The sequence below is a fragment of the Bradyrhizobium sp. MI1.3 genome (assembly GCF_055811695.1).
The window spans coordinates 1-112,085 of record NZ_JBVVPQ010000010.1; the positions used below are offsets into that span (position 1 = coordinate 1).

The 112,085-nt window shown below is 63.5% G+C and carries 108 protein-coding genes and 1 pseudogene; 69 read left to right on the forward strand and 40 right to left on the reverse strand.

All coding sequences use genetic code 11. The features are described from left to right. Window positions 1–193 precede the first annotated feature (193 nt). Window positions 194–1,495 carry a M20/M25/M40 family metallo-hydrolase gene (locus AC0L3A_RS09400; RefSeq protein ID WP_473254226.1) on the reverse strand — a complete coding sequence of 434 codons (1,302 nt, stop codon included), beginning with the start codon at window positions 1,493–1,495 and terminating at the stop codon, window positions 194–196. Between the two features lie 278 nt (window positions 1,496–1,773). Here AC0L3A_RS09400 and AC0L3A_RS09405 point away from each other — a divergent pair, with 278 nt between their 5' ends. After that, on the forward strand, window positions 1,774–2,862 hold the full coding sequence (locus AC0L3A_RS09405) for a TRAP transporter substrate-binding protein (RefSeq protein WP_007592577.1): 1,089 nt from the start codon (window positions 1,774–1,776) through the stop codon (window positions 2,860–2,862). Between the two features lie 71 nt (window positions 2,863–2,933). Here the strand turns inward: AC0L3A_RS09405 and AC0L3A_RS09410 are convergent, their stop codons facing one another. The 5 genes from AC0L3A_RS09410 to AC0L3A_RS09430 all read right to left on the reverse strand — a co-directional run bounded on the left by AC0L3A_RS09410 (window position 2,934) and on the right by AC0L3A_RS09430 (window position 7,837). After that, complete coding sequence (locus tag AC0L3A_RS09410) at window positions 2,934–4,589, reverse strand: TRAP transporter large permease (RefSeq protein WP_219682531.1); 1,656 nt, start codon at window positions 4,587–4,589, stop codon at window positions 2,934–2,936. A 27-nt stretch (window positions 4,590–4,616) separates the two neighbouring features. Continuing rightward, complete coding sequence (locus AC0L3A_RS09415; protein WP_219682532.1) at window positions 4,617–5,198, reverse strand: TRAP transporter small permease subunit; 582 nt, start codon at window positions 5,196–5,198, stop codon at window positions 4,617–4,619. Window positions 5,199–5,367: 169 nt separating this feature from the next. Further along, window positions 5,368–6,402: a GTP 3',8-cyclase MoaA gene (moaA, locus tag AC0L3A_RS09420; protein WP_219682533.1), complete on the reverse strand. Its 1,035-nt coding sequence runs from the start codon at window positions 6,400–6,402 to the stop codon at window positions 5,368–5,370. Window positions 6,403–6,510: 108 nt separating this feature from the next. Beyond that, entirely contained in the window at window positions 6,511–7,011 is a 501-nt protein-coding gene (locus AC0L3A_RS09425; protein WP_473254227.1) for a hypothetical protein, read from the reverse strand. Window positions 7,012–7,147: 136 nt separating this feature from the next. Then, window positions 7,148–7,837 carry an HAD-IA family hydrolase gene (locus tag AC0L3A_RS09430; RefSeq protein ID WP_007592569.1) on the reverse strand — a complete coding sequence of 230 codons (690 nt, stop codon included), beginning with the start codon at window positions 7,835–7,837 and terminating at the stop codon, window positions 7,148–7,150. Between the two features lie 175 nt (window positions 7,838–8,012). Between AC0L3A_RS09430 and rpiA the strand changes: the two genes are divergently transcribed. The 3 genes from rpiA to gor are packed head-to-tail and all read left to right on the forward strand — an operon-like array spanning window position 8,013 to window position 10,691. After that, window positions 8,013–8,726, forward strand: a complete 714-nt coding sequence (gene rpiA, locus AC0L3A_RS09435) for a ribose-5-phosphate isomerase RpiA (RefSeq protein ID WP_473254228.1) — start codon at window positions 8,013–8,015, stop codon at window positions 8,724–8,726. 2 nt (window positions 8,727–8,728) lie between these two features. Then, window positions 8,729–9,247 (forward strand): DUF2059 domain-containing protein, encoded by a 519-nt coding sequence (locus AC0L3A_RS09440; protein WP_219682537.1) that lies wholly within the window; start codon window positions 8,729–8,731, stop codon window positions 9,245–9,247. A 55-nt stretch (window positions 9,248–9,302) separates the two neighbouring features. After that, window positions 9,303–10,691: a glutathione-disulfide reductase gene (gor, locus tag AC0L3A_RS09445; protein WP_354161125.1), complete on the forward strand. Its 1,389-nt coding sequence runs from the start codon at window positions 9,303–9,305 to the stop codon at window positions 10,689–10,691. A 7-nt stretch (window positions 10,692–10,698) separates the two neighbouring features. Here gor and AC0L3A_RS09450 read toward each other — a convergent pair whose 3' ends face one another. The 7 genes and pseudogenes from AC0L3A_RS09450 to AC0L3A_RS09480 all read right to left on the reverse strand — a co-directional run bounded on the left by AC0L3A_RS09450 (window position 10,699) and on the right by AC0L3A_RS09480 (window position 19,180). Continuing rightward, window positions 10,699–11,838: a hypothetical protein gene (locus AC0L3A_RS09450; protein WP_473254229.1), complete on the reverse strand. Its 1,140-nt coding sequence runs from the start codon at window positions 11,836–11,838 to the stop codon at window positions 10,699–10,701. A 587-nt stretch (window positions 11,839–12,425) separates the two neighbouring features. Beyond that, window positions 12,426–13,651 (reverse strand): annotated as a pseudogene (locus AC0L3A_RS09455) (carboxylate-amine ligase). A 21-nt stretch (window positions 13,652–13,672) separates the two neighbouring features. Beyond that, on the reverse strand, window positions 13,673–14,500 hold the full coding sequence (locus AC0L3A_RS09460; protein ID WP_219682541.1) for a class II glutamine amidotransferase: 828 nt from the start codon (window positions 14,498–14,500) through the stop codon (window positions 13,673–13,675). A 92-nt stretch (window positions 14,501–14,592) separates the two neighbouring features. Next, window positions 14,593–15,219 carry an FMN-binding negative transcriptional regulator gene (locus tag AC0L3A_RS09465; RefSeq protein ID WP_473254230.1) on the reverse strand — a complete coding sequence of 209 codons (627 nt, stop codon included), beginning with the start codon at window positions 15,217–15,219 and terminating at the stop codon, window positions 14,593–14,595. Window positions 15,220–15,293: 74 nt separating this feature from the next. Further along, complete coding sequence (gene pdxR / locus AC0L3A_RS09470; RefSeq protein WP_473254231.1) at window positions 15,294–16,760, reverse strand: MocR-like pyridoxine biosynthesis transcription factor PdxR; 1,467 nt, start codon at window positions 16,758–16,760, stop codon at window positions 15,294–15,296. Between the two features lie 50 nt (window positions 16,761–16,810). After that, complete coding sequence (locus AC0L3A_RS09475) at window positions 16,811–17,407, reverse strand: redoxin domain-containing protein (protein WP_007592552.1); 597 nt, start codon at window positions 17,405–17,407, stop codon at window positions 16,811–16,813. A gap of 15 nt (window positions 17,408–17,422) precedes the next feature. Further along, window positions 17,423–19,180, reverse strand: coding sequence for an MOSC domain-containing protein (locus AC0L3A_RS09480; protein ID WP_473254232.1), 1,758 nt, complete (start codon window positions 19,178–19,180; stop codon window positions 17,423–17,425). Between the two features lie 165 nt (window positions 19,181–19,345). On the opposite strand from AC0L3A_RS09480, the gene AC0L3A_RS09485 reads away from it, so the two are divergent. The 5 genes from AC0L3A_RS09485 to AC0L3A_RS09505 all read left to right on the forward strand — a co-directional run bounded on the left by AC0L3A_RS09485 (window position 19,346) and on the right by AC0L3A_RS09505 (window position 22,091). Next, window positions 19,346–19,726, forward strand: coding sequence for a nuclear transport factor 2 family protein (locus tag AC0L3A_RS09485; protein ID WP_007592548.1), 381 nt, complete (start codon window positions 19,346–19,348; stop codon window positions 19,724–19,726). 276 nt (window positions 19,727–20,002) lie between these two features. Continuing rightward, window positions 20,003–20,476 (forward strand): TerB family tellurite resistance protein, encoded by a 474-nt coding sequence (locus tag AC0L3A_RS09490; protein WP_473254234.1) that lies wholly within the window; start codon window positions 20,003–20,005, stop codon window positions 20,474–20,476. Between the two features lie 2 nt (window positions 20,477–20,478). Beyond that, on the forward strand, window positions 20,479–20,841 hold the full coding sequence (locus tag AC0L3A_RS09495; RefSeq protein WP_007592546.1) for a hypothetical protein: 363 nt from the start codon (window positions 20,479–20,481) through the stop codon (window positions 20,839–20,841). Continuing rightward, the gene (locus AC0L3A_RS09500; protein WP_473254235.1) at window positions 20,838–21,473 is read left to right on the forward strand and encodes a TerC family protein; all 636 of its coding nucleotides are present in this window, start codon (window positions 20,838–20,840) and stop codon (window positions 21,471–21,473) included. Before AC0L3A_RS09495 ends, AC0L3A_RS09500 begins: the two co-directional genes overlap by 4 nt. A 33-nt stretch (window positions 21,474–21,506) precedes the next feature. After that, the gene (locus AC0L3A_RS09505; RefSeq protein WP_007592544.1) at window positions 21,507–22,091 is read left to right on the forward strand and encodes a TIGR00645 family protein; all 585 of its coding nucleotides are present in this window, start codon (window positions 21,507–21,509) and stop codon (window positions 22,089–22,091) included. Window positions 22,092–22,128: 37 nt separating this feature from the next. Here the strand turns inward: AC0L3A_RS09505 and AC0L3A_RS09510 are convergent, their stop codons facing one another. Together AC0L3A_RS09510 and AC0L3A_RS09515 are read right to left on the reverse strand one after the other, a co-directional pair. Beyond that, on the reverse strand, window positions 22,129–23,076 hold the full coding sequence (locus AC0L3A_RS09510) for a helix-turn-helix domain-containing protein (protein WP_473254236.1): 948 nt from the start codon (window positions 23,074–23,076) through the stop codon (window positions 22,129–22,131). A gap of 95 nt (window positions 23,077–23,171) precedes the next feature. Next, window positions 23,172–24,110, reverse strand: a complete 939-nt coding sequence (locus AC0L3A_RS09515) for a LysR family transcriptional regulator (protein WP_007592541.1) — start codon at window positions 24,108–24,110, stop codon at window positions 23,172–23,174. A 157-nt stretch (window positions 24,111–24,267) separates the two neighbouring features. Here AC0L3A_RS09515 and AC0L3A_RS09520 point away from each other — a divergent pair, with 157 nt between their 5' ends. Then, on the forward strand, window positions 24,268–24,843 hold the full coding sequence (locus AC0L3A_RS09520) for a hypothetical protein (RefSeq protein ID WP_354127846.1): 576 nt from the start codon (window positions 24,268–24,270) through the stop codon (window positions 24,841–24,843). Between the two features lie 33 nt (window positions 24,844–24,876). Here the strand turns inward: AC0L3A_RS09520 and AC0L3A_RS09525 are convergent, their stop codons facing one another. Next, entirely contained in the window at window positions 24,877–25,959 is a 1,083-nt protein-coding gene (locus AC0L3A_RS09525; RefSeq protein WP_007592538.1) for a substrate-binding domain-containing protein, read from the reverse strand. A 113-nt stretch (window positions 25,960–26,072) separates the two neighbouring features. Between AC0L3A_RS09525 and AC0L3A_RS09530 the strand changes: the two genes are divergently transcribed. After that, window positions 26,073–27,557, forward strand: coding sequence for an aldehyde dehydrogenase family protein (locus AC0L3A_RS09530; protein WP_473254289.1), 1,485 nt, complete (start codon window positions 26,073–26,075; stop codon window positions 27,555–27,557). Window positions 27,558–27,745: 188 nt separating this feature from the next. Continuing rightward, the gene (locus AC0L3A_RS09535; protein ID WP_007592535.1) at window positions 27,746–28,009 is read left to right on the forward strand and encodes a hypothetical protein; all 264 of its coding nucleotides are present in this window, start codon (window positions 27,746–27,748) and stop codon (window positions 28,007–28,009) included. A gap of 130 nt (window positions 28,010–28,139) precedes the next feature. On the opposite strand, the gene AC0L3A_RS09540 is transcribed toward AC0L3A_RS09535, so the two are convergent. Continuing rightward, entirely contained in the window at window positions 28,140–29,948 is a 1,809-nt protein-coding gene (locus AC0L3A_RS09540; RefSeq protein ID WP_473254237.1) for an adenylate/guanylate cyclase domain-containing protein, read from the reverse strand. 136 nt (window positions 29,949–30,084) lie between these two features. After that, window positions 30,085–30,981: an alpha/beta hydrolase family protein gene (locus AC0L3A_RS09545; RefSeq protein ID WP_473254238.1), complete on the reverse strand. Its 897-nt coding sequence runs from the start codon at window positions 30,979–30,981 to the stop codon at window positions 30,085–30,087. Between the two features lie 181 nt (window positions 30,982–31,162). Between AC0L3A_RS09545 and AC0L3A_RS09550 the strand changes: the two genes are divergently transcribed. The 3 genes from AC0L3A_RS09550 (at window position 31,163) to AC0L3A_RS09560 (ending at window position 34,765) form a co-directional block, all read left to right on the forward strand. Beyond that, on the forward strand, window positions 31,163–32,551 hold the full coding sequence (locus AC0L3A_RS09550) for a class II 3-deoxy-7-phosphoheptulonate synthase (protein ID WP_219682552.1): 1,389 nt from the start codon (window positions 31,163–31,165) through the stop codon (window positions 32,549–32,551). Between the two features lie 4 nt (window positions 32,552–32,555). Further along, window positions 32,556–32,909, forward strand: a complete 354-nt coding sequence (locus tag AC0L3A_RS09555; protein WP_007592527.1) for a diacylglycerol kinase — start codon at window positions 32,556–32,558, stop codon at window positions 32,907–32,909. Window positions 32,910–33,007: 98 nt separating this feature from the next. Next, entirely contained in the window at window positions 33,008–34,765 is a 1,758-nt protein-coding gene (locus tag AC0L3A_RS09560) for an NAD+ synthase (RefSeq protein ID WP_473254239.1), read from the forward strand. A 69-nt stretch (window positions 34,766–34,834) separates the two neighbouring features. Here the strand turns inward: AC0L3A_RS09560 and AC0L3A_RS09565 are convergent, their stop codons facing one another. The 3 genes from AC0L3A_RS09565 to AC0L3A_RS09575 all read right to left on the reverse strand — a co-directional run bounded on the left by AC0L3A_RS09565 (window position 34,835) and on the right by AC0L3A_RS09575 (window position 38,061). Continuing rightward, window positions 34,835–36,325, reverse strand: coding sequence for a P-loop ATPase, Sll1717 family (locus AC0L3A_RS09565; protein ID WP_473254240.1), 1,491 nt, complete (start codon window positions 36,323–36,325; stop codon window positions 34,835–34,837). Window positions 36,326–36,437: 112 nt separating this feature from the next. Further along, window positions 36,438–37,625, reverse strand: coding sequence for a DUF2865 domain-containing protein (locus tag AC0L3A_RS09570; protein ID WP_035992901.1), 1,188 nt, complete (start codon window positions 37,623–37,625; stop codon window positions 36,438–36,440). Between the two features lie 130 nt (window positions 37,626–37,755). Next, window positions 37,756–38,061: a hypothetical protein gene (locus tag AC0L3A_RS09575; protein ID WP_007592521.1), complete on the reverse strand. Its 306-nt coding sequence runs from the start codon at window positions 38,059–38,061 to the stop codon at window positions 37,756–37,758. Between the two features lie 293 nt (window positions 38,062–38,354). On the opposite strand from AC0L3A_RS09575, the gene cysS reads away from it, so the two are divergent. From cysS to AC0L3A_RS09595, 4 genes are all read left to right on the forward strand, one after another. Then, window positions 38,355–39,737 carry a cysteine--tRNA ligase gene (gene cysS, locus AC0L3A_RS09580; RefSeq protein WP_473254241.1) on the forward strand — a complete coding sequence of 461 codons (1,383 nt, stop codon included), beginning with the start codon at window positions 38,355–38,357 and terminating at the stop codon, window positions 39,735–39,737. A gap of 115 nt (window positions 39,738–39,852) precedes the next feature. Next, a complete protein-coding gene (locus AC0L3A_RS09585) occupies window positions 39,853–40,362 on the forward strand; it encodes a GNAT family N-acetyltransferase (RefSeq protein WP_007592515.1) in 510 nt (169 codons plus the stop codon). Beyond that, window positions 40,359–41,957 (forward strand): citramalate synthase, encoded by a 1,599-nt coding sequence (gene cimA, locus AC0L3A_RS09590; RefSeq protein ID WP_007592513.1) that lies wholly within the window; start codon window positions 40,359–40,361, stop codon window positions 41,955–41,957. The genes AC0L3A_RS09585 and cimA overlap by 4 nt, the downstream gene beginning before the upstream one ends. A gap of 146 nt (window positions 41,958–42,103) precedes the next feature. After that, window positions 42,104–42,478, forward strand: coding sequence for a VOC family protein (locus AC0L3A_RS09595; protein ID WP_007592511.1), 375 nt, complete (start codon window positions 42,104–42,106; stop codon window positions 42,476–42,478). Here AC0L3A_RS09595 and AC0L3A_RS09600 read toward each other — a convergent pair. After that, entirely contained in the window at window positions 42,475–43,080 is a 606-nt protein-coding gene (locus AC0L3A_RS09600) for an LOG family protein (RefSeq protein WP_007592508.1), read from the reverse strand. The genes AC0L3A_RS09595 and AC0L3A_RS09600 overlap by 4 nt on opposite strands. Window positions 43,081–43,283: 203 nt before the next feature. Between AC0L3A_RS09600 and AC0L3A_RS09605 the strand changes: the two genes are divergently transcribed. The 14 genes from AC0L3A_RS09605 to AC0L3A_RS09670 all read left to right on the forward strand — a co-directional run bounded on the left by AC0L3A_RS09605 (window position 43,284) and on the right by AC0L3A_RS09670 (window position 60,792). Continuing rightward, the gene (locus AC0L3A_RS09605) at window positions 43,284–45,239 is read left to right on the forward strand and encodes an ABCB family ABC transporter ATP-binding protein/permease (RefSeq protein WP_473254242.1); all 1,956 of its coding nucleotides are present in this window, start codon (window positions 43,284–43,286) and stop codon (window positions 45,237–45,239) included. Window positions 45,240–45,316: 77 nt separating this feature from the next. After that, complete coding sequence (locus tag AC0L3A_RS09610; protein WP_256375820.1) at window positions 45,317–46,021, forward strand: phosphatidylserine decarboxylase; 705 nt, start codon at window positions 45,317–45,319, stop codon at window positions 46,019–46,021. Window positions 46,022–46,107: 86 nt separating this feature from the next. Further along, window positions 46,108–46,989, forward strand: coding sequence for a CDP-alcohol phosphatidyltransferase family protein (locus AC0L3A_RS09615; protein ID WP_473254243.1), 882 nt, complete (start codon window positions 46,108–46,110; stop codon window positions 46,987–46,989). Window positions 46,990–47,141: 152 nt separating this feature from the next. Next, window positions 47,142–47,861 carry an RraA family protein gene (locus tag AC0L3A_RS09620; protein WP_007592501.1) on the forward strand — a complete coding sequence of 240 codons (720 nt, stop codon included), beginning with the start codon at window positions 47,142–47,144 and terminating at the stop codon, window positions 47,859–47,861. Window positions 47,862–48,216: 355 nt separating this feature from the next. Then, the gene (locus AC0L3A_RS09625; protein ID WP_007592499.1) at window positions 48,217–48,990 is read left to right on the forward strand and encodes a motility protein A; all 774 of its coding nucleotides are present in this window, start codon (window positions 48,217–48,219) and stop codon (window positions 48,988–48,990) included. Between the two features lie 23 nt (window positions 48,991–49,013). Further along, window positions 49,014–49,844: an OmpA/MotB family protein gene (locus AC0L3A_RS09630; protein ID WP_007592497.1), complete on the forward strand. Its 831-nt coding sequence runs from the start codon at window positions 49,014–49,016 to the stop codon at window positions 49,842–49,844. Window positions 49,845–50,117: 273 nt separating this feature from the next. Further along, complete coding sequence (locus AC0L3A_RS09635) at window positions 50,118–52,016, forward strand: potassium transporter Kup (RefSeq protein ID WP_007592495.1); 1,899 nt, start codon at window positions 50,118–50,120, stop codon at window positions 52,014–52,016. A 140-nt stretch (window positions 52,017–52,156) separates the two neighbouring features. Beyond that, window positions 52,157–54,085, forward strand: coding sequence for a potassium transporter Kup (locus tag AC0L3A_RS09640; RefSeq protein WP_007592493.1), 1,929 nt, complete (start codon window positions 52,157–52,159; stop codon window positions 54,083–54,085). 171 nt (window positions 54,086–54,256) lie between these two features. Continuing rightward, complete coding sequence (locus AC0L3A_RS09645; protein WP_007592491.1) at window positions 54,257–54,583, forward strand: rhodanese-like domain-containing protein; 327 nt, start codon at window positions 54,257–54,259, stop codon at window positions 54,581–54,583. An 8-nt stretch (window positions 54,584–54,591) separates the two neighbouring features. Continuing rightward, on the forward strand, window positions 54,592–55,770 hold the full coding sequence (locus AC0L3A_RS09650) for an aminotransferase (protein ID WP_007592485.1): 1,179 nt from the start codon (window positions 54,592–54,594) through the stop codon (window positions 55,768–55,770). A 5-nt stretch (window positions 55,771–55,775) separates the two neighbouring features. Further along, window positions 55,776–56,882 carry a polyamine ABC transporter substrate-binding protein gene (locus tag AC0L3A_RS09655; protein WP_473254244.1) on the forward strand — a complete coding sequence of 369 codons (1,107 nt, stop codon included), beginning with the start codon at window positions 55,776–55,778 and terminating at the stop codon, window positions 56,880–56,882. A gap of 717 nt (window positions 56,883–57,599) precedes the next feature. Beyond that, complete coding sequence (locus tag AC0L3A_RS09660; protein ID WP_473254245.1) at window positions 57,600–58,172, forward strand: hypothetical protein; 573 nt, start codon at window positions 57,600–57,602, stop codon at window positions 58,170–58,172. Beyond that, window positions 58,169–58,579: a hypothetical protein gene (locus tag AC0L3A_RS09665; RefSeq protein WP_473254246.1), complete on the forward strand. Its 411-nt coding sequence runs from the start codon at window positions 58,169–58,171 to the stop codon at window positions 58,577–58,579. Before AC0L3A_RS09660 ends, AC0L3A_RS09665 begins: the two co-directional genes overlap by 4 nt. A gap of 80 nt (window positions 58,580–58,659) precedes the next feature. Then, window positions 58,660–60,792, forward strand: a complete 2,133-nt coding sequence (locus AC0L3A_RS09670; RefSeq protein ID WP_473254247.1) for a DNA/RNA non-specific endonuclease — start codon at window positions 58,660–58,662, stop codon at window positions 60,790–60,792. A gap of 242 nt (window positions 60,793–61,034) precedes the next feature. On the opposite strand, the gene AC0L3A_RS09675 is transcribed toward AC0L3A_RS09670, so the two are convergent. From AC0L3A_RS09675 to AC0L3A_RS09700, 6 genes are all read right to left on the reverse strand, one after another. Continuing rightward, window positions 61,035–61,967 carry a lipid A biosynthesis lauroyl acyltransferase gene (locus tag AC0L3A_RS09675; protein ID WP_219682562.1) on the reverse strand — a complete coding sequence of 311 codons (933 nt, stop codon included), beginning with the start codon at window positions 61,965–61,967 and terminating at the stop codon, window positions 61,035–61,037. An 8-nt stretch (window positions 61,968–61,975) separates the two neighbouring features. Beyond that, the gene (locus AC0L3A_RS09680) at window positions 61,976–63,253 is read right to left on the reverse strand and encodes a beta-ketoacyl-ACP synthase (RefSeq protein WP_219682563.1); all 1,278 of its coding nucleotides are present in this window, start codon (window positions 63,251–63,253) and stop codon (window positions 61,976–61,978) included. Window positions 63,254–63,352: 99 nt separating this feature from the next. Continuing rightward, the gene (locus AC0L3A_RS09685; protein WP_007592478.1) at window positions 63,353–64,558 is read right to left on the reverse strand and encodes a beta-ketoacyl-ACP synthase; all 1,206 of its coding nucleotides are present in this window, start codon (window positions 64,556–64,558) and stop codon (window positions 63,353–63,355) included. After that, window positions 64,555–65,025: a 3-hydroxyacyl-ACP dehydratase FabZ family protein gene (locus AC0L3A_RS09690; RefSeq protein ID WP_007608856.1), complete on the reverse strand. Its 471-nt coding sequence runs from the start codon at window positions 65,023–65,025 to the stop codon at window positions 64,555–64,557. Before AC0L3A_RS09690 ends, AC0L3A_RS09685 begins: the two co-directional genes overlap by 4 nt. Window positions 65,026–65,035: 10 nt before the next feature. Next, window positions 65,036–65,323, reverse strand: a complete 288-nt coding sequence (locus AC0L3A_RS09695; protein ID WP_007592476.1) for an acyl carrier protein — start codon at window positions 65,321–65,323, stop codon at window positions 65,036–65,038. Window positions 65,324–65,570: 247 nt separating this feature from the next. Beyond that, window positions 65,571–65,912, reverse strand: coding sequence for a hypothetical protein (locus tag AC0L3A_RS09700; RefSeq protein ID WP_007592473.1), 342 nt, complete (start codon window positions 65,910–65,912; stop codon window positions 65,571–65,573). 269 nt (window positions 65,913–66,181) lie between these two features. Here AC0L3A_RS09700 and AC0L3A_RS09705 point away from each other — a divergent pair, with 269 nt between their 5' ends. After that, on the forward strand, window positions 66,182–66,805 hold the full coding sequence (locus AC0L3A_RS09705; RefSeq protein ID WP_211399711.1) for a ParB-like protein: 624 nt from the start codon (window positions 66,182–66,184) through the stop codon (window positions 66,803–66,805). Between the two features lie 150 nt (window positions 66,806–66,955). Then, window positions 66,956–67,099 (forward strand): hypothetical protein, encoded by a 144-nt coding sequence (locus AC0L3A_RS09710; protein ID WP_007592467.1) that lies wholly within the window; start codon window positions 66,956–66,958, stop codon window positions 67,097–67,099. A gap of 17 nt (window positions 67,100–67,116) precedes the next feature. Here the strand turns inward: AC0L3A_RS09710 and AC0L3A_RS09715 are convergent, their stop codons facing one another. From AC0L3A_RS09715 to AC0L3A_RS09725, 3 genes are all read right to left on the reverse strand, one after another. Then, on the reverse strand, window positions 67,117–68,058 hold the full coding sequence (locus tag AC0L3A_RS09715) for a hypothetical protein (protein ID WP_219682565.1): 942 nt from the start codon (window positions 68,056–68,058) through the stop codon (window positions 67,117–67,119). Window positions 68,059–68,258: 200 nt separating this feature from the next. Beyond that, window positions 68,259–68,837: a peroxidase-related enzyme gene (locus AC0L3A_RS09720; RefSeq protein ID WP_473254248.1), complete on the reverse strand. Its 579-nt coding sequence runs from the start codon at window positions 68,835–68,837 to the stop codon at window positions 68,259–68,261. Window positions 68,838–68,940: 103 nt separating this feature from the next. Next, window positions 68,941–70,680 (reverse strand): ATP-binding protein, encoded by a 1,740-nt coding sequence (locus AC0L3A_RS09725; RefSeq protein ID WP_473254249.1) that lies wholly within the window; start codon window positions 70,678–70,680, stop codon window positions 68,941–68,943. A 443-nt stretch (window positions 70,681–71,123) separates the two neighbouring features. Here AC0L3A_RS09725 and AC0L3A_RS09730 point away from each other — a divergent pair, with 443 nt between their 5' ends. Continuing rightward, window positions 71,124–72,092, forward strand: a complete 969-nt coding sequence (locus tag AC0L3A_RS09730; protein ID WP_007592461.1) for a catechol 2,3-dioxygenase — start codon at window positions 71,124–71,126, stop codon at window positions 72,090–72,092. On the opposite strand, the gene AC0L3A_RS09735 is transcribed toward AC0L3A_RS09730, so the two are convergent. Both AC0L3A_RS09735 and AC0L3A_RS09740 read right to left on the reverse strand, forming a co-directional pair. Next, complete coding sequence (locus AC0L3A_RS09735) at window positions 72,089–75,619, reverse strand: molybdopterin cofactor-binding domain-containing protein (protein ID WP_007592459.1); 3,531 nt, start codon at window positions 75,617–75,619, stop codon at window positions 72,089–72,091. The two genes, AC0L3A_RS09730 and AC0L3A_RS09735, sit on opposite strands and share 4 nt — an antisense overlap. Then, window positions 75,619–76,101 carry a (2Fe-2S)-binding protein gene (locus tag AC0L3A_RS09740; RefSeq protein ID WP_007592457.1) on the reverse strand — a complete coding sequence of 161 codons (483 nt, stop codon included), beginning with the start codon at window positions 76,099–76,101 and terminating at the stop codon, window positions 75,619–75,621. Before AC0L3A_RS09740 ends, AC0L3A_RS09735 begins: the two co-directional genes overlap by 1 nt. 281 nt (window positions 76,102–76,382) lie before the next feature. Between AC0L3A_RS09740 and AC0L3A_RS09745 the strand changes: the two genes are divergently transcribed. From AC0L3A_RS09745 to AC0L3A_RS09785, 9 genes are all read left to right on the forward strand, one after another. Beyond that, the gene (locus tag AC0L3A_RS09745; RefSeq protein WP_035992890.1) at window positions 76,383–77,840 is read left to right on the forward strand and encodes a hypothetical protein; all 1,458 of its coding nucleotides are present in this window, start codon (window positions 76,383–76,385) and stop codon (window positions 77,838–77,840) included. Next, window positions 77,837–78,736 carry a UPF0280 family protein gene (locus tag AC0L3A_RS09750; RefSeq protein WP_473254250.1) on the forward strand — a complete coding sequence of 300 codons (900 nt, stop codon included), beginning with the start codon at window positions 77,837–77,839 and terminating at the stop codon, window positions 78,734–78,736. The genes AC0L3A_RS09745 and AC0L3A_RS09750 overlap by 4 nt, the downstream gene beginning before the upstream one ends. Window positions 78,737–78,763: 27 nt before the next feature. After that, entirely contained in the window at window positions 78,764–79,348 is a 585-nt protein-coding gene (locus AC0L3A_RS09755) for an amino acid synthesis family protein (RefSeq protein ID WP_219682571.1), read from the forward strand. Between the two features lie 25 nt (window positions 79,349–79,373). Then, window positions 79,374–80,576 carry an ABC transporter substrate-binding protein gene (locus AC0L3A_RS09760; protein WP_473254251.1) on the forward strand — a complete coding sequence of 401 codons (1,203 nt, stop codon included), beginning with the start codon at window positions 79,374–79,376 and terminating at the stop codon, window positions 80,574–80,576. 157 nt (window positions 80,577–80,733) lie between these two features. Beyond that, window positions 80,734–82,623: an ABC transporter permease gene (locus AC0L3A_RS09765; protein WP_473254252.1), complete on the forward strand. Its 1,890-nt coding sequence runs from the start codon at window positions 80,734–80,736 to the stop codon at window positions 82,621–82,623. Next, complete coding sequence (locus tag AC0L3A_RS09770; RefSeq protein WP_007592447.1) at window positions 82,620–83,411, forward strand: ABC transporter ATP-binding protein; 792 nt, start codon at window positions 82,620–82,622, stop codon at window positions 83,409–83,411. Before AC0L3A_RS09765 ends, AC0L3A_RS09770 begins: the two co-directional genes overlap by 4 nt. Continuing rightward, on the forward strand, window positions 83,408–84,112 hold the full coding sequence (locus AC0L3A_RS09775; protein WP_007592446.1) for an ABC transporter ATP-binding protein: 705 nt from the start codon (window positions 83,408–83,410) through the stop codon (window positions 84,110–84,112). Before AC0L3A_RS09770 ends, AC0L3A_RS09775 begins: the two co-directional genes overlap by 4 nt. Before the next feature lie 14 nt (window positions 84,113–84,126). Beyond that, window positions 84,127–84,582 (forward strand): MarR family winged helix-turn-helix transcriptional regulator, encoded by a 456-nt coding sequence (locus AC0L3A_RS09780; RefSeq protein ID WP_027517315.1) that lies wholly within the window; start codon window positions 84,127–84,129, stop codon window positions 84,580–84,582. A 43-nt stretch (window positions 84,583–84,625) separates the two neighbouring features. Continuing rightward, complete coding sequence (locus AC0L3A_RS09785; RefSeq protein WP_219682574.1) at window positions 84,626–85,015, forward strand: hypothetical protein; 390 nt, start codon at window positions 84,626–84,628, stop codon at window positions 85,013–85,015. A gap of 57 nt (window positions 85,016–85,072) precedes the next feature. Here AC0L3A_RS09785 and AC0L3A_RS09790 read toward each other — a convergent pair whose 3' ends face one another. Beyond that, window positions 85,073–86,269 carry an amidohydrolase family protein gene (locus AC0L3A_RS09790; protein ID WP_473254253.1) on the reverse strand — a complete coding sequence of 399 codons (1,197 nt, stop codon included), beginning with the start codon at window positions 86,267–86,269 and terminating at the stop codon, window positions 85,073–85,075. Window positions 86,270–86,425: 156 nt separating this feature from the next. On the opposite strand from AC0L3A_RS09790, the gene AC0L3A_RS09795 reads away from it, so the two are divergent. The 8 genes from AC0L3A_RS09795 (at window position 86,426) to AC0L3A_RS09830 (ending at window position 90,329) form a co-directional block, all read left to right on the forward strand. Further along, window positions 86,426–87,199 (forward strand): ferredoxin--NADP reductase, encoded by a 774-nt coding sequence (locus AC0L3A_RS09795; protein WP_473254255.1) that lies wholly within the window; start codon window positions 86,426–86,428, stop codon window positions 87,197–87,199. 106 nt (window positions 87,200–87,305) lie between these two features. Further along, window positions 87,306–87,632, forward strand: a complete 327-nt coding sequence (locus AC0L3A_RS09800) for a hypothetical protein (RefSeq protein ID WP_007592438.1) — start codon at window positions 87,306–87,308, stop codon at window positions 87,630–87,632. Between the two features lie 107 nt (window positions 87,633–87,739). After that, window positions 87,740–89,011: a cytochrome P450 gene (locus tag AC0L3A_RS09805; protein WP_219682577.1), complete on the forward strand. Its 1,272-nt coding sequence runs from the start codon at window positions 87,740–87,742 to the stop codon at window positions 89,009–89,011. A 138-nt stretch (window positions 89,012–89,149) separates the two neighbouring features. Continuing rightward, on the forward strand, window positions 89,150–89,332 hold the full coding sequence (locus AC0L3A_RS09810; RefSeq protein ID WP_007592434.1) for a hypothetical protein: 183 nt from the start codon (window positions 89,150–89,152) through the stop codon (window positions 89,330–89,332). Window positions 89,333–89,341: 9 nt separating this feature from the next. After that, on the forward strand, window positions 89,342–89,542 hold the full coding sequence (locus tag AC0L3A_RS09815) for a hypothetical protein (protein WP_007592432.1): 201 nt from the start codon (window positions 89,342–89,344) through the stop codon (window positions 89,540–89,542). Between the two features lie 3 nt (window positions 89,543–89,545). Further along, window positions 89,546–89,773: a hypothetical protein gene (locus AC0L3A_RS09820; protein WP_035992886.1), complete on the forward strand. Its 228-nt coding sequence runs from the start codon at window positions 89,546–89,548 to the stop codon at window positions 89,771–89,773. A gap of 15 nt (window positions 89,774–89,788) precedes the next feature. Beyond that, window positions 89,789–90,052: a hypothetical protein gene (locus AC0L3A_RS09825; RefSeq protein WP_035992883.1), complete on the forward strand. Its 264-nt coding sequence runs from the start codon at window positions 89,789–89,791 to the stop codon at window positions 90,050–90,052. Window positions 90,053–90,086: 34 nt separating this feature from the next. Next, window positions 90,087–90,329 carry a hypothetical protein gene (locus tag AC0L3A_RS09830; protein WP_007592431.1) on the forward strand — a complete coding sequence of 81 codons (243 nt, stop codon included), beginning with the start codon at window positions 90,087–90,089 and terminating at the stop codon, window positions 90,327–90,329. A gap of 38 nt (window positions 90,330–90,367) precedes the next feature. On the opposite strand, the gene AC0L3A_RS09835 is transcribed toward AC0L3A_RS09830, so the two are convergent. Then, the gene (locus tag AC0L3A_RS09835; RefSeq protein WP_007592429.1) at window positions 90,368–91,618 is read right to left on the reverse strand and encodes a DUF763 domain-containing protein; all 1,251 of its coding nucleotides are present in this window, start codon (window positions 91,616–91,618) and stop codon (window positions 90,368–90,370) included. Between the two features lie 127 nt (window positions 91,619–91,745). Here AC0L3A_RS09835 and AC0L3A_RS09840 point away from each other — a divergent pair, with 127 nt between their 5' ends. Beyond that, window positions 91,746–92,894 (forward strand): mechanosensitive ion channel family protein, encoded by a 1,149-nt coding sequence (locus tag AC0L3A_RS09840; RefSeq protein ID WP_007592428.1) that lies wholly within the window; start codon window positions 91,746–91,748, stop codon window positions 92,892–92,894. Between the two features lie 86 nt (window positions 92,895–92,980). On the opposite strand, the gene AC0L3A_RS09845 is transcribed toward AC0L3A_RS09840, so the two are convergent. Beyond that, complete coding sequence (locus AC0L3A_RS09845; RefSeq protein WP_473254257.1) at window positions 92,981–93,961, reverse strand: tripartite tricarboxylate transporter substrate binding protein; 981 nt, start codon at window positions 93,959–93,961, stop codon at window positions 92,981–92,983. Window positions 93,962–94,076: 115 nt separating this feature from the next. Here AC0L3A_RS09845 and AC0L3A_RS09850 point away from each other — a divergent pair, with 115 nt between their 5' ends. The 7 genes from AC0L3A_RS09850 (at window position 94,077) to AC0L3A_RS09880 (ending at window position 100,308) form a co-directional block, all read left to right on the forward strand. Then, a complete protein-coding gene (locus AC0L3A_RS09850; RefSeq protein ID WP_219682583.1) occupies window positions 94,077–94,787 on the forward strand; it encodes a TetR/AcrR family transcriptional regulator in 711 nt (236 codons plus the stop codon). 29 nt (window positions 94,788–94,816) lie between these two features. After that, complete coding sequence (locus AC0L3A_RS09855) at window positions 94,817–95,701, forward strand: amidohydrolase family protein (protein ID WP_219682584.1); 885 nt, start codon at window positions 94,817–94,819, stop codon at window positions 95,699–95,701. After that, the gene (gene dctA / locus AC0L3A_RS09860) at window positions 95,698–96,999 is read left to right on the forward strand and encodes a C4-dicarboxylate transporter DctA (protein WP_473254258.1); all 1,302 of its coding nucleotides are present in this window, start codon (window positions 95,698–95,700) and stop codon (window positions 96,997–96,999) included. Before AC0L3A_RS09855 ends, dctA begins: the two co-directional genes overlap by 4 nt. Window positions 97,000–97,038: 39 nt before the next feature. Then, the gene (locus tag AC0L3A_RS09865) at window positions 97,039–97,752 is read left to right on the forward strand and encodes a PIG-L deacetylase family protein (RefSeq protein WP_473254260.1); all 714 of its coding nucleotides are present in this window, start codon (window positions 97,039–97,041) and stop codon (window positions 97,750–97,752) included. Next, window positions 97,749–98,432, forward strand: coding sequence for a 4-carboxy-4-hydroxy-2-oxoadipate aldolase/oxaloacetate decarboxylase (locus AC0L3A_RS09870; RefSeq protein ID WP_007592418.1), 684 nt, complete (start codon window positions 97,749–97,751; stop codon window positions 98,430–98,432). Before AC0L3A_RS09865 ends, AC0L3A_RS09870 begins: the two co-directional genes overlap by 4 nt. An 83-nt stretch (window positions 98,433–98,515) precedes the next feature. Then, complete coding sequence (locus AC0L3A_RS09875) at window positions 98,516–99,385, forward strand: substrate-binding domain-containing protein (RefSeq protein ID WP_007592417.1); 870 nt, start codon at window positions 98,516–98,518, stop codon at window positions 99,383–99,385. Beyond that, entirely contained in the window at window positions 99,385–100,308 is a 924-nt protein-coding gene (locus AC0L3A_RS09880) for a DUF1932 domain-containing protein (protein WP_007592414.1), read from the forward strand. Before AC0L3A_RS09875 ends, AC0L3A_RS09880 begins: the two co-directional genes overlap by 1 nt. Before the next feature lie 12 nt (window positions 100,309–100,320). On the opposite strand, the gene AC0L3A_RS09885 is transcribed toward AC0L3A_RS09880, so the two are convergent. Together AC0L3A_RS09885 and AC0L3A_RS09890 are read right to left on the reverse strand one after the other, a co-directional pair. Beyond that, on the reverse strand, window positions 100,321–100,632 hold the full coding sequence (locus AC0L3A_RS09885; RefSeq protein WP_007592412.1) for a hypothetical protein: 312 nt from the start codon (window positions 100,630–100,632) through the stop codon (window positions 100,321–100,323). A gap of 213 nt (window positions 100,633–100,845) precedes the next feature. Further along, window positions 100,846–102,087 (reverse strand): amidohydrolase family protein, encoded by a 1,242-nt coding sequence (locus tag AC0L3A_RS09890; protein ID WP_473254261.1) that lies wholly within the window; start codon window positions 102,085–102,087, stop codon window positions 100,846–100,848. A gap of 142 nt (window positions 102,088–102,229) precedes the next feature. On the opposite strand from AC0L3A_RS09890, the gene AC0L3A_RS09895 reads away from it, so the two are divergent. Continuing rightward, the gene (locus AC0L3A_RS09895; RefSeq protein WP_007592408.1) at window positions 102,230–102,649 is read left to right on the forward strand and encodes a nuclear transport factor 2 family protein; all 420 of its coding nucleotides are present in this window, start codon (window positions 102,230–102,232) and stop codon (window positions 102,647–102,649) included. Window positions 102,650–102,827: 178 nt separating this feature from the next. Further along, window positions 102,828–103,736 carry an amino acid ABC transporter substrate-binding protein gene (locus AC0L3A_RS09900; RefSeq protein WP_007592406.1) on the forward strand — a complete coding sequence of 303 codons (909 nt, stop codon included), beginning with the start codon at window positions 102,828–102,830 and terminating at the stop codon, window positions 103,734–103,736. A 211-nt stretch (window positions 103,737–103,947) separates the two neighbouring features. Here the strand turns inward: AC0L3A_RS09900 and AC0L3A_RS09905 are convergent, their stop codons facing one another. Together AC0L3A_RS09905 and AC0L3A_RS09910 are read right to left on the reverse strand one after the other, a co-directional pair. Continuing rightward, entirely contained in the window at window positions 103,948–105,159 is a 1,212-nt protein-coding gene (locus AC0L3A_RS09905; protein ID WP_473254262.1) for an acyl-CoA dehydrogenase family protein, read from the reverse strand. Window positions 105,160–105,202: 43 nt separating this feature from the next. Then, on the reverse strand, window positions 105,203–106,828 hold the full coding sequence (locus AC0L3A_RS09910; RefSeq protein ID WP_473254263.1) for a long-chain fatty acid--CoA ligase: 1,626 nt from the start codon (window positions 106,826–106,828) through the stop codon (window positions 105,203–105,205). A 177-nt stretch (window positions 106,829–107,005) separates the two neighbouring features. Here AC0L3A_RS09910 and AC0L3A_RS09915 point away from each other — a divergent pair, with 177 nt between their 5' ends. The 6 genes from AC0L3A_RS09915 (at window position 107,006) to AC0L3A_RS09940 (ending at window position 111,976) form a co-directional block, all read left to right on the forward strand. Next, entirely contained in the window at window positions 107,006–108,859 is a 1,854-nt protein-coding gene (locus AC0L3A_RS09915) for a flavin-containing monooxygenase (protein ID WP_007592403.1), read from the forward strand. A gap of 39 nt (window positions 108,860–108,898) precedes the next feature. Further along, a complete protein-coding gene (locus AC0L3A_RS09920; protein ID WP_473254264.1) occupies window positions 108,899–109,717 on the forward strand; it encodes a lytic murein transglycosylase in 819 nt (272 codons plus the stop codon). A gap of 168 nt (window positions 109,718–109,885) precedes the next feature. Continuing rightward, window positions 109,886–110,107 (forward strand): hypothetical protein, encoded by a 222-nt coding sequence (locus AC0L3A_RS09925; RefSeq protein ID WP_007592399.1) that lies wholly within the window; start codon window positions 109,886–109,888, stop codon window positions 110,105–110,107. 12 nt (window positions 110,108–110,119) lie between these two features. Next, window positions 110,120–110,542, forward strand: coding sequence for a hypothetical protein (locus AC0L3A_RS09930; RefSeq protein WP_007592397.1), 423 nt, complete (start codon window positions 110,120–110,122; stop codon window positions 110,540–110,542). Between the two features lie 381 nt (window positions 110,543–110,923). After that, window positions 110,924–111,370, forward strand: coding sequence for a MaoC family dehydratase (locus tag AC0L3A_RS09935; RefSeq protein ID WP_473254265.1), 447 nt, complete (start codon window positions 110,924–110,926; stop codon window positions 111,368–111,370). 93 nt (window positions 111,371–111,463) lie between these two features. Then, on the forward strand, window positions 111,464–111,976 hold the full coding sequence (locus AC0L3A_RS09940) for a hypothetical protein (protein WP_007592391.1): 513 nt from the start codon (window positions 111,464–111,466) through the stop codon (window positions 111,974–111,976). The last annotated feature ends 109 nt before the right edge of the window (window positions 111,977–112,085 follow it).

A 112,085-nucleotide genomic window follows, 5' to 3' on the forward strand; every position in this document is an offset into this window, starting at 1 on the left:
CGAGAAGGCGGTCGCGCGGCTGTGAGACGTGCTTCCCCTCTCCCCTTGTGGGAGAGGGTGGCTCGCCGCGGCAGCGGCGAGACGGGTGAGGGGTCTCTCTCCGCGAGTCCGACTGCGAGTCGAATGCGCGGAGGCAACCCCTCATCCGGCGCTTCGCGCCACCTTCTCCAACAAGGGGAGAAGGAAGAGAGCGCTATTTCAGCTTGCCGGTGGACAGATCCATGATCATGCGCGTGGTCAGATAAAGGCGCGGCACGATGCTGTCGAGTTTGACATATTCGGCGTCGTTGGAATGCGCGCCGAAACCCGACAGGCCCATGCCTTCGACCACGGCTCCGCTGGTCTTCAGCGCGGCAAACGCGGCATCGGTGCCGCCGCCGGTCGCCTTCTCGTCGACCTTGAGGGGCAGTCCGATCTCCCCATAGATGGTCTTGCCGTAGGCCGCCACGCGGCGCGAGGCGTCGTTGGCCTCCAGCGGCGGACGGCGCACCTCGAATTTGAGCGCGACCTTGGAGTCGGGCAGCAGGTGATTCTTGATCTTGTCCTGCAGCGCCTTCTCCAGCTCGTCGAAATCGGCGACCTTGAGGGCGCGCGCATCGGCCTGGGCCGTGGCCTCGGCGGGGATGACGTTGCGGTTGGTACCGGCCTTGGAGACCGTCCAGTTCAGTTTCAGGCCCTGCTCCGGTTTGGACAGGTCCTTCATCTGCAGCAGCTGATGGGAGAGTTCGTACAGTGCATTGACGCCGCCCTCGGGCCGCGAGCCTGCATGCGACGACTTGCCCTGTGCCGTGAGATAGGCCGAGCCGATGCCGCTGGTGGCCAGCCGCAGCGTGCCGTCGGTGCCGCCGCCTTCAAACGAGAACACCACATCCTGATCCGCGGCGAACCTGGTGATGGTGCTGCGCCAGCCGGGTGACGAGATCTCTTCGTCGCCATTGGTAAGCACCGTGAGCGTGCCGTAATCCCGGAAGCTCAGCTTCTGCAGCAACGCCACGGTATGGAGAATGAGCGCGACGCCCTGCTTGTCGTCGGCAATGCCGAGGCCGTAGGCCTTGTCGCCGTCGATGCGGAACGGTTGATCCTTCAGCATGCCCTTCAGGTACACCGTGTCCATGTGGGCGATCAGCATGATCTTCTTGCTGCCTGTGCCCTTGAATAGGGCGTGTACGGCCGGGCCGATCTTCTCGGGTGTGTCGTCGAGGCGGTAGACGTCGGTGGGTTGCAGGATTTCCACCGTGCCGCCGAGCTCCTTGAGCTGGCCGGCAACGCGCTCGGCGATCTGGTTCAAGCCTTCGACATCCTTGCTGCCAGATTCGATGCTGACGAGATCGCGCAGCGTGTCGAGCAGCGGCTGCTGCTCCTTTTGCGCCAGCGCATGGACGTCGACCACGACATTCGCACTGGGCTCCGCATGCGCCGGCATTGCCGCACATGCCAGCCAGAGCGACGCGATCAACGGAGCAACGAGCGATGGAGCAGGGTGGGATCGAGACATGCGTGGCGGCCCTAGGTTGGGGGATGGCGCGGTATGCCCGTGTTTCCGGCGCTTGTCACGCGCCCGGGGCACCCGGCATGCCCGGCCGAGGCGGACGTGATGGGAAGGGCCAGGGCGCCGGCCGCCTAAGCCTAAAGTCGTAGGATCGGATGGCGTGGGAGCTGAGCATTTTTGTCCCTCACATCGTGAGGGATGGAAATCGGACGACACTTGTTCCATGCTGGCCCCCAAGCCTCGGCAAGAAGGCCCACCGTCACAATCCATCAGGGTAGGAAATCATGAAAAGACGAGATTTTATCAAGGTCACCGGGCTTGGTGCGGCGGGTGTCGCCACGCTCGCCGCTCCAGCGATCGCGCAGACGACGCCCGAGATCAAATGGCGCATGCCGACGAGCTGGCCGAAATCACTCGATACGCTCTATGGCGGCGCCGAGATGATGGCCAAGATGGTCGCGGAAGCGACCGACAACAAATTTCAGATTCAGACATTTGCCGGCGGCGAGATCGTGCCGGGCCTTCAGGTGCTCGATGCCGTGCAGAACGGCACCTGCGAAATCGGCCACACCGCGTCCTACTATTATTTCGGTAAGGACCCGACCTTCACCTTCGGCTCGGCTGTACCGTTCGGACCGAACATGCGCATCAACCAGGCCTGGTACATGCTGGGCGGCGGCAGGGACATCCTCAACGAGTTCTACAAGAAGTATAACGTCGTCTCGCTGCTTGCCGGCAATACCGGCTGTCAGATGGGTGGCTGGTTTCGCAAGGAGGTGAAGACGCCCCAGGACTTCAGCGGGTTGAAATTCCGCATCGGCGGCTTTGCCGGAAAGGTGATGGCCAAACTAGGCGCGGTGCCGCAGCAGATCGCCGGCGGCGACATTTATCCGGCGCTGGAGAAGGGCACCATCGACGCCGCCGAATGGGTCGGGCCCTATGACGACGAGAAGCTTGGCTTCGTCAAGGTCGCGCCGCATTATTACTTCCCGGGCTGGTGGGAAGGCGGGCCGATGCTTCTGGCCTTCGTCAACCAGGACAAGTGGAATGCGCTGCCGAAGCACTACCAGAGCATCCTCGAGCAGGCGGGACACTACGCCAACAATTGGATGATGGCGAAGTACGACCAGTCCAATCCACCGGCGTTGCGGCGTCTGCTCGCGGCCGGCGCCAAGCTGCATCCGTTCTCGCCCGAGATCATGCAGGCCTGCTTCAAGGCATCAAAGGAGCTGCACACCGAAGTCTCGGCCACCAACCCGGACTTCAAGAAGGTCTATGAATCCCTGACCGCGTTCTCGAACAACGGATATCAGTGGTTCCAGGTTGCTGAAGTCGGCTATGACAACTTCATGGCGCGCAACTCGCAGAGCTGATCGCCGGACGCGATCGGCCCAAACGAAAGAACCCGGAGCGAAAGCTCCGGGTTCTTTTTTCGGGGCGGGCGCTATTGTTTCGGCTGGCCGAAGTCGAGCGGCGGCAGGTCGATCTGCGGGATCTCGATCTTGATGCTGTTGGGATCGATCGTGGACTGCACGCCTTTGTAGTGCATCACCATCGACGGGAACATGATCACGAGCAGCACCATGACGACCTGGATGACCACGAACGGCACCGCGCCCCAATAGATCTGTCCCGTTGTGACCGGCTCCATCCGCTTGCCGGTGACACGATCGGTGTAGCGCTCCTTCGGTGCGACCGAGCGCAAATAGAACAGCGCAAACCCGAACGGCGGATGCATGAACGAGGTCTGCATGTTGACGCCGAGGATGACGCCGAACCAGATCAGGTCGATGCCGAGATGTTCGGCAGCCGGCCCGAGCAGCGGGATCACGATGAAGGCGAGTTCGAAGAAATCGAGGAAGAACGCCAGCACGAACACGAAGGCGTTGACGAAGATCAGGAAGCCGATCTGGCCGCCGGGCAGGGAGGTCAGCAGGTGCTCGACCCAGACATGGCCGCTGACGCCGTAGAAGGTGAGCGAGAACACGCGCGCGCCGACCAGGATGAAGACGACGAAGGCGGACAGCTTTGCCGTCGATTCGGTGGCCTGACGAACGAGGTCCCAGGTCAGGCGCCGTTTCATGGCACCGAGAATGAGGGCGCCGGCTGCGCCCATCGCGCCGCCTTCGGTGGGCGTCGCGACACCGATGAAGATCGTGCCGAGCACCAGGAAGATCAGGAACAGCGGCGGCACCATGACGAAGGTGGTCTGTTGCGCCATCTTGGAGAGGAAACGGAAGCCCGTCAGCTTATCGATGGCCCAGTTCGCGATGGCGACGAAGAACGCGAAGAGGATGCCGAAGAACATGCTGAGCACGACGAAGTCGGCGCCGTGGGTCTCCGAATTCCGCATCATGAACCAGCCGAACACACAGCTCGCCAGGAACAGCACGCCGAGCGACCTCAGGCCGCGGTCGCCGCTCTCCTCACGGAAGCCGATGGCTTCCTTGGGCAGGCCCGGGGCGGCGTTCGGGAAAATCAGGGTCACAAGAAACGCGTAGCCTGCATAGAGACCCGCGAGCACGAGACCCGGAATGAACGCGCCCTCATACATGTCGCCGACCGACTTGCCGAGCTGGTCGGCCATCACGATCAGGACGAGCGAGGGCGGAATGATCTGCGCCAGCGTGCCGGAGGCCGCGATGATGCCTGTCGCCATGCGGCGGTCATAGCCGTAGCGCAGCATGATCGGCAGCGAGATCAGGCCCATCGAGATCACCGAGGCCGCCACGACGCCGGTGGTCGCCGCAAGCAGGGCGCCGACGAAGACCACCGCATAGGCAAGGCCGCCGCGGATGGTGCCGAACAACTGGCCGATGGTGTCGAGCAGATCCTCGGCCATGCCAGAACGCTCGAGCACCAGTCCCATGAAGGTGAAGAAGGGAATGGCGAGCAGCGTGTCGTTGTTCATGACCCCGTAGACGCGCTCCGGCAAAGCCTGGAGAAAGTCCGGGTGGAACTGACCAAGCTCGACGCCAATGATGGCGAAGAACAGGCCGACGGCGCCGAGCGAAAATGCCGCCGGATAGCCGAGCAGCAGCACGACGACGAGCGTCGCGAACATGATAGGCGCCAGATTGGCGATAATAAACGCGGTCATGACTTCCCCCTAAACCGTCGCCAACGGCTACTTTTTTTCGATCGCTTCGACGAGGTGCTCGACCTCGGCCTCCAGTGCGGACACCTGCGACTCGTGAGGGTCCGGGATCATGCCGCGCATGATCGCGATTCGCTTGATCAGCTCGGAAATGCCTTGAACGAGCAAAAGGGCGAAGCCGATCATGATCAGCGCTTTTGCCGGCCATTGTGGCAGGCCGCCCGCATTGCCGGATTGCTCGTTGATCTGGAGCGAGCGCAGGAAGAACGGTACCCCGGTGACGATCATGACAACGGTCAGCGGTATCAGGAAGAAGATGTGCCCGATGATGTCGATGATGTTGCGAGCCCGCTTCGGCATCATGCTGTTGAAGATGTCGATGCGGATGTGCTCGTTATCGAGCAGCGTCCAGGACGAGCACAGCAGGAACACAATGCTGAAAAGCACCCATTGCAGCTCGAGCCACGAGTTGGAGGACGTGTCCAACGTCTTCCGAATGATCGCATTCAGCGCCGAGATGACGACGGCGAGCAGGATCAGCCAAGCCAAACGCTTGCCCGTCCAACGTGTGAACGCGTCAATTCCATTGCTCAGCTTCAGGAGCGCTTGCAAGATTGGTCCTCCCCGATTTGCCCCAGCCGTCTTGACTGCGCCGAGTGGCGCGTTGGCTTGTCTCGCCGCGCAGGCATGAGGCAGCCGCACCAAACCAGCGAGTTTGCCGCCAGTCAATCGGAAGTTTGTTGATAGTTAAGGGGAATAAGCCGCGGCCGGGCAGCCGATGCTAGCCGCCGGTGACGCTCATGTGTCTGGAGACGCTGGGGCGGTCGTGGCGGCGGTCGATGATGAAATCATGGCCCTTGGGCTTCAGGCCAATGGCGCGGTCGATCGCATCCGCAAGCAGCGAATCGTCGTCCGATGCACGCAGAGGTTTGCGCAAATCGGAGGCATCCTCGTGGCCGAGGCAGGTGTGCAGCGTTCCCGTGCAAGTGACGCGCACGCGATTGCAGGATTCGCAGAAATTATGGGTCATCGGGGTGATGAAGCCGAGCTTGCCGCCGGTCTCGGCGACGCTGACATAGCGCGCGGGCCCGCCGGTGCTCTCGGCCAGATCCGTCAACGTGAACTGCTGGGCGAGGCGCGCGCGCACCAGCGACAGCGGCAGGTATTGGTCGATTCGTCCGGATCCGATCTCGCCCATCGGCATGACCTCGATCAGCGTCAGCCCCATGCCCTTGCCGTGGGCCCAGCGCATCAGGTCGGGAAGCTCGTCCTCGTTGAGGTTCTTCAGCGCAACGGCATTGATCTTGACCGCGAGGCCCGCAGCGCGTGCCGCCTCGATACCTTCCAGCACCTTGTCGATCTCGCCCCACCGGGTGATCTCGCGAAACTTTTGTGGGTCGAGCGTGTCGAGCGAGACGTTGATGCGGCGGACGCCGCAATCGGCGAGTTCGCTCGCGTATTTCGCAAGCTGGGTGCCGTTGGTGGTCAGCGTCAGCTCGCTCAATGCGCCGCTCTTGAGATGCCGCGACAGCGAGCGCACCAATGTCATCACGTTGCGGCGGACCAGCGGCTCGCCGCCGGTGAGCCGCAGCTTCTTCACGCCCTTGGCAATGAAGGCGGAGCAGAGCCGGTCGAGTTCCTCCAGCGTCAGCAGGTCAGCCTTGGGCAGGAACGTCATGTCTTCCGACATGCAGTAGAAGCAGCGCAGGTCGCAGCGGTCGGTGACGGACACGCGCAAATACGAGATGGTCCGTCCGAACGGATCGGTCATCGCGCTCGACAGCGCGGCGCGGGGGCTCGCGGAAAGTCCGTTCATACCAAATGCCTTGTCACTTGCGGCGGCGGGAGCAGCTTTGCTTCAGCGGCGCCCTGAACGCAATCTAAGCATCGGAGGCGTCAGAGACAATTGGGGGGATGACGGAGGTCAGCGCTTGCCCGTGTTCGGATCGGGGAACGGCGAGCCCGCAGCCGGTGCGGCAGCAGCAGCCGGGGCGGTGGCGGGCGCCGCCGGTTTCGGCTTCTTCAGCCGGTGCGGCTTGCGGACCGGTTTTGGCGGAACGGCCGGCTGGAGCTCCGCGAAAACCGGGTTGGGGTCGGTGGTGACCGAGGCGGGCGTCGTGAAGTCGCCGGGGTTCTTGATGACGTTCACCGGCACGCTTACCGGCTGGTATTTCGGCAGCGCGAAAGCGACCGTGAAGGGGACGTCGGGGGCGGGAACCGATACGGAGCAGGGGGTCTTGCAGCCCTGTCCGAGCGAGGTCGTGGCGTCAGCACCCGCAGGATTGGATTCGAGCCGCACCTGGACGGTCGGCGGGGCCGATTTGAACATGTTCCAGGAAGTTGAAGACATCGAGGAGCAGCCGGCAAGGCTCGTTGCCCCGAGGACGCTCACTCCAGCTAATGCAAACGAGATGACACGACGCATGACATTCACCTAGTGCGGCGAACCGCCACACCCCGGACAAACTTAGGAGTGTCGTTCCGAGCGAGCAACCGGCGGGCCTCGCATAGTTAATAGATGGTTAACGCGGGATTTCTGCGGAATAATCAAGCTATCTCAGCTATTTGAGATCTGCCTGCGCAGTCATCAGGCTGCTGGCGGCTGCCGGCAGGTCGCGCATGTGATGGATCAGCCGGTCCGGCTTCAGCTCGGCGATCGGGACGTCCGTATAGCCGAAGCTGACCCCGATCACGGGAACTCCGGCGCGCCGGGCCACGCCGACATCGGGTCCGGCGTCGCCGACCATGATGCTGGCTTTGACCTCGCCGCCGGCCCGCGCCACCGTTTCGCGGAAAATGGTCGGATCGGGCTTTTGGACGCCAAAAGTGTCGGCGCCGCAGATCGCGGCGAAGCGTCGGCTCAGGTCGAGCTGGTCCAGCAGGCGCTTCGACAGCCATTCCAGCTTGTTGGTGCAGACCGCGAGACGATGGCCCTGGGCCGCAAAATGGTCGAGTGCGGCCTCCAGTCCCTCGAAGGGCCGGGATTCGACGGCGATATTGTCAGCGTAATAAGCGATGAAATCGGCCGTCATCCGGTCCATGTCGGCAACCGTGACGCTGCGGCCCTCGGCCTCCAGCCCCCGCTCGATCAGCTTGCGGGCGCCGGCGCCGATCATGTTGCGGGCCGAGGCCATCGGCACGGGCGGCAGCCCTTCGCGGTCGAGCACGTAATTGAGCGCGGTGATCAGGTCGGGCGCCGTATCCACAAGCGTGCCGTCGAGATCGAAGACGATGGTGTGGGAGGGGGTCATGGTCCAGCGCTACCGGCCCGGCCCTGCCCACGCAAGGGCCGAAGCCATAAGATCACCTTATAAGGTGGGGCGGGAGGCCTGTTCCCCAGACCCTGTTCTCCGAGGGAAAACGAGGCTACACAGGCCGCCGCGAGCCTATAAGGCACGACACTCGTAATTCAGGGACGGCGCAAACGTGAATATGGACCAGTTGAAGCGGCAGGCTGCGGCGCGCGCCCTCGAGGACGTCCGTGACGGCATGCAGCTCGGGCTCGGCACCGGCTCGACCGCAAAACATTTCGTCGAGCTGCTCGGCGAGCGGGTCCGCGCCGGACTGAAAGTGATCGGCGTGCCGACCTCCGAGGCGACGCGCCTCGATGCAATCCGCTGCGGCGTGCCGCTGACCACGCTGGATGAGATCGACCATCTCGACATCACCGTCGATGGCGCCGACGAGATCGACTCCGAACTCAATCTGATCAAGGGCGGTGGCGGCGCGCTTTTGCGCGAGAAAATCGTGGCGGCCGCCTCGGATCGCATGATCGTGATTGCCGACGACACCAAATGGGTCCCGACACTTGGCCGCTTTCCGCTGCCGGTCGAAGTCATCCCGTTCGGGCTTGGGGCAACGCGACGCGCGATCGAGAAGGCGTTTGCGGAATGCGGCGTTTCCGGGGAGATGGCGGTCCGCAACGGCAAGGACGGCCACGTTTTCGTCACCGATGGCGGCCACTGGATCGTCGATGCCCAGCTCGAAAAGATTGAGGATCCCGCCCGCCTTGCCACGGCGTTGAGCGCGATCCCCGGCGTCGTCGAACATGGTTTGTTCATCGGCTTGGCCAGCTCGGCTGTTTTGGCGGGTGGCGAAGGAATTCGCGTGATTGAACGGCGAAAGCCGAAAGGAGACTAGGAATGAAGAGCGTTTTGAAATTGTTGCCGGTCGCGACTCTGGCTGTGGGACTGGCCCTCTCGGTCGCCCCGGCCGGGGCCCAGCAGGCCGCGGCGCCGAAATCGTCGCCGGCCGCCGTCGCGGCCGCCAAGGAGATCCTGGCGATCAAGAACGCCAGTGCGATGTACGCCAACGCGGTGCCCGGCCTGGTCGAGAAGACCAAGATCGCGCTGATCCAGCAGAACCTAAACTACCAGAAGGACCTCACCGAGGTCGCCCAGATCGTCGCCCAGCAGCTCAAAGGCCGCGAGAGCGAAATCGGCGATGGCATGGCGCAGGTCTATGCCAGCGAGTTCACCGAGCAGGAGTTGAAGGATCTCGTCACCTTCTACAAGTCGCCGCTGGGCAAGAAGCTGATCGAGGCCGAGCCGCGCGCGATCGGGCTGAGCATGGCCTTCATGAACTCCTGGGCCCAGAACTTCTCCGAGACCGTGATGGGCAACTTCCGCGCCGAGATGCGCAAGCGTGGCAAGGAGATCTGACAGTTCCTATCTGATCAGAATCCGGATCATGTTCTGAAAGAGGTCGGAGTGGACAATGGCTGAATTCGACGTCGACCTCTTTGTCATCGGTGGCGGTTCGGGCGGCGTGCGTGCCGCCCGCATCGCGGCCGGCTACGGCGCCCGCGTCATGATCGCGGAAGAGTACCGCATGGGCGGGACCTGCGTGATCCGCGGCTGCGTACCGAAGAAGCTGTTCGTCATCGGCTCGCATTTCCGTCACGAGATCGAGGACGCCGCCGGCTTTGGCTGGACCGTTCCGCCTGCGACCTTCGACTGGCCGACGCTGATTGCCAACAAGGACAAGGAGATCGCGCGTCTGGAGGCGGCTTACACCGCCAATGTCGAGAAGTCAGGCGCGCAGATCGTCAAGAGCCGGGCGGTGATCGAGGACAAACACACGGTCCGCCTGCTCGAGAACGACCGGAAGATCACCGCAAAATACATTTTGATCGCCACCGGCGGCGCGCCCAATCACGGTGCTCCGATTCCCGGCATCGAGCACGTGATCTCCTCCAACGAGGCGTTTCACCTGACCAGGCTGCCGAAGCGGATCGTGATCCAGGGCGGCGGCTACATCGCGCTGGAGTTCGCCGGTATCTTCGCCGGCTTCGGCTCCGACGTCACAGTCATCTATCGCGGCGACAACATTCTTCGCGGGTTTGACGAGGATGTTCGCGCTCACGTCCGCGCCGAGATGGAGAAGCAGGGCATCACCATCCTCACCGGCTGCACGGTGACGAAGGTCGATCGGCACGGCGAGGAATTCACCACGCATCTGTCGAACGGATCGAGCCTTGCCTCCGACCAGGTGATGTTCGCGATCGGCCGCCATCCGGCGGTGGCCAATCTCGGCCTGGAGAAGGCCGGCGTCGCCATCAATCCGCGGAACGGCGGCATCGCCGTCGACCATTTCTCCAAGAGCTCGGTCGACAGCATCTATGCGATCGGCGACGTCACCCATCGCTTCAACCTGACGCCGGTCGCGATCCGCGAGGGCCATGCGTTCGCCGACACCGTGTTCGGCAAGCGCGAGGTTCAGGTGGATCACGCCAACATCCCGACGGCCGTGTTCTCGCAGCCGGAGGTCGGCACCGTCGGCCTCACCGAGACCGAGGCGCGCGCGCAATTCAGCCATGTCGACATTTACAAGACCACGTTCCGCCCTATCAAGGCGACGATGTCGGGCCGCGATACCCGCGTGCTGATGAAGCTCGTCGTCGACGGCGCCTCCGACCGCGTGCTCGGCTGTCACATCGTCGGCGATGCCGCGGCCGAAATCACGCAGGCGGTCGCGATTGCGGTGAAGATGAAGGCGACCAAGGCCGATTTCGATGCGACAATTGCGCTGCATCCGACCGCGGCCGAAGAGCTCGTCACCATGCGCACCCCGACCGCCCGCCACGTGCGCCAGGCGGCGGAGTAAACTCCGCTCAGCCGTACAAATATCCGACCGGCTTGCCCTCGGTCCGCAGAGGACGGATGTCCTTCTGCGTGATGATCTGACCGGCGAGGCCGTCGATCTCGTCGCGTTGCGTCGGCGTCCAGCTGCGGAGGTCGTTCATGCCTTTGAGAAGGCCGAGCCGAAGGACCTGCGTGTTCTCACCGATACCGACGAGGCTTGTGGCGTTCTTGCCTGCCGTCACCACGTCGCCGGCCGTGAGCTCAAAGGTCTCGCCAGTCTTGTTCCTGAATTCGGCCGTGCCGCGGATCACGCGGTAGATCACGACCTCGCCCTTGGCGAAACAGGTGGTGTCCGCCGCTGCCGCCGTGCTCTTGGGCAACAGCGATTGGCCGCGCGGGTCGGTTGCGATGATGTGGCCGGCGACGAGATGACCGCTCGGCACTTCGATGCCGATGTCGCGCACATAGACCGGCATGGATGATTTGACCGGGCTGTCGGTGAGCGGCTTGAACAGCGCATCGAGCGCCAGCGGGTCCTGGAGCCAAAAGCCTGCGTCCGCAGGGCGATCATGCAGAGAGTGGCTCCACGCCACCCGTGGCGTCTCGTCTTCGTTGATCTGATCCGGGCCGACAATGGTCGGGTTTGGAAAGGTCGTCGGATCGGTGATGAAGGCTTCGAGGAATTTGCCGGAATAGCCCATGGAAATTGGATCCGGCGCCACCGTTTGTGGCGTCTTCAAATTCTCTTCGGTCGACAATCCGGACCAGGTGTAAAATAGCTGGCGGTGCACGATCGCGCTTTGCAGCATCACCGCGCCCGGGCCGACATTGTAGAAGCGCCCGTCATAATCGAAGGTGAACGCGCCCGAGGTGACCAGCACGAGCTGAAAGCCGCCCGGTGGCAGATGAAGATGGAAATCTGTCGGTCCGGTGTCGGGCAGATAGATCGGCAGATTGGTCGCGACCTCGTGCAGCAGGAAAGTTTCGTTGTTGGCGTGAAAGCCCTCGTTGGCGCGATTGTAGAGGGCCTGCGGCCGGTACGTCGCCTCGAACTTCGCATTCCGGTCGCGGTCGATCGCCACGAAATCCCGGTCGTTGAGGCGAAGGGGGGCGCCGTCCGGGCGGGTCAGGCCGGTGATTTTGAGATCGCCGGCGGCATGCACGTTCATGGCAGTCTCCGATTCTAGGCCGCTCACCCGGTCTCTCTCGGCGCACGCATCTTGCTGCTGCAATCAGGAGAGCAGGGGATCAGGCCTGATGCTGCCTTGCGAATTTTGGGCCAGTCTCGGCGCCGCGCGGCACGGAGGCTTTGCGACCCGCCGCCACTCGAAGAAAAATCAAGGTTGCACCTGAGGTTAGATGACACGCTTCGCCAGCCTGCATGGCCATGTTCGCCCAGTCTGCAAGCCTGGCGACGAGACGTGTCTTGTCTAATTTGTCGGCATTCTGGCGCGGACGTGCAGCCGCGCCGATCAGGAGAAGTTGGCGGCCGGGGGTCTGAAGCCGTTCATTCGAAAGATCGACGCACCGTCCGCTCGCGCTTTCCGTACGGGCTGTCAGCCCACTTCGCCATGTCTGCTGCACGCGCCTCGATCAGCTCGCACCAGAGGCAGCTGAGCTCCGCACGACCTTTGGCCGAGAGCATCGGAATGAGGCCATGGCCGCAGCCGGCACAACATTTGACGCGATTCAAGGTTCTCCCCGCGAGCTTCCGAATTCAGGAGCGACATTGTTGCTCCCGAAGCTTGCGCGGGCGCTATGAGGGCGTAGGGACGCTTGCCGGCGCGGCGCTCGTCCCCGAGATCGTCGCGTCTGCGATCCAGCGCGACACGGCGGCGATGTCCTCCGCATTGTCGCGGAAGGCACGAAGCTGGAATTCAGCCGAGCTGCCACGCTCGACGATGGTGCGGCAGTGTTCGACCTCGGCGGCGCAGTTCAGCGTGGCCGCGTCCCCGGCGACGTCCTCGATCACGCGGGAGAGCAGTTCGGAGATCTCGACCGGCCCCTCCCTGGAGGCAAAGATGCAATCGGTGCCGTAGCGCTGGGCTCGCCATTTGTTCTCCACCGCAATCGCGCGTTCGACCGCGGTGACCTCTTTCGACAGATGAGGTCGCAGGTAGAGATAGCGCGTCAGGCAGCGATAGAGCGAGGCAATGGCAACGGCGTCGTCGACGAAGGTGCAGGTATCGGGCGCACGCAACTCGAGGGTCGGGTGCTTCATGGATGGGCGCATGGCCCACCAGATGTGGCTTTCATCGGGGATCACGCCGGAGCGTTGCAAGGCGCCGACATATTCGTCGTAATCTTGCCTGCTCTCGAACAATTCGGGCAGGCCTGTGCGCGGCAGCTCGGAATAAGCGGCGAGCCGGTAGCCCTTCAGACCGGTCTTGTGTGAATTCCAGAACGGAGAGGAGGCCGACAGGGCGATGAACAACGGCAAATGCGGCAGCATCGCTCGCATCACCGCCGTGCGCTTTTCGGGATCGGGCAGCTGGACGTGCACATGCATGCCGCACATCAGGTTGCGGTGGCCGATGCTGCGCAGATCCTCGATCATCTCCTCGTAGCGCGGCTTGGGGCTCGGCTGCGACATGCGCCAGACCGCGGTCGGATGCGTGCCGCAGGCCATGATCACGAAGCCGTATTGTGCCGCGACGTTCGCGACTTCGCGCCGCAGGAAGCGAAGCTCTTCGCGCGCGTCGGCGACGTCGACATGAACGTTGGTGGCGACCTCGAGCTGGGACTGCAACATCTCCCGCATCGCCTGGCCGCCTGTCGACCAGTTTGCAGATTCGAAAAGCTCATTGGGGGTCTGAATCGCGACCTCCAGGCTACGGCGATCGGCGAGGAAGTATTCCTCCTCGATGCCGAACGAATATTCCGCAGCCTTGCCGCGTCCGCCGCCGAGCGAATGACGAGGTGCTGCTTGTCTTCCGAGGAATCGAGCCGCAGCAGTTTTAAAACGTCTGATGCAAATGTCATTGTGCCACCCGGCCAAGGTATTTACCTGCGGGCGTTAATCCTTCTGACGGGGGCGGGTTCCGCGTCGAGCCCACCGGAAATTGCAAGGTCGAACGGAACAATTTTCGCGCTTTCGGACGCACGTGCGACCAGCGCGTGATTCGCGGGCACTTCCGTCCAGTCCGTTTCCTTGTCGAACGGCTCGGACACGACGATGACCTGGCCGCCAGCCTCGCGGAAATACAGCGTGTTGGCGGCATCGTTGACCGCGACCCGGAAGGCATAGAGATCGCGGCCGTTGGCGATGGCACTGGTGAAGCGTAGCCGCTCACGAAGCTCGCCTTCGTTGACGAGATCGACGAGGGCCCGCAGCACGCGATGCGTCGCACCCAAGGGATCGGCATCGAGCCCCGCGCCCATCATGGCGAGAAATACGGCTTCCGAATCGGTCGTGCCTGTCCGCGAAGGATAGTAGGCGTCGGGGATCAGCGCCTCGACCTTGCGCCGTAGGCGATTCCAGCTGCCGACGAAACCGTTGTGCATGAACATCCAGTGGCCGCAGGCAAAGGGATGACAGTTCTGCCGTGTCACCGCCGTGCCGGTGGCGGCGCGCACATGGGCGAAGAACAGATGCGAGCGCAGATGCCGGCAGAGATAGCGGAGATTTTCGTCCGACCAGGCCGGGCGTGTTTCACGATAAAGACCAGGCTCCGGATGCTCGCCGTACCAGCCGAGACCGAAGCCGTCGCCATTCGAGCCGGCCGTCGACTGGAGCGAGCGGATGCTTTGCGCGATCAGCGAATGCTCGGGCTCGGTGACGTAGGGCTCGAAGGACGTGGTCTCGCCACGGTATGCGATCCAGCGACACATGGGAATCCTGTCAGGAGATGCTTGCTGAAATGTATCAACGAACCTGACAGGAGGATGGTTCCCGACAGCGAGTGTCGGGAACCAAGTGGTCACTACACCGGCACCGGAATCAATGGAGCAACCTCGCGATCCAGCGCGTTCTCGCTAGCTGCGAGACCTTGCGCGACGCCGACCCGGTCGGCCTCGGGACGGTTCTGGCTCATCTTGCGCTTGCCTTCGAACCGCACGACGGGAATGCGCACGCCGACGATTCCGCGCAGCTGCGCGGCGATGAAATCCGCAGGGGCATCCGTCACGGCCCAAGGCTTGGCACGCGATCCTTCGTGCCTGTTCGTGAGCCGCGTCACGGCGTCGAGCAGGCGCTCGGGCTCCTGGAAGAATTCGACCGGGCCGTAGGCATGCACCGCGACGTAGTTCCAGGTCGGCACGACCTTTTCGGTCTCCTGCTTGGTCGCGTACCAGGACGGCGTCACATAGGCGTCGGGACCGCTGAAGATCGCCAGCGCATCTCCGATCGGCGGCAGTTTCCATTGCGGATTGGCTTTCGCCACATGTCCGTACAGCACGCCATGCTCGCCTTCGCTCTCATCGAGAAAGAGCGGCAGCGGTGTGGCGACCGGGCCTTCGGTGGTGGCCGTGACCAGACTGGCGAGGCGGGCGCCGCGAATGGTCGCCCGGATGCTCTCGATATCGTCCTTGAAGGCGGGAGGGATGTACATGGTCTATCTCCGGTGTTGGTCTGGAGATAGCCGGAATCTGGCCTATAATAAACTGCCAGTTATCGCCTATTTAATCAGTCCAGTTCGGCGACGGCCTGTGCGAGAAGCCTGCAGCCGCGCTCGATCTGTGACACCTCCAGTGCCGAATAGCCCATGACGAGGCCGACTGTCTTCCGCGGTCGGCGAGGTCCGACGAACAGTGCCGAGACGGGATAGATGCCGACGCCCTTTGCATGGGCCACCTTGATCAACGCGTCCTCTCGCTTCTGTGGCAGGTTGTCGAACCACGCCACGATGTGCAGGCCGGCGGCCGTGCCCTCGATCCGGACGCGATCCCCGAACCGGCGGCGAAGCGCGTCGAGCAGCGTGCGCTGGCGTTCGGCGTTGCGCCGGCGCACGCGTCTGATGTGGCCGTCATAGGCGCCGCTTTCCAGCATCGACGCGAGTGCGTCCTGTTCGATCAGCGGCGTGTGCCGGTCCATGATCTGCTTGGCGGCGGCGAACAGGGATCGCAGGGCGCTGGGCACCACCAGATATCCAATCCGCAAGGTCGGCGACAGCGTCTTGGAGACGGTGCCGAGATAGATCACGTTGCCGCCGCCTTCCAGCGCATGCAGCGGCGGGATCGGCTTGGTGTCGTAGCGATACTCGCTGTCGTAATCGTCCTCGATCACGTAGGCGTCGTTTGTCCGGGCCCAGGCGAGCAATTGGTGCCGGCGTCCGATCGGCATGACGCCGCCGAGCGGATATTGATGCGACGGCGTGACATAGGCGAGGCGGGCTTCGACGCCCTCGAGCCGCGTGGTCTCCAATCCATCCGCGTCGACGGGAATCGGGATCGTCTTGGCGCCCGTCGCCGCAAAAGTATGCCGCGCCATCTGGTAGCCGGGATCCTCCATCACGAAGCGGTCGCCGGCATCGAGCAGCAGGCGCGCGCAGATGTCGAGGCCTTGCTGCGAGCCGTTGACGACGACGATCTGATCGACCTCGCAGCGGACGCTGCGCGACCGCCACAGATAGCCTTGGAGCGCGGTCCGCAGCCGCAGCGCGCCGCAGGGGTCATCATAGGCCAGCCGCTCGGGCTTGCGTGCCATCGCAGCAGTCACGGCCTTCTTCCATGCCACTACCGGGAAATCCGACGGCGCGAGCTCGCCATAGCGGAAGTTGGCGACGAGCCCGCGCGGCGACTCGGTCCAGCGCGGCGGGTCTTGAAGCAACCGGTCCCCGAAAGCCGACAGCCGCACCTTCCGCGCCGACGGTCGCGACACTACGCGCGCGTGTCCTCGCTCGACGACGGCGCGAGCCACACGCGGCCGCGCGCCATGGCGTGTCTCGATGAAGCCTTCGGCGGCGAGCTGTTCGTAGGCGATCGTCACGGTCGAGCGTGCCACGCCCATCTCGCCGGCCAGCGCGCGGGAGGACGGCAGCAAACCGTCGATCCCGTACACCCGCGCCAGGATCTGATCTCTCAAGGCCTCGTAGATCTGGCGCGCGCCCATGCGGTCGGCACGGGGCGCGGGATTGGTCTTCATCTGGGTCATCCACATTCCAAGCCGGCATTCGCCCGAGCGGACGATGTCGGAATGTGGTTCTAATCCCGTTCGCCGAGAGTTTCGACGTAAGCCTTGCCGTAGGGATGAAAATGCTCCTTGCGGCCCTGGTCCCACAGTGCCCTAAGGCCGGGCGTCGTGATGTCCCAATCCGGCCGGCACTTCATGCCGACTGCCCTGAGGTCCTGGCGGAGCTCTTCGACGGTTGGACGGCCGAAGAACCAATAGCCGTTGTAGATCTTGTGAATGACGAGGCCGGGCTCGAGCACGATCACGTGCGGAATCATCGGATTGTGGACGGGGTCGGTGTATTCGGCGATGTCGAGATCCTTCTGAACGAGGCGCCGCGAATCCGAGAGGAAGGGCCAGTGCGCTCCGACGCCGCTGCGATATTCGCTGGTCTGGGTGATGTTGTCGGTCGTGATCGTGACCATCCGGCAATAGCCCACCTCCATCTCGCGATGGAGCTGGAGCAAGCCTTCGGCCTGGCGGCGATCCTTCGGACAGTATCCGCCGCGGCCGAGCACGAGCACCATGGGAGCGCCCGCCTGCAGTTCGGAGAGCTTTCGGTGCTTGCCGGTGTGGTCGCTGAGCTCGTAATCCGGGAAGGTTACTCCCGGCATGATGTCAGGTCGCATTACGCTCTCCCAGTTTTACAGATCAATCACGACGTCGTTTCGGGGCCGTGCGCAGCAGATCAGGACATTGCCGTCCGCCGGCGGATCGAGCGGATCCGGCGCATAGTCGACCGTCCCTGCGATCAATCCGCTCTCGCAATTATGGCACACGCCGGTCCGGCACGACCAGCGCACGGGAACGTCGCAGGCTTCGGCCAATTCCAGCAGGCTGGCATAGGCCGGTCCCCAGCGGACATTGAGGCCGCTGCGGGCGAACGAAACCATCGGGCCGGGGCCAGGAGCGCCGACCGGCGGGTGCGCTCGCTTCTGCGGAGAGGATGCTATGCCGGGCGTCAAGGACGGTCCGGCGCCGAACAATTCGGTGTGGATGCGATCCGGTGCGATGCCCAACGTGGTGAGGCCAGCTTTCAGATCGCTCATGAAAGCTGTCGGTCCGCACAGATAGAAATCGCCGTCACGCGGCACGCTCAGGCTCTGGAGCAGGCGTGCGTCGAGATGTCCGGCTGTATCGAACGCGACATTGAGACGATCGCCCGGGTCAGGCGCGCTGTAGCAGACGTGGCTATGGTGACGAGAGAGCCCACCTAGCAATTCGCGCGCCTCGGCGGCGAACGCATGTTCGCGGCCGTTGCGGGTGCCGTGCAGCCACCACACGTCCCGCGTCGTCGCTTCAGCGGCGAGGGCGTGGAGCATCGCGAGCACCGGGGTGACGCCGATACCGGCGCTCAGCAGGACGACGGGCCCGGTGCCCGGTTGTAGCGTGAAACTGCCGCGTGGCGCACCGAGCTGCACGGCAGCGCCGTCCACCAGCTCGTCGGCGATGTAACGGCTGGCGGCGCCGTGCACTTCGCGCTTGATACTGATGCGATAGGACGCGGCATCGGCGCCGCTCGATAGCGAATAGCTGCGCGTCATCGCCTGCGCACCGGAGGGCGCGAGCCTGATGACGACGAACTGACCGGGCAGGGCGGCCGGCACGGGATGTCCGTCGGCGGGTTCGAGGATCAGCGACGTCACGTTGCCGCTTTCGGCGATCTTGCGCGCCACGCGAAAGGAGCGGAATCCGCGCCAGGCCGGAGGAGGGCTCGCCGCCGGCCCAAGCCCGGCGTTCCCCGCGGTCTTGTTGTCCTTCTGCTGCTCGAGCAGCGCCTCGAATGAACGGTGCCAGCCGCGGCTCAGCGCGGGAATCCGCAGCGCGCGCTCGAGGCGTTCGTGCGGATGCGGCGGCAGGTAAAGCAACGCATTGATCTCGGACACGCTCATGCGCTCGGGTCCCACGGCGATCTGCGTGATCTCGTCACCGGCCTCGACGTCGCCTTCCTCGATCACACGAAAATAGAATCCCGGCCGCCCGTGCCTGACGAGCAGCGCGGCCATGTCCGGCTCGTCCATGCGAATGCCGAGCCGGTAGCAGGTGACGCGCGGCTGGGTCACTTCGAACACCGCGGAGCCGATCCTGTAGCGGTCTCCGATGCACACGTTGGTGTCGGCGAGGCCCTCGACCGTAAAGTTCTCGCCGAACTGGCCATGAACGAGGTTCGATCGACCCAGATGCTCCTGCCAGTACCGATAGGATTCCTCCTGATAGACGAATACGGCACGATGTTCGCCGCCATGACCGGCCGTATCGCCCTGGCCGTCGCCATCGATGTTGAGCCGGCGCACCCTGCGCGGGCCTGCGACCTGCGCCTTCCAGATGCCGGTGTGGACGGTCCGACCCTGCCAGGCGACGTCGCGCGGCAGGCCGACATTGACCGAAAGCAGATTTGCCATTGCGTGTTCCCGATCTGACTGCGCGGTTCTGCCGTCATCCTTGCATTCGGATGGGGTTTTTGGCTCGTTAGTCGTTGTTAGACGTTGCGAGCAAGCCTTGCCACCGGCGGCCTTGAGGCCAATCTCAGATGGCATAACGAGAACACAGTCAAACGGGAGATCACGATGGATGATCAGGGTAAGCTGGCCGCGCTCCAGCGCCATTGGGACGCTTCGGACGCGAACGATTTCGAGGCCGAGCACGACATTTATCGCGAGGACGCGGTGCTCGACTATCCGCAATCCGGCGAGCGCATCCGCGGTCGCAGCAACATCCAGCAGAGCCGGTTCGTACAACCGAACAAGAAGCGCTTCACGGTTCGGCGCATCGTCGGCGGTAACGATCTCTGGGTAAGCGAATTCGTGCTGACCTATGACGGCGTGCCGTCCTACGTCGTGAGCATCATGGAATTCCGCGACGGTCTGGTGGCGCACGAGACGCAGTATTTCGGCGACGGGTTCGAGCCGTCGCCCTCGCGGGCGCATCTTGTCGAGCGGGTGGGGTAACACGGGCTCGGTCGCAACACGGAACCCGATGCGGCGGCTGGTCGCAGTCGCGTCGCCTTGATTCCGACAGGCCCATCTTTATGTGTGGAAGGAACAAGAATCCGGGCCCCTCTGGCGAGGACGCCGACGCTGTCGGCAAAACCTCGTGATGTCGGATGACCTGTCCCGCGCGAATGCGATGGATCGGCCGATCGTCGGGCCTTCTTGAGAGCCTCTCCGACCCAATCGTCCCCATCGCAGCTCCGTGCGGTCATTTCGCAAGATAAGGGAGCAACGATGTCCGACGCCAAGCATTCCAATCCGATCGAAATCGAAATCACCGAGCCGTCCAGCCTGAACGAGCAGGCTGCGGTGGCGCTGGTGATTGTCGGCGCGCTGGTTGCGGTTGCCGACCGCCAAGTTTCGCCGGTCGAACGCGACGAGGTTGTCCGGTTCATCCGGGATCGCAAGCTGGCACCGCACATATCGGACGACCGGCTCTACGCGATGTTCGACGAGCTTGCCGAACGTCTCGAGGAGCCGGATTTCGCCAATGTGGTGATCGACAATTTGCGTCCGGTTTCGGACCTGCCGCTGTCGTCTCATCTCATGGAACTGTCGGAGCGTGTCGCGGCCGCGGACGAGGACGTGCACCCCCACGAAGTGCAGGCGATCAAGCTGTTGCGCCTGCTGACGCTGGTGCTGCCCCGCGCAAAGCAGGTGGCGCCGGGCGCCGTGCGCGCCGAACAGCGCATCGCCGCCGAGGAGTAAGCATGAGCGCAGTTTCGGACGAGGATAAGACAGGGACTGCGGGCGCTACCGGCCAGATGGCTGGCGGCGACCCGCGCCTCGACAAGCTTGTCCATCGCCTGCCGCCGCGCATGGGCGAAACCGTCGCCTATCTGCTCAAGCCGTCCAGCCGCTGGGTGAGAATCCCTTCGGGCGCGCTGCTGATTGTCGGCGGCGTGCTCTCGTTCCTGCCGGTGCTCGGCGTCTGGATGCTGCCGCTCGGCCTCGCTTTGCTCGCGGAAGACGTGCCCGCGCTGCGATCCTCGCGCAGCAAGGTTTTGGATTGGGTCGAGCGGAAGAAGCCGCAATGGCTCGATCCTGCCGCACCGAAAAATGACCAATCATGACTGAATTCATCACCACCGAAGCGTTGGCCGCGCTGCTTCAGGTCGTCTTGATCGACCTCGTGCTCGCCGGCGACAACGCCGTCGTCATCGGCCTTGCCGCAGCCGGCCTGCCGGCCGAGCAGCGCCGGCGCGCCATCGTCGTCGGCATCATCGCCGCGACCGCCCTGCGCATCGTCTTTGCCGGCGTCGCGACCCAGCTTCTGCAAGTGATCGGGCTGTTGCTCGCCGGCGGCGTGCTGCTGCTCTGGGTGTGCTGGAAGATGTGGCGGGAGCTGCGCGAGCAGTCCGCGCATGCGAACGAGCTCGCGTTCAGCCATGGTGGCAGCGGCGCTGCTCCTGCCTCCCGAAAGACCTTCAGGCAGGCGGCCGTGCAGATCGTCGCCGCCGACGTCTCGATGTCGCTCGACAACGTGCTCGCGGTCGCGGGCGCCGCGCGCGAGCATCCCTACATCCTCGCCTTCGGCCTGTTATTGTCGGTCGCGCTGATGGGCGTCGCCGCCGATTTGCTCGGCCGCGTGCTCCAGAAGCAGCGCTGGATCGGCTATGTCGGCCTCGCCATCATCGTTTACGTCGCCTTCGAGATGATCTATCGCGGCTCGCTCGAGCTCGCGCCTGTGATCGCGAGTCTCTGAGGCAACGCGTCTGTCTATCATCCGGAGTGATCAATGACGTCCGAACCCAAAGCACCTTCGGCGGTTTCCGTGCCGGCGCCGCAAATCGGCCCGTTTGCCCAACTCATCTTTGGCTCGCGCTGGCTGCAGGTCCCGCTTTATGTCGGCCTGATCGTCGCGCAGGCCGTCTATGTGCTGCTGTTCCTGAAGGAGCTCTGGCACCTGGTCGTGCACTCGTTCGACGCCAGCGAGCAGCAGATCATGCTGGTCGTGCTCGGGCTGATCGATGTCGTGATGATCTCGAACCTGCTGGTGATGGTGATCGTCGGCGGTTACGAGACCTTCGTCTCGCGCCTGAACCTCAGCGGTCATCCGGACGAGCCGGAATGGCTCAGCCACGTCAATGCCAGCGTGCTCAAGATCAAGCTTGCGATGGCAATCATCGGCATCTCCTCGATCTCGCTGCTCAGGACTTTCATCGAGGCGGGCAATCTCGGCACGACGCGGAGCAATTTCACCGAAAGCGGCGTGATGTGGCAGGTGCTCATCCACCTGACCTTCATCATTTCCGCGATCGGCATCGCCTGGGTCGACCGCCTCAGCGATAGCGGCCAGCGCAAGGGAGCTGGTCACGGCTGAGTGTGACAGACGGCCGCTCAAAGACCGAAGGCTGCGCTCAGGAACGTCGGCTCCGCGCCAGCGTCTCGGAGGGTGCCTCGCCGAACGCCAATCTGTAGCCGCGCGAGAACTCACCAAGATGCCAGAAGCCGTTGCCGAGCGCTGCGGCCTTGACGCTCATGCCGCCGCCTCCGACCATGAGCTGGATGCGGGCGGACCACAGCCGCTTGAGACGCAGATAGTGGTGCAGGCTCACGCCGTGCACCGCATGTGCGGCGGTCTGCAGCGTACGCACCGATACGCCGAGCGCAGAGGCGAGGTCGTCACTGTAGAGTGCCTTGCTGCCGGACCACATGACCATTTCGTCGAGGCGCGCGATCAGCTTGCGGTGCTTGGCGAACGATGCGCGTCGCGCAGTCAGCCCGCCTGCCGGCGCCAGGGTGTCGTCGAGGCAGGCGAGCAGCGTCTCCTGGATGGGGCGGTTGAGCGCCTCGAATTGCCGGGGATCGTTGCACGCCGAGGCGAGTGAGAACATCTCCAGGATAGCGGCACGTAGGCGCGCCATCGGATGGTCCTGCGCGCGAACATATGCGAGGCCGGTGTCGAAATCCGTCCAGCCGCGATGGCGCATGTCCGAGTTGAAGCGCAGCATCAGGTAAGTGTTGGGATGATGCTCGATCGCGTCTACGGGGGTTTTGCCGCGCATGATCGCAATCGTTGAATTGTCGACCTCGCGGCCGTTGGAGGTGGAGTGAAACGTGAGGGGGACAACGAGGCCGACACCATTGTCCGTGCCGATCTCGGCCTCAAATCGCCGTGCAAAGGAGCGCTGGAGCACGAACAACCCATCCTGGAGCGGCAGGATGGCGCGAGACAGCGAGAATTCGCGCGGGCGGAGCGGCGTGCTGATGCCGAGGCCGAGCACCTCGTTGGCGCGAAACTCGGCGAAATCCGAGAAGCGCTCGATGCCGAGGATTCGCGAAGGCTTCAGCCGAGCTAGCGGCATTTCGGGATCCTGGCGCGAGGGATGAGCCGCAAAATACAAACGGTATCAGATGGTCGACCGTCGGCCCTATCCCGGGAAACTACTGCGACGCTTCATCACGCAACCTGCGGATAGGCCGCGTTTTCCCGCCGCTCGCGCTCGCCCAGCTCGCGCACCAGCTCCTGGAGGAAGGATTCCGTGTGGGCGGGCAGGGTGCGCTCGGCGCGAACGTAGATGCCGAGATCTGACCACACCGGACTGCCGGCATTGTCGAGTGGCAGGAAGACGAGCCGGCTGTCGCGCGACAGCCTGTCGATGCCGAGCTGGGTCTGGAAGGCGACGCCGACGCCGCGCGCGGCGAGCTCGCGCATCAGGTCGATCGAGTTGGCCTGGATGGCAGGCTCCGGCGTCTCGGACAGCTGCGCGATCAGCGGCTGGAGCAGATGATAGATCGACAGCTCCGGCAGCGCGTGGATGACGGGAAAGGCGAGACATTGGGTTAGGGTGACCGTCTTGCGGCGCGCCAGTGGATGCTCGCGCGCGACGACGGCGCCGAGGCGAAACCGTTTCAAGGCGACCTGGCGCAGGTCCGGCGGATGGCGCAGCGCCATGGCGATGCCGATGTCGGCCTCGCCGCGGCTCAGGGCCTCCAGCACATCCGACGATCCCTTCACCTCGGTGGTGAAGCTGACGCGCCGGGCGCGGCCGCGATGTGAGGCGATCAGGTCCGGCAGCACCGATTCCGTGAGCGACTCGATGCAGGCAATGCTGACGGTGCCGTGCCAGGTCCCCGACAGGGACGCGACGTCCGAGCGGAAGCGGTCGAGGTCCTGGAGCACGTTCATGACGTGCCGGGCCAACATCTCGCCGACCGTCGTCAGCGTCAGGCCGCGCGCATTGCGCTCGAACAACGGTGACCCAACCTCCTGTTCGAGCTTGAGAATCTGGCGGCTTACGGCCGACGAGGCAACGTTCAGCAGGCGCGCCGCGGCCCGAATCGAACCGGTGCGGCGGACGGCGTGGAAGTACTGGATGGCCGGTGAGTGAAAGCGCATGGGATCCCCGGCCCACTATAGCTGTTGCCGAAACGGCATCAATATGTACGAAATTCTGTGCTTTTCGAGCACGCTCCTCCCACCTAGGTTCGCGCCCGGCTTGGCCGGTCCCGCCGGACCGTCATGCCATGCGCAACGAGGCGCCAGGGGATCCGGGGTGGACGAGAACATTGTTTGCGAGGTCGCGCCGGATACGCGTCTGGTCGATCGCCGTCGCGCGGCGGCCTATGTCGGCGTGACCGCCGGACGCTTCGAGCAGCTGGTGCGCGACAGCGTCGTGCCTGCGCCTGTCATGGTGGACAACAAGCGGCGCTGGCCGCTCGCGTTGCTCGACGTCGCGAAGGACGCGGTTGTCAGCAGCAGCATGCCGTGCCTGCCGCAGGTGACGGTCGAGATTGCGCAGGACGCGCGTCCCTGCGAACGGGCCCCGGCACCGGCCTTGCACGAACTGCCGGACCAAAACTGGTTCGAGCAGCGCGCGCGGTTCGTTCAGCGCGTGCGCCGGTCGCTGCTGTCGGGCAACGAGATCCGTCTCTTGCGCGAGTTCAAGCTGCTCAGGCAGAACCAGATCAGCATGTTCGGCTATTACGGCAGCTTCGAAGCCCTGATGGTGCGCGGCTACATCGTCGAGCTCGCGCGAAAGCCGCCGTCGAGCCGTCCGCTGGTGACGTACCGGCTGACCGCGCAGGGCGAGCGGGTCCTGTCGGCGCTGAAGGACGAGCCGGCGATCTGACCGGCGCGGACAAGGCGACGGCATCCTTCGGCATTATCGCACGGCGTGCATCTCCAGAAACGCCTTCACACCGGTGACGGTGCCCGTGTCCGACGGCACATAGCCGGGTAGCGTAGCGACAGCCGCGCGAAAATTGGCGCTGCGGATGATCTCCAGGATGCGCTGCATCGGCCCGGTGTCCAGGAACGCGCGCTTGCAGACGAAGAAATAATCCTCGGTCAGGAGCCGGATGAAATCGAGGCCGAAATGCCGGGCGGCGGCCTCGACGCCGAAACTCGCATCGGCCATGCCGCTCGCGACATAGGCTGCGACCGCGGCGTGGGTGAACTCGATCTGCTGCGCGCCGTTGATACGGCTCTCGTCAATTCCGCTTGCCGCGAGCAGTTGGTCGAACAGGAGCCGCGTGCCGGAATCGTGGTCGCGATTGACGAAGCGGACTTTTGGTCCGGTGAGATCGTCGAGCGAAGCGATGCGCAGCGGATTGCCGCGCGCGACCATCAATCCCATTTCGCGTGTGACGAAGCTGACGATGCGATCCTCGCGTGGATCGAGCCATTCGCGCGCAGCCTTGATGCCCTGGGCGCGCAGCGCGCCGTGCGGCAGATGCAGGCCCGAGAGATCGCAGGCGCCCTGCGCCAGCGAGACCAGCGAATGCTGGTTGCTGACATAGCGCAGATCGACGCCGATGCCCGGCTCGCGGTCGAGGAATTCGCGCAGTTTTGCCACCGCAAAGCCGTGGCTGGCATGCACGCGGATCACCGACGGGCGCTGCTCGAGGAACGGCTTGATCTCGCTCGCCAATTCCTGCGCGAGGTTTTCAAGCTGAGGTCCGAGCCGGGCCTGCATGCGCTCGCCCGCCCACACCAGCCGCTCGCCGAACGGTGTGAGCTTTGAGCCCTTGCCGCGCTGGGTCTCGACCAGCGGCGTGCCGAAGAACTCCGACCATTGCTCGATCAGATTCCAGACATGGCGATAGGAGAGGTGGGCGTCCTTGGCCGCGCTGGTGATCTTCCCGGTCCTCCGGATTTCGTTGAGGACGCCGAGCATGATGATGGCTGTGCGCGGATTGCCCTCGCGGCGAAACCGCCATACGGCCTCGATCTCGATCTGAAGCATTGGTCCTCTTTATGAACTGGACTTCATATCAGGAGTGTCCATTTGCAAACCATATCATATTTACTCCGCTCTACAGACATCTAGTCTGGCATACCAGAACTGGAGGAAATATGATGTCTGTTGCATATGACTTTGCACATTCGCCGGCCACCGAGTTCATGTCCCGGCCACAGCATCTGCTGATCGACGGCCGCCGCGTCCCCGCAAGCTCCGGTCGCACCTTCAAGTCGCTCAATCCGGCCACCGGGCAGGTCATCGCCGTCGTCGCCGAAGGCAACGAGGCCGATGTCGAGCATGCGGTCGCCGCCGCGCGCCGGGCTTTCGAAGGCTCCTGGCGCACGATGCGGGCGTCCGAACGCGGCCAGATACTGCTGCGCTGGGCTGACCTGCTCAAGGCCCACGCCGAGGAGATCATCGAACTCGAATCGATCGACGCCGGCAAGCCGATCTCCGCGACATCGCGGCAGGATTTTCCGGCCGCCGTCGACACGCTGATCTACTACGCCGGTTGGGCCGACAAGATCAGCGGCGACGTCGTGCCCGTGCGCGATGATGCCCTGACCTACACCGTGCGCGAGCCGGTCGGCGTGGTCGCGGCGATCGTGCCCTGGAATTTCCCGCTGATGATCGGGATGTGGAAGCTTGCGCCGGCGCTGGCCTGCGGCTGCACCATCGTGATGAAGCCGGCCGAGCTGACCTCGTTGTCGGCGCTACGCATCGCCGAGCTCGCGCTTGAAGCCGGCCTGCCGGCGGGCGTCTTCAACGTCGTCACTGGCCCCGGCCGCGTCGTCGGCGACGCGCTGGTCAATCACCCCGACGTCGACAAGGTCACCTTCACCGGCTCTCCCGGTGTCGGGCGGGGAATCATGAAGGGCGCCGCAAGCAACTTCAAGCGCGTCTCGCTCGAGCTGGGCGGCAAGTCGGCCAACGTCATTTTCGACGATGCGGATCTCGAATCCGCATCGAAAGCTGCGGCTTCCGGCATCTTCTTCAATGCAGGCCAGGTCTGCTCGGCAGGCTCCCGCGTGCTGGTGCAGGAGAAGGCCCATGACGAGGTCGTCGAGCGACTGGCAGCGCGCGCAAAGTCGCTCAGGATCGGCGACCCGCTCGACCGCAAGACGACGCTCGGCCCCGTCATATCCGAGAAGCAGATGAAATCGGTCCTCGATTATGTTGATATCGGCCGGAAGGAGGGCGCGACCCTCGTCACCGGTGGCGAGAAGGTAGGCGATCGCGGCTACTTCATCAGCCCCGCGGTGTTCGCGAATGTCGCGCATGAGATGCGGATCTCACAGGAAGAGATCTTTGGCCCCGTCGTCAGCGTCATCAAGTTCAAGGACGAGGCCGACGCTTTGCGGATTGCCAACGGCACGGCTTACAGCCTCGCCGCCGGCGTCTGGAGCCGCGACATCGGCAAGCTGCAGCGCTTCGCCAAGCGGGCGCGCGCGGGCACGGTCTGGATGAACACCTATGGCTACACCGACGTGCGCCTGCCCTGGGGCGGCGAGCGCGACTCCGGCCTCGGCCGCGAGCACGGCACCGCCGCGCTCGACAATTTCACCGAGCCCAAGGCTGTCTGGATGAATCTGGCCGTTTGAAACCTCCCGAGCGGCCAAGCCTTGAGCCCGCCTGATCACCCGGTCCGGCGGGCTCTTTTTTCGAGATCGGTAAAATTGTCTGCATTCCGCTCAGCGGCGGCAAACCCTGCGGACAAGAACTATACGGCCATAAACCCCGGCTTTGGAACCGGCGTGCATCCTGCCTGCAACAGGGTGGGGCATCAGCAATGTCAGTTCTCAGGGAGGTCGTCGTCGCGGTCGCGGGAGTCTACGCACTTCTGTTCGCGTGCGACGCAATGTTCGGGATCGGCGAGGCGCGCTTCGACGATGCTTATTACAGCGCCAGCTTCTACGCGCCGCGGCCGAAGGAGTTTCGTTTCGCCGGCGATACGCCGCCGGCCGTCCGCGTCAGCGACGCCTTTGCGCAATTCGCGCCCGGCGAAGCCAAGCCGAACAAGCGCTATTCGTCGCTGACGACAATCATTCGCTAGGACGCATACTCGTCGTTCCGACTGCAACCGCGGCGGTTCGCGCCCAGGCCGGCGGCTTGCCGCTTGCGTCGGACCCCGCGCTACATCACCGACACGACGGGCCGTGAATGGAAATCGGTCAACTGCCTCTTCAATCCTCCCAACCGGCTTTACGAAGGCCGTCCAACATGAGGGCGTGATCTTCTGGCCGAAACCACGGTGGCCGTTGACGGACCTGAAACTCGAAGGATGCTGATGAAATTGCGATTGCTTTCTGCAGCGCATCGTCGGCTTCAGCGGTTCGACCGAGTTGGCCGAGAGCTGCGGCAAGCCAGCGGTAGGGGGAGGGAAAATCGGGAAATGTTCGGATCGCGCGCTCCGCCGCCTCGACTGTGGCCGTGTAGTCCCGGCAAAAATAGTGAGCCAACGCGACCTGGTTCAAGCGATTCACCAGCGATGGGTCACGAGGGTCCAGCCGAATGCACGTCTCGAGGGCGACGAGGCCCTCTTTGGGACAGCCAGAATACGCGAGAATGACGCCCAGCGCTCCGTGAGCCGGTGCGAGATTCGGGCAGAGTGCCAGCGCACGCTCGGCCTGCGCACGTGCTCCGCCGTGATCGCCCCGAGCGTTGAGCGCCAGCCCCAGGCGTGAGTGGGCGTCTGCGTTGCCGCGATCCAGAGCGACCGCGCGTCGCGCCAATTCTTCTTCTTCGACTTGTGTTCCTTTCGACCGACTGAGCACGGTGGAGAGCCCGATATATCCGGGCGCGAACATCGGATCGAGATCGATGGCCCGCTGAAAGAATTCTCCGGCAAGTGCATCATCTTCGGTACTCGCTTTGCCGAGATGCCACATTCCACGCTGGTAGGCGCCCCAGGCATCAAGACTTGCGGGTGGCTTGCGCATTGCCCGCTGTTGCTCGGCGCCGGCAATGACCGGCGCGATTGCGATCGTCGTGGACTGCGCGATGTCATCCTGTACGGAGAAGATGTCCGCTATATCGCGGTCGTAGCGTTCCGCCCAGACATGATTGCCTGTCTCTGCTTCGACAAGCTGCGCGGTGACTCGGACGCGGTTGCCGGATTTTCGCAGCCCGCCCTCAAGCACATAGCGAACGCCCAGTTCGCGGCCGACTTGTTTCACGTCTACCGCGCGTCCCTTGAAGGAAAACGACGAATTGCGGGCGATGACGAAGAGTGAAGAATATCGCGACAATGCCGTGATGACGTCCTCCGCGATTCCGTCGGTGAAGAACTCCTGGTCCAGATCGGGACTCATGTTCTGGAACGGCAGCACCGCGATGGACGGCTTGTCCGGAAGCGCCAGCGGTTGCGCAATTTCGGGCGCTTGTGCTGGCGTTGATGCTGCAGAGGAATTCGCATCGACAAGGAGGCGCCATGCATGCATCGGTTCGGCGATATTCTTGAGTGCTTGCAGACCCATATCGTTATAGACGACGTCTATCTTGCCGCGAATCTGCCGACGAGCATCGTCGGAGATACAGATGCCGCCGGGGTCGGCTATTCCTTCAAGGCGCGCGGCAATGTTGACGCCATCGCCGAAGATGTCGTTGTCATCAATGATGATGTCGCCGATGTGGATGCCGATCCGGAAATCGATCCTCATTGCCGCGGAGACGTCGGCGTTCTGCGCCGCCATTCTGCGCTGGACTTCGACCGCACTGCGCGCGGCGTCCACCGCACTCGCAAACTCGACCAGCATGCCGTCGCCGGTGGTCTTGACGATGCGGCCGCGATGCGCAGCGATCGTGGGGTCGACAACGATCCTTCGAGCCGCCTTCAGCCGGGCCAGCGTGCCTTCCTCGTCGGCGCCCATGAGACGGCTGTAACCGGCGACATCGGCAGCCAATACCGCTACAAGTCGTCGTTCCACGCGCTCGCCGGTCAAAATTGCCTCTAACAAAATGGCCTCTAAAATAAGATATTTGGCCCTGCGCATCAAAGCACGCAGAGCTGCTTTCGGCTAGCACCGACGTTCGTCCGGGGTCACAAGACGGAATGCCGGATCATCGTGCTCAGGTCTGCTTCACTCAGGGAAGGAGCATGTGTCGGTCCACGCCTTTCATGCTGTATTCTCATTCCCCCTGGATCCATTCCGCGACGCCACGCCACAGCGTGTCGCGATGGTCGGGGCGGAAGAAGCCGAAATGGCCGATCGCCTTGGCGCCGACGTCGGACGGCTTCACGTTGAGCACCTCCGGCTTGATCGCGGTGAATCCGCTCGCAAGCAACTCGACCGCGGGCTGCGTTGCCCAGGGATCGTCGGAGAAGCAGAGTGTGCGCAGCTCGCCCTTGAATCTGGCGAAATTCTCCAGCGCCGGCAGCTTTGAATCGAAGAGATAACGGGGGCTCGAAACCCACTCGGCCCATTGCAGGAAGACGCCCTTGGGTAAATCCTCACCGATGCCGGCCCAGCCCGGCGCGTAACCGAGCGCGTGGACGAGCGGCACACCGACAAGATTCATGAAAGCGAAGACGCGGTATTTTTCCGGCGATTTCATCAGCCGCCAGGTCGCCGCCTGCGAGGCCACGAACGCGGCGCGCGAGATGTCCGCGTTGTTGGCGATCAGCCCGAGCGCCTGGCCGCCAAAGGAGTGACCGACATAGGCCAAGGGCAGGGTGTTGTAGCGCTCCCGCATCCAGTGCACTGCGGCGGTGACGTCGAGCGCGGCCCAGTCCGACATCGAGGCCTTGAAGCCGACCAGCGATTTCGGCTGGTTGTAGCCGACCATCGCCGGCAGCCGGGAGTCGCCGATGCCGCGATAGTCGTAGGTCAGGACCGCGCAGCCGCGATGGGCGAGATAGGAGGCAAAGCCGCGATAGATTTTTCGCGGGACGGCAGTCGCCGAATTCACCAGCACGGCATGGCGTTTGGTGCCGCGCGGCAGAAATAGCGTGCCGGCCAGCGCATACCCGTCGGTCGCCGGGAAGCTGATCTCGTCGATGAAAACGTCGTCCAGTGCCACGCCCATGGGCAGAAGGTATCCTGCCGGTTTCCTCGCCGTTTCCCAGCAAATGCGAATTTGGCTTTCCCCGCAAGGCTTTGCAGTGCCAATTGGATTTACAACTGGCGGCCGGTGGCCAGCCTGTGTATAAGGCGACCCTCGCAACCCACAGATCAGGTTGTGCTTTTTGCTTCACGGAGAGATTGCGATGTCCGAGCGGTGGACGCCCGAATCCTGGCGCAGCAAGCCGGTGCTACAGGTGCCCGATTATCCCGACGCCAAGGCCCTGGCCGACGTCGAGGCGCAGCTTGCGACCTTTCCGCCGCTGGTATTCGCGGGCGAGGCGCGCAATCTGAAGAAGGCCTTAGCGCGGGTCGCGGCCGGTGAGGCCTTCCTGCTGCAGGGCGGCGACTGCGCCGAGAGCTTTGCCGAGCACGGTGCCAACAACATCCGCGACTTCTTTCGTGTGCTGCTCCAGATGGCGGTGGTGCTGACCTATGCCGGCGCCGTCCCGGTGGTGAAGGTCGGGCGCGTCGCCGGCCAGTTCGCAAAACCGCGCTCCTCGCCGATGGAGAAGATCGACGGTGTCGAGCTGCCGAGCTATCGCGGCGACATCGTCAACGACATCGCCTTCACCAAGCAAGCGCGCATCCCTGATCCGCAGCGCCAGCTGATGGCCTATCGCCAGTCGGCCGCGACGCTGAACCTGTTGCGCGCGTTCGCGACCGGCGGCTACGCCAATCTCGGCAGCGTGCATCAGTGGATGCTCGGCTTCCTCAAGGACTCGCCGCAGTCCCGCCGCTACAAGGAATTGGCCGACCGCATCTCCGATGCGCTCAACTTCATGCGCGCCTGCGGCCTCGATCTCGAGGCCCACCCCGAGCTGCGCGCCACCGATTTCTACACCAGCCACGAGGCCCTGCTGCTCGGCTACGAGCAGGCCATGACCCGCGTCGATTCCACTACCGGCGACTGGTACGCGACCTCGGGTCACATGATCTGGATCGGCGACCGCACCCGCCAACTCGACCACGGCCATATCGAATATTTCCGCGGCATCAAGAATCCGATCGGGCTCAAATGCGGCCCGTCGCTCAAGCCCGACGAACTGCTGAAGCTGATCGACGTGCTCAATCCCGACAACGAACCGGGCCGGCTGACGCTGATCGGCCGCTTCGGCTCCGACAAGATCGGCGAGCACCTGCCGAACATGATCCGCGCCGTGAAGCGCGAGGGCAAAGTGGTGGTCTGGTCGTGCGATCCCATGCACGGCAACACCATCACATCGACGTCAGGTTACAAGACGCGGCCCTTCGACCGCATCCTGTCCGAGGTGAAGTCGTTCTTCGCGATCCACGCGGCGGAAGGCACCCATGCCGGCGGCGTGCATCTGGAGATGACCGGCCAGGACGTCACCGAGTGCCTCGGCGGCGCCCGTGCGATCACCGACGAGGATCTCAACGACCGCTACCACACGGTCTGCGATCCCCGGCTCAACGCCGAGCAATCCATCGACATGGCTTTCCTGGTCGCAGAACTGCTCAAGCAGGAACGCGCTGGCAAGGTCAGGCCGATCCCGGTCGCAGCGGGGCTCTAAGACCTTGCTGCGGATCTGGAAGGCCACGATCAATTCCCGTAACGGTCTGGCCTTTGCGTTCCGCTCGGAGCAGGCGGTCCGCGAGGAAATCGTTGCGCTCCTCTTGTCGCTGCCGCTCGCGTGGTTGGTCGGCGCGACTGCGATGCGCGCGGTCGAGCTGATCTGCGCGGTCGCGTTCGTGCTGGTGGTCGAGCTGCTCAATACTGCGATCGAGAAGCTTGCCGACCGGCTGACCATGGATCACGACAAGCAGATCGGACGGGTCAAAGACATGGGTTCGGCCGCGGTCGGTCTTGCGCTCCTGATGGCCGGCGCATTCTGGATCATCGCCATCATCGAGCGATTGGGATTCCTCTAAAGCGCTAATCGCGCTTTAGGTTGTTGTTTTGAGCATGATCTTTTCGGAAAACCGCTTCACACTTTTCCGGATCATGCTCTGATCGGAGCGCGGTGGCCATGACCGAACGTCTCAATGCATTCGCGGTCACGCTCGCCCAGCTCAATCCCACCATGGGCGACATCGACGGAAATGCCGCCAAAGCGCGCGCGGCGCGCGTGCAGGCAGCCGCCGACGGCGCCGATCTCCTGCTGTTTCCGGAATTGTTCATCGCCGGTTACCCGCCGGAAGATCTGGTGCAGAAGCCTTCGTTTCAGGCCGCCTGCCGCGCTGCGATCGAAGCGCTGGCGCGCGAGACCGCCGATGGCGGGCCGGCGATGCTGATCGGCACGCCCTGGGTCGAGGAGGGCAGGCTCTACAATGCCTGTGCGCTGCTCGACGGCGGCCGTATCGCTGGCTTGCGCTTCAAATGCAATCTGCCGAACTACGGCGTGTTCGACGAGAAGCGGCTGTTTTCGCGCGGTCCCGCGGCCGGCCCCGTCACCGTGCGCGGCGTGCGCATCGGTGTGCCGATCTGCGAGGACATCTGGCTGGAGGAGTCCGAGAACTACGAGAACGTGGTCGAGACGCTGGCCGAGACCGGCGCGGAGATCATCCTTGTGCCGAACGGCTCGCCTTATGCCCGCGACAAGGCCGACGTGCGCTTGTCGGTCGCGGTCGCGCGCGTCACCGAGAGCGGTCTGCCGCTGGTCTATCTCAACCAGGTTTGCGGCCAGGACGAGCTGGTGTTCGACGGTGCTTCCTTCGCGCTCAACGGCGACCTTTCGCTCGCGGCGCAATTGCCGGCGTTCGCGGAGAGCATCACCACACTGCACTTCACGAGAAGCGGCGACGATTGGCGCTGCACCGGTCCGATCGCCGCGCAGCCCGAGGGCGACCACGCCGACTACGCGGCTTGCGTGCTGGGCTTACGCGACTACGTCGCCAAGAATGGCTTTCCCGGTGTGCTACTCGGCATTTCCGGCGGTATCGACTCTGCCCTCTGCGCGGCGATCGCGGTCGATGCACTCGGTGCCGATCAGGTGCACGGCGTGATGCTGCCTTATCGCTACACCGCGGCACACTCGATCGCGGACGCCGGCGAGCTCGCCGGCCATCTCGGCATCCGCTACGAGGTGCTGCCGATCGCGGAGGCGGTGACCGGGTTCGAGACCATCCTGTCTGGCGTCTTCAAGAATCTGCCGCCCGATGTTACCGAGGAGAATCTCCAGGCCCGGACCCGCGGCACGCTGCTGATGGCGATCTCCAACAAGACCGGCCTGATGGTGGTGACCACCGGCAACAAGTCGGAGATGTCGGTCGGCTACGCCACGCTCTACGGCGACATGAATGGCGGCTTCAATCCGATCAAGGACATCTACAAGACGCAGGTGTTTCGGTTGGCAAGCTTGCGCAATTCGTGGAAGCCCGAGGGGGCGCTGGGGCCGGACGGCGAGGTGATCCCGCCCGACATCATCACGCGGCCGCCGACGGCGGAGCTGCGCGAGAACCAGACCGACCAGGATTCGTTGCCGGCTTACGACGTGCTCGACGCAATCCTGGAGCGTCTCATCGAGCGCGAAGAGCCGCTCGACACAATCATCGCCGCCGGCTTCGATCGCGAGACGGTCAGCCGCATCGATCATCTCCTCAACGTCGCCGAATACAAGCGCCGCCAAGCCGCGCCCGGCGTCAAGGTCACAGCCAGGAATTTCGGCCGCGACCGCCGCTATCCCATCACCAACCGCTTTCGCGATAAAGGCGAGCCGTTGCCGGCGGCAGACGAGACACTGGTGTCGCGCGGCAGCAAGGCGTCGATCGACGCATTCGAGGGGTGAACGACAAAGACCGGGACTTTGGGAAGCCCGTTTATAAATTGATAGAGATAACTGACGTTCAGGGCATTGCTATCCCGACCGGGTGAACTTCCTTAAGCCGAGAACCTCTTTGAAGCCAGGATGGACGCGGAATTGGGTCGCGTTTTCATTGAAAGTGCTTTTTTGGTCCTTGTACTTCCAGATGTACTCGGATCCGCCGGCGCCGCCACCAGGCGAATAGTAGCCGATGAGCGAGAAAGTATAGAGCTGCTTCATCGCCAGATCAGGCTTGTCGTCGCCAGATAGCAGGGATCTTCGACTTTCCCAGGATTTGAGAAAGTCTTCGCGGGTGAACTGCAGTGACTCCAGGTTTTTCAGTACTTCAACATAGAACTCATAATTCGCTATCTGCTTGTGAATTTCGTCTTCAAGTTCTCTATAAAGATAGTCTGAATATTGAGGCTGGGCAGCCAAGATGTGCTTGTTCTCGAATGTGTCTGTACCGTCCACTGACGCTTTGTATGCTGCTAACGTTTCATTGCAGAATTTAATCATATCGCGCGGTCGTAAGAATGTTCGATCGCACATGTATTGGTACTTTGCTTGTCTTCCAGTCATCTGATGAAGCTCATCGAATACTTCATCCCAAGTTATTGGCTTGCTGGATAGGGTCACCGCAGTGAATCGCTTTTCCATCAAGCTTTTCAGGGTCCGATTGTTTGGGCCGTGATCCCAATAAACGGGTGCAGCAAAATTTTCCGTTATCTTGTTTTTATCTTCGAAGCGCAAAGATCCGTAAATGTCATCTCTCAGAAAAATGCCGATCGTAAGCTTCTTTCCTTTTGCTTTGGCGAGAACATTTAGTTCTTTGGCGGCGAGCAGAAGGCCGATCAGTCTCAAAGAATACGCCTTGTCTTCGACTGAAAAACCTAGGTCCAACTGATCGAACAAGACATAGTAGCTATTGTTGGGATTGAGGCTTTCGATGACGGACAATCGCAGGTTATGATTTACTTCCTGGGCGATCGTGGGAAAATGCTCCATTTCAATGCTGTCGATCTTCGTGGATGCTTTGAAAATTTTCCAATCGATGCCGATATCGCCGGAAAATCTCAGCTTATGAGACGGAGAAAATATTTGCGTGACGTCGGGATCGCGGCTGCCATATGTGTCGAGAATAAACCTTTCAACGCGTTGGATGTGATCCATCGTGTTGTCGCTGTAAGGCTGTGAGTTGTCTTGATTGAGAAGAATCTTAGAAAGTGAGATCAAGCAAAGGTAGGTCCAGCTCTGCACAAAACATTGCTCTTCAGGCACTCCGCTTTTTCGTTGCTTGTCGTGGTGATGCCAAGGATAGTCAGTGAATGTGTGACCAAATGAGAATATATTAGGCTGCTTTTCTTGTAGGATTTTCTTGAAGATCGCCGTCTTCCCACTTCCTTTTCGCCCGAGAATGCAAAATCTCTCGTGGTTCACAATTTGAGTGTAGGCGGGATGGTCCTCAAACGACTTCAACAGCAGCGCATCTTCATCCGCATCGGTGCCCCCGAAATTTGGGATGGCCATCAAATCGATTGGCATCGCTTTGTTCTCTCTTAGCTGCAGCGCTACAAACTAGGAGTTGTAAATGTGCGTGTCGGTTTAGGCCATAGCCGATTCGAACTATCCGGTTTTGTCTGGAGCCGATGGCGACCTACTTCTGCTGTTGCGGCAGGAAGCTCGGGCCGACCGAACGGATCGGCTTGTTCTCGGACGAGGTCGTAGCGGTGCCGGTTTCCGCCGGCGGCGTTGCTGCCGGCGCGCCAGCCGTCGTCGTCGCCGGCGCTGCGCCCTTCTTGGCATTCGCGGGCGTGCCCTTGTTCAGCTGCCGCTGCTGCATCTTCTTGGCGCTCTCCTCGGTGACGATGATGTCACCCTGCTGCTCGGCCGACGCCTTGTCGTCGGCGGATTTGAGCGCGTCCGCCCAGGTCTGGCCCGCGGCCTTGCAGGAGCAGGACGGGTTGAACTCGCTGCGGAATTTGAACGCGGTCGGCAGCGCCGTGTAGGGCTGGCCGCTGGTGGAGACCGCGGAGTTCATGTCCTCGCCGGGATTGCGATGGGTGTAGAGCACGGCTTCGGCGGCAGGGCACAGCGCCTTGCAGGTCTTCTCGTCGTCGGGGAAGCGCGCCGGCACGGTCGCAAACGAGACCGGGAAATACGCGCCGTCGCAGGTGCGCACGCACACGGTGCGATAGGTGCCTGATTGCGGGCCGAGATCGGACGGCGGCACACTTTGCGGATTGTTGGGGTTGTTGCCGCCGAACAGATTGCTCAGGAAGTTGCCGCCGCCTTGCGACTGCGCGGCGTTGGCATATTGCGGGCCGCAATTGTTCTGCGCCAGTGCTGCCAGCACCGAGCGGCGCTGGTTGTCGCGCTCGGGGCTGAAGCCGCCGGCGCCGCCGCGCAGGCGTTCGAGATTGCCGGTGATCTGGTCCAGATTGGCGCGCATCTGCTGGATCTGGGTGTTGACCGGACCGCATTGCGCGGACTGGCCGCTGAACAGCGAGAAGAAGCCGGAGGAATCGCAACCCATGCGCTTGGCCTGCATGGTGACGCGGTCGAGCTCGGCCTGCTGCTTGCTCTGCGATTCCTGATAGCGGCGGATCTGGTCTTCGCGCGCGGGATCACCGCCGTTGCCACGATCGAGACCGGCGAGCTGGCCTTCCAGGCGCGCGCACATCGGGTTGGGTCCGAGCCCGTTCTGGCCGGGCTGAGGCGGCGGTCCCGGCGGGCCGGCCTGTGCGGAGGCACCATTGGCGAGCACGACCGTGCTCAAGAGCACGGCGCAGGCAAGGATCGAGCGAGCACGGGAGAGAGACAAAAATTCAGGCATATCCGCCATTCTAGCGAGGTCACGGCCACGCGTGATGTGGGGGGCCGAAGCGCGCCCTCCCATAGCCGCTTCCTGCGGCATCGTCACGTCGTTTCAGAGGCCAGCGATTGGGCCTAAGGTACGCCAGTTCCGAGCGAATTCAGCGCTGGCAGGTGATTGCGACATATTCATCGCAATGGCCATGGGAGCAGTTTGCGCCGGATTTGGGGACAGAGCCGGTAATTTCGTCGGGATCGACCCGGCGATAGGCCGAAGCCTGGGCAAAATCGCGTGACTGGCAGTAGGTGCGGGCGACCTGCGCGCCGCATTTGTCGCTTTTAGCCAGGCACTGATCGACGCCGTAGCCATCCGCTTGGTTGGGGATGATGAAGACGCGGGTCTCGGCGAGAGCGCTGGAAACGACAAGGATGGAGGCGCAGGAAATGAGCGCGAGCAATGATCGCATGAAAACACCGGAGGGCAAAAAATAGGAACTGCCAGTTCCAGAATGGGCTCAAATGGTTAAGGATATGAACCATCTATGCGCGGCGGCTGCGCATTGCGGAGATAAAGCGGCATTTTCGCGGCTCTCTTGACGCGGGGCCGCCTCATAGCCCATATGTTCCGTCATGAACGGTCTCCTCGTCATTTGCGCCATTTGCCGCGAGATTACGAGCTAGCGATTCGCTGGCTGGAGCCGTCTTTTCTCAAAACCATTGAGAGCACTGGACGCCCGGCCAACAGCCGACGGGTATCCTTATGGAATTGCGCCTTTACGATACGCTGAGCCGGGAAAAGCGCACCTTCGTGCCGCTCGATGCCAAGGACGTCCGCATGTATGTCTGCGGACCGACCGTCTATGACTTCGCCCATATCGGCAACGCCCGGCCGGTGATCGTGTTCGACGTGCTGTTCCGGCTGCTGCGCCATCTCTACGGTGAGGCGCACGTCAAATATGTCCGCAACATCACCGACGTCGACGACAAGATCAACGACCGCGCGGCGCGGGATTTCCCCGGCCTGCCGCTGAACGAGGCGATCCGGAAAGTCACGGAGCAGACCGGCAAACAGTTTCACGCCGACGTCGACGCGCTCGGCGCGCTGCGGCCGAGCGTCGAGCCGCGCGCGACCGAGCATATCGGCGAGATGCGCGAGATCATCGAGCGGCTGGTTGCCGGCGGCTTTGCCTATGTTGCCGAGGATCACGTGCTGTTCTCGCCGCAGGCGATGAACGCGGCGAATGCCGGGCTGCCGCGCTATGGCGCGCTGTCCAACCGTTCGCTGGACGAGATGGTCGCCGGCGCCCGCGTCGATGTCGCGCCTTACAAGAAGGGCAACACCGACTTCGTGCTGTGGAAGCCGTCCAAGCCCGGCGAGCCGTCATGGCCGTCACCGGCCGGCGTCGCCGCGCAGGGGCGGCCGGGCTGGCACGTCGAGTGCTCGGCCATGGCCTGGAAGCATCTCGGCGAGCACTTCGACATCCATGGCGGCGGCATCGATCTCGTGTTTCCGCATCACGAGAACGAGGTCGCGCAGACCTGCTGCGCCTTCCACCGCGAGCGCATGGCTAACTACTGGATGCACAACGGCTTCCTGCAGGTCGAGAGTGAGAAGATGTCGAAGTCGCTCGGCAACTTCGTCACGATTCACGAGCTGCTCGCGGACTGGCCGGGTGAGGTGCTACGCCTCAACATGCTGAAGACGCACTACCGCTCGCCGATCGACTGGACGACGAAGTCGCTGGAGGAGAGCGCCAGGACGCTCGACGACTGGTATCGGGTTGCGGCTGACGTCGTACCCGGCAAGCCCGCCCCGTCGGTGATCGAGCCGCTGCTCGACGACCTCAACACGCCGCTGGCCATCGCGGCGCTGCATGGCCTGCGCGGCAGCGACGTTGGTGCCCTCGCGGGTTCGTTGCGGCTGCTCGGCTTTCTCTCCGAGAGCGCCGCACAGTGGGAAGGGCGCAAGCAGCAGGCGAGCGGCGTCGATGCCAAGGAAGTCGAGCGGCTGATCTCGGAGCGGACGGCGGCGCGTGCGCGCAAAGACTTTGCGGAATCCGATCGTATCCGCGATCTGCTTGCCGCGATGGGCGTTGCGATCAAGGACTCCAAGGAAGGGACGACGTGGGAGGTCGCACGATGAAGCGGCCCGACACGCCTTTCCCGCGGCACTGGTTCTATTACATCGCGCTGAAAATCCTGCTGCTCGGCGCCGCCGTGGCGCTGGCGCTGAAACTCTATGGGATGTGGTAAAGACGATGGCACAAGCACTCCCAAAGCCCGGCTTGCGGCCCTTCCTGCCGGAGGACGTGCCGGTTCTCGCCGCGATCTTCACGGCCAGCATCGAAGAGCTGACCGGCGACGATTATAGCGAAGCGCAGCAGCAGGCCTGGATGGCGTCGGTGGAGGACGAAGAGTTCGGCAAGGGGCTCGCCTCCGACCTGACGCTGATCGCAACGCTGGAGGGATCACCGGTGGGCTTTGCGTCGCTGCGGGGCAAGGACCATATCCGCATGCTCTATGTGCATCCGGCCGTGGCCGGGCAGGGCCTGGCGACGATGCTCGTCGATGCGCTGGAAAAGCTTGCGGGCGGCCGCGGCGCCGACAAGCTGACGGTCGACGCCAGCGATAACGCGCAGGGCTTTTTCGCCAAGCGCGGCTATGTCGCCATGCAGCGCAACAGCATCACCGTCAACGACGAGTGGCTGGCCAACACCACTATGCAAAAGACGCTCGGCAGTGGCCCCGCGTCGGGAGCGCTGCAATGAGCAAGGAGCGTCTCTATCTGTTCGACACCACGCTGCGTGACGGTGCGCAGACCAATGGGGTCGATTTCACATTGACCGACAAGCAAATCATTGCCCAGATGCTCGATGAACTCGGCATCGACTATGTCGAGGGCGGCTATCCCGGCGCCAATCCGACCGACACCGAGTTCTTCGGCACCAAGCCGAAGTTTTCGCATGCGCGCTTCACAGCGTTCGGCATGACACGTCGGGCGGGGCGCTCGGTCTCCAACGATCCCGGTGTGGCCGGGCTGCTGGAAGCCAAAGCCGACGTGATCTGCTTCGTGGCGAAGTCGTCGGCCTATCAGGTGCGCGTTGCGCTGGAGACGACGAAGGAGGAGAACCTCGCGTCGATCCGCGACAGCGTTGCGGCGGCGAAGGCCGCCGGCCGCGAGGTGATGCTCGACTGCGAGCATTTCTTCGACGGTTACAAGGAGGATTCCGGTTTCGCGCTCGCCTGCGCGAAAGCTGCCTATGACGCCGGCGCGCGCTGGGTGGTGCTGTGCGACACCAACGGCGGCACCATGCCCAACGAGATCGAAGCGATCGTTGCCGAGGTGACGAAGCACATCCCCGGCGATCATCTCGGCATTCACGCCCATAACGACACCGAGCAGGCGGTGGCGAATTCGCTCGCCGCGGTGCGCGCCGGCGCGCGGCAGATCCAGGGCACGCTGAACGGCCTCGGCGAGCGCTGCGGCAACGCCAATCTCTGCTCGCTGATCCCCACCTTGAAGCTGAAGGCCGAGTTTGCCGACGCCTTCGAGATCGGCGTGACAGCGGAGAAGCTCGCGACCCTGGTCAAAGTGTCGCGCACGCTTGACGACATGCTCAACCGCGTGCCGAACCGGCATGCAGCCTATGTCGGCGAGAGCGCGTTCGTCACCAAGACCGGCATCCATGCCTCCGCCGTGCTGAAGGATCCGCAGACCTACGAACACGTCCTGCCGGAACTGGTCGGCAATCACCGCAAGGTGCTGGTGTCCGACCAGGCCGGACGCTCCAATGTCATCGCCGAGCTCGACCGCGCCGGCATCGCCTACGAGAAGAGCGATCCGAAACTGTCGCGGCTGGTCGAGGAGTTGAAGGAGCGGGAGGCGCAAGGCTACGCCTATGAATCCGCCAACGCCTCGTTCGAGCTGTTGGCGCGGCGCACGCTCGGCAAGGTGCCGCATTATTTCGAGGTCGAGCAGTTCGACGTCAATGTCGAGCAGCGTTACAATTCGCATGGCGAGCGCGTCACCGTGGCGCTGGCGGTGGTCAAGGTCAACGTCGCCGGCGAGCATCTGATCTCGGCGGCCGAAGGCAACGGTCCCGTCAACGCGCTCGACGTCGCGCTGCGCAAGGATCTCGGCAAGTACCAGAAATATATCGAAGGCCTGACGCTGATCGACTATCGCGTGCGTATCCTCAACGGCGGCACCGGCGCGGTCACGCGCGTCCTGATCGAGAGCGAGGACGAGAACGGCGACAGCTGGACCACGGTCGGCGTGTCCCCCAACATTATCGACGCCTCGTTCCAGGCGCTGATGGATTCGGTGATCTACAAGCTGGTGAAGTCGGGCGCGCCAGCGTAGGGGATAGTGACCGTGAGCCATGGCGGCGCCACAAACGCCGTCATTGCGAGGAGCGAAGCGACGAAGCAATCCAGACTGCGTCCGCGGGGCCAGTCTGGATTGCTTCGCTTCGCTCGCAATGACGAGGAGAGAGGGGAGCGCGACCCATGATTGATCACATCTCTGTCGGCGTCAGCGATCTCGAACGTTCGGCGACATTTTACGAAGCAACGCTCGGGGCCCTTGGGCTCACGCGCATCGTCACGCGGCCGCGGACGATCGGCTTTGGCAAGGCCTATCCCGAATTCTGGATCAATCTGCGCGAGGGCATGCCGCACGTGCCGCCGGAGAGCGGCGTGCATATCTGCCTGCGGGCCAAGACGACCGCCGAGGTCGATGCATTTCACGCCGCGGCGCTGTCCGCCGGCGTGTCCGACGGCTCGCCGGGTATCCGCCCGCACGATCGCGTGCGTTATTACGCAGCCTTCGTCCTCGACCCCGATGGTAACCGGATCGAGGCGGTGACGTTTCCTGCGGACTAGAGCTTGCGCGCCATTTCCGGGGCGATCTGCTTTTCCGCATCTTCGATCTGCGCTGCCGCCGATTTCAGCTTCGGCAAAATCTCTTCGATCCGATCGGCCTTGAGGATGTCGACCGAAAGCCCGGCGCGGATGAATTCCGTCTGGCGCATGTGCGACAGCAGCGAGAACAGCGGCTCCCAGAAATTATCGATGTTGGCCAGCAGCACCGGCTTGGCGTGACGTCCGAGCTGCTTCCAGGTCAATTGCTCGACCAGTTCCTCCAGCGTGCCGACGCCGCCCGGCAGCGCCACGAAGGCGTCGGAGCGTTCGAACATCAGCCGCTTGCGCTCGTGCATATCGGGGGTGACGATCATCTCCTGCACGCGCGTCAGCGCGTTTTCGCGCATCCTCAGGAAATCGGGGATGATGCCGGTGACAGTGCCGCCGTGATCGAGCACGGAGGTCGCGACCGAGCCCATCAGGCCGAGCGAGCCGCCGCCGTAGACGAGGCGGATGTTGTTCTCGGCGAGCGCCTTGCCGAACGCCTTGGCGCCTTCGGTGAAACGGGGATTGGTTCCTGGGCCGGAGCCGCAATAGACACAGACGGTTTTGATCGTGCTCATTGGTGCCATGATGCATTGCAGCGGAGAGGCGTCAAGCCCAATCGGTGATTCGGGACTTCCGGAAATCTACCGGTAAACGACGGCGAACAATCGAAGATTCGCCATCTGGCGGGGTGCATGGGCATCGGTAAGGCTCTATATGACAATCGAAAATCCTTAATAGCAACGCAGCCCGCATCCCACGGGCTTTTTCAGGCTTCTTGATGGACCAAGCTCAATTGCCCGCCGGCCCCAACGTTCCTGATCCCGCCGGGGGGCCGCTGGAGCGGGCCACGCTGATGGGCACGCTGGCGCATCTGTGGCCCTATATCTGGCCGGGCGACCGCTTCGACCTGAAGATGCGCGTGGTCTGGTCGATGGTGCTGCTGCTCGCCGCCAAGCTGATCACGCTGACGGTTCCTTTCAGCTTCAAATGGGCGACCGACGCGCTGACCGGCGCCAACACCGCGCCGGTTCAGGCCGACAATTGGCACCTCTGGGTGATCGCCTCGCCGCTGCTGCTGACCGCCAGCTATGGCGTGATGCGCATCGTGATGGCGGTGCTCACGCAATGGCGCGACGGTATTTTCGCGCGCGTTGCCATGCATGCGGTGCGCAAGCTCGCCACCATCACCTTCATCCACATGCACGAGCTGTCGCTGCGCTTCCACCTGGAGCGCAAGACCGGCGGCTTGACGCGCGTGCTCGAGCGCGGCCGCGAGGGCATCGAGGTCATCGTGCGCATGGTGATCCTGCAGCTGATCCCGACCATCGTCGAAGTCTCGCTGCTGATGGCCGTGCTGCTGTGGCAGTTCGATTGGCGCTACGTGCTCGCGACCCTCGTCACTGTCGCGGTCTACATGTACTACACCTACATCGCGACCGAGTGGCGGATCGGCATCCGCCGCAAGATGAACGATGCCGACACCGAGGCGAACACCAAGGCGATCGACTCGCTGCTCAACTACGAGACCGTCAAATATTTCAGCGCCGAGACCCGTGAGGCGCAGCGCTACGACCGATCGGTCGCGCGTTACGAGGAGTCGAGCGTCCAGGCTTACACTTCGCTTGCCGTGCTCAACACCGGACAAGCCGTGATCTTCACGCTGGGGCTGACCGCGACCATGCTGATGTGCGCGATCGGCGTGCGCAACGGCACCAACACGGTCGGCGATTTCGTGCTGGTCAACGCCATGATGATCCAGCTCTACCAGCCCTTGAATTTCATGGGCATGGTCTATCGCGAGATCAAGCAGGCGATCATCGACATCGAGAAGATGTTCAACGTGCTTGGACGCGAGGCCGAGATCAAGGACGCGCCGGGCGCGAAGCCGCTGGTGGTCTCCGCGGGCAATGTGCGTTTCGAGGACGTGCGCTTTGCCTATGAGCCGTCCCGTCCGATCCTCAAGGGCATCAGCTTCGAGGTGCCGGCCGGCAAGACGGTCGCGATCGTCGGCCCGTCAGGTGCGGGCAAGTCGACCATCTCGCGGCTTTTGTTTCGCCTCTATGACATTTCCGGCGGCAAGATCCTGATCGACGGCCAGGACATTCGCGAAGTCACGCAGGCGAGCTTGCGCGCGTCCATCGGCATGGTGCCGCAGGACACCGTGCTGTTCAACGACACCATCCGCTACAACATCCGCTACGGCCGTTGGGACGCCAGCGATGCCGAGGTCGAGCAGGCAGCGCAGCTGGCGCAGATCGATCGTTTCATCCGCATGGCGCCGAAAGGCTACGAGACCCAGGTCGGCGAGCGCGGCCTGAAACTGTCAGGTGGTGAAAAACAGCGGGTCGCGATCGCGCGCACCGTGTTGAAGGCGCCGCCGATCCTGGTGCTGGACGAGGCGACCTCCGCACTGGACACCCACACCGAGCACGAGATCCAGGGCGCACTCGAGCGCGTGGCCAAGAACCGCACCTCGCTGGTGATCGCCCATCGGCTCTCGACCATCGTCGGCGCCGACGAGATCATCGTGCTGGACCAGGGCCGCATCGCCGAGCGCGGCACCCACGCGAAACTGCTCGCGGAGGAGGGGCTTTACGCCAGCATGTGGAACAGGCAGCGCGAGGCCGAGGCGGCGCGCGAGAAACTGGCCAGGATGGCCGACCCTGACGAGGCGCCCAACCGGGAGCCACCGCCGGTCGCCGATGTCCTGACGACGCCTGCGGCGGCGGAGTGACCTTGTCTCAGGTCCCAACTCTGGCCTAAACAACACCACCGCGCGGGACGACCTGCGCCATCAACCCTGAGCGGCAGATAGCGATGTCCATTCTCGATTCGATCCAGCGTCAGATCCCGCCGATCCACAAGGAGGGTTATCCCTTCATCGGCGGCTTTGCGCTGGCAAGCCTCGTCCTGTTCTGGCTGTGGTCGCCTTTGGGGTGGATCGGCACCATCCTGACCGTGTGGTGCGCGCTGTTCTTCCGCGACCCCGTGCGTGTGACTCCTGTGCGCGAGGGGCTCGTGGTGTCGCCGGCCGACGGCCGCGTCTCGATGATCACCATGGCGCTGCCGCCGGCCGAGCTCGGGCTCGGCGACCGGCCACTGCCGCGCATCTCGGTGTTCATGAGCGTGTTCAACTGCCATGTGAACCGCAGCCCGATCACGGGCCGGGTGGACCGTATCGCCTACCGTCCCGGCCTGTTCATCAATGCCGAGCTGGACAAGGCGAGCGAGGACAATGAGCGCAACTCGCTGGCGATCACGACGCCGACGGCGCGGATCGGCGTGGTCCAGATCGCAGGGCTCGTCGCCAAGCGCATCGTCTGCTTCGTCAAAGAGGGGCAGGCAATCGGCGCCGGTGAGCGCTTCGGTCTGATCCGCTTCGGCTCGCGGCTCGACGTCTATCTGCCGCTGGGTACCAGGGCGCTGGTCTCGGAAGGCCAGACCGCGATCGCCGGCGAGACGATTCTGGCCGATCTCGCCGGAGACGACCCGAGCCGCGCCTACCGCTCCAATTAACCAATAAGTCGGCCCGAAGGGTCTTCCGCCGCAATGGCGGAGGGGAACGCGGCTTGCTATATCTCGCCCCAAGGTGAGGACGAGCCATGACGCCCTACGACTTCAAAGATCCTGATGTGCGCCGCCGGCGGTTCCGCCCGATCCCGGTGCGCATGCTGGTGCCCAACGTCATCACGCTGCTGGCGATCTGCGCCGGCCTGACCTCGATCCGGCTCTCGATCGAGGGGCGGATGTCGCTCGCGGTCTACGCCATCGTGTTTGCGGCGGCACTCGACGGCATCGACGGCCGCATCGCGCGCATGATCAAGGGGCAGTCCAAGTTCGGCGCCGAGCTCGACAGCCTCGCCGACTTCGTCAATTTCGGCGTGGCGCCCGGCCTGATGCTGTATTTCTGGCAGCTGCACGAACTCGGCAATGCCGGCTGGATCGCCGCCATGGTGTTCGCGATCTCCGGTGGCCTCCGCCTGGCGCGCTTCAATGCCACCATGGACGATCCCAACAAGCCGGCCTTTGCCGCCAATTTCTTCACCGGCGTGCCGGCGCCGGCGGGCGCGATCACGGTGCTGCTGCCGATCTATGTCGCGTTCCTCGATCTCGGCCGGCTGCCTGCGGCGGTGACGGCTGCCTATACGCTGCTGATCGCCTTCCTGATGGTGTCGCGCCTGCCGGTGTTCTCCGGCAAGACCAAGCGCATGCGCGTGCCGCCCGAACTGGTGCTGCCTGCGTTCGTCGCGGTGATCGTCTTCATCGCGATCCTGATCGCCTATCCCTGGCATGTGTTGTCGATCGGCACCGTGCTGTATCTGCTCGCTTTGCCGCTCGGCTACAAATCCTATCGCGACCAGGCACGCGCGATGGAAGCCACGGCGCCGGCGGGAGGCGAGGTCTCGTCGCCGCCCTCGGCACCGACCCTGACGAACCTGTCGGAGCCGCCGCGGGAGAATGACCGGCCCGACCGGCTGCACTAAACGGCAAGGCCCTGAGCGGCAAAACCCTGAGCAGCAAGACTTGGATATCTGCCATGAGGCGCCCTGAGTTGGGTTGAGGCCCGATCTCGGCTATATCGCCCGATGACGGCGGCACCGCGCCAACAGCGGCCGCCAATCTGGGAGAGAACGCCGTGACGAATATCGCGACCGGGCCGCTGCCCGCTTCCGTCCTCGAAGCGCTGGGCCGCTATGACACGCCGACGATCTGCAATGCCATGGAGATCGTGGCGCCCGAGCGCCGGCTGATCGGCTACACCACCAAGCCGCTGGTCTGCCCATTTCCCGATCTGCCGCCGATCGTCGGCTATGCCCGCACGGTCGCGATCCGCTCGGTGCTGAAAAACTCGCTACCGGCGGAAGAGCAGTCCAAGCGCCGCATCGACTATTACGAATATGTCGGTACCGGCCACGGTCCGCGCATCTCGGTGATCCAGGATATCGACGGTCCCGACGTCGGCTACGGCGCGTTCTGGGGCGAGGTGCAGAGCAACGTGCACAAGGCGCTCGGCTGCCTCGGCGTCATCACCGACGGTTCGATCCGCGACATCCCGCAATGGGCGCCGGGCTTCCAGGCACTGGCCGGCTCGATCGGCCCGTCGCATGCATGGGTGCATGCCGAGAGCTTTGGCGGCGAGGTGCGCGTTGCCGGCATGACCGTGAAGTCGGACGATCTGATCCACGCCGATCTGCACGGCGCCATCGTGATCCCGCACGACATCGCAGCAAAGTTGCCCGAGGCAGCCGAGCTCTGCGGCCGCCGCGAGACGCCGATCCTCGAGATCGCCCGCAGCCCCGACTTCTCGTTGGAGAAGTTGAAAGCTGCGCTGAAGCGTTCGGCGGAGATTCACTAACGGCGGGACCGGAACGATCTACGGTTGCGACGCCGCTCGCAGGCTGCCCTGTTCCGTCAGGAACAAGGCGGCCCGATCCGGCTCGCCGAGCATCGCGGCAGCGCAGCCGAGGACTTCGCGCGTCCCGCCTTGGGTGACGGTGCGGGGCCGCCGTATGGTTAGCAAAATGTTGAAATCCGTGTCGGCAGTCGGCAAAAGCCGGCGTCTTTCAGCGCGCTGCGGCCGCCAGGCGCGCCGGCTCAACTTAACCTTTACGCGTCTTTAATCGCGGCTCACTAGGGTTTCCGATGCGGTTCGGGGTTGGGCCGCGCCATCGGCCAGGACGGCCGTTGTTGCGTTCGCGTTGGAGTCTCCCATGGACATCATGACGAGCATCGGGCTCGTGGCGGGCATTGTCGTCATCGCGACGATGATGCTGCTGGGCGGCGATCTCCACATGTTCATTTCCGAGCATGCGATGATCATCATCTTCGGCGGCTCGACGGCTGCGACCATGATCCGCTTTCCGCTCTCGACGCTGATCCACGGCCTGCCGCTCGGCGCCAAGTTTGCCTTCACGATGAGCCGTCTGTCAGCGCATGATCTGGTCGACGAACTCGCCCGCATCGCCGAGATCGCCCGCAAGCAGGGGCCGGTGGGTTTGGAAAAGGTCGAGACCGACGAGCCGTTCCTCGCCAAGGGCATCCGCTACGTCGCCGACGGCTACGACCTCGATTTCATTCGCGACAATCTCGAGCGCGACCGCGACAATTTCCTGATGCATCTGGACGAAGGCAGCAAGATCTACCGCGCCATCGGCGACTGCGCGCCTGCCTTCGGCATGGTCGGCACGCTGATCGGCATGGTGCAGATGTTCGCCAACATGACCGACCCGTCAAAGCTCGGCCCGTTCATGGCGACCGCGCTGCTCGCCACTCTCTACGGCGCGCTGGTCGCCAACCTATTCTGTATCCCGATCGCCGACAAGCTGCATGGCAAGCTCCTGGACGAAGAGACCAACCGCACGCTGATCATCGACGGCATCCTGATGATCCGCGACTCCAAGAGCCCGACGCTGGTCCGCGAAATGCTGTTGGCCTATCTGCCCGAGAAGCACCGCCACGCCGAAGGCGAGCCGGTGCCGGCCTGAGGCCGCGCGTCGGGATTTGAGACATGGCCAAGAAGAAGCGCGGCGATTCACACGGAGGCGGTCACGGCTGGTTCGTGACCTTCGCCGATCTGATGGGCCTGATGATGAGCTTCTTCGTGATGCTCGTCGCGTTCTCGACCCAGGATGCCAACAAGCTGAAGGTCGTCGCAGGCTCCATGCGCGACGCCTTTGGTGTCCAGACCGAAGCGCGCTATTCCGGCATTGTCGAATCCGACGGCCTGCCGACCCGCCCACGGCTGAAGAACGTCGATCACATTCAGCCTGAGGATTCCTCCAACACGCCGACGCCGGACCAGGAGGATCGCGACCGCACGTCGGGCGCCAAGATCAAGGTGGACCGGAATTTTGCACTGGCGGCCGCCTCGCTGCGCCAGGCGCTGCAGGACATGCCGGAACTGACAGAAATGTCCAAGCACATCATGTTCGAGGAGACCAAGCAGGGCCTCAATCTCGAGATCGTGGACCAGGACGGCCGCTCGATGTTCGCCGACGGCTCCAAGGTGCCCTATGACCGCACCCGTCGCCTGATCGAAAAGCTTGCTGTTCCGCTCAAGGCGACGCCGCTGCGCGTCTCCATCGCCGGCCATACCGCGGCTGGATTCGTGCCGACCCGCAGCGACTACGGCGCCTTCGACCTGTCGGCCGATCGCGCCAATGCCGTGCGTCAGATTCTCGAACGCGAGGGCTTGCCGGCCGCCCATGTCTTCGCCGTCGCCGGCAAGGCGGACACCCAGCCGCTGTTTCCGGACGATCCCTCGCTCGCGGCCAACCGGCGGGTGACCATCACCCTGATGCGCGAAGATCCGCCGCTGCCGCCGAATCTGAAGCCGTAGGGCGCATTCGAGCGAAGGGGGCCCTGTTTCGCGCGAAGAAAGCGCGACAAAACAAGGATGTAGAGCCAATTCCCGTTCAATCGGGAACGGGAAGGCTCTGGGCTCTTGCGCCACCATCTTACCTGAGGCATGTCGTCGCGTGGGCGACGACCGTTGCTGCGCCGTCACAGCATCCGTCCCGGCGCCTGCTATGGTGATGTGCTGATTGACAGGGGCGCCGGAACCGTCAAAAGGCGCCGGATCAATTCTCGGGCAGAAGCGTTCCAGTTTCATATGACGGCGAGCATCACATCGACCGAAGCTCCGGACGGGCCGGTCACCTCTGGTTTCTGGGGCCTGACGCTCGGGAGTATCGGCGTTGTCTTCGGCGACATCGGCACGTCGCCGCTCTACGCATTCCACGAGGCCGTCAGGGGTGCCGCCCATGGCCAGCCGGTCTCGCGGGTTATGGTGCTCGGCGTGCTCTCGCTGATCCTCTGGGCGCTGCTGATCGTCGTCACCGCCAAATACGTGCTGCTGCTGCTGCGCGCCGACAACAACGGGGAGGGCGGCACGCTTTCCCTCATGGCGCTCGGCCAGCGCGCGCTCGGGCGGCGGAGCTGGTTCCTGATGGCGCTCGGCGTGGTCGGCGCCTCCATGTTCATCGGCGATTCCATGATCACGCCGGCGATCTCGGTGTTGTCGGCGGTCGAGGGTCTGAAGCTCGCCACGCCCGCCTTCGAGCACTATGTGGTTCCTCTGACCGTGCTCATCCTGGCGCTGCTGTTCGCGGTCCAAAGCAAGGGGACGGCGCTGGTGGCCTCGGCCTTCGGGCCGGTGATGGTCGTCTGGTTCACCGTTCTTGCCGTGTTGGGCGTCGTTCACATCGCCGACGATCCGTCGGTGCTGGCAGCGATCAATCCCTATTACGCGCTGCAATTCCTGCTATCGCACGGCACGATCGGCCTGGTGACATTGGGCGCGGTGTTCCTCGCGGTGACCGGCGGTGAGGCGCTCTACGCAGATCTGGGCCATTTCGGCCGCAAGCCGATCCAGTCGGCCTGGATGTTTTTCGTGCTGCCCTCGCTCCTGATCAACTATTTCGGGCAGGGCGCGCTGGTGCTGTCCGATCCCAGCGCGATCGAGCACTCTTTCTATCGTATGGTGCCCGAGCACTTCGTGCTGCCGCTGGTCGGGCTTGCGACCGCGGCGACCGTGATCGCGAGCCAAGCGGTGATCACAGGGGCCTATTCGCTGGTCTATCAGGCTGTGCAGCTCGGCCTCCTGCCGCGCTTCGAGGTGCGCTTCACCTCGGAAACTCATGCCGGCCAGATCTATCTGCCGCGTGTCAACCGGTTGCTCCTGATAGGTGTGATGCTGCTGGTGCTGTTGTTCCACACCCCCAGCAATCTGGCTTCGGCCTACGGCATTGCGGTCTCCACCACCATGGTTGCCGACGGCATCATGGGCTTCATCGTGATCTGGAAATTGTGGAACTGGCGCGCCGCGACGGCCGCAGCGGTGATCCTGCCCTTCGTCGTGGTCGACATAAGTTTCTTCAGCGCGAATCTTCTGAAGCTGCTTGAAGGCGCCTGGGTGCCGCTGCTGTTCGGCGCGATCATGGCCGGGACAATCTGGACCTGGCGGCGAGGGTCCGCGATCCTGATCCAGAAAACGCGCCGCATCGAGGTGCCGCTGGACGATTTGATCCGGAGCCTGGAGAAGCGGCCGCCGCACATCGTCAAGGGCACCGCGGTGTTCCTGACGAGCGATCCCTCCTTCGTGCCGACCGCGCTGCTGCACAATCTCAAGCACAACAAGGTGCTGCACGAGCATAACGTGGTCCTGACCATCGAGACCGCGCATACGCCGCGGGTCGATCTGTCGGAGCGTTTCCGGATGGAGAAGATCAGCGACAAGTTCTTCAAGGTCCGCCTGCGCTTCGGCTACATGGAGCAGCCGAACGTGCCCAAGGCGCTCGCGATCGCGCGCAAGCAGGGCTGGCAGTTCGACATCATGTCGACCTCGTTCTTCGTGTCGCGGCGCTCGCTGAAGGCGTCGGCGCAATCCGGCATGCCGCTTTGGCAGGACCATTTGTTCATCGCGCTGAGCCGGTCCGCCAACGACGCCACCGACTATTTCCAGATTCCCACGGGCCGGGTGGTTGAAGTCGGAACCCAGGTCACCATCTAAGCGGCGACTGGCAGAGACATGCCAAATTGCATACCTAAGCCCCAAAATCGGGCTAGGCTATGCCGGTAGCGCAGGCCTATAAGCCCCGCGCTCCCCGCCGTTGTGCAGTGAAGCATTTTTAGAGGCCATCAGGCTCTCCCATGACAAGTGATGTAGCGATTTCCGCCCCGGAAACGGCGGCGGCCAATGGGCATGGCGACGCCCACACCACCGCCGGTTTCGGTGCGCTGACACTCGGCAGCATCGGCGTCGTCTATGGCGATATCGGCACCAGCCCGCTCTACGCGTTCCGCGAGGCGGTGATGGCGGCGTCCGGCGCGGAGGGGGTGCCGACGCCGGCGGCCGTGCTCGGCGTGCTCTCCCTGATCCTGTGGGCGCTCATCATCGTGGTGACGCTCAAATACGTCGTGATCCTGCTCCGTGCCGACAACAACGGCGAGGGCGGCACGTTGGCCCTGATGGCGCTGGCCCAGCGCGCAGTCGGCACCCGCGGAACAACCATCGTCCTGCTCGGCATCATTTCCGGCGCCCTGTTCTATGGCGACGCCGTGATCACGCCGGCGCTCTCGGTGCTGTCGGCGATCGAAGGCATGAAGGACATCACCCTGCACTTCGAGCCCTACATCGTACCGCTGACCGTGATCATCCTGGTCGGTCTGTTTGCCGTGCAATCCCGCGGCACCGCTCGCGTCGCCGCCTTCTTCGGCCCCATCATGTGCGTCTGGTTCGCTGTGATCGCGATCGCGGCGATCCACCCGATCATCCAGCAGCCGCAGGTGCTGTTGGCGCTGAACCCGCTCTACGCGGTGTCGTTCATGCTCCACCACGGCATCATCGGATTCGTGACGCTGGGAGCGGTGTTCCTGGCAGTCACGGGCGCGGAGGCGCTCTATGCCGACCTCGGCCATTTCGGCAAGCGGCCGATCCAGACCGCCTGGCTGTTCATCGTGCTGCCGTCGCTGGCGCTGAACTATCTGGGGCAGGGTGCGCTCGTGCTCGGCGATCCCGGGGCGATCGTCAGCCCGTTCTTCCAGCTCTTTCCGCAAGGTTTTTTCCGCGGCTGCATGGTCGTGCTGGCGACCGCCGCAACTGTTATCGCGAGCCAGGCGGTCATCACCGGTGCCTATTCGCTGACGCGTCAGGCGATCCAGCTCGGTCTGTTGCCGCGCTTTGAAATTCGCCATACGTCTGAAGCCCATTCCGGCCAGATCTTCATCCCGCGCATCAACCAGCTCCTGCTGGTCGCGGTGGTCCTGCTGGTGCTCTTGTTCCGCTCCTCCAGCGCACTGGCCTCGGCCTACGGCATCTCCGTCACCGGGACCATGGTGGTCACGGCGATGATGGGCTTCGTGGTGATCTGGAAGGTATGGCGGTGGTCGCCGTTCACGGCTGCCGCCCTGATCGCGCCGTTCCTGTTTCTCGACCTCACCTTCCTGGCCGCCAATCTGCTCAAGGTGTTCGAGGGCGGCTGGGTGCCGCTGGCGCTCGGCGCGCTCATGATCATCCTGATGTACACGTGGCGGCGCGGCAGCCGGCTGCTGTTCGAGAAGTCGCGCAAGCTCGAATTCCCGCTCGCCGACCTCGTGGCGATGCTGGAGAAGCGGCCGCCGCAGCGCGTGCCCGGCACCGCCGTGTTCCTGACCAGCGATCCCCTCAGCGCGCCCACGGCGCTGATGCATAGTCTGAAGCACTACAAGGTGCTGCACGAGAAGAACGTCATTCTCACCATCGAGACCGCGCAGACCCCGCGCATCGATCCGGCCGAGCGGGTGAAGCTGGAGCAGATCTCGCCGACCTTCTCCAAGGTGACGCTGAAGTTCGGCTTCATGGAATCGCCCAATGTGCCGAAGGCGCTGGCGATCGCCCGCAAGCTCGGCTGGCAGTTCGACATCATGTCGACCTCTTTCTTCCTGTCGCGGCGGGCGCTCAAGCCGGCCGCCCATTCCGGCATGCCGCGCTGGCAGGACCGGCTGTTCATCTCGCTCAGCCGTTCCGCCAACGACGCCACCGACTATTTCCAGATCCCCTCCGGCCGCGTTGTCGAGGTCGGCACCCAGGTCACCATCTGAAGCGACGATCTGATCCTCCATTTGAAGGTCGCGCTTCAAGTCGCTGCGATTTAGCTTTAACTTGCGCAAGGCAGCTCAAGCCTTTGTAGCGCTTGATTTTCACCGGCCGAGAGGCGAGGTTGCCGGCCGCCGGGATCGCCCCGGCAGCGGCCCGCGACGTTGGAGGATGATGTGGCAAATCAAGTACAGGATCTGACCCCGGACGAGGTCTCCAAGGGTGTCGCGGAGGGCCGCTATCTCCTCGTCGACGTGCGCGAGCCGAACGAGGTCGAGGCCGAAGCCTATCCTTTCGGCGTGGTCGTGCCGCTCTCGACCTTCGATCCCAAGGCGATCCCCGATCCCGAGGGTAAGGAGGTCGTGTTCGCCTGCCGTTCGGGCAAGCGTTCGGTGACGGCCTCGCTGGCGGCGCAGGCGGCAGGGCTGCCGTACGACAAGCATCTGGCCGGCGGCATGCTCGGCTGGAAGGCGGCGGGTCTTCCCAGCAAGGTCGGCGGCTGACCCCGCCGATGTCCAAGAGCTCGTCCCTCAACAAGGTCTTCGCGGACCTTCCGGTCACCATCTTCGAGGCGATGTCGCAGGCCGCGCGCGACAACGCCGCGATCAATCTCGGCCAGGGCTTCCCTGATGATCCCGGCCCCGAGGACATCCGCCGCGCCGCGGCCGAGGCTTCGCTGAACGGCTACAACCAGTACCCGTCGATGATGGGCCTGCCGGAACTGCGCCAGGCGATCGCGACCCATTACGGCCACTGGCACGGCCTCGAGCTCGATCCGATGAGCGAGGTGATGGTGACCTCCGGCGGCACCGAGGCCCTGACTTCGGCCATCCTCGCCGTCGTCCAGCCCGGTGACGAGGTGGTGTGCTTCCAGCCGGTGTACGATTCCTACCTGCCGATCATCCGCCAGGCCGGCGGCATTCCGCGCCTGGTCCGGCTCGAGCCGCCGCATTGGCGGCTGAATGAGGACATGCTGAAAAGCGTCTTCAATTCAAAGACCAAAGCGGTGCTCTTCAACAACCCCCTGAATCCGTCCGCAGTGGTGTTTCCGCGCGAGGACCTCGAGCTGCTGGCGCGCTACTGCCAGGAGTTCGACGTCATCGCGATCTGCGACGAGGTCTGGGAGCACGTCACTTTCGACGAGCACAAGCACATCCCGCTGATCACCATCCCCGGCATGCGCGACCGCACCATCAAGGTCGGCTCTGCCGGCAAGATCTTCTCGCTGACGGGCTGGAAGATCGGCTTCGTCTGCGCCGCGCCGCCGCTGCTGCGCGTTGCCGCCAAGGTGCACCAGTTCCTGACCTTCACCACCGCGCCGAACCTCCAGGCCGCCGTCGCTTACGGGCTCGGCAAGCCGGACGAGTATTTCCTGTCGATGCGCAAGGACCTGGCGCGGAGCAGGGACCGCCTCGCCAAGGGACTGGAGAGCCTCGGCTTCCCGGTGCTGAAGTCGCAGGGCACCTACTTCCTCACCGTCGACCTGTCCCCGCTCGGGCTGAACGAGAGCGACACCGAGTTCTGCTGGCGGATCGTGAAGGACTACAAGGTCGCGGCAATTCCGGTGTCGGCCTTCTACGAGCAGGACCCTGTGACCTCGGTGGTGCGCTTCTGCTTTGCCAAGAAGGACGAGACGCTCGACACCGCGCTGGAGCGGCTGTCGGACGCGGTGCGCGGGCGCAAGAGGTAGGAGAGATGACGAACGTCAGCCGCTTTGGTTTTGGCCTCGCGATCGCCGCCGCGCTGACGTTGCTCTCCGCCGCCGCAGGGGCAGAGGAGCGGGTCGTCAACTTCTACAACTGGTCGAACTACGTGGCGCCCGACGTTCTCGAGGCCTTCACCAAGGAGACCGGCATCAAGGTGGTCTACGACACTTTTGACGCCAACGAGACCCTGGAGACGCGCCTGATGGCCGGCAAATCCGGCTATGACGTCGTGGTGCCGACCGCCTATTTCCTCCAGCGCCAGATCAAGGCCAACATCTTCCAGAAGCTCGACAAGTCGAAGCTGCCGAACTTGGCCAATGCCTGGCCGGTGGTGACCGAACGTCTCGCGATCTACGACCCCGGCAATGTCTACGCCGCCAATTACATGTGGGGCACGACGGGCATCGGCTACAACGTCGCCAAGCTGAAGCAGATTCTCGGAGCGGATGCGAAGATCGACAGTTGGGACATCGTGTTCAAACCGGAGAACCTCGTAAAATTCAAAGACTGCGGCGTCCACATGCTCGATTCCGCCGACGACATTTTTCCGGCGGCGCTGAGCTGGCTCGGGCTCGATCCGAACTCGACCAAGCAGGCCGACCTCGAGAAGGCCGCCGATGTCGTCGCCAAGGTGCGGCCCTCCGTGCGCAAATTCCACTCGTCCGAATATCTCAGTGCGCTCGCCACCGGCGAGATCTGCTTCGTGGTCGGCTGGTCCGGCGACATCATGCAGGCCCGCGCCCGCGCTGCCGAAGCCAAAAGCGGCATCGAGATCGGCTACGCCATCCCGAAGGAGGGCGCGCAGATGTTCTTCGACAATCTCGCAATCCCCGCGGACGCCAGGAACGTTAGGGAGGCCTACGAGCTGATCAACTATCTCTACCGTCCGGACGTGGCCGCCAAGAATACGGACTTCCTGTCCTACGCCAACGGCAACCTCGCCAGCCAGAAGCTGGTCGACCCGAAGATCCTGAACGACAGGAACATCTATCCGGACGAGGCGACGCTCGCAAAGCTGTTCGTGATCACGGCGCGTGATCCGGCGACCCAGCGGGTTATCAATCGGCTCTGGACCAGGGTGAAGACGGGAAGGTAAGACGCCGCGGTCGTGCTGGGATTAACCCGGCAAGTCATTTTCTGCAAAACAACCCCATCACAGTAGAATCGCGACTGGCGCGCCGCTGGCAGTGCCCAAGCCGTAGTGCGGCTTGGCTTAATCGACGCGCCGGCGCAATGACCCGAAGCAGCGCGCGTGCGGGCGCGAAATGAAGCGCGATGGAGGCCGAACGCGCGTGACGTCACAGGCTCCGCTCATTTGCCTCGTCGGCAAAACAGCGGCAAATTGCATCGTGGCCATCGGGCTTAGATAAGTGACGCGCTGGACGCGTAGCCGTCAGGTCGATCAATCGTTCGCAGCAACTTCTTGAATTTCTTGCCACTGGAACACAAGCACGGATCATAAACCTTCGTGTTCGCGGCAAGCTCGACCGCACTGCTGTCTCGGCGAAGCCCAGGGGTCATGCGCCGCTGTTTGCGCATACGCAAACCCCCGTCCAACGAAGGAGAAGTTTGTGCAAAGGAGCTTGCGTGCTCCGACGTCAATACCGAATTACCGTCTCATGGCCCCCACCGGATCGTTGAAAAAGCTCAACCTAGGCTAGACGGCGCCTGGCCGAGGTGAAACAGTACGAGCTTTCAATCGTGGGATGAATTTAACGTCGGGAGTTTGGGGGCTGTTTTGTTTAAGTGTGCATTTGTGCTGTCATCCGTTTTCTTGTCCGTGTTGTGTGGGGCTTGTACCCGAGCCGAGCTCGTGAACAAGGCCGATGCTTACGACGCGGCCATCTGGGACTCCAACAATAGGCAAATCCTGTTGAATGCCGTTCGTGCGAGCCAGCGCGCGCCTATGTCGTTCGTGGGGCTCGGCGATGTCTCCGCCAGTCCGGTGTTCTCAGGCAGCACCAACGGTACTTTCAATTTAAGCCCGAGTGCCCTCACAGGCTACTCTTTGAATCCTACCGTGTCCTATGGAGGAGGGTTCACGTCGTTCCAGATGAACAATCTGAACCATGTGCAGTTTGCGAGCACGATGCATCAGCCATTGAGCCGCAAGATCGTTGATTACTTCAATTCAGAGAAGTGGCCCGAAGAAGTCGTTCAGCGCATCCTTTTTCAGCGGGTTGAATTGACACCTGCAGAATATACCAAGGCTCGCAGCATGAAGGACCTCAAATGCCGCGAGTCCGATCCGCGCACCATGGAAATATGCCGTCAAATTGCGGAAGATGAATATCTACAGGACCATTCCGAATTCAATTGTCCGCCGCCCCGCCTCGCGAAGGGACGCTACGAATTGTCAACTCGGCACGTGAATTCTGCTCGATGAACCAGTTTCAGATTTTGCTGAGAACATACCGACTGTTGGGTTATGAATTCAAATCCACCTACATGCGGTCGGCAGAAGGCATTCTATATTTCTTGGGCGAACTCATCGCTGCGCAGAACTACTCGGCACAAGGTTATGAGCCGAAGGTCCTTCTCGGAGGCCCGGACGGACACCATCATCTGGTGAACTTGTTTGTCGTCAGGCGCGGCAACCCCGGACCACCGGTCGCGGCCGTACAAGTCAATTTCAACGGTGAAGACTTTTTCATACCGCGACCGCAGCTCGGCGCTCTTGATGAAGACCGATCGCTTCAGGTGCTTGATCTCGCCGCGACGGCGATCGTCTTGGCCACCCTCAAGGAAGACTTGCCGAAATCGAGCAATATCAACTTGGTCTCGGCACGGTAATCCAGCGCGCACTACGGTTCATTCGCTCTGATTGTCGCATAAATGAAACTTGCGACATCTAACCTGTCTTCGGAGGCGACATGTCTGAAATCGATAGAGCCCGCGACCGCAGATTAGAAGTCGTGCGCACTGCCGCCAAACGCTGGCAAGCCCGCACACAGAGCCGAACGTCCGATGCCGCTACGATCGCGCGTTCGGGGCCGGGCACGGCGGACAGTCCGATGCGGCAGGCGAGGTTTGCCGTACGGCAAGACCTTCTGGCGCATGCCGCCAATCTCCGCGAACGAGGCCGACTTCCAATCTTCATCGAGCGAAAAATTGGTCCGACACTCGACTTGATTTCAATGGCACCGAGCGAGGCGGCCCGCAAGGTTGGGCGACCCGTCGCTCGCATCGTCAGCTCTGTCGATCCCAGGGTCCAACCGGAGGGGTTTGCGTCGGGGTTCCTGGTCTCGCCGAGGCTGCTTTTGACGAACTGTCACGTGTTTCCAGATGCAGCCTCGTCTCACGGTACTGGCGCCAATTTCTTGCACGAGTTCGACGAGCATGGTCTCAAGGTGGGTGTGACGTTTGCGATCGATGCCAGCAGCTTCTTTGTCTGTGACAATCATCTTGATTTTGCCTTGGTCGGGGTTAGCCCCATCGCGAATACGGGTGAGCCGATCGAGAGCCTCGGAGCAATCCCGCTCTCGGAGGCAACGTCCAAAGTCCTCAAGGGCTACCCCATTGAGGTGATCCAGTATCCTGACGGCGGTGGCAAGCAATATGCCATCATGAACAACCGGCTGCTCGACGTTCTCGATGAAGGCTTCCTACATTACGAGACCGATACTTTGGAGGGATCATCAGGATCGCCGGCCTTCAGTGAGGCGTGGGAACTGGTTGCCCTTCACCACGCCGGGATACCTGAAATGCGGGGCGATGACATCGTCGCAACCGATGGCTCCGTCTGGACCGAAGATATGGGTGAAGACAAGGTTCATTGGGTCGCCAACGAGGGTATCCGCATCAGCTCAATCGTCCAGGCGTTGGGCAAGGTCAAATTGACCGATGCCAAACAGGCGAAAATCCTAAGCGATCTGCTCGCGGGCACGACGGACCCCGCCGATGATGTCAGTCAAATGCTGAGGGGAGCCGCTCCTACCAGTGTCTTTGCGGCAAGCTCTGGCGGCTCGGAAAACAACCAATTACTAACCCAAAGAGTGGCATTTGAGGAGAGAAGCATGTCCGGTACAAACATGAATTTTAGTGGCCCTGTCACCATCCATGTTTATGCGGAGCAAACGGCTCCGCCACAGCCGGGTGCGGAGTCCGCTGTCGCCGCCCTCGAAAAGACGTTGCGGTTCGATCCGAACTATGAGGATCGCGAGGGTTATCAAGAAGCATTCTTGGGTACTGACGTGGTCGTACCCGTTCCAGGAATCGTGGCCGCGCGGTCTGGCGAGATGTACAAGGAAAATGGTGAATTCCTAATTCTCAAATATCACCACTATAGCCTTGCGATGAATAAAGCTCGTAGGCTCCAGATGTGGTCGGCCGCAAATGTGGACTACAATCCCGATCTTCGAAAACAAAATGGTCGGGCATTTTTCGGAACCGACCGCTGGGTCGCCGATCCGCGGATACCCAACAAATTCCAAATTGCCGATCCAGATTTCTATAAGCCTGCCGGGCAGATCGATCGTGGACATATCGTTCGCCGCGAGGATAGCGCCTGGGGCGAAACCGCAAAAGAACTCGAGTTCTCGAACTCGGACACCTTTCATTGGACGAATTGCACGCCACAGCACCAGGCTTTCAATCGTGAGTCCCCCGGGTCGGCGTACGGCGGCATCAAGGGCCTGTGGGGCGGCTTCGAGGCCTATATTCAAAAGAGCCTGCAGCACGATGATACGAGGGCTTGCATCATCGCTGGGCCGATCCTCGCCGCCGATGATCCAACGGCGGACTTCGGCTCAGGACCGATCGCTTACCCTGTTCTGTTCTGGAAGGTTGTGGCGGTGGCCGCCAAGGACGCTGGAAGCCGATCGCGGCTCTTAACCTACGGCTTCCTTCTTAGTCAGAAGAACGTGGTCGACGATTTCGGCATCGAGTTTGCCCCCGGTCAGTATGCTCGGTATCAGCGGCCACTTGCCGAAATTGCCGAGCTTGCAGGTGTCACTTTTGATGAAAGACTTCTGGCCGCCGATGCCAAGGCACAAGCCGGAGCCTGATTGCGACCGACTGCGCGGCTGCGGCCCGGCACGACCTGGCTCAACGTCTCGCCGCCGATGAAGAACGCGCAAGTCCGATCTGTATCGCAGCCTGGGATCGCGTCGTTCAGGCGGAAGTCGGCGCGGAACTGCCGGAGCGGTGAGTTCTCCGTCATTCCGGGATGGTGCGTCAGCACCAGACCCGGAATCTCGAGATTCCGGGTTCGATGCTTTCGCATCGTCCCGGAAAGACGATCGAGCGCCTACCGCCACCGCCGGTGCAGCCACAGCCACTGCTCGGGATGCTCGCGGACCCAGCCTTCCACCACGCTCGTGATCGCCTGCGTGGTGCCCTGGATGTCGATCTTGCCGTCGGCGTCGCGCACCGGCTGGACCTCTTCGGTGATCTCGGCGGTGAAGCGGCCGCCGGGCAGGCGGATGACGCGGACGCCGTGGATCGGGCATTCGACCTGGCGCAACAGGCGCGCCAGCATTGGATTGGCGCGGGTCTTGCGGCCGAAGAAGGTGACCTCGACGCCGCCGGTCAGATATTGGTCGATCAGCATCGCGACGTGCTTGCCGTCTTTGAGCGCCTGCGCGAGCCGCAGCGGCGCGTCGCGCCCCGCGGGGATCAGTGTGCCCATGTTGACCTGGCGCATCTCCTGGATGATGCGGTCGGCGGAGGCGATGTTCGGGCGGCGGTAGAGGATCGCCGCATCGAGCCCGTGTGCGACGGCGGCGAGCGCCGGCAATTCCCAATTGGCCAGATGCGCGGCGAAGATCAGCGCCGGCTTGCCGTCGTCGCGGATGCGGTCGAACAGCTCGATGCTGCGGTCGGGCAGTTCGATCCGGCTGTTGTCGGGATGATCGCGGTCATAATCCCAGACGTGGTCCATGTGGGCGAATTCGGCGCCGACGCGGCCGAGATTGTCCCAGACGCCCATCAGGATGGATTCGATTTCCTCGGGCGACTTGTCCGGAAAGGCGGCGGTGAGATTGGCGCGGCCGATGCGGTGCTCGCGAAGGCGCGGCCCGATCAGCCTGGTGGCGCGTGCGAAAAAGTCCGAGGTCTTGGCCGGATCGAAGTAACGCGTGGTGCGCAACATGCCGACGGTGGCAGCCCCGATCAGGCCTCCACCGATCGATTTGGCCGTCTGCCGCGCGCGCGCCTTCGTCCTCGCAGGAAGCAGCGCCATGCGTCCGGTCAGGCCGGTTCGCGGGTCAGGATCAGCGAGGCGTTCTGGCCGCCGAAGCCGAACGAGTTCGACATCACCGCGGTGACGCGGGCATCGCGTGCCTTGTTGCCGACGACGTCGAACAGGATCGTGGGATCCGGATTGTCGTAGTTGATCGTCGGCGGGATGCGCTGATGCTCCAGCGTGAGCAGCGAGAAGATCGCCTCGACCGCGCCGGCGGCCGAGATGGTGTGGCCGACCATCGACTTGTTGGAGGTAACCGGAATCTTCGACACGAGTTCGCCGAACACGGCCGATGTCGTATTGTATTCCATCTTGTCGTTCTCGGGCGTCGCGGTGCCGTGCGCGTTGATGTGGTCGATCTGGTCCGGCGTCATGCTGGCATCGGCCAGCGTCTTGTTCATGCAGCCGATGATCGGCTTGCCGTCGGGCGACGAGCGGGTGCGATGGAAGGAATCGGTGAGCTCGCCGCAGCCGGCGATCACGCCGAGGATTTTTGCGCCGCGCGCGGCGGCGGCTTCATAGCTTTCGAGCACCAGCGCACCTGCGCCTTCGGCCATGACAAAACCGTCGCGGTTCTTGGAGAAGGGACGGGAGGCCGCCTGCGGCGGGTCGTTCTGGGTCGACAGCGCCGAGAGCAGCGAGAAGCGCACGAGCGCCTCCGGATTCACGGTGCCGTCGGTCGCCACGCACAGCGCGGCATCGGTTTCGCCGCGGCGGATCGCCTCGACGCCGAGTTGGATCGAGGTCGCGCCCGAAGCGCAGGCCGTCGACAACGAGATCGGCGAGCCCTTGGTGCCGAAGGTCTCGGCGAGGTAGGCCGCGACCGAACCGAACATGAAGCGGTGGTGATAGGCGCTGTACTTGCCGCCGCCGGAGATGCGCAGCAGATCGTCGTAGTTGAAGTCGAGCTTACCGACGGCGCGGCCGAGCTCGCGGCGCTGCGGCCATTCGACTTCGACAGGTGCGACCGCAAGGAAGAGAGGACCCGGGAAATCCGCCTTGGCGCCGATGCCGGCCTGGTCCAGCGCCTCCTGCGTCACCAGTTCGGCCATCCGCTCGGACAGGGCGGTGGAGGAGAACGGATCGACGCTGACGAAATCCACCGTGCCGGCCATCGTGGTTTTCAGGCCGTCGACCGGAAAGCGCGTGATGGTGCGGATGCCGGATTCGCCGGCGACGAGCTTCGCCCAATTGTCGGTCTTGCCGTTGCCGAGCGAGGTCATGATGCCCATGCCGGTGACGACGACGACGGGACGCCCGAGTTTGTCGCGTGGTGCAGTCATGTCGATCCCCGCTTGAGCTGGAGCAAGATCCGAAAAAGCGTGACGCGGTTTTTCGAGAAGATCATGCCCAAACAATAACCTGCCAAAGCGCAACGCGCTTTAGCTTACTGCCTCGACCAGCGCCATGCCTTCGCCGCGCCAGTGTCCGGCCCCCACCACCACAATCTGGGTGGGCGCTCCCTGCATTTCAATCTCGGTGCCCGTGGAATCGTTCGGCGGAAACAGCGCGCCGCGCGAGATCGACAGCGCGGCGAGCGCGATGCCGAGCGGGAATTGCGTCTCCATGGTGTGGCCGAACATCGTGCCGGTCGAGCGCACCGGGAACTCGGCGTGGCCCTTCAGGAAGCCGCGCTCTTCCGATGTCGCCGGCTCGGCGCCGGTCGCACCGGATATGATCGCGCCCTTGCCGTCGCGCTTCGGCAACTTTGCCCAAAGCTTCTCCAGCGTCGCGGCCATGTCGCCGGGGGTCTTGCGCCGGGCAAGGTCGGCAACGACGCTCGACAGCTTCGCGAACGGCTTGGCACCGCGCGCTTCCGCATGCGCCTTCGATTCCAACACCAGAAACGCGCCAGCCGAGCCGAGCGCGAAGCCGGCGTGGTCCTTGCGCGCCCACACGGGTGCGAACTTGTCCTTCAAATTGAAATCGCCGAATTCGTAGAGGACCATCAGGTCCTTGCGTTCGCCATTGTGCGAGCCGCCGATCAACGCGATGTCGCTCTCGCCGGAGGCGATGCGCGACAATGCAATGCGGGCGGCATCGGCGCCGGCAACCTCTTCACCCATGAAGGTGCGCGAGGTGCCGCCAATGCCATGCACGATGGCGATATTGCCGGCGAGCAGGTTGGAGAGCTGGGCCAGGAACAGCGTCGGCCTGAGATCGCTCATCAGCCGCTCGTTGAGGAAGCCGGGCGCGTTGGCGCCCTTGGCCTCGGCCGTGAGCACGCCGGTGTCGACGTTGAGATCGCGCTCGCCGCCGCCGGCGGCGACCACCATGTCGATCTTCGACAGGATGTCCTTGTTGCCCTTGATCCCGGCGGAGTCGAGCGCAAGCCCGGCCGCATAGGTGCCGATGCGCTGCCAGGCTTCCATCTGGCGCTGGTCGCCCTTCTTCGGAATCTGGCTGTCGAAGGTAACAGGCATCAGGGGGTGCACGATGTAGGGCGCAAACCCCTTCTCGTCGACATTGATACGCTTCTCCTGAAGCGCGGCCCAGTTGGCGTCCAGGCCCTCGCCGAGCGAGGTGGCCAGGCCAATGCCGGTGATCCAGACTTCCGTCTGGGCGGGCTTCGAAGCAGTCTCGGTCATGGCGATACGGCCTGTTGCGGAAAGCCGACGCGTTTGGCGACCGCGTCCATGTGGGCGCGCATATCCGCATGGGGAAAGGGAATCTGCGTGAAGGTCAGCGTCGAATTCGCGCGCAGCTTGCCGCCGACCTTGATCTTGGCTTCGGTCACGGCGTAGCCGGAGCCCTGATGGGCCAGGCTCGCCTCGATGCTCATGAGATCGCCGGGGAAGACCGAGCCGCGGACCTTGGCCTCCTTGACGGCAGCCAGGATCGGCATGCGCTCGAATTTGAGCACGCCAAGCTGAAGCCAGCCCGAGGCCTGCGCCATCGATTCGATCAGGAGCACGCCGGGCATCAGGGGATAGCCCGGGAAGTGCCCCTCGAAGATGGTGCTTTCCATCGGGACCTGAGCCTCGACGACAATCGTCTTCGCGTCGACGTTGAGGTCGACGACGCGATCTATCATGTGAAAGTATTCGAGTTGCATGACCGCGCGCTTAGGCGCTCGCGCCCTTGGCCGCAACCAGTTCGTCGATGCGGGCACACAGGTTTTTCAGCACGAAGTACTGCTCGGTGGTCGCTTTGCCGTCGTTGACCTCCTGGGTCCACTTTTCCAGCGGCAGCTTGATACCGAACTGCTTGTCGATCGCGAACGCGATGTCCAGGAAATCGAGGCTGTCGATGCCGAGGTCATCGATGGCATGGCTATCCGGCGTGATCGTGTCGCGCGGGATGTCGCAGGTTTCAGCGATGATCGTAGCGACCTGATCGAATGTGGAGGACATCACTAAGCCTTTGATATTTTGCAGATATTTGTCAGATTGTCCAGAGTGGAACGGTGGGTGGGCATCGCGCCCCGATGACGCCCTCAACCCCCCTCTGGCCGGGTCGAAAGCCCGTATATCGGAGCGCCGCCCTGAGTTCAATGGAGCCGGCGGGTGTGGGGACAGGGCAGGGATGCCCGGCTGAGCCGTTTCCGCCGAAGTACCGCCGGCGGGCCTCGCCAGACGTCTTGCTCGCCAGACGCCTTGCCTAGATGTGCGGCGTCGTGATCTTCACGCAGTCGCGGCGGCCCATCAGCACGCAATCCTGGGTCCGACGCAGGTCGGCGATGCTCACCGCGAGCCATATCCCGATCGCGGTCAGTGCGATGGTGAAGGCCAGCGCCGCGATGTTGGCGAGCATGCGATGGCGGAAATCGTCCGGTTCAGTGCGGGGCTGCTCGTAGCGCGACAGGTCGAGCGGCTCGGGCGCGACGCGCAATTGCTGCACGCTACCGTTGCCGCGGTAGCCCGTCGGGGAAGGCGAGGTGCGCGGCCTGAACTGGAGCACCCGGTGCTCGTCATCCGAGCTTATGGGCCGCTGGGTTGTCATGGTGCAGGGATCACTCCGAAGCAGCGATTTTTAGATAGCATACGTGGTGAACGCGTTGCAGAAAATCTTCTCAACGCGCACGTGCATTGCGCGTCCGCACTATCCTGCAGGGCTGCGAACGAAGGATCGTGGAACCGTGGTCGTTCCGGCATGCAGAGGGTGCGATGCAATAATCCCACCGAACCGAATGCATTTGCCGGCGCGATGCCCATGGCATAGTCCAGGGAACCTGACCACGCAGTTGCAACCATGTTAAAGGCCTTTCGACCATGACCAATACGCGCGAACCGAGAGTGCATCCGGTGTCGATCCTGTCGCTGCGGCCGACGCAGATGACGGTCGGAATGCGCGAGGTCAAGGAGAAGCGCAAGCGCTGGCGCGAGCACGACAAGAAGAAGCAGGCCGATCTGCTCGGCAAGCATATGATCCCCGTCGTGCACGGCCCCGACGAGCGCTATTACGTGATCGACCATCATCATCTCGGTCGCGCGCTGCACGACGAGGGCGTCAAGGAGGTGCTGGTCACCATCGTCGGCGACCTCAGGATGGTCGAGCGCGAAGCTTTCTGGGGCGTCATGGACAACAAGCGCTGGGTCTATCCCTACGACGCCAAGGGTGAACGGCGACCGTTCCGCGATTTGCCCAAATCCGTCGTCGATCTCAAGGATGATCCCTTCCGGAGCCTTGCCGGCGAGCTGCGCCGCATGGGCGGCTTCGCCAAGGACACCACGCCGTTCTCCGAATTCCTGTGGGCCGATTATCTGCGCCGAAAGCTGTCGCGCAAGGCTGTGGATGCCAATTTCGACAAGGCACTTGAGAAGGCGATGTCCTCAGCCAAGAGCAAGGATGCGATCTATTTGCCCGGCTGGTGTGGGCCAGCGGAGGATGATTAGACGCAACGCTCGCAGCAGTACGGCATGCAGCTGCGCAAACCTGATCTGATCACAGCCTCTTGAGCGAAACCATCTTCCGTCCGCGCGAAGCCGTGCTGAAACAAAACCGTGCCATCTGTTGGGATTGTCGAGCTCTCATAGGAGGCCGAAATGCGCCGTCTGGTTTTCGCCGTTGCCCTGCTCGTGGTCGCTTCAGCCGGGATATCGGCATCGTTCGCGGCAGTTCACCATGCCAAGACATTGACGTTTTCAGAGCGCTTTGCCCCGGCGCTCGAGTTGATGGCGAACCGCTAGGACAGATTCACGCCGGTTCAACCAGCAGCGTCGCGATCGATTTTGCGCAGCCGCACAAAGGCGGCCCAGGCCCGCGGATAATCCTTGTCCGTGGGATCGATCGTAAGAAGCGCGCGGCATGCTTCCTTGATCTCCTCAGGCGAAGGACGCTTGGCCGGAACGCCGGATGATTTGGCGTCCTCCCATCGACCCTCGATATCTTTCGCGAAAGCCATGGCCTCGGCGCTCGTCCGCTTCTGGGTCGATTTCGCCAGCGGATGGTCCGACGGGAAATTCGGCCATGCGTTCGGCGGCTGGTCGACACGCCACGTCAGTTCATCTGCTTGTCGTGCCTCCACGCCCGAACTCGAATGCTGGGCTGCTGGCGCCCATCCTGCCCCTGCTGAGCCTGCCGAACCCGATGAGCCGGCCGATCTCCGCGCGACCGCCGAACCTGGCGCGACCGCCGCTGTCTGTCCGGCCAGCTGGCCAAGCTGTTGTTCCATCGTTCCGCCGCTGGACTTGGGGATGATTTTTTCGACGGTCTTGATCATCGACAGCGCGCCTGGCGATATCAGCGTGTTCTGGTCGGCAATTTTGTCGTCGGCCGCGTCTGGGCAGGGCCTGTAAGCAGAGCGCTGCGACGTCATCCGGCCGTCGTCGTCGATACGGGCAAAATCGATCGCGACAGTGTAAACGAACGCGGCCTCGACATACTGCCTCTCCTTATCCATCGCCTTTACGGAGCCGCATACGTATCTTGCCTTGTCTGCATCGATCGTTCGCAGGCCGTTGAAGTGAGCTGAATTCGGCGCAATGAGGACGCGTAAGACGGCAGCCCGCGCCTTGCCATGCTCCGATTCGAACATGCTCCATATCTCGTTCGCGTTGATGATCTCCGGCTGATAGTTCCAGGCGTATCCGGCCGCGAAGAATGCCGTGCCGATACAGGTCGCGACAACAAATGCCCGCACGTTCATGAGAAGCCCCCAACAGGCACGACTCATCCACGTCTCCGGTGACGGAAACTACGCAAGTTGTGCCAAAGCGTTTGTGCTAGTTGAGGGTGAGATTCTTAATAAAACGTATGCGATTGCGAAACCACAGAGTTCCCGTCAAACGGGAACTCATCCGCTGCATTTGTCGGCGACCCGGTCCTTACCGCGTTCGCGGCAGTCGGTCATTTCTTCGGCAGCCGTCCCATCAGATAGAATTCGTCATTCGGCCGCATACCGGTGAAATTCGCCAGCCGGTTCGACAGTGCGAAGAAGGCGGAGATTGCGGCGATGTCCCAGATGTCGTCGCCGCTGAAGCCATGCGGCGCGAGCGCGGTGAAATCGTCCTCGGAAATCCGCTGCGCATCGGCCGAGACCTTCATCGCGAAGTCGAGCATCGCCTTTTGCCGCGGCGTGATGTCGGCCTTGCGGTAGTTCGTGGCGATCTGGTCCGCGATCAGCGGGTTCTTGGCGCGGATACGCAGGATCGCGCCATGCGCGATCACGCAATACTGGCACTGATTGGCCGCCGAGGTCGCGACCACGATCATCTCGCGTTCGGCTTTGGTGAGGCCGCCGTCCTTCTCCATCAGCGCGTCATGGTAGGCGAAGAAGGCGCGGAACTCGTCCGGGCGGTAGGCCAGCGTCAAGAACACGTTCGGCACGAAGCCGCTCTTCTCCTGCACGCCGAGGAGACGCGTGCGGATGTCGTCAGGGAGCGCATCGAGGGCGGGAGCGGGGAAGCGTTGCGCGGGCTTTGTCATGGGCATGGATTCCGGCTTGGGGCCGGCAACCATAGTCGATGCCGGTGCCATGCTCAACGTGACGCCGGGCTGGCAATGCCGGAGCTGGAAAACGAGTGTTGCTTTACCGCAGCGGCTTCTTCAGCAGCGAGAAGCGGTCCGGATCCAACCCCATCGACGGTTGCAGCATCGGGGCTTCGACGTTGGAGAGCATCTTCGCGGGCGGCGCCGAGAACACCGGATCGTTCGGCACGTCGCGCTGCGAGGTGGCACCGCGCCAGCGCTCGAGCACGGCGCCGACGAAATGCATGTCGTGACCGGAGGTGACGGACGGCACGCTGCTGATGGTGGCTTCGCCGCGCGGCAATTGATGCGGCGGTACCTCCTTGAAGCGCAGCCGCGTCGGCAGTGCGACACCTTCGCCGAACGCCAGCACTTCGCGGGTACCGAGCGAGGGCACGAACGAAAGCAGGTTCGCGGCTGCATCCGACACCGCGGCGCGCAGCAGCGCCTGGTCGCGCTCGTTGGCAAGACGCATCGTGAACAGCGTGTTGCACTGGGAGATGATGGTGGCGTCGAGCTCGGCCGGACGCTGGGTGATGAGGCCGAGATAGACGCCGTATTTGCGGCCTTCCTTGGCGATGCGCGACACCGCCTTGCGGGTCGGCCCGAAGCCGACATTGCGATCGGCGGAGGCGTAGCGGTGAGCCTCTTCGCAGACGAACAGCATCGGCGAAACGCCGTCGCTCCACAGGCCGAAGTCAAAGGCCATGCGGCAGAGCACCGAGACGACGGAATCGATGACCTCGGCCGGGAAGCCGGCGAGCTGCATCACCGTCATCGGCTTGCCGTTGGCCGGCAGGCGGAACAGATGACTGATCACCTCGGCCATGGTGTCACCGCCGACATTGGCGTTGTCGAACATGAAGGCGTAGCGCGGGTCGTTGCGGACCGCCTCGATGCGGGAGATCAGCTTGTGATAGATGATGCGCGAGGAGCGGTTCTCGAGCTTGCCCATGCGCTCATCGATCAGCGACATCAGATCGACCAGGCGATAGGGCACCGGCGTATCGACGGTGTAGCCGATCTGCTTGGGATCGATGCGCTTCAAGCCGATGCGGTCGGCGTTCTGGTATTGGGTGTAGACGCCCTTGGCGAGCGGAATGACTTCTGCGAGGACGTCGAGCTCTTCAGGCACGCCGGCGCGGCCGCCGAACAGCACGTCGACGATTTCCTCGAAATTGAACAGCCAGAACGGCAGTTTCAGATTGCGCGGGTTGAGCACCAGCGCGCGGTCGCCGAAGCAGCGGCCATATTCGTTGTGCACATCGAGCAGGAAGATGCGCAGGTTCGGGCGTGCCTTGAGGATCTCGTTGAGCAACAGCGACACGCCGGTCGATTTGCCGACACCGGTCGATCCCAGCACCGCAAAGTGCTTGGAGAGCATTTCCTCGATGTCGACATAGGCGACGACGGAGCTGTCCTGCTGGAGGAAGCCGACATTGATCTGGTCGGAACCGGTGGGCGCGTAGATCGTGCGCAGCTCCTGGCTCGTGATCAGATCGACCGAATCGCCGATGGTCGGATAGTTGGTGACGCCGCGCTGGAATTTGGCCTTGCCGGTCGCGTTGAGGATTTCGCCCAGCAGGTCGACCGAGGCGATGGCGATCAAATTGTCGTTGCTCGAGAGGTTCTCGCAGGACACCTCGGTGATCATGGCGACGATGACCGAGCTGGCGCAGCGGATGCTGACGAAGCGGCCGACAGTGGCCCGAACTTCCGAGACCGGCATCCGGCTTTCAGCCAGCAGCCCGACCCGGGCGAGCGACCCGCGAACTGAAATCACGCGTCCAAAGGATGTCACAATGAATGAACCTGGCAAGAGCAACGGGTTGCCCCGGACTATGCACGGCCGCCGCTGGACAAACGGTTAAACGGCAGGCGCCGGCGCTTCGTTAAATCCGCGACAATTCGGGTGCGAGGTTTGTTCCCAATACATACTTGCGGGCAGAAACGGCCGGAAAATGCTGCTTTTTCCCGGCCGGCGGGCCTGGGAGTGTTTAAGGAAGATTTTACCATTCGGGCAGTCGGTCCGCCGTTCGGGGGGCGGGTTGTCATCCTGGATGGCCCGTCATTCGCTCGGGGGGGTGGCGATGTTTGATTTGTTGACGGGACCTAATCATTTGTACATTGGTACAAATGAACCGGCGACCCCAGTGCCGCCACCGGCGCGTGAGCGGATTACAGCCTGCGCCGGATCGCGGGGATCCGGTCCAGCGGATCGCAAGCCACGTCTTGGAGGACACCATGCAGCCCGAACCGATCCTCGATCTCGCCCATCTCGGCCACATGGAGCTGCTGACGCCGAAGCCGGACGAGAGCCTGAAATTCTTCGTCGACGTCATGGGCATGACCGTCAGCGGACAAAAGGGCGAGTCGGTCTATTTGCGCGGCTGGGACGATTACGAGCGCTATTCGCTCAAACTGACGGCGTCGAAGACGTCAGGCATGGAGCACATGGCGTTGCGTGCGCGCAGCCAGCAGGCGCTGGAGCGCCGCGTTGCGGCGCTGAAGGGGTCCGGCTTCGACATCGGCTGGATCGACGGCGACATGGGGCAGGGGCCGACCTTCCGCTGCCGCGATCCCGATGGACACATCGTCGAGCTCTATTACGAGACCGAATGGTATCAGGCGCCGCCCGAGCTGAAGCCCGCACTGAAGAACCAGGCGCAGCGCTTTCCCGCGCGTGGCGTCAACGTCCGGCGCCTCGACCACCTCAATTGCCTCGCCGTGGACATCAAGGCGAACCGCGAGTTCTTCGAGAATTATCTCGGCTGTCGGCTCACCGAGCAGATCGTGCTCAACGACGGCCGCGAAGCGGCGATGTGGCTGACGATGTCGAACAAGAGCTACGATTTCGCCTATTCGCTCGACCATTCCGGCACGCCCGGCCGCTTCCACCACGTCACCTACGCGCTCGACAGCCGCGAGGAGATCTTGCGCGCCGCCGACATCTTCCTGGAGAACGGCATCCACATCGAGACCGGCCCGCACAAGCACGCGATCCAGCAGACTTTCTTCCTCTATGTCTATGAGCCCGGCGGCAATCGCGTCGAAGTCGCCAACGCCGGCGCCCGTCTCATCCTCGCGCCCGACTGGAAGCCGATCGTGTGGACCGAGGAGGAGCGCAAGAAGGGACAGGCGTGGGGCCTGAAGACGATCGAGTCGTTCCATACTCACGGCACGCCGCCGGTGGACGTGAAGAAGCACGCTTAATGTGCTGAGGTCCGGAGGCGCGTGACTGTCTCGCGCACGCCGGTCCATGCTGGCCTGTCCGGTGCGAACTGCTTGCGCAGGAACGTGACGAGTTCCTCGACCTGTGCGTCGCTCATGCTGTTCTTGAATGCCGGCATGTAGCCGAGATCGCTCGACACCGGCTCGGCGATGCCGTGCAGGATGATTTGAACGAGATTGTCCGATGTCGCGCTGTGCAGATTGCTGTTGAGCGCGAGCGAGGGGCGGCTGCCGAACAGCGGCAGGCCGCCGACCTCGTGGCAGACGGCGCAGGCGCCCTGATAGAGTCGCGCGCCGGCTGAGGACGCCATCGTGACTTGCGTTGAAGCTTCGAGCTTTAGAGCAATCGCATCCTGGGCTTTCCCGTCGGTCGCGGCGTCACTGAACGAGTTGAGATAGACGGCCATGGCGCGGATGTCCTGGTCGGGCAGGGCCGCGAGATCCCTGACGATCGGCGCCATCGGTCCGGCGGCGACGCCATGATATCGCGAGTGGCCGGTGCGCAAATAGGCGAAGAGCTCGTCCTCGCTCCATGGGATCGGCGCATGCGAGAGCGAGGTCAGCGGCGGCGCCTCCCAGCCTTCGGCAAAGCCGCCGGCGAGATAAGCGCCACGCTGCTCGGCGCCGAGTGCGTTGCGCGGCGAATGGCAGCCGCTGCAATGGCCGAGGCCCTCGACGAGATAAGCGCCGCGATTCCAGACCTCGGATTTGGCGGGATCAGGCTTGAACTCCCGCGTCTGGTGGAACAGCGCATTCCAGCCCGCGAGCAGCGGGCGGAGATTGAACGGGAAGGCGAGCGTATTCGTAGGCTGCGTCGAGCGCACTGCTGGTTGCGCCATCAGATAGGCATAGAGCGCCTGCATGTCGGCATCGCCAGTCTTCGAAAAGTGCGTGTAGGGGAAGGCGGGATAGAGCTGCCGTCCGTCGCGATGCAGCCCGTCGCGCATCGCGCGCTCGAACGCGGGATAGGACCAGGCGCCGATTCCGGTCTCGATATCTGGCGTGATGTTGGTCGCGTAGATCGTGCCGAACGGCGTCCCCAGGGCGCGGCCACCGGCGTTGAGCGCACCGCCGATCATGGTGTGGCACTCCGCGCAATTGCCGAGTGCGGCCAGTTGTTGCCCGCGCGCGATCGTTGCGGCGGAATAGACGGATGCATCGGGTCGGGTGATCGGCGCGATGGCCCGGCCCGGCAAAAGAGCCGCACCGATGCCGATTGCCGCGGTGCAGACTGCCGCGATCGTCGCGAAGACGCCGGCGCGTTTCGCGAAGGGATTTTCCCAGATGCGGGATGGCTGTGGCGTAGCGGGAGCTGGCAGCGCCTGCGGCGTGGCCGGGGCGCCGCCGTGCAGCCCCTTGAGGATACGCTCAGGCGTGAACGGCGGCTCGCGAAATCGGACGCCGGTGGCATCGAAGATCGCGTTCGCAATCGCGGCCGCACTCGGGACCGAGGCGGATTCGCCGACGCCGAGCGGCGGTTGGTCCTGCCGCGGCAGCAACAACACGTCGATTTTGGGCACGTCAGGGAAGGGGATGATCGGATAGGCACCCCATTCACGCGCCGAGACTGCGCCGCGCTCGAACGAGACCTCCTCCATCAGCGCGCGGCTGGTGGACTGGATGACGTTGCCGTGGATCTGGTGGCGCACGCCGTCCGGGTTGATCATCAATCCGGAGTCCTGCCCGGCGACCACGCGCGTCACGCTGACGTCGCCGGTGGCCTTGTTCACGGCAACGTCGGTGACCCAGGCCGACCACGCCGCGCCGTAGCCGGGGAATTTGCTGTGGACGTAGAGCGCATAGGCAAAGCCGCGCCCATGCACGATCTCGCCGTCTTTCTCTTCGCGCACCGGCCGCGGCGTCCAGCCCGCCCGCTCGGCGACCGCATGGACGAGATCGACGGCGCGCTGGTCCTTCAGGTAACGCAGGCGATATTCGATCGGGTCGACGCCCGCCTCGGTTGCGGCCTCGTCGATATAGGATTCATGCGCAAAGGTGTTCGGCAGGGCCGAGACGCCGCGAAACCAGGACGCACGCACGATCGGCGCCATGTCGTGTGCGACGACGCGCATGTGGTCGTAATCGTAAGGCGGGATCGCGGTGCGGTCGCCCATCTGGAGGACGTCCGGCCTCGGCGATATCCGCCCCGTCAGCAACAGCGCCAACGTCGGGGCGGCATTCGACGGATAGCGCGTGGCGAGATCGTAGGCGGCGACGTCGCCCGCCGCGTCCAGGCCGCCATTGACGTCGATGAGCTGCGCGGCGCCTTTGGGCTCCCAGGCGTGCTCCTGTTCGCGCGTCAGCTGCACGCGCACGGGCCGGCCGACCGCGCGCGAAAGCAACAACGCGTCCGCGGTGACATCGTCGGCGCAGTTGCGGCCGTAGCAGCCGGCGGCCTCCAACCTGATGACCTCGATCTCGCTCTCGGGACGCTCGATCAGCAGCGACAGGTCTGCGCGCAGCACGTGCGGGTTCTGCGTGCCCGACCAGACACGGATGTTACCGTCCTGGAAGTCGGCGACCGCGCAAGACGGGCCGATCGAGGCATGCATCTGATATGGCCAGACGTAAGTGCGCTGCATCGGTTTGGCCGCACCGGCAATGGCAGCGTCGACGTCGCCCTTGTCGATCAGCGTCCGCGGCGTCGATGGATTGGCGCGCAGCGCGTTCTCGACGTCGGCGAGATCGGTCAGTTCAGGCGTCGGTCGCCAGCTCACCGCAAGCTGCTCCGCCGCGCGGATCGCGTTCTCCTCGCGCTCCGCGACGACGCCGACGAAATCGCCAATCCGTACGACGGCCATGATGCCGGGAATGTCGCGCACCGAGGATTCGTCGACCGAAATCAGGCTGGTGCCGACGAACGGGCCGGCGTCGACCCCGGCATAGGGCGGGCGCACCACGCGGCCGTGCAGCATGCCGGATACGCGGATGTCGTGCACGAAGGTCAGCTCGCCCGTGGCCTTGGCCGGGAGGTCGACACGGGGCATCGATTGGCCGACAATGGCGTAATCGCCCACCGGCTTGAGGGCGACGTCGTCGGCAAGCTCGAGACGAATGGTCTCTCCACCGATCAACTCGCCATAGCTGATGCTGCGATTGTCGTGCCCGCGCACGAGGCCGTCTTCGATCCTGAGATCGGCTGCCGGCAGCTCCAGGTGCTCGGCCGCACGTGCGATCAGGAAGTGTCGCGCCTGCGCGGCGGCTTTGCGCAGGGGAACGGCGGTAATCTGGATGGTCTCGCTCGCGATCGTCGCGCCCTGGTTCGGCACCGTTGCGGTGTCGCCGAGCACGACGACGACGCGGGCAAAGGACACATCCAACTCCTCGGCCACGATCTGGCCAAGTGCCGTGCGGATGCCGGTGCCGAGATCGACATGACCATTGTAGGCGCTGACCAAACCCTCCGCGGTAATGCGGACGAAGGTCTCGGAGGTGCACTCGTCCACCGTGCGGACGACGACGAGCGAGCCGGATTGCAGCTCAGCTCCGTTCGGATGCGGGGAGGCCATCAATCACCGGCCTCGGCGAGCTGGCCAGACGCACGCATCACGGCGCGAAGAATTTCGATATGCGTGCCGCAGCGACAGAGATTGTAGCGCAGCGCCGCCAGCGCCTCCTGCTCGGTGGGCCGCGGGTTGATCGCAAGCAGCGCCTTGGTGGTCATGATCATGCCATTGAGGCAATAGCCGCATTGCGCGGCCTGCTCGTCGATGAAGGCCTGCTGCACCACATCCGGGTTGTCGCGGATACCGAGCCCTTCGAGCGTCACGATGTCGCGGCCGGCGCAGCCACTGATCGGAATGACGCACGAGCGCGCCGCCGCGCCATCGATCAGGACAGTGCAGGTGCCGCATTCACCGAGGCCGCAACCGTATTTCGGACCGTTGAGCGCGAGATCGTTGCGCAGCACATAGAGCAGCGGCGTGTCTCGCGCCGCAGTGAGCTCGTGGATTCTGCCGTTCACGGTGAGGCGGATCGGTGTCTGCGTCATCCTCGTTCCCAAGTCGATTTGTTGAGCGCCGCGGCCAAAGCTTCGCGAATTCCAAGTCCGCTCAAAATCTACGTTGCGACGATACCGTTTGTACACAAACGTGCAAGGCGTGCATGCCGCAGTGCAGCGCGAATGCCTTCTTTGTGGACAGGGTGGGTAGGCAAATGAGGTTTTATGCGGCAGGCGTATGTTTTGCGCCGCACCGCCGCTTGACAGCCATCGGGAGGGCGCGCAACATCGTTCGTGTACAAATGATAACTGCACTGTCGGCTGGCTTTGACATGGTGACTGAACCTACGAGCGCCGCCATCGACAAGATCCGCTGCGATGCGTGTCCGGTGATGTGCTACATCAAGCCGGGCGCGGCGGGCGCCTGCGACCGCTATGCCAATCACGAAGGCAAGCTCGTCCGCGTCGATCCGCATGTGATCCTGGAGCGCACCGTGTCGCATGGCGGCAAGCTCGTTCCGTTCAGCCGCACCGAAGATTGGGACGGCAAGATCGTCCACGAGCCTTCCACCTTTGTAACGGCGATCGGCGCGGGGACGACCTATCCCGACTACAAGCCGGCGCCGTTCATCGTCTCGGCGGAGGTCGACGGCGTCGACATGGTGACTGTCGTCACCGAGGGCATCTTCTCCTATTGCGGCATCAAGGTGAAGATCGACACCGACCGCTATCTCGGGCCGGAGACGGCAACCGTCCGTGCACAAGGCGAGGCGGTCGGTCATGTCACCACCAGCGAATACGGTTCGCAGATGCTGTCGCTCGGCGGCGTGCATCATCTGACCGGCGGCTCCAAGAAGGAGGGCCGCGTCACCTGCGACACGCTGATGGATCTCGCAAATTGCAAGGCGGTCGAACTCACCATCGACGGCGGCGCGAGCGTGGTGGTGCAGGCCGGCCAGCCGCCGATCGTCAACGGCATGAAAGAAGAGCGCATGCGCGTCGGCTGCGGCTCGGCGACGATCGGCATGTTCGCCAAGCAATGGCACGGCAAGGTCGACGAGGTCGTCGTGGTCGACGACCATATCACCGGCGTGCTCTCGGAGCACCAGGCCGGCAAGCTGCTCGACATCGCCGATACGGGCATCAAGATGAAGGGGCGCCGCTCGACGCCCGGCCGCTATTTCCAGGTCGCCGATCCCGGCACGGGTTGGGGCGGCACCAATATCTCCGATCCGCTCGCAATCCTGGGACCGTTCGACGCGAAGGAGGCCAAGCCTGGCCTCACCATGCTGATGGTCTCCACGACGGGCGAGCATTCGTCCTATTACGTGCTCGACGAAGCCTTGAAGCCGGTCGAGACCGAAATGCCTGACGACCTCAAGTTCTCGGTCGAGCGCATTCAGGAGAATTGCGAGCCAGCGCTGTGTACGGTGCTGTTCATGGCCGGCGCCGGTGGTTCCTTGCGGGCGGGCGTGACCGACAATCCAGTGCGGCTGACGCGCTCGGTGAAGGACGCCCTGACGCGCGTCACCAGTGGCGGCGCGCCGGTCTATGTCTGGCCGGGCGGCGGCATCACCTATATGGTCGACGTGACGCAGATGCCGGCGGGGGCGTTTGGTTACGTGCCGACGCCGGCGCTGGTCGCGCCCATCGAATTCACGATGAAGCTGTCGGACTATGCGGCACTCGGCGGGCACATGGATTATGTGAAACCGCTCTCCGAAGTTCAGGGCGGCGAGGATGTCCGCCAATTGCCCTGGCAGAACCCGATTCCGGGGCCTCGGGCATGACAAGGCTCCCGCAAATCGCGTTGCTGTCTGATGGCCGGCGGCTGCATTTGCAGGATGGACCGATTGATTTGATCGTCGAGGCGAGGGGGGCTGCCGACGCAGTGCGCGCGGCCTATGAGGCTGCGGCCCGGCGCTTCACGGGTTTGCTGGACGAGCTCTGCGCGGAACTGCCAGAACTGCGGGCGGCAGCTGAGCCGGAGCGGACATTGCTGGTAGGCGCCGTGGCGCGCCGCATGCACGCCGCGGTGGCGCCCTATGCCGCTGATGACTTCATTACGCCGATGGCGGCGGTTGCCGGCGGCGTGGCGGAGGAGATTCTCGGCGCAATGCTGAACGCTGCGGCGCTCGATCGGGCCTATGTCAACAATGGCGGCGACATTGCCCTACATCTCGGCCAGGGCCGGCATTTTTCGGTCGGCCTGATGGACCGGCCCGATCGCGACGGCGTGATGCGGACAATCAGGGTGGACGCCGATGATTCCGTGCGCGGCATTGCGACCAGTGGACGGCACGGTCGCAGCTTTTCGCTCGGGATTGCCGATGCGGTGACCGTGTTGGCCGGAACGGCCTCGCAAGCCGATGCCGCCGCGACGATCATTGCGAATGCCGTCGATCTGCCGGGGCATTCGGCGATCATCCGAAAGCCTGCGTGCGAGCTTCAGCCCGACAGCGATCTCGGCGCGCGGCTCGTGACCCGCAACGTTGGTGGATTGTCGCAGAACGAGATCGCCACCGCGCTCGAATCTGGCGCGGAATGTGCACGGCAATTATTCGATCGCGGATTGATCGACGGTGCCGTGTTGCAGCTTTGTGGTGATATGCTTGTCATCGGGACCAAGGATATTGAACGGCAACGATCGCGCCCGCTTGTACAAGAGAACGCGGTTCATGCCTGAACAGGGAAGCGGCTTGAGGAAACAATCATGAGTGCGATCATCCGCAAGATCGTCACCGTTGTCGAAGAGACGCAGATGGAGATGGGCCGCCAGGTCTCGCCGCCGACGCGGCGTGCGGCGGCAATCGCCGTGATCGAGAACCCGTTTGCCGGAAAATATGTCGAGGATCTCTCGCCGCTGATCGCGATCGGCGAGGAGCTCGGCGAGCTGCTGTCGAAGCGTGCGGTGGCGGCGCTCGGCATCGAGGGTTCCAAGGCGCAGAGCTATGGCAAGGCCGCGGCCGTCGGCGAGAACGGCGAGCTGGAGCATGCAGCCGCCATCCTCCATCCGAAAATGGGCGCGCCGGTCCGTAAAGTGCTGGGCAAAGGCGCTGCGCTGATCCCCTCGTCGAAGAAGCGCAGTGGACCCGGCACGACGTTGGACATTCCCCTAGGTCACAAGGACGCCGCCTTCGTGCGCAGTCATTTCGACGGCATGGAAGTGCAGATCAACGACGCGCCGCGCGCCAACGAGATCATGGTCGCGGTCGCCGTCACCGACAGCGGCCGTCCGCTGCCGCGCGTCGGCGGGCTGACCGTTGCGGAGATCAAGGGCGAAGACGGACTGCGTTAATCTTTTCAGAAAAGTGGAGGTTGGGATGCGAGCAAAGAACTATTTTGTCGGCGCGGCGTTCGCGCTGTTGGCAAGCGGCATGGCTCATTCGGCCATGGCGGAAGACATCAAGATCGGCGAGATCAACAGTTATTCGTTGCTTCCGGCGTTCACCGAGCCCTATCGCAAGGGCTGGCAGCTCGCGGTCGAAGAGATCAACGCAGCCGGCGGCATCAACGGCAAGAAGCTCATCGTCGTGTCCAAGGACGACGGCGGCAAGCCGGCGGATGCGCAGACCGCGGCCAACGAGCTGGTGTCGAGCGAGGGCGTGGCGATGCTGACGGGTACGTTCCTGTCGAACATCGGTCTTGCGGTCAGCGACTTCGCCAACCAGAAGAAGGTGTTCTTCCTGGCGGCCGAGCCGCTGACGGACGCCATCACCTGGTCGAAGGGCAACAAGTACACGTTCCGACTGCGCCCCTCCAATTACATGCAGGCGGCGATGCTGGTGGAAGCAGCCAGCAAGCTGCCGGCAAAGCGCTGGGCGACGATTGCGCCGAACTATGAATACGGCCAGTCCGCGGTCGCGGTGTTCAAGAAGCTGATGTCGGAGAAGCGGCCCGACATCCAGTGGGTCGACGAGCAGTGGCCGCCGCAGGGCAAGATCGACGCCGGCCCGGTGGTGCAGGCGGTTGCCGCGGCCAATCCCGAAGCGATCCTCAACGTCACCTTCGGCGCGGACCTCGTGAAGCTCGTGCGTGAAGGCAACACCCGCGGCCTGTTCAAGGGACGCGAGGTCGTCTCGTTCCTCACCGGCGAGCCCGAATATCTCGACCCGCTCAAGGAGGAGACGCCAGAGGGCTGGATCGTCACCGGCTATCCCTGGTACTCGATCAAGACGCCCGAGCATGATGCGTTCCTGAAGGCCTATCAGGCCAAGTACAACGACTATCCGCGCCTCGGCTCGATCGTCGGCTACCAGACCATCAAGTCGGCGGCGGCGATCCTGGCGAAGGCCAATTCGACCGATCCGGAGAAGCTGATCACTGCGGCGGAAGGGCTGTCGATGCCGTCGCCGCTGGGCGAGATCACCTTCCGCAAGATCGATCACCAGTCGACGCTCGGTGCCTATGTCGGCAAGACCGCGCTGAAGGACGGCAAGGGCGTGATGGTGGACTCGTCTTACAAGAAGGGCGCGGATTATCTGCCAAGTGATGCCGAAGTCGAGAAGCTGCGTCCGAAGGATTGATCTCCGCTGCCGTAGGGTGGGTTAGCCGGAGGCGTAACCCACCACGGTCTGTACCCGCAGAACCAGAAGAGGTGGGTTACGCTGCGCTAACCCACCCTACGAAGCTCTCTCTCCCCGCAAGCGGGGAGAGGTGATGCAACACTAACCCGGACCGCCGATGGCCTTTTATGTCGTACAGTTTCTGACCGGTCTCGCCAGCGCAGCGTCGCTGTTCCTGGTGGCGTCGGGCCTGTCGATCATCTTTGGCGTGACGCGGATCGTGAATTTCGCGCACGGCGCCTTCTACATGATTGGTGCCTATATCGCCTTCACGCTCACCGAGCGCCTATCGGGGACGTTCGGCTTCTGGGGCGGGATCGTCATCGCTGCGCTTGCCGTGGCGGTGATCGGCGTCATTGTCGAGATGGTGCTGCTCCGGCGGATCTATCACGCGCCCGAGCTGTTCCAGCTGCTTGCGACCTTCGGCCTGACCTTGATGGTCGAAGACCTCGTCGTCCTGATCTGGGGCCCGGACGATCTCGTCGGGCGCCGTGCACCCGGCTTCAAGGGGGCGATCGACTTCTTCGGCCAAAACATCCCGAGCTATGATTTATTCCTGATCGTGCTCAGCCCGGTCGTGCTCGGCATTCTCTGGCTTTTGTTTCAGCGCACGCGCTGGGGCGTGCTGGTGCGCGCAGCGACGCAGGACCGCGACATGGTCGCAGCGCTCGGCGTCAATCAGAAATGGCTGTTCACGAGCGTGTTTGCGGTCGGCGTTTTCCTCGCCGCTCTCGGCGGTGCGCTCCAGATCCCACGCGATGCCGTGCATCATGCGATGGATTTGCGCATCATCGTCGAGGTCTTCGTTGTCGTGGTGATCGGAGGCCTCGGCAGCATCATCGGTGCTTTCGTCGCGGCGGTGCTGGTCTCCGAGCTCAACGCCTTCGGCATCCTGATCTTTCCCAAAATCTCCATCATCCTGGTGTTCCTGGTGATGGCGGCGGTGCTGATCGTGCGGCCCTGGGGCCTGTTCGGCAAACCAGAGGCCCCCGCGCGCAAGACGCCGGGTCTCACCGTCAATCCCTGGCGGCCGCTGACGTCGAATGAGCGGCTGGCTGCGCTTGCAGCGCTCGTCATCGCAGCGACGCTGCCGCTGTTCGCCGGCAACTATGCACTGACCGTCGGCTCGGAGATCGCGATCTCCGTGATCTTCGCCGTCAGCCTGCACTTCCTGATGTCGGTCGGCGGGCTCGCGTCCTTTGGCCACGCCGCCTATTTCGGCCTCGGCGCCTACGGGGTCGCTTTCCTCGCCAAGATGGCGGGACTGCCGATGATCGTCTGCCTGTTGCTCGGGCCGCTGCTCGGCTGCATGGGCGCTGCCGTGTTCGGCTTCTTCGCGGTACAGCTCTCCGGCGTCTATTTTGCGATGCTGACGCTCGCGTTCGCGCAGATCGTCTGGTCGATCGCGTTCCAGTGGGTGAGCGTGACCGGCGGCGACAACGGCATCCTGGGCGTCTGGCCCGCGAGCTGGGCCGCGAGCCCATCGCATTTCTATTGGCTGTCGCTCGGTGTTGCTGCGCTCGTGACGATCGCTTTGCGGGCAATGGTGTTCTCGCCATTCGGCTATGCGCTGAGAGCAACGCGCGACTCGCTGCTGCGCAGCGAAGCGGTCGGCATCAACGCCAAGCGCATCCAGTGGACGGCCTTCGTGATCGCGGGCACGACCGCGGGCATCGGCGGCGCGCTGTTCGCCTACCTCAAGGGTAGCGTCTTCCCGGACAATCTCGGCATCTCGCTCTCGGTCGATGCGCTGGTCATGGTGCTGCTCGGCGGCGTCGAGACGGTGTCGGGCGCGGTGATCGGCGCCATCGTCTACAAGGCCTTGAACATCTGGCTGGTCAGCCAGACCGATCTGTCAAAACTCGTGCTCGGCGGCTTCATCGTTCTGATCGTCGTCGTCTTCCCCAAGGGCATCGTCGGCATGCTGGAGACGCTGGCGCAGCGCCGCAGGAAGGCATCGCCGCCGGGCTCCCCCTTGCTTGCCAAGCCGATCGAGTCCGCCGAATGAGCGTCGCCCCCCCACTTCTCGCGGTCGAAGGACTGACCAAATCCTACGGCGGCGTCCACGCCGTGCGCGGCGTCTCGTTCTCGCTGCGATCAGGCGAGATCCTGGCGCTGATCGGACCGAACGGCGCGGGCAAGAGCACTTGTTTCGATATGCTCAACGGACAGAACAAGCCTGACACCGGCCACGTCCGCCTGCTCGGCGAGGACACAACCGGCAGGAAGCCGCGCGAGATCTGGCGGATGGGCGTGGGCCGCACCTTCCAGATCACCGCGACCTTCGCGACCATGACGGTGCGCGAGAATGTGCAGGTCGCGCTGATCTCGCATGGCAAGCAGCTGTTCAATCTCTGGGGCTCGGCGCCGAACTTCGACCGCGGCGAAGCCGGGCGACTGCTCGAACTGGTCGGCATGGGCGGCTATGCGGATCGCCCTTGTGGCGAGCTTGCCTATGGCGATCTCAAGCGGCTCGAGCTTGCCGTCGCGCTCGCCAACCAGCCAAAGTTGCTGCTAATGGACGAGCCGACCGCCGGCATGGCGCCGCGCGAGCGCGTCGATTTGATGCGACTGACCGCGCAGATCGCCCGGGAAAAATCGATCGGCGTTCTCTTCACCGAGCACGACATGGACGTGGTGTTCGAGCACGCCGATCGCATCATCGTGCTCAACCGCGGCACGCTGATCGCCGAGGGCTCGCCGGCCGAGGTCCGCGGCAATCCGCAGGTGCAGGCGGTCTACCTTGGCGAGGGCCTGCTATACGATGCCGGGCATCGCGAGGGAGCATCGGCATGAAGCTCACGGTGCAAGACCTCAATAGTCATTATGGCCCGGCCCATATCCTGTTCGACATCGGCTTCGAGGTCGGCGAGGGGGAAGTCGTGGCATTGCTCGGCCGCAATGGCGCCGGCAAGTCGACGACGTTCCGCTCGATCGTCGGGCTCGTCGCGCAGCGCTCAGGACGGATCATGTTCGAAGGCAAGGATGTCTCGGCGCGTCCAACGCATGAGATCGTGCGCGATGGGCTTGGTTACGTGCCGGAGGAGCGGCGTATCTTCACCGATCTGACGGTGGAAGAGAATCTGGAAGTCGGCCGCCAGCCGAAGCGCCCGAACGCGCCGCACTGGACCCGCGACAAGCTGTTTTCGCTGTTCCCCAACCTCGGCGAGATGAAAAATCGCCCGGGTGGCCGCATGAGCGGCGGCGAGCAGCAAATGCTCACCATCGCACGCACGCTGATGGGCAATCCGTCGCTGGTGCTGCTCGACGAGCCCTCGGAAGGCCTGTCGCCGAAGATCGTGGAGCAGATGGTTGAGGCCATCCTGACCATGAAGAAGGAGGGCGTCAGCATCGTCGTCTCCGAGCAGAATCTGCACTTTGCGCGGCTGATCTCCGATCGCGCCTATATCATCGAGCGCGGCCGCATCTGTTTCGGCGGCACCATGGCCGAGCTCGATGCGCGTCCGGATATCCGCGACGCACATTTGTCGTTGTAGGGGGCGGGGAGCGGATGGCGAGAAGCGTCGCGGCGAAGAAAAGCGTCAAACCGGCAAAGCCGCCTTACGTGCTCGATGAGCAGGTTGGCTTCATCCTTCGACAGGTCTGGCAGCGCCACAGCGCGATCTTCTCTCGCGAGATCGGCACCAATATTACGCCGACGCAATGGGCGGCGCTGTCGAAGCTCGCCGAGGCCGGGCCATGCTCGCAGAACCAGCTCGGGCGCCTGACGGCGATGGATGTGGCGACCATCAAGGGCGTGATCGATCGTTTGACGGCGCGCGGCCTCACCGAGACCAGCCAGGATCCCGAGGACGGACGGCGGCTTCTGGTCAGCCTGACGCGCGCGGGGCAACAGCTGGCGGAAAAGGTCGCGCCGAATGCGCTCGCGATCACACGGGAGACGCTGGCGCCGCTCGAGGCAAGGGAGCGCGAGATGCTGATGGCGCTGTTGAACAAGCTGCGGTGAGGTGCGACTAACCTCGGTGAAGGTCTTGTCGAGGTTTTTTGATATGAGAGCGGCGACCCGCTTTGCGATGGTTCTGAGTATGAGTGCGGTGCTGGCAAGCCAGTGTGCTCACGCCCTGGCGGCGCAAGCCTATGAGGGGTTCTGGGCGTCAACCAAAAAGGATTGCCGCGACCAGGACAGCGCCAACCGCATGAGCATCGAGGGCGGCAACCGCCTCTATTGGTACGAGACCAGGTGCCGCGCCAGCGAGGTCACGGCCGACGGGCACCTGAGCTGGAAAATGAAGCTCGCTTGCGAAGGCGAGGGCGAAAAGTATCGCTCCAGTCCCCGGGTTTCCATTGCCGCTGACGGCAAGCTGGTGGTGGACGACAGTCCGGTCGGGCAAGGCAAGCGCCAGACCTACGTGCGTTGTGAAATCGCTAAGCGCCGCTGATTGGATGATCAGCTTTTTCCGAGGGACCGCGCGGAGCGGCGAACCGCTCCGGCTGCGTCACTTCGCCACCACCTCCGGCACCCTGCCGGCCGGCGGAGTGTTGCGGCTGCGCTGGGTGCGCACGATACCGTCGATGATGGTCATGCCGATGCCGGGGAGGTCGCCGAGCTGCACGCTGTCCAGGATGTTCTTGCCGGCCGAGTGCTGCGCCTTGTCCATGATGACGAAATCGGCCGAGCGGCCGACTTCGATCAGGCCGCAATCCAGTTCGCGCATCCGCGCCGTGTTGCCGGTGGCAAGGCAAAACGCGACCTCGGCCGGCAGGTCGCCAAGCGAGGACAGCATCGACACCATGCGTAGAATGCCGAGCGGCTGCACGCCGGAGCCGGCCGGCGCATCGGTGCCGAGGATGACGCGGTGCAGATCGCCCATCTCGCGCGCAATGCGCAACGTGAATAGCGCCGAGCGCTCGTTGCCATTGTGGACGAGCTCGAGGCCGCGCTTGCAACCCTCGCAGATGCAGCGGATCTGGTCGTCGGGAAGCGCGGTGTGGCCGCCATTGATGTGGCCAACCACGTCCGTGTCGGCCTCCAGCACCACGTCCTTGTCGATCAATCCGGAGCCGGGGATCGAGGGACCGCCGGTGTGGATCGTGCTCTGGATGCCGTATTTGCGGGCCCAGCCGACCATTTTTCGCGCTGTGGGGCCGTCCTTGACGCCGCCCAGGCCCACTTCGCCGAGCAGCTTGACGCCGGCTGCGGCCAACTCCTTGAAGTCCTCCTCCACCATCTCGCACTCGATCACAGGCGCGCCGGCGTGAACCTTCACGCCGCCAGGCCGCAGATTCCAGAATGCGCGCTGGGCGAAGATTGCCATCGCCTTCAACCCGACGACGTCGCGCGGGCGGCCGGGCATGTGCACCTCGCCGGCGGAAATCATCGTGGTGACGCCGCCATGCAAATTGCTGTCGATCCAGCCGATCTGGTTCTGGCGCGGCGTCCAGTCGCCCGCAACTGGGTGGACATGGCTGTCGATCAGGCCGGGCGCCACCGTGGTGCCGTTGGCCTCGACGATGGTGGTCGCGCCTTCGGCGTTGAGGTCCTTGAAGCGGCCGATCGCGGTGATCTTGCCGTTCTCGGCGACGATGGTGTCGCCGTCCAGGATCGGCTTTTCCAGCGCGCCGGACAGGATCAGGCCGATATTGCGGATCACGAGCTTCGAGGGTCCGGCGGCCTGGGGTGCGTCATGCGCCATGGAATGGGTCCTTATCCTTAACTGCAACGCTTCCGATCTTGGGCAGCCTTGACCCCGGGATCAAGCCGGATTATTCATTAGTATACAAATGATCGTGTACAAACGACGCATAGCTGCCGCCTTGAAAACCGCCACGACGCGCCACGGAAGGGTGAGATGAGCAATTTCAATCAGGAAGCCGTTTTGAGCGTCCACCACTGGACCGACACGCTGTTCTCCTTCAAGACCACCCGCAGCCCGACCTTCCGCTTCCGCAACGGCGAATTCACCATGATCGGGCTCAAGATCGGCGAGAAGCCGCTGCTGCGGGCCTATAGCGTCGCCAGCGCCAATTACGAGGACACGCTGGAGTTCTTCTCGATCAAGGTGCCGGACGGCCCGCTCACCTCACGGCTCCAGCATCTGAAGGAAGGCGACGAGATCATCGTCAGCCGCAAGGCCACCGGCACGCTGGTGATCGACAATCTGGAGGACGGCCGCAACCTCTACCTCATCGGTACCGGTACGGGCCTTGCGCCGTTCCTGAGCGTGATCAAGGATCCCGAGACCTACGAGCGGTTTGAGAAGGTCGTGCTGCTGCACGGTTGCCGCCACGTGAAGGAGCTCGCCTATGGCGAGATGATCACCGAGACGCTGCCCAAGGACGAGCTGATCGGCGAGTACATCCGTAGTCAGTTGATCTACTATCCGACCGTGACGCGCGATCCCTTCCGCAATCGCGGCCGCATCACCGACCTCATCACCTCGGGGAAGCTGTTTTCCGACATCGGCCTGCCGGCCTTGGAAGCCGCCCACGACCGCGTCATGATCTGCGGCAGCCCGGCGCTGGTGGCGGATACCCGCGTGCTCCTCGGCGAGCGAGGGCTTGTCGAGGGCAATCACGGCGAGCCGGCCCAATTCGTGGTCGAAAAGGCCTTCGCCGAACGCTAGGCCCGGAATTTTCGCGCAATAAGACCGTATTTTCGCCGCCGGACGCCCGTTGCGGCGCCGATTCGGCGCGCGATACACTGTGGGAACGAATCAGCGGAGTTCCCACATGGTTGCGGACAGCGACAGCAACATCGCCTGGCACCGGGTTCAGTTGAAGAAGAACCGCGCCGAGCTGAAGGCGCTCGAGACCGCGCGCTTCACGATGGGCGAGATCGCGTCTTCGAAACGGAACGGCCAAACCCAGAAGGCGGTCGGGGAACTCAGGCGCAAGATCGCGCAATCCGAGCGCGCCATCGCCGATCACGACAAGCGCACGCGCCGTCCGCTCACCACCGACCTGCAAAGCCTCAGCAAGGGCAGCTGGAGCAATTGGGACGCCTACACCAACCAGCAGCAGCGCAAGATCAGCCCGCGTTCGCCGGGGCGGGGGTAGATTCGTCTCTCTACGCCTGCACCGCCGAAGCGCAGGTTCCGCACCCCTTGCGCGGGCGGCGTCGTGCACCATCTCGGTGAGACGCCATCAACCGCTTCGGTGATCACATGGCGCCACGCCTCGATTTCACCAGCGAGGCCTTCTTTCGCGATCCACCCAGGGCGATCGCGACGTTGCGCATGTCCGGTGCTGTTGTCGCGGTGCGATTTCCTCTCGTCGGCGATGTCTGGATCACCACGACCTACGAGGCCGCGGCGCAAGTCCTGAAGGAGGGCAGCAATTTCACGCTGCGCAAGGAGGATGGCGACGTCGCAGGTTTGCGCTGGTGGATGCCGAACTACGTTAGAACCATCGCCAACAACATGCTGACGATGGACGAGCCTGACCACACAAGGCTGCGCAGCATCGTGGACGAGGCGTTCCGACGCCGCGCGATCGTCGCGATGGAGCCGCGTATCCGCGCCATCGCGGACGGTCTCGCCGACGAGCTGTTCTTGGCAGGAAGCCCGGCCGATCTCGTCCAGCGCTATGCCCGCATCCTGCCGCTCGCGGTGATCTCCGAGCTGCTCGGATTGCCGTTGGCCGATCGCCCTCGCTTCATCGCCTGGGCCAATACGATGTCCTCGCTTACGAACGTCGTCAGCTTGTTCCGCCTGCTGTTCGCGTTCCGCAAGATGCGAGCCTACCTCGAACGGCAGCTGCAGATTGCCCGCGTGCGGGGCGGCGAGGGCCTGATCGCGGAGCTGGTCCAGGTCGAGCGCGAGGGCGGCCAGATCACGCCGGACGAAATGGTGTCGATGGTGTTCCTGCTGCTCGCGGCCGGCTCCGAGACCACCACGCATCTCATCAGCGGTTCCGTCTACGAGCTCCTCAGAAATCCCGGCGTCCGCGACTGGCTGGCACAGGACTGGAGCCGCGTCGGGATCGCGGTGGAGGAATTCCTGCGCTTCGTGTCGCCGGTGCAGTTCTCCAAGCCGCGCTATGTGAGGCGGGATATCGAGCTCGCGGGCGTGCGTCTCGAGAAGGGCGATCGCGTCATGGTGATGCTCGCCGCCGCGAATATGGACCCGGCGATGCATGATCGTCCCGACAGCATCGATCTCGCGCGCAAGCCGAACCGTCACATGTCCTTCGGAACGGGAATCCATTTCTGCCTCGGTCATCAACTTGCCCGGATCGAGGCGGCGTGCGCCCTGGAGGCGTTGTTCGTGCGATGGCCGAAACTTGGCCTTGCTGTGGACGTGTCTCAGATCCACTGGCGCAAGCGACCGGGCATGCGTGCGATCGCGAACCTCCCTGTCGTGCCCGACGGCCACGGAGCACAGGCGACAGCGTCAGCTGGATCGATGACGGTTCGTTCCCAGCCAGTGGCCTGCTGAGACTTACGCCTTGCGGAAAATTTTCTCTGCACTCGTCGGTAGGAACGGCATGCCGTTGCTCTAGTTGTTTTTGCGACATCGAAAGCCGCGATGAGTTCCTCCGGTCGATGTCGCAGATCAACAACAGGAGACAGCATCATGACCGGCAAGATGCCACCTGTTCCGGCCGAGAACCAAAGCCCGAAGGGAACCGGCGACAGCAAGCAAGTGTCCTCGACTGCCCCGCACGGCCAGCAGCGTGCGCAAAATCCAGACCAGCAAGGGCAGCAGGGCAACATCAAGCAGAACACCACCAACCAAGGCTATCAGCAGGATCGCTGAGGAGGTGACATGTCGACATCCACCAAGACACCGAACAGCATCCGTCAGGGCGGACCTGGCGCTTCGCATGAGAATGCGAAGGCACCGCTCGAAGTGAAGAAGCCACCGGCGGACGACCCGCAGCGCAACCACAGCCGCGTCTCCGGCGGAGGTGGCGAGCACGATTCACACCACAGGCATGACGAGGCCGGAAAGGGCGGAGGCAGGTGAGGCATGACCAATAGGCAACCCAAACTCTACGCACCGACCGAAAAGGATCTGCACGAAAATCCCCTGATCGGCGGATCGAAGGGCGCAACGATGGCCGGTATCTCGCCTGAGGACCTCGAGGACGCCCTGGGCGAGAACACGATCGAAGGCGACGTCGAGAACGACGTGAACGCCACTGGCGGCATCGACAAGGACGTCGCGCGCAGTGGCACGCACCGACGAGACCGATAGCTCCGGAGGACGAGCATGCAAGGCAAGAAGACCCACGAGCAACAGGTTCGCATCCTCGAGCGCAAGCCGGATGTTCCAGACGCGCGAGAGCTTGACCAAGCCATCGGCCACAATCCGGAGGACACGGCCGTCCATCGCGCGCGACCCGAGGCGCGGCAGAGTGAATTTCCGGTGAGCCGGGGCGGCCTCAACCAGGAGAGCGACCACAACAAGCACAACGACACCGGCCAGAGCGGCCACAAGCCCCCGAAACCGACGCCGGCCCAGCAGAAGCACTGAGCCTCACGGGCGATCAAAGCAAGAGGAGAAAAAGATGCCAGGTGGTCATGGCAGCAAGACGCATTTCAGATCGGGCATGCACGGCAAGGGCGACGGCACCGGCGCCATGACGGACGTGTCCAAGGACAAGATCGGCGACAACATGGTCCTTTCGAACCGCGACAAGAAGCAGCATTCGGACATTCGCGGCATGGACGGCAAGTCGATCCAGACGGATCAATATCAGGATCACTCGGCCAACCGACTCGATGAGGAGCCGGGCAGCGACGAGACCTGAGAGCGGCGCTCCTTTCCGCTGAACTCGCGGACCGGTTTTCAGCCGGTCCGCTTTTTTGCCGGCCCGAGATCGCGCTCCCAGCCGAACACGGAGCGGCCGTCGAGATCGGGCGAGGCGGCACGCTCTCCGGCGATGAACGTATCGACCGATGGCCCGTGCGCGGTGCGCTCCAGCCGCCGCGCCTGGTCGTCGAGGCGCTTGATCGCCTGCATCTCTTCCTCGCGCCCGAGCTTTGCGTTCTGAATCGCTCCCTTCAGCACGCGAATGGTTTCGTCATAGACCTTGATTGGAACAGGGTAGGGATGCCGGTCCTTGCCGCCGTGGGCAAGCGAGAAGCGGGCGGGATCGTTGAAGCGGTAGGGCGCGCCGTGCACGACTTCGGCGACCATCGCCAGCGAACGCACCGTGCGCGCGCCAACGCCGGGCGTCAGCAGCAGCTCCGGAAAGTCGACCGGGCCGCGCTCGGCCGCGGCCGCGAGTGTGCCATGCAGGCGGCGCGCGAACACATCTTTTGGCCGGACGTCGTGATGCGCGGGCATGATCAGGTGCGGCAGCATCGCCTGCGCGGGCTCTGGCGCAGTCCCGGTGAGCCGCTCGAATTCGGAAAGAATGCGATCGGGGCCGAGATCACTCAACAGTTCGAGCTGCGCGGAGCGCGAGATATCAGCGCGATGGTCGGTGAGGTTGACGATCTCGCCTTGCAGCGGCCCGTCGATCGCGCTGTGCGGTGAGTCGACAAAACTCTTCAGTGCCTCGGAATGCCAATGATAACGGCGGGCCTGCCGCTTGTCGCCGTTCATGCCCTGCTGCACCACGGTCCATTTGGCGTCGGCGGTGACGAAGAATCCGTGCAGGTAGAGGTCAAAGCCGTCCTGGACCGCGGCGCTGTCAACCTTCGCAACGAGGCGACTCGCACGCGTGAGCATTGCGCCGTCGAAGCCGACGCGGTCGCCGAGCTGCATCAGTTCGTCCGGGGTCTTGCGCGAGTGCTGGCCGCGCCCGCCGCAGACGTAGATTCCGAGCTCATCCTGCAGCGGGCCCAAACCCCGCTTCAGCGCGCCAATCACCGACGTCGTGATGCCGGAGGAGTGCCAGTCCATTCCCATTACGGCGCCGAAGGACTGGAACCAGAACGGGTGCGAGAGCCGCTGGAGGAATGCATCGCGCCCGTAATGATGGACGATCGCCTGCGTGACGATCGCGCCGAGCGAAGACATGCGGGTGGCCAGCCAGGGTGGAACCCGGCCGGTGTGAAGGGGAAGATCGGCGCTGCCGGTCCGTCGAGTCATGATTGACCACAAATAGCGCAGTTCGGCGATGATTGCACCAGAGGGATGCTGCGTTGCACAGAGCGGGGGAGCGAACCACGCTGCGACGCGTTGAACGGCAAGCGCGAATGCAAATGCGGGGACTTTAATGAATCGGCAGACCCTTTTGGCCGACATCGACAGGATGTTCGGGTGGATACCGTCGTGGTTCGTCGGCCTGTGTCTGGTCGTTGGCGCGATCCTGATGGCCCTGTCGATCTACCGTCTCGCGGTTTGGCTGTTCAACCGCGCGTTCGGAACCCGTCTCCCGCTCCTGAGCGTGTTCATCGAACGCACGGCGGGCCCTGCTCAGCTGGCCGTCTGTCTTGCCGCCGTGGCGTTGGTGCTGCCGCTCGCGCCGCTGGACGACGCCTTCCGCACGCCGCTGACGCGCCTGTTCGTCGTTGCTTTCATCGCGCTGATCGGCTGGATCTCGATCCGGATCGTGGATATGAGCGCGGCACGGTATCTCCTGAACTTTCGCGACGTCACCGAGAATTTCGTCGCGCGCAAGCACGTCACCCAGGTCCGCGTCTTCAAGCGCGTAACCGATATCATCATCGTCATCATCACAGTGTCTACCGCGCTGATGACGTTCGACTCGGTCAGGCAATATGGCGTCAGCCTGTTCGCCTCCGCCGGTGCCGCAGGTATCATCGTCGGTCTTGCCGCCCGGCCGCTGCTGAGCAATCTGATCGCGGGCATGCAGATCGCGATCACACAGCCGATCCGCATCGAGGATGCCGTGATCATCGAGAACGAGTGGGGCTGGGTCGAGGACATCGCCTCGACCTATGTCGTGATCCGTCTGTGGGACTGGCGCCGCATGGTGGTGCCGCTGTCCTATTTCATCGAAAAACCATTCCAGAACTGGACCCGCGACACCGCGTCCCTGATCGGCGTGATCGCGCTCCACGTCGACTACCGCGCGGACGTTCCGCGGATCCGGCGCTGGCTGGAAGAAGCAGTGAAGGAATCCAAGCTCTGGGACGGCGAGGTGGTCAATCTCCAGGTGATCGACGCGGATGCTCGCACCATCGAGCTTCGCGCCCTCGTCAGCGCCAGGAACGCGCCACAGTCCTGGGACCTGCGCTGCGAGATGAGAGAGAAGCTCATCGCCTTCATCCGCGACGAGATGCCGGAAGCGCTGCCGCGCGAGCGCGCGATCCTGATCCCGTCGGGGGGAGGCGACGATGACGCCGATTTCGTGCGGCGTCCCGCGCCGCCGGAGAAGAGGCGGGCGAGCGCACGCAATTGACCTACTCGCGCGCCGCCTTCGTCGCGCCGCGCAAGCCCGCTCGCTGCTGGATCGTGTCGAGCGCGCCGGTCCTCATGCGAAGCACCTCATTGCGCGCGGATGTCGGCGGCCTTCAGCACCGGCTCCCATTTGGTCGCCTCGGCATGCATGTAGGCGTCGAAATCCTTGGAGGAGGAGCCGACCGGGGCTGCGCCGATCTTGCCGAGCGTCGACAGTACGTTCGAGTCCTGCAACGCCGCCTTCAGATCGGTTTCGAGCTTCGCCACGATCTCCGGCGGCATTTTCGCCGGGCCGAGAACGCCCCACCAGACGGAGACGTCGTAACCCGGCACACCCGACTCGGCGACGGTCGGAACATTGGGCAGCGCCTTGGAGCGTTCGGCCGAGGTTACTGCGAGCGCGCGCACCGGGCCGCCTTCGATCTGGCTGATGGCTTCTGCAAGTGGATTGATGCTGAGCGGGATGTCGCCGGCGATTACGGCGGTCAGCGCGGGGGCGCCGCCCTTGTAAGGGATCGCGACGATCTTGGTGCCGGACATATATTTCAATAGCTCACCGGCGAGATGCGCCGAGGTGCCGTTGCCCGACATGCCGTAGGAGAGCTTGTCAGGGTCCTTCTTCGCCGCAGCGAGGAGATCGCCGAGCGTCTTGTAGGGGCTGTCTTTGGCGACGACGATCGCGAGCGGCGAGGAAGCGACTTCGGTGATCGCGGTAAAATCCCTAAACGTGTCGTAGGGCACGCTCGGATAGATGAACTGATTGAGGGGATGACCGCTCGCGACCAGGATCAGCGTGTATCCGTCGGGGGCGGCTTGCGTCAGCGCCTGCGAGGCGACGATGCCGCCGGCGCCGGGACGGTTGTCGATCACCGGCTGCTGGCCCCAGGTTTTCGCCAATGCCTGTGCGAGCGTGCGCGCGAGCACGTCGACCGCGCCACCGGCGGCATAAGGGACAAGGATGTGAACCGGCTTGGTCGGATAGTTGTCGGCGGCCTCGGCGCCGCCGCCTCCCAGCAGCAGGCCGGCACCCAGCATCAAGCTGCCGATCTTCTTGTTCAAACCCAGCATTTCCAGCACTCCTTGCGGGCGTCTGCGCGCGGACCGTCGGTCTTTCGAGCCGTCCGGACGCCGCCCATGGTTCTTGTTGACGAGACCTGATCTTTTGTACGATAGTACAAATCACATGACGCGCAACCCCGCCAGCAAGGAAACGGCCCGCAAGCCGAACATGCGTGAGGCAATTCTCGCCGCGGCCGAGGAGCTGTTCGCCACCAACGGCTTCAACGCCGTGTCGGTGCGCGATATTGCACAGGCCGCCGGCGCCAATCCCGGCAGCGTCACCTATCATTTCAAGACAAAGGACGGCCTGCTGCTGGAGATCTACCGGCGCCATTGCGGGCCGATGAATTTGCGCCGTTCCGAGCTGCTCGCGGCCGCCAAGCGCGTGCGCGATCTCCAGGACCGGCTCGAAGCGGTGGTGCGGGCCTATGTCGTGCCGGCCTTCACCTCGGGCAGCGATCTTGCCGGGGGCGGAGCGCGGTTCACACGGCTGCGCGCGGTGATGTCTGCGGAGGGCAATGAGGTCGCGCGGAAAATCATCGCGCAGACGTTTGACGACACCAGCCACGCCTTCATCGACGCGATCCACGAAAGCCTGCCGCACGTTCCGCGCACCGACATCGTCTGGCGCAGCCACTTCCTGCTCGGCGCGCTCTACTACTCGCTGGTGACGCCGGATCGCGTCTCGCGCCTGTCGCGCGGCGAGGCCGACGGCAGCGATGCCGCAAGCGCCATCGAACAATTGGTGCAAGCCACCGTGGCCGCGTTCCAGGCGCCGGCGCTCGATCAGGCTGCACCGGCACGGCGACGACCGGTCGTCAGCAGCAAGACTTGAACACTCGGTCTCGTTCGGCGGTTTATCCGATGGCAATGATGTACACACCGACCATCCCGCCGCCCGATCCGAACACGCGCACGCCGAAGTTCAAGCTGCCGAAGCTGGCTTGCGATGCGCATTGCCACATCTTCGGGCCCGGCGCGACATACCCTTACGCGCCGGTCCGTTCCTACACGCCGCCCGATGCGCCGCTCGCCGATTTCCGCACGCTGCATGCCAAGCTCGGCGTCGAACGTGCCGTCATCGTCAATGCCAGTGTGCATGGCACCGATAACACGGTGGCGCTCGACGCCATCGCGCAGAGCAACGGCGCCTATCGCGCGGTTGCCAATATCGATGACACCATCACGGAGCGCGGGCTCCGCGTGCTGCACGAGGGCGGCTTCCGCGGCTGCCGCTTCAATTTCGTCCACCATCTCGGCGGCGTTCCCGACAAGCGTGTGTTCGACCGCATCGTCGCGATGGTCGCGCCGCTCGGCTGGCACATCGACCTGCATTTCGACGCGATCGATCTGCCTGAATATGCGGACATGCTGACAAGGCTGCCGCTGAGCTACACGATCGACCATATGGGACGGGTGAAGGCGTCCGAAGGGCTCGATCAGCTTCCGTTCAAGATCCTGATCGAGCTGATGCAGCGCGACGAGAAGTGTTGGGTCAAGATCTGCGGATCGGAGCGGGTGTCATCGGCCGGTCCGCCGTTCACCGACGCCGTGCCATTCGCGCGAAAGATCGTCGAGACCGCGCCCGACCGCGTCATCTGGGGCACCGATTGGCCACATCCCAACGTCAAGGCGATGCCGAACGACGGCGACCTCGTCGACCTGATCCCGCTGTTCGCGCCGGAGCCGGAGTATCAGCAGAAGATCCTCGTCGATAATCCAGCGCGCCTGTTCGAGTTCGACCAATGACGGCGCTGGCGATCGACAAGCCGCGTGGACGGGCCTGGTGGAAGGAGCTCTGGATCCAGGTGCTCATCGCCATGGCCGCCGGCGTCGCGCTTGGGATCGTCAATCCCGAGGCGGGCGCCAGGATGCAGCCTTTGGGCGACGCCTTCATCAAGGCGATCCGGATGCTGATCGCACCGATCATCTTCTGCACGGTCGTCCATAGCATTGCCCATATGGCCGACATGGCGCGGGTGGGCCGCGTCGCGGTCAAGGCGATCGTCTATTTCGAGATCATGACCACGATTGCGCTGATCATTGGCCTTGTTGCGGTGAACTTGCTCAAGCCCGGCGTCGGCATGAACATCGATCCAGCCACCATCAATGCCAGCGCGATCGAACCCTATGTCAAGCAGACCGGCGTGATCGGCTTCGTGCCGTTCCTGATGAACATCGTGCCCGCGACGTTCATTGGCGCCTTTGCCGAGGGCAACATCCTCCAGGTGCTCTTCATCGCCGTACTGTGCGGATTTGCGCTGGTGCAGCTCGGCGAGCGCGCCGCGCCGCTGGTCGATCTCATCGACATCGCCGCCAAAATGGTATTCACCGTCGTCGGCTTCGTGATGTGGGCCGCGCCGATCGGCGCCTTCGGCGCCATCGCTTTCACGGTCGGCAAGTTCGGCGTGGGATCGCTGGCCTCGCTCGGCAAGCTGCTGGGCGGCTTTTATCTCACCTGCATGATCTTCATCGTCGTGGCGCTCGGTCCCGTCGCGCGGCTGTGCGGCTTCTCGCTGCTCAAGCTGATCCGCTACATCTGGGAAGAGCTGCTGATCTGCATCGCCACGACGTCGTCCGAGACAGTGCTGCCGCGGATGCTGACCAAGCTGGAGCAGGCCGGCTGCGAGCGCAGTGTCGTCGGCCTCGTAATCCCGACCGGCTATTCCTTCAATCTCGACGGCACCTGTCTCTACCTCGCCGCCGCCTCGGTGTTCCTGGCGCAGGCGACCAACACGCCGCTCGGGCTCACCGAACAGATCGAGCTGCTTTTGATCCTGCTCGTGACTTCCAAGGGCGCGGCGGGCATCGCGGGCGCCGCCTTTGTCGTGCTGGCGGCAACGCTGTCCGCCACCGGCAGCATTCCGGTGACGAGCGTGGCGCTCGTGCTCGGCATCCACCGCCTGATGTCGCAGGGGTTGACGCCGACCAATCTGATCGGGAACGCGGTCGCGACGATCGCGATTGCCAAATGGGAAGGCGCGCTCGATCACGAGCGCCTGCGACGGGTGCTCGACGGCGAGGAGCCCGCGGCCGCGGCTCGATGAATTTATGACGTTGACGAACAGAAGAGAGGAGTTTGTCCCATGAAAACAGGTCTCGTGATCACGGCCCATCCGGGCGATTTCGTCTGGCGCGCTGGAGGTGCCATCGCGCTGCATGCGAAGAAGGGCTATCGCATGAAGATCGTCTGCTTGTCCTTCGGCGAGCGCGGCGAGAGCCAGTTCGCCTGGAAGGAGAAGGGCGCGACGCTGGAATCGGTCAAAGCCGGCCGCAAGGATGAGGCGGAGCGCGCTGCAAAACTGCTCGGCGCCGAGATCGAGTTCTTCGATTGCGGCGACTATCCGCTGAAGCTGACGGAAGCGCATTTCGACCGCATGGTCGACATCTACCGCGAGCTCAATCCAAGCTTCGTGCTGACGCATGCGCTGGAGGACCCCTATAATTTCGACCATCCGAACGCGGCGCATTTCGCGCAGGAAACCCGCGTGGTCGCGCAGGCGATGGGCCACAAGCCCGGCGCGGAGTACAAATACTCTGCACCGCCGGTGTTTCTGTTCGAGCCGCACCAGCCGGAGCAATGCAATTACAAGCCGGACCTGCTCCTCAAGATCGACGAGGTCTGGAAGGAGAAGTACGAGGCGTTCCAGGTCCTCGCTGCGCAGAAGCATCTATGGGGCTATTACGAGCGCGTCGCGCTCAACCGCGGCGTCCAGGGCAGCCGTAACACCGGCGTGCCGATGACCTATGGCGAGGCCTATCAGCGCCTGTTCCCGACGGTAGCGGAGGAGCTGGCATGAAGCCCGTCGTCGTTCGTAACATCAAGCGCGCCGATCCCGCCGCCATGGCGGAGTACGGCGTCTCGACCGTGCACGAGGCCTATGGCCGGCTCGGCCTGATGAAGCCGTATTTGCGGCCGGTCTGGGCTGGCGCCGCGATTGCCGGCCCCGCCGTCACTGTGCTGGCGCAACCCGGCGACAACTGGATGATTCATGTCGCGGTCGAGCAGTGCAGGAAGGGCGACATTCTCGTCGTCGGCTGCACCACCGACAACACCGACGGCATGTTCGGCGAGCTGCTCGCAACCTCGCTGCAGGCGCGCGGCGTGCAGGGGCTGATTATCGATGCCGGCTGCCGCGACGTCAAAGCGCTGCACGAGATGAACTTTCCAGTGTGGTCGCGCGCGGTCTCGGCGAAGGGCACGGTGAAGGCGACGCTTGGCTCGGTCAATGTCCCCGTGGTCTGCGCCGGCGTCAACGTCGATCCCGGCGACATCGTCGTGGCCGATGACGACGGCGTCGTGGTCGTGCCGAAGCGCTACGCAGCCGAGGTCGCCGAGAAGGCGAAGAAGCGCAACGCCGACGAAGGCGGCAAGCGCAAGCGGCTGGCTTCGGGCGAGCTGGGCCTCGACATGTACAGCATGCGTGAGGCCTTGGCGAAAGCGGGGCTCGTTTACGTCGACGATCCCGAGGATGTCTGAGCGTAGTATTTTTTGAGCATGATCTATTCGGAAAACCGCTTCACACTTTTCCGGATCATGCTCTCGAGAAGCGGAGTGGGCCGATGGATCGTCTCAAGCTGAAGGCCGTGCTCGGCAGTCACCGCCATGTCGAGGCGGTGAAGAGCGGCGAGCTCCGCTCCGACCGCTTCGACCTCGACTTTATCGAATACACGCCGACCAACACTGCGTTCAAACCGATGGTGCGCGAGCAGGCCTTCGACGTCTGCGAGATGGCAATCGTCACCTATCTGATGGCGAAGGCGCATGGCAAGCCGCTGGTGCTGCTGCCTGCAGCCATGCTCGGCCGCTTTCAGCACTCCTACGCGCTCTATAATCCTGCGCGTGGAACGCTTGGGCCGTCCGATCTGGAAGGCAAGCGCATCGGCATCCGCTCCTTCACGACCACGACCGGAGCCTGGATCAGGGGCATCCTCGCCAACGACTACGGCGTCAACCTCGGCAAGATCCGCTGGGTCACCTTCGAGGATCCGCACGTCGCCGAATATGTCGACACCACCGAGCGCGCGCCGAAGGGCAAGAAGATCTTGCAGATGCTGCTCGACGGCGAGCTCGACGCCGTCCTCGGTGAGGCCTCGAGCGATCCGAAACTGAGGCCGCTGTTCCCCGATCCGGCCGCGGAAGCCGCCATATGGTACGCGCGCCGCAGCGTGGTCCCGGTCAACCATCTCGTGGTCGTGACCGAGCAGCTGGCGAAATCGCGTCCTGACGTGGTTTCGGGCGTCTATGATCTGCTCAAGCAAAACAAGGCGCAGGCGGGGCCTGCGGCAACGCCGGACCTTGTTCCGTTCGGAATCGAAGCGAACAGAAGGTCGCTGGAGCTGATCGTCGACTACGCGTTCCAGCAGGCGCTGATCCCGCGCCGCTATGCTGTCGAGGAGCTGTTCGACGCAACAACACGAGGACTGAACTGATGGCGGGCGATCCCAGGCGATGGCAGATCGGACTGGTCGGTTACGGCGAGGTCGGCAGGATCCTGGCCGAGGATTTGCGCCAGCAGGACATCACGGTCACAGCCTTTGACATCAAGCTCGGGGGCGAGCAGGGCGCACCGCTGATGGAGCATGCGGCGAAATTCGGTGTGGCGCTGGCGGTGTCTCACGCCGAGCTGGCCGCGAAGTCCGATTTCATCATCTCCGCGGTCACGGCGAGCCAGGCCGTGCCGGTGGCAGAGGCCTGCGCGGCCGCGATCAATCAAGGCACCTGGTTCCTGGATTTCAATTCGGCGTCTCCCGGCGCCAAGCAGTGCGCTGCCGCGCTGATCGATGGGGCCGCCGGACGTTATGTCGAGGGCGCGGTGATGACGTCGGTGCCGCCTTATCGCATCAAGGTGCCGTTGCTGCTCGGTGGTCCCGACGCCAGGGAACTCGAGCCGCTCTTGAACGCGATCGGTTTTGCGGCAAAGGTTGCGAGCGACAAGCTCGGGGTTTCCTCGGCGGTGAAGATGTGTCGCAGCATCATGATCAAGGGCCTGGAAGCCATGGTGATCGAGAGCTTCACCACCGCGCGCGCCTATGGCGTCGAGGATGCGGTACTGGCTTCGCTGGCGGAAACCTTTCCCACGATCGATTGGGAGAAGCAGGGCGCTTATTGCTTCCAGCGCGTGATCGAGCATGGCCGCCGCCGCGCCGAGGAAGTACGCGAGGTCGCCGAGACCGTGCGTGAAGCGGGGCTGACGCCGTGGTCCGCGCAGGGCACCGCCGAGCGGCAGGCCTGGGTGGCGGACCTCGCCGATGAGGGCCTGTTCGGAACGAAAGGCACCAAGGAGTTCGCCTGCAGCGCTGATTGGCGCACCGAGGCGGACCGAATCCTGGCGAAGATCAATCGCGAGAGCTAGGGCGGCTCCTGCTCAGGACTTTGCCGTGCGACTGCCGGTGAGCTCGTCGCGGGCGCGTTCGATCAACGCCATCAGGTCTTCCGTCTTGCGGGCCAGCCGATCATTCGCGGCTTCGGTCCGGAATTCTGCGCGGATCGATCGAATACACTTGTCGGCGGTATCGAGCGTCAGGAGCATGCGCGTTAGTTCATCCTGTGTCCGGACGCCCGCCAGATCGAGGTCCGACAGGACGTGCCCGATGCCGTCGAGCCGCTTCACCGCGGCCTCGCTGGGCGTTCTCGCTCGATTGGATTGGTGCTCGATGCCGCTGAATGCGCTGAACATGTCGATGCTTCCCCGTTGAATGCAGACATCAGTGCCGATCCTACTATGACGGGCACCGCGGGACTTGCAATGCGCGCAGCTATCGAGAATCAGCAAGAATCTACTATCCGGGAATCTACCGGATTCGGAATTGCGGAACGATGGGCGGTAACATCGAACGGAAGCTGCGGGGGAATCAGACGCCCTTCAATGCAGATATGCATTGAGAGCGGATCAGGAACCAGGGCGAAATAGAGTGGGCCGTTGCCGTGCAAAAGTCTGTCGGCCGCTCTTGAAGCCCATCACGATATCCGGCAGCTCGGCGATGGCGAAGCGGCTGTCTTGCGTGTCGAGCACAACGAGATCGGCCGGATTCCCAACCTCGATGCCGTAATCCCCGAGGTTCATCAGCCGCGCCGGCAGCTCGGTCACGAGATCAAGGCAGGTATCGAAGTCGTTGACCGAGGCATGCGCGACGTTGGCGTAGAAATTCGCCATTCGCAGCAGTGAGGCATCACCGAACGGCGTGAAGGGATTGAGCACGTTGTTGGTCGCGATCGAGCACAGCACGCCGTCGCCGGCGAGCTTGTGGACGAGCGTCAGCCCGCGTGGCACGTTGTGGGTCGCCTCGCGCCCCATCAAATAGAGATCGGTTGCCGGCAGCACGGTGACGGCTACGCCGGCCTTCTCCAGTTGCGCAGTGGCGGCCCTCAGCCGCTCCGGTGGCAGTGCGGAGAGCTTCGTCGCATGGCCGATTGCCACGCGGCCCCCGTAGTTGCGCCGCTCGGTCTGCCGGCAGACCTCGTCGAGGTGCCACCAGGAGGGATTGAGATCAAAATCGAGATGGAGATCGACGTCCACGTCGAACGCCTCGGCGAGGTCGAAGATGCGTGCGAGATGGGCGTTCGGATCGGTGTCCGTGTAAGGACAGCCGCCGATCACCGCGCCCCCGTCGCGCAGCGCCTGGATCAGAAGCTCCTCGCTGCCGGGATCGTTGGTGAGGCCTTCCTGCGGAAAGACACAGAGCGACAGGTCGATCGCCCAGGCATAGTCACGCTTCAGCGCCTTCACCGCCTCGAAGCCGCGCAAGCCGATGCGCGGATCGATCTCGACGTGGGTTCGCATGCGCGTGGTGCCGTGGACGATGGCACGTTCGAGCACCCGGGCGCCGCGCGCGTAGACGTCCTCGACCGAGAAATCCTTCTTCATCCCGGAGACGGCGCGGATCGCTTCGGAGACGCTGCCGTGATCATGCCCGCAGCGGCCTAGCAGGCAGGCTTTATCGAGATGGATGTGGCTGTCGACGAAGCCGGGCAGGGCGAGACGCCCGCCGACATCGACCTCAACGGCCTCGCAGGCGAGCGTCGGTTCGATGGCGGTGATCCGGCCGCGCGTGACGCCGATGTCCATCGGGTCGGCGGCACCACGCAGCAAGGCGTTGCGAAAGATGAGCTCAAAGGCGGGTTGCGTTGTCATGGCTCTTGGGGAAGGAATTTAGTGCATTCGGCCGCGTTTGGCGGCTCCAGATTGTCGGCAGTGTAGCGACGGAAATGTTCAAAATATATGCACGTATTCCCCGAGAGCGGCGTTAGTATTCCGCAACCCGGGAGAATGAGCCATGTCCGCTACCGCAAAAGCCGAAGCCGGTCCGTCGTCCGACGCCGAGATCGTTGAAGCCTATCTCACGGCGTCGATGATCCCCGATCCGGACGCCGCGGCGGCCTATATGGCGCCGGGCACGGTGATCACCTTTACCGGCGGGCGCGAGTTCGATCATCCGCGGGGCCCGGCCGGGTTCAACGCCAAGCGCTACCGCTGGGTCAAGAAGAAGATGGATCGGTTCGACGTCTGCCCCGGCGACGGCGAGACCGTGGTCTATAGTGTCGGCACGCTCTACGGCGAATGGAAAGATGGGACCTCATTCGAGGGCAACCGCTACGTCGACCGCTTCGTGGTGCGGAATGGCCAGATCACCAAGATGGATGTCTGGAACGACAGCGCCGAGCGCATCCTGGTCCAGCGCGGTATCGATGCGTAAGCGCCATCCTGGCGCTTGAGCTGCCCTGACTCCACAGAGACAAACGGCCGGTCACCATATCGCAAGCCGCGATAGCTGGTAGACGCAAGCTCGTCTGGCGGCTGCCGCGCCCCTGCGTTATCAACGGTGCGATTGCTGCGCCCGGCATGGAGGCGCGAGCCTCCTCGAGGAGTTCCCAATGCGTTTACCCACTGTTGTCCTGGCCTTCACATGCCTTGCAACTGCCGCCTCCGCCGAAGACCTGTCGGGTACGCTTCAGAAAGTCAAAGAGACCAAGAAGATCACGCTGGGCTATCAGGAGGCTTCGGTCCCGTTCAGCTATCTCGATGGCAACCAGAAGCCGGTCGGCTTTGCCATGGATATCTGCCTTAGAATCGTGGATGCCGTAAAGAAGCAGCTCGGCATGCCCGACATCGCGGTCGACACTCTCGCCGTGACGTCGTCGAACCGGATTCCGCTGATGGTCAACGGGACGCTCGACCTGCATTGCTCGGCGACCACCAACAATGCCGATCGCCAGAAGCAGGTCGCCTTCACCAACACGCACTTCCTCAGCGCAACGCGATTTGCGGCCAAGAAAGCCGCAAAGATCAACACCATCGACGATCTCAAGGGCAAAGCGGTGACCGCGGTGGCCGGCTCGGTCAATTTGACGCAGCTCGCCAAGGTCAACACCGAGCGCAATCTCGGCATCAACGTGATGCCGGCCAAGGACCAGGCCGAGGCCTTCCTGTTGCTGGAAACCGACCGCGCCCAGGCCTACGCGCTCGACGACGTGCAGCTCGCGGTCGCGATCGCGCGCTCGAAGGAGCCGCAGCTGTTCATGATCAGCGAGGAGACGTTCTCGAAGCCCGAGCCTTACGGGATCATGCTGCGGCGGGAGGACGCGCCGTTCAAGGCGCTCGCCGACCGCGCGACTGCAGAGCTATACGCCAGCCAGGAGATCGAGGTCCTCTACAAGAAGTGGCTGGAATCGCCGACGCCGCCGAACGGCCTCAACTACAACGTCCCGATGTCGGGCGCCTTGCGCAACGCCTTCAAGAAGCCGAGCTCCAGCTTCGATCCGGATGTGTACGTGGTCAACTGAGGCGAGGGCGCCAAGGCGCTGGTTGCAATCGGCTGCGTGTCATTGTGCCCTCGCCCCTTGCAGGAGAGGGCATCTCCGCTGGTGGACGCAGACTCGCTCGGGTGAGGGGTCTGTCTCCGCGGATAGATACCTCTCGTCCGGCGCTTCGCGCCACCTTCTCCCGCAAGGGGAGAAGGGAAGATGGCACTGTGCTTCCGGCGAGTGCAGTGTTTTACGCGTTCGAATATTTCTTCAGCTCGAACCGCGCGATCTGGTTCCTGTGGACCTCGTCCGGGCCGTCGGCGAGACGCAGCAAGCGCGCGGTCGCGTAGGCCTGCGTCAATCCGAAATCGTTCGACGTGCCGCCGCCGCCATGGGCCTGGATCGCCCAGTCGATGATCTGGCAGGCCATGTTGGGCACAGCGACCTTGATCATCGCGATCTCGGCTTTCGCCACCTTGTTGCCGACGGTATCCATCGCGTGGGCGGCGTTGAGCGTCAGCAACCGGGCCTGCTCGATCATGATGCGGGCTTCAGCGATTCGCTCCTGCGTCACCGTCTGCTCGGAAATCGGCCTGCCGAAGGCGACGCGGCTGCGCACCCGGCGGCACACCTTCTCCAGTGTGCGCTCGGAGAGCCCGATCAGCCGCATGCAATGGTGGATGCGGCCAGGGCCGAGGCGTCCCTGCGCGATCTCGAAACCGCGGCCCTCGCCGAGCAGCATGTTCTCCTTGGGCACGCGCACATCGGTGAAGACGACCTCGGAGGCGCGATCGGGCACGCCGTAGAAGCCGAACACGGGCAGGGGACGCTTGACCTCGACGCCCGCTGTGTCCATCGGCACCAGGATCATGGATTGCTGCTTGTGGCGGTCCGCATTGTCGGGATCAGTCTTGCCCATGAAGATGCAGATCTTGCAGCGCGGGTCGGTCGCATTGGTGGTGTACCATTTGCGGCCGTTGATGACGTAATGATCGCCGTCGCGGACGATCGAGCTTTCGATGTTGGTCGCATCGGATGAGGCGACGGCAGGCTCGGTCATGGCGAAGCAGGAGCGGATTTCGCCTGCGAGCAACGGCTTCAGCCAGCGCTCCTTGTCGTTCTCCGCGCCATAGCGCTCCAGCACCTCCATGTTGCCGGTATCGGGCGCCGAACAGTTGAAGACTTCGGGCGCGAGATGCGAGCGGCCCATGACCTCGCAGAGCGGGGCATATTCGAGGTTGGTGAGGCCCGCACCGTAGCCGGAGTCCGGCAGGAACAGATTCCAGAGGCCTTCAGCGCGCGCCAGCGGCTTCAGCTCCTCGACGACCGGATAGACCTTCCAGGGGCCCAGCTCCTCCGCCTCGCGATAAAAACGTTCCTCGTTCGGATAGATGTGCCGGTCCATGAAACTTTCGAGCCTGCGCTTGAGCTCAACGATTTTGGGGGACATCGAGTAGAGCATCTTTGGTCTCCTCAATCGATGGACAGGCCGGTGCGCAATCGGCTCAGGCGACGCGATACTCTTTGAATTTCTCGCGCAGCGCGGATTTGAGCACCTTGCCGGTGCCGGTCATCGGGAACTCGTCCATGAACTCGACGGCGTCGGGCATCCACCAGCTCGCGATCTTGGGGCGCATGTGGTCGAGTAGCGTCTTGCCGTCGACGGTCGTGCCCTTCTTGCGGACGACGAGGAGCAGAGGCCGCTCCTGCCATTTCTCATGGTTGATCGCGACCACGGCGGCTTGCAGCACATCGGGGTGAGACAAGGCGACGTCCTCGAGCTGGATCGAGGAGATCCATTCGCCTCCGGACTTGATTACATCCTTGGAGCGGTCGGTCAGCGTGACGTGGCCCTGTGGGTCGATCACGGCCATGTCGCCGGTGATCAGCCAGCCGTCGCGGTCGAGGCCTTCTTCGAGTTTCATGTAGCCGGACGCAACCCACGGTCCCCGCGCGCGCAGATGGCCGACGCTCTTGCCGTCGCGCGGCAGCTCGTTGCCGCCGTCGTCGACGATGCGCAAGGCGGTGCCGAAACAGGCGCGGCCGGACACCTGGCGGCGGTCGAACCTCTCCTTGTCGTCGAGATGCTCGGAGCCCGGCCGCAGGCCAGGCATCGAGCAGCCCAAGGCTTCGGTCATGCCCCAGGCCTGGATGTAGTCGATGTCATACTCACGCTTGAGCTTCTCGACCATCGCGCGCGGCGGCGCCGAGCCAGACGACAATGTTGCACGAAGTGTCGAGAACCTGTTGCCGGTGCGCCCTAACCAGTCGAGCAGGATCAGCCAGAAGCTTGGCACGCCCGCCGACAGCGTCACCTTCTCGCCTTCGAGCAATTCGTAGAGCTTGTCCGGCTCGTAATTGCGGCCGGGCAGCACCAGCTTCGAGCCGGTATAGGGCGCGGTGAACGGCATGTTCCAACCGTTGCCGTGGAACAGCGGCGCCATCGGCATCATCACCTCGCGCACGCCTTCCAGGTGCCCGGGCAGGAAGTCGAAATTGCAGGAGACCATGGTCTGCAGGATCGCGGCGCGGTGCGAATAGATTACGCCCTTCGGATTGCCGGTGGTGCCGGAGGTGTAGCAGATCGTGGACGCCGACTTTTCGTCGAACTCCGGCCAGACGAAGCCGGCGTCGTGCTCGTTCTCCAGCAGGTCCTCGTAGCAATGGACGTTGGCAAGCCTGGTCTCCGGCATCCGCTCGCGCGAGGACATCACGACATAGGCTTCGATCGATGTGAGCTGCGGCGCGATTGCCTCCACGATCGGCAGCGTGGCGCGGTCGATGAACAGCAGGCGGTCCTCGGCGTGATTGACGATGTAGACGAGTTGTTCGGGAAACAGCCGCGGGTTGACGGTGTGCAACACGTAGCCCATGCCCGGCGCGGCATAGAACATCTCGAAGTGACGGTGCGTATTCCAGGCCAGCGTGCCGACCCTATCGCCGGGCATCATGCCGAGCCTCTTGAGGGCCAATGCCATGCGCTTGATGCGCGGATGGGCGTCGGCATAGGTGTAGCGATGGATGTCGCCCTCGATCTCGCGGGCGACGACCTCGGCCTCGCCGTGATAATCGGCCGCATACTGGATCAGGCCGCTGATCAGGAGCGGCATGTCCATCATCAATCCCTGCATCGTCTCCTCCGGACCGCCATGTCGTTGCATGGCGTGCGCTTGTGATGTGCGCTTGAGGTTAGCGGAACGCCACGCGACGTTCACGTAAAAAGCGAGGGACGTGATTGCATGCGTCTCTTTTTCAGGGCTAAGTGATGCGAGCTGCCGGCGAAGCAGTTTCCGCCCCGGAGGAAATGAATGTCAGCGGAAAGACACAAGACCGGTGCAGCCGGCGAATCTACACTCGACATTGACGCACTCCGTGCGCGCTATCGCGACGAGCGCGATCGGCGCCTGCGCGCCGAAGGCAAGGCGCAATATGTCGAGATGACCGGCGAGTTCGGGCGCTATCTCGACGATCCCTGGGCCAATTCCGGATTCGCGCGCGAGGCCGTCAGCGAACAGAACGAGGTGCTCATCGTCGGCGGCGGCTTCGGCGGCCTTCTGTGTGGCGCGCGACTGCGCGAAGCCGGCATCGATGATTTCCGGGTCGTGGAAAAGGCCGCCGATTTCGGCGGCACCTGGTACTGGAATCGCTACCCTGGTGCGGCCTGCGATACCGAGAGCTACATTTACTTGCCGTTGCTGGAAGAGACCGGCTACATGCCGGTGCGCAAATATGCGCGAGCACCCGAGATCTACGAACATTCGCGCCGCATCGGCCGTCACTTCGGCCTCTATGAGCGCGCTCTGTTTCAGACCGTCATCACGCGCATGGAATGGCAGGAGTACGAGGCACGCTGGCTGGTCGAGACCGATCGCGGTGATTGCATCCGCGCGCGCTTCGTCATCCTCGCTGGCGGCCCGTTGAGCCGTCCGAAGCTGCCGGGTATTCCCGGCATCGAAAGCTTCAGAGGACACAGCTTCCACACCAGCCGCTGGGATTACGCCTACACCGGAGGCACGGCCGAAGGTGGTCTGACCGGTCTTGGCGACAAGCGCGTCGGGATCATTGGCACCGGCGCCACCGCCGTGCAATGCGTGCCGCATCTCGGCCGCTCGGCCAAGGAGCTCTACGTCTTCCAACGTACGCCGTCGGCGATCGGCGTGCGCGACGACCGCCCGACGGATCAGAGCTGGGCGCAGGGGCTCAGGCCTGGCTGGCAGCGCGAACGCATGGACAATTTCACCGCCGTGATCTCGGGCGAGCCATTCGAACAGGATCTGGTGCAGGACGGCTGGACCGGCCTGCTCGGCGAGATCCTGCTGGCGCCGCGCCGCCAGCCCCAGCCGGTGACCTCGATCGAGGAGGCGCTCAAGGTCATCGAGCAGGCTGATTATCGCAAGATGGAAGAGATCCGGGCGCGCGTCGATGCGATCGTCAAGGATGAGATGACTGCTTCGGCGTTAAAGCCCTGGTACAAGGCCTTCTGCAAGCGGCCGTGTTTCCACGACGAATATCTCGACACGTTCAATCGTCCCAATGTGCATCTCGTCGATACCAGGGGACAGGGCGTCGATCGCATCACCGAGAATGCCGTCGTGGTCGACGGCCACGCCTACGAACTCGACTGCCTGATCTATGCCAGCGGTTTCGAAGTCGGTACCGATTACGCCCGTCGTATGGGCTTCGAGATTTATGGACGCGATGGCACGCGCCTGTCCGAGCGCTGGCGCGACGGCGTCAAGACGATGCATGGCTTCTACAGCCGCGGCTTCCCGAACTGCTTCCTGATCGTCATGGTGCAGGCCGGCCAGAGCGCCAACTTTCCGCACATCATCGACGAGCAGTCGCAGCACATCGCCTATGTGATCGCCGAGGCGCGCAAGCGCAAAGCGCGGACGCTGGAGCCGACGCTCGATGCCGAGAACGCCTGGGTCGAGGAGGTGGTCAAAGCCGCGCTCGGCCGCCAGACCTATCTCGCTGAATGCACGCCCGGCTACTACAACAATGAAGGCGTGTTCGATCCGATCGCGGCGAGAAACAGCCAGTATTGGCGCGGGCCGGTGGCATTCCTGCGGCTGCTCGACAAGTGGCGCAAGGAGGGCAATTTGGATGGACTGGAACTGTCGTATGATCACGCCATGGAGTCGGCGCCTTCGTCCGGGTAAACTCGGGCATTGGATCGCGCCAGAGAGAGGACATTAGACATGATCAGGGGCAGAACTGTAGCTGCGGCGGTTTTCGGGGCGATGACGCTGCTCGGCTGCCTGGCGCCCGCCGCCCACGCCGCGCAATGCGGCAGCTCGTCGGCCGGCTTCGAGACCTGGAAGCGCGAGTTCAGTGCGGAAGCGCAGGGCAAGGGCATCGGCCAGACCGCGCTCACGGCGCTGATGCAGACCAATTACGCGAGTGCCACCATCGCGGCCGACCGCGGCCAGCGCAGCTTCTCGCTGTCGCTCGACCAGTTCCTCGCCAAGCGCGGCGCCACCACCATCGTCGCCAAGGGGCGTCAGCTCAAGAACTCGCAGGCCGCCTTGTTCGCCTCGATCCAGCAGCGCTATGGCGTCCCGCCGGGGCCGCTGATCGCGATCTGGGGCATGGAGACCGGATTCGGCAGCCAGCGCGGCAACCAGAACATGCTCTCCTCGATTGCGACGCTCGCCTATGACTGCCGCCGTCCCGAATTCTTCACCGAGCAGCTCTATGCGGCGCTGAAGCTGATCGATCGCGGCACGCTGTCGGGGGCAACCCGCGGCTCGATGCACGGCGAAGTCGGTCAGACCCAGTTCATGCCCAAGAACATCCTGGCCTACGGCACCGGCAATCTCGAAGTTGCCGCCAATGCGCTCAACTCGACAGCGAATTTCCTGAAAGCCCATGGCTGGCGTGCCGGAGCGGGTTACCAGCCGGGCGAGCCGAATTTCGCCGCCATCGAAGCCTGGAATGCCGCCGGCGTTTATCAGAAGGCGATCGCCCTGATGGGACGGCAGATCGATGAGGGCGGAGGTACGGCCGCCTCGCGCTGACCAGAGCCCCGTGGCGCGTTTTCCTCAGGCGAACCGGCATCCACTTCGCTTGGACACGCTCCTGCTCAGCAAGGCGTGATGCGCGGGCAAGAGAAAGTTGTTGCCAACTGGAACCGACGGCACGAGGTTTGCTTTGATCGAACAGGGCTGGGCATGAGGAGACTCAACATGGCAACCCAGATCGTGATGGACCAGACTGGCGACACGCGCCACGAGTTTGATCCTGGCAATGCCGAAGCGCTGGCGCGGGCCGAACGGCGCTTTCGGGAGTTGACCGGAGCGGGCTTCACCGCCGCGCTGCGAACCGGACCTGGCGAAGTCACCCGGATCCGATCGTTTGACCCGACCGCGCAGGAAACGCTGTTCTATCCCCGCCTGGTCGGCGGTTGATCTGAGCTGCTCATGATCGCGGCAGTCTGGCTCCGCGCGCCGGCGCGTGCGCGTTTGCATGCGCTACGCGAACTCTATCGGCGCTTCTTCGGCGAGAACACGCCGGATGCCCGGGGTCGCCGGCTCCTGGCCGAATGGCTGTCACCGGCGCAGCGCGCGCAATTCGAGCAGTACCGGCATTTCGATGTCGTCGGCTGCGATACCGGCAAGACATATCGCATCCATTATGGCACCGCCGCAAATGTCCATGAGATCGACGCGGCCGGAAATGCGACGATGGGGTGGTGCTTCGTCCCGTCAGGCTTTCTCGTCCCCGGCGACGTCATGCTCGCACAGAAGATCGCGCTCGAGACCGACGAAAGGGGAGCTCTCGCGCTCGCTAACAGGTTTCCGCCGGCAACACATTCGGAGCACTTCTACCGGCGGCCGTTCTAGGGTGGGCCTATCAGTGCCTATCAGTAATGTGTGGTGCGATAGGCATCTACCGCGTGCGCTGCAAAAACGCCGACGCTGCAAAGCGCAAGCAAGGCCGAGATCAGTTCGATCATAGCTCGTCCTCCTGCCGCGGTAGGGCGACGAGGTGCTGACAGCAGGAGTAATCCCAGATCAGGTCGAGGAAGAATTGCATGATGGCCGTCCCTGTATGATTTTGACAACTAGATAACCGACCATCTGTTTCAGGCGTGTTTCGTCGCATCTGGAAACGGGTTTCTTGGGGGAGTCCTAGGCTAGTTTGTGCGCTGCGGAGCCGCTACATCCCGCTCTTGCTCAACCCCGTTAGCCGCGAGGCGGCGCATCACATTGCGAGGCGAAATCATGGCGCAGGTCGAGTGGTTCGACGATCTCACCATTGGAATGCAGTTCAAATCCCCCGAAATTCACGTCACCGAGGCCGACATCAAGCGGTTCGCGGCCGAGTTCGATCCGCAGCCGATGCATCTCGACCATGAAGCCGCCAAGCGGACCCTGTTCAGGGGTCTCGCTGCCTCGGGATGGCACACCGCCGCGATTGCCATGAGCCTCGCGATCCAGACCCGCCCCTTCGGCCCGCATCCGCTGATCGGCGCCGGCGTCGACGGGCTGCGCTGGACCATCCCGGTACGGCCCGATGACCGCCTGCATCTGGTCGGGGAGGTCATCAGCCTCACGCCGTCGAAGTCGAAGCCGCAGGGCATCGCGCTGGTGAAATGGACGATGTTCAACCAGAACGGCGAGGAGGTTTACACCTTCACCCCGATCGCGATCGTGCCGCGGCGGGAGTAGGGCAGGGTCGGCGCCCTACGCAGCCGCCAGAAGCCCTTGCGGGTCACCGGCAGAGGTGGTCATCTCGGTCCGGGGAACACGCTGGAGGCTGACATGAAACGATCTCTTCTCGCCGCCGGGTTGCTGACCGGCGCCTTGAGCGCAGTCGCTTTGACCGCAAGACCGGTGCAGGCGCAACAATCCAAAGTCGGCGACTGGACCATCGAGAAGCGCACGCAGGACGCACATTGCAATGCGAGCCGCGGCTACAAGGACAAGGAAGACGAGAACCGGGACTACGTCATCGTCATCACCTATTCCGAGAAGGCGATCGTCATCGTCATGATCTATGACGGCTGGGAGTGGGACAAGGTGGGCGAGATCCTCCGAGCCGATGTCGGAACCGATGACGCCGATATCATGAAGAAGGCCAAGTGGGAGGTCATGGACAAGACCACCGTGCGCGGCATTTTCGAATACGATCAGTCCATGATGGACCGGCTGTCCAGGGCCAAGCGTCTCTCGCTCGATTTCGAGGACGATGACGACGACAGCATCGAGATACAGGTGCCGCGTGCCGGTGAAGCGCTGGCGGCGCTGAAATTCTGCGAGGAGAATCGCAAGTAGGTTGCCGGGGCCGGATGCGAGGCCGGCGGGATCGGTGGCGACAGGGTTCTGCGGCGCGACCGGCGCCTGACGCATCGCACACGTGACTCATCGCACACAGTCCGCGCGC

Bases quoted from the DNA above. Each gene is read 5' to 3' on its own strand.
- dctA (WP_473254258.1), top strand. From the start codon at position 95,698: ATGACGGCGCTGGCGATCGACAAGCCGCGTGGACGGGCCTGGTGGAAG.
- AC0L3A_RS09675 (WP_219682562.1), bottom strand. From the start codon at position 61,967: ATGGCGCTGCTTCCTGCGAGGACGAAGGCGCGCGCGCGGCAGACGGCC.
- AC0L3A_RS09920 (WP_473254264.1), top strand. From the start codon at position 108,899: ATGATCAGGGGCAGAACTGTAGCTGCGGCGGTTTTCGGGGCGATGACG.
- AC0L3A_RS09585 (WP_007592515.1), top strand. From the start codon at position 39,853: ATGGCACAAGCACTCCCAAAGCCCGGCTTGCGGCCCTTCCTGCCGGAG.
- AC0L3A_RS09800 (WP_007592438.1), top strand. From the start codon at position 87,306: ATGGTTGCGGACAGCGACAGCAACATCGCCTGGCACCGGGTTCAGTTG.
- AC0L3A_RS09715 (WP_219682565.1), bottom strand. From the start codon at position 68,058: ATGAACGTGCGGGCATTTGTTGTCGCGACCTGTATCGGCACGGCATTC.
- AC0L3A_RS09880 (WP_007592414.1), top strand. From the start codon at position 99,385: ATGGCGGGCGATCCCAGGCGATGGCAGATCGGACTGGTCGGTTACGGC.
- AC0L3A_RS09690 (WP_007608856.1), bottom strand. From the start codon at position 65,025: ATGCAACTCGAATACTTTCACATGATAGATCGCGTCGTCGACCTCAAC.
- AC0L3A_RS09820 (WP_035992886.1), top strand. From the start codon at position 89,546: ATGACCAATAGGCAACCCAAACTCTACGCACCGACCGAAAAGGATCTG.
- AC0L3A_RS09410 (WP_219682531.1), bottom strand. From the start codon at position 4,589: ATGACCGCGTTTATTATCGCCAATCTGGCGCCTATCATGTTCGCGACG.
- AC0L3A_RS09755 (WP_219682571.1), top strand. From the start codon at position 78,764: ATGAGTGCGATCATCCGCAAGATCGTCACCGTTGTCGAAGAGACGCAG.
- AC0L3A_RS09940 (WP_007592391.1), top strand. From the start codon at position 111,464: ATGAAACGATCTCTTCTCGCCGCCGGGTTGCTGACCGGCGCCTTGAGC.
- AC0L3A_RS09505 (WP_007592544.1), top strand. From the start codon at position 21,507: ATGACGTCCGAACCCAAAGCACCTTCGGCGGTTTCCGTGCCGGCGCCG.
- AC0L3A_RS09850 (WP_219682583.1), top strand. From the start codon at position 94,077: ATGACGCGCAACCCCGCCAGCAAGGAAACGGCCCGCAAGCCGAACATG.
- AC0L3A_RS09595 (WP_007592511.1), top strand. From the start codon at position 42,104: ATGATTGATCACATCTCTGTCGGCGTCAGCGATCTCGAACGTTCGGCG.
- AC0L3A_RS09480 (WP_473254232.1), bottom strand. From the start codon at position 19,180: ATGGCAAATCTGCTTTCGGTCAATGTCGGCCTGCCGCGCGACGTCGCC.
- AC0L3A_RS09895 (WP_007592408.1), top strand. From the start codon at position 102,230: ATGTCCGCTACCGCAAAAGCCGAAGCCGGTCCGTCGTCCGACGCCGAG.
- AC0L3A_RS09460 (WP_219682541.1), bottom strand. From the start codon at position 14,500: ATGTGTCGCTGGATCGCATACCGTGGCGAGACCACGTCCTTCGAGCCC.
- AC0L3A_RS09615 (WP_473254243.1), top strand. From the start codon at position 46,108: ATGACGCCCTACGACTTCAAAGATCCTGATGTGCGCCGCCGGCGGTTC.
- AC0L3A_RS09700 (WP_007592473.1), bottom strand. From the start codon at position 65,912: ATGACAACCCAGCGGCCCATAAGCTCGGATGACGAGCACCGGGTGCTC.
- cysS (WP_473254241.1), top strand. From the start codon at position 38,355: ATGGAATTGCGCCTTTACGATACGCTGAGCCGGGAAAAGCGCACCTTC.
- AC0L3A_RS09890 (WP_473254261.1), bottom strand. From the start codon at position 102,087: ATGACAACGCAACCCGCCTTTGAGCTCATCTTTCGCAACGCCTTGCTG.
- AC0L3A_RS09720 (WP_473254248.1), bottom strand. From the start codon at position 68,837: ATGACAAAGCCCGCGCAACGCTTCCCCGCTCCCGCCCTCGATGCGCTC.
- AC0L3A_RS09810 (WP_007592434.1), top strand. From the start codon at position 89,150: ATGACCGGCAAGATGCCACCTGTTCCGGCCGAGAACCAAAGCCCGAAG.
- AC0L3A_RS09425 (WP_473254227.1), bottom strand. From the start codon at position 7,011: ATGCGTCGTGTCATCTCGTTTGCATTAGCTGGAGTGAGCGTCCTCGGG.
- AC0L3A_RS09905 (WP_473254262.1), bottom strand. From the start codon at position 105,159: ATGCTCTACTCGATGTCCCCCAAAATCGTTGAGCTCAAGCGCAGGCTC.
- AC0L3A_RS09845 (WP_473254257.1), bottom strand. From the start codon at position 93,961: ATGCTGGGTTTGAACAAGAAGATCGGCAGCTTGATGCTGGGTGCCGGC.
- AC0L3A_RS09830 (WP_007592431.1), top strand. From the start codon at position 90,087: ATGCCAGGTGGTCATGGCAGCAAGACGCATTTCAGATCGGGCATGCAC.
- AC0L3A_RS09840 (WP_007592428.1), top strand. From the start codon at position 91,746: ATGAATCGGCAGACCCTTTTGGCCGACATCGACAGGATGTTCGGGTGG.
- AC0L3A_RS09490 (WP_473254234.1), top strand. From the start codon at position 20,003: ATGTCCGACGCCAAGCATTCCAATCCGATCGAAATCGAAATCACCGAG.
- AC0L3A_RS09630 (WP_007592497.1), top strand. From the start codon at position 49,014: ATGGCCAAGAAGAAGCGCGGCGATTCACACGGAGGCGGTCACGGCTGG.
- AC0L3A_RS09685 (WP_007592478.1), bottom strand. From the start codon at position 64,558: ATGACCGAGACTGCTTCGAAGCCCGCCCAGACGGAAGTCTGGATCACC.
- AC0L3A_RS09530 (WP_473254289.1), top strand. From the start codon at position 26,073: ATGTCTGTTGCATATGACTTTGCACATTCGCCGGCCACCGAGTTCATG.
- AC0L3A_RS09780 (WP_027517315.1), top strand. From the start codon at position 84,127: ATGGCGAGAAGCGTCGCGGCGAAGAAAAGCGTCAAACCGGCAAAGCCG.
- AC0L3A_RS09805 (WP_219682577.1), top strand. From the start codon at position 87,740: ATGGCGCCACGCCTCGATTTCACCAGCGAGGCCTTCTTTCGCGATCCA.
- moaA (WP_219682533.1), bottom strand. From the start codon at position 6,402: ATGAACGGACTTTCCGCGAGCCCCCGCGCCGCGCTGTCGAGCGCGATG.
- AC0L3A_RS09785 (WP_219682574.1), top strand. From the start codon at position 84,626: ATGAGAGCGGCGACCCGCTTTGCGATGGTTCTGAGTATGAGTGCGGTG.
- AC0L3A_RS09910 (WP_473254263.1), bottom strand. From the start codon at position 106,828: ATGCAGGGATTGATGATGGACATGCCGCTCCTGATCAGCGGCCTGATC.
- AC0L3A_RS09730 (WP_007592461.1), top strand. From the start codon at position 71,124: ATGCAGCCCGAACCGATCCTCGATCTCGCCCATCTCGGCCACATGGAG.
- gor (WP_354161125.1), top strand. From the start codon at position 9,303: ATGGCTGAATTCGACGTCGACCTCTTTGTCATCGGTGGCGGTTCGGGC.
- AC0L3A_RS09640 (WP_007592493.1), top strand. From the start codon at position 52,157: ATGACAAGTGATGTAGCGATTTCCGCCCCGGAAACGGCGGCGGCCAAT.
- AC0L3A_RS09550 (WP_219682552.1), top strand. From the start codon at position 31,163: ATGTCCGAGCGGTGGACGCCCGAATCCTGGCGCAGCAAGCCGGTGCTA.
- AC0L3A_RS09665 (WP_473254246.1), top strand. From the start codon at position 58,169: ATGAACCAGTTTCAGATTTTGCTGAGAACATACCGACTGTTGGGTTAT.
- AC0L3A_RS09400 (WP_473254226.1), bottom strand. From the start codon at position 1,495: ATGTCTCGATCCCACCCTGCTCCATCGCTCGTTGCTCCGTTGATCGCG.
- AC0L3A_RS09925 (WP_007592399.1), top strand. From the start codon at position 109,886: ATGGCAACCCAGATCGTGATGGACCAGACTGGCGACACGCGCCACGAG.
- AC0L3A_RS09605 (WP_473254242.1), top strand. From the start codon at position 43,284: ATGGACCAAGCTCAATTGCCCGCCGGCCCCAACGTTCCTGATCCCGCC.
- AC0L3A_RS09565 (WP_473254240.1), bottom strand. From the start codon at position 36,325: ATGCCAATCGATTTGATGGCCATCCCAAATTTCGGGGGCACCGATGCG.
- AC0L3A_RS09430 (WP_007592569.1), bottom strand. From the start codon at position 7,837: ATGACCCCCTCCCACACCATCGTCTTCGATCTCGACGGCACGCTTGTG.
- cimA (WP_007592513.1), top strand. From the start codon at position 40,359: ATGAGCAAGGAGCGTCTCTATCTGTTCGACACCACGCTGCGTGACGGT.
- AC0L3A_RS09795 (WP_473254255.1), top strand. From the start codon at position 86,426: ATGAGCAATTTCAATCAGGAAGCCGTTTTGAGCGTCCACCACTGGACC.
- AC0L3A_RS09535 (WP_007592535.1), top strand. From the start codon at position 27,746: ATGTCAGTTCTCAGGGAGGTCGTCGTCGCGGTCGCGGGAGTCTACGCA.
- AC0L3A_RS09815 (WP_007592432.1), top strand. From the start codon at position 89,342: ATGTCGACATCCACCAAGACACCGAACAGCATCCGTCAGGGCGGACCT.
- AC0L3A_RS09775 (WP_007592446.1), top strand. From the start codon at position 83,408: ATGAAGCTCACGGTGCAAGACCTCAATAGTCATTATGGCCCGGCCCAT.
- AC0L3A_RS09510 (WP_473254236.1), bottom strand. From the start codon at position 23,076: ATGCCGCTAGCTCGGCTGAAGCCTTCGCGAATCCTCGGCATCGAGCGC.
- AC0L3A_RS09825 (WP_035992883.1), top strand. From the start codon at position 89,789: ATGCAAGGCAAGAAGACCCACGAGCAACAGGTTCGCATCCTCGAGCGC.
- AC0L3A_RS09485 (WP_007592548.1), top strand. From the start codon at position 19,346: ATGGATGATCAGGGTAAGCTGGCCGCGCTCCAGCGCCATTGGGACGCT.
- pdxR (WP_473254231.1), bottom strand. From the start codon at position 16,760: ATGACCCAGATGAAGACCAATCCCGCGCCCCGTGCCGACCGCATGGGC.
- AC0L3A_RS09650 (WP_007592485.1), top strand. From the start codon at position 54,592: ATGTCCAAGAGCTCGTCCCTCAACAAGGTCTTCGCGGACCTTCCGGTC.
- AC0L3A_RS09545 (WP_473254238.1), bottom strand. From the start codon at position 30,981: ATGGGCGTGGCACTGGACGACGTTTTCATCGACGAGATCAGCTTCCCG.
- AC0L3A_RS09515 (WP_007592541.1), bottom strand. From the start codon at position 24,110: ATGCGCTTTCACTCACCGGCCATCCAGTACTTCCACGCCGTCCGCCGC.
- AC0L3A_RS09750 (WP_473254250.1), top strand. From the start codon at position 77,837: ATGACAAGGCTCCCGCAAATCGCGTTGCTGTCTGATGGCCGGCGGCTG.
- AC0L3A_RS09635 (WP_007592495.1), top strand. From the start codon at position 50,118: ATGACGGCGAGCATCACATCGACCGAAGCTCCGGACGGGCCGGTCACC.
- AC0L3A_RS09885 (WP_007592412.1), bottom strand. From the start codon at position 100,632: ATGTTCAGCGCATTCAGCGGCATCGAGCACCAATCCAATCGAGCGAGA.
- AC0L3A_RS09600 (WP_007592508.1), bottom strand. From the start codon at position 43,080: ATGAGCACGATCAAAACCGTCTGTGTCTATTGCGGCTCCGGCCCAGGA.
- AC0L3A_RS09500 (WP_473254235.1), top strand. From the start codon at position 20,838: ATGACTGAATTCATCACCACCGAAGCGTTGGCCGCGCTGCTTCAGGTC.
- AC0L3A_RS09475 (WP_007592552.1), bottom strand. From the start codon at position 17,407: ATGCGACCTGACATCATGCCGGGAGTAACCTTCCCGGATTACGAGCTC.
- AC0L3A_RS09540 (WP_473254237.1), bottom strand. From the start codon at position 29,948: ATGCGCAGGGCCAAATATCTTATTTTAGAGGCCATTTTGTTAGAGGCA.
- AC0L3A_RS09450 (WP_473254229.1), bottom strand. From the start codon at position 11,838: ATGAACGTGCATGCCGCCGGCGATCTCAAAATCACCGGCCTGACCCGC.
- AC0L3A_RS09865 (WP_473254260.1), top strand. From the start codon at position 97,039: ATGAAAACAGGTCTCGTGATCACGGCCCATCCGGGCGATTTCGTCTGG.
- AC0L3A_RS09525 (WP_007592538.1), bottom strand. From the start codon at position 25,959: ATGCTTCAGATCGAGATCGAGGCCGTATGGCGGTTTCGCCGCGAGGGC.
- AC0L3A_RS09495 (WP_007592546.1), top strand. From the start codon at position 20,479: ATGAGCGCAGTTTCGGACGAGGATAAGACAGGGACTGCGGGCGCTACC.
- AC0L3A_RS09935 (WP_473254265.1), top strand. From the start codon at position 110,924: ATGGCGCAGGTCGAGTGGTTCGACGATCTCACCATTGGAATGCAGTTC.
- AC0L3A_RS09655 (WP_473254244.1), top strand. From the start codon at position 55,776: ATGACGAACGTCAGCCGCTTTGGTTTTGGCCTCGCGATCGCCGCCGCG.
- AC0L3A_RS09770 (WP_007592447.1), top strand. From the start codon at position 82,620: ATGAGCGTCGCCCCCCCACTTCTCGCGGTCGAAGGACTGACCAAATCC.
- AC0L3A_RS09710 (WP_007592467.1), top strand. From the start codon at position 66,956: ATGCGCCGTCTGGTTTTCGCCGTTGCCCTGCTCGTGGTCGCTTCAGCC.
- AC0L3A_RS09900 (WP_007592406.1), top strand. From the start codon at position 102,828: ATGCGTTTACCCACTGTTGTCCTGGCCTTCACATGCCTTGCAACTGCC.
- AC0L3A_RS09870 (WP_007592418.1), top strand. From the start codon at position 97,749: ATGAAGCCCGTCGTCGTTCGTAACATCAAGCGCGCCGATCCCGCCGCC.
- AC0L3A_RS09570 (WP_035992901.1), bottom strand. From the start codon at position 37,625: ATGGCGGATATGCCTGAATTTTTGTCTCTCTCCCGTGCTCGCTCGATC.
- AC0L3A_RS09670 (WP_473254247.1), top strand. From the start codon at position 58,660: ATGTCTGAAATCGATAGAGCCCGCGACCGCAGATTAGAAGTCGTGCGC.
- AC0L3A_RS09625 (WP_007592499.1), top strand. From the start codon at position 48,217: ATGGACATCATGACGAGCATCGGGCTCGTGGCGGGCATTGTCGTCATC.
- AC0L3A_RS09745 (WP_035992890.1), top strand. From the start codon at position 76,383: ATGGTGACTGAACCTACGAGCGCCGCCATCGACAAGATCCGCTGCGAT.
- AC0L3A_RS09875 (WP_007592417.1), top strand. From the start codon at position 98,516: ATGGATCGTCTCAAGCTGAAGGCCGTGCTCGGCAGTCACCGCCATGTC.
- AC0L3A_RS09765 (WP_473254252.1), top strand. From the start codon at position 80,734: ATGGCCTTTTATGTCGTACAGTTTCTGACCGGTCTCGCCAGCGCAGCG.
- AC0L3A_RS09740 (WP_007592457.1), bottom strand. From the start codon at position 76,101: ATGACGCAGACACCGATCCGCCTCACCGTGAACGGCAGAATCCACGAG.
- AC0L3A_RS09560 (WP_473254239.1), top strand. From the start codon at position 33,008: ATGACCGAACGTCTCAATGCATTCGCGGTCACGCTCGCCCAGCTCAAT.
- AC0L3A_RS09680 (WP_219682563.1), bottom strand. From the start codon at position 63,253: ATGACTGCACCACGCGACAAACTCGGGCGTCCCGTCGTCGTCGTCACC.
- AC0L3A_RS09855 (WP_219682584.1), top strand. From the start codon at position 94,817: ATGGCAATGATGTACACACCGACCATCCCGCCGCCCGATCCGAACACG.
- AC0L3A_RS09915 (WP_007592403.1), top strand. From the start codon at position 107,006: ATGTCAGCGGAAAGACACAAGACCGGTGCAGCCGGCGAATCTACACTC.
- AC0L3A_RS09790 (WP_473254253.1), bottom strand. From the start codon at position 86,269: ATGGCGCATGACGCACCCCAGGCCGCCGGACCCTCGAAGCTCGTGATC.
- AC0L3A_RS09440 (WP_219682537.1), top strand. From the start codon at position 8,729: ATGAAGAGCGTTTTGAAATTGTTGCCGGTCGCGACTCTGGCTGTGGGA.
- AC0L3A_RS09695 (WP_007592476.1), bottom strand. From the start codon at position 65,323: ATGTCCTCCACATTCGATCAGGTCGCTACGATCATCGCTGAAACCTGC.
- AC0L3A_RS09760 (WP_473254251.1), top strand. From the start codon at position 79,374: ATGCGAGCAAAGAACTATTTTGTCGGCGCGGCGTTCGCGCTGTTGGCA.
- AC0L3A_RS09405 (WP_007592577.1), top strand. From the start codon at position 1,774: ATGAAAAGACGAGATTTTATCAAGGTCACCGGGCTTGGTGCGGCGGGT.
- AC0L3A_RS09735 (WP_007592459.1), bottom strand. From the start codon at position 75,619: ATGGCCTCCCCGCATCCGAACGGAGCTGAGCTGCAATCCGGCTCGCTC.
- AC0L3A_RS09930 (WP_007592397.1), top strand. From the start codon at position 110,120: ATGATCGCGGCAGTCTGGCTCCGCGCGCCGGCGCGTGCGCGTTTGCAT.
- AC0L3A_RS09575 (WP_007592521.1), bottom strand. From the start codon at position 38,061: ATGCGATCATTGCTCGCGCTCATTTCCTGCGCCTCCATCCTTGTCGTT.
- AC0L3A_RS09835 (WP_007592429.1), bottom strand. From the start codon at position 91,618: ATGACTCGACGGACCGGCAGCGCCGATCTTCCCCTTCACACCGGCCGG.
- AC0L3A_RS09705 (WP_211399711.1), top strand. From the start codon at position 66,182: ATGACCAATACGCGCGAACCGAGAGTGCATCCGGTGTCGATCCTGTCG.
- AC0L3A_RS09465 (WP_473254230.1), bottom strand. From the start codon at position 15,219: ATGTACATCCCTCCCGCCTTCAAGGACGATATCGAGAGCATCCGGGCG.